This is a genomic window from Rhodococcus sp. Leaf247 (assembly GCF_001426185.1).
In the GTDB taxonomy this organism is placed as follows: domain Bacteria; phylum Actinomycetota; class Actinomycetes; order Mycobacteriales; family Mycobacteriaceae; genus Rhodococcoides.
Window position 1 is genome coordinate 172587 of the sequence record NZ_LMRP01000003.1, and the last position, 113370, is coordinate 285956.

A 113370-nucleotide genomic window follows, 5' to 3' on the forward strand; every position below is an offset into this window, starting at 1 on the left:
GGGCCTTCGTCGTCGGCCCAGATCAGGAGCACCGCCGTCAGCGCGCATCGGACGACGGTGAACCCGGTGGCACGGCGGGCGTTCCGATGCTCGGCGTGCTGACCGGCCGCGATCTCGTCGATGTGGTGGCTGTCGTCAGCCGCTGGTTCGGGGGAGTCAAGCTGGGGGCCGGTGGGTTGGTGCGCGCGTACTCGGGTGCGGTGAGTGCGGCGCTCGACCGTGCGGAGGTGGGCGAGCTCGCGCGTGTCGACGTTCTCGAGATGGCCTTGTCCCATGCGGACGCCGGTCGGGTGGAGGGCGTTCTGCGCGTGCACGGATTCGTCATCGACGACGTCGCCTACGGGTCCGACGTGCGCCTGCGGGTGATCGGGGACGGTGACCGGCTCGACGGTGTCCTCGCGTCGGCGACCAGCGGAAGTGTCGTCGCCGAGCGCGTCGGGCACCGGTGGGTGCTCGAGTTCTGAGGCCGCAGGGTGCGCTGAGCCGCGGATACCGCGGCTCACCGCACCGAACTCCGCCCGGCGACGGCACCGCAGTCACCGAACGTGCTCGCACTGGTCATCGACCCAGCGTGCACTCGGGTTCTACTCTCGAGTGAGATCCGCCGTACGCCTAACGAGGAGAACCATGAAGCGCACGTTGTTCGAGGCCGAGCACGACCTCTTCCGCAGCTCGTACAAGAAATTTCTCGAGCAGCATGTCGCGCCGCACCACGCCGAGTGGGAGACCCAGAACATCGTCGACCGCGGCGTGTGGGTCGAGGCCGGTAAGCAGGGCTTCCTGGGCATGGCCGTGCCGGAGGAGTTCGGCGGCGGCGGGGTCAAGGACTTCCGCTACAACGCCATCGTCACCGAGGAGACCACGGCCGGTGGCTACAGCGGCATCGGGTTCACGCTGCACAACGACGTCGTCGCTCCGTACCTCATCGAGCTGACGAACGACGAGCAGAAGCAGCGCTGGCTGCCCGGGTTCTGCTCCGGTGAGCTGATCACCGCGATCGCGATGACCGAGCCGGGTACCGGTAGCGACCTGCAGGGCATCAAGACCAAGGCCGTCCGTGACGGTGACGACTGGGTGCTCAACGGCTCGAAGACGTTCATCACCAACGGCATCAATGCCGATATCATCATCGTGGTGGCGTGCACCGACCCCGAGAAGGGCGCGCAGGGCTTCAGTCTGTTCGTCGTCGAGCGCGACATGCCCGGATTCGAGCGCGGCCGCAACCTCGACAAGATCGGTATGAAGGCGCAGGACACCGCGGAGCTCAGCTTCACCGACGTCCGCATTCCCGCCGCCAACATGCTCGGCGAGGAGGGCATGGGCTTCATCTACCTGATGCAGAACCTGCCTCAGGAGCGTCTGTCGATCGCCGTCGTCGCGGCTGCCGCGATGGAGTCGGCGCTGGCGATGACGATCCAGTACTGCAAGGACCGCAAGGCGTTCGGGAAGCCGATCGGCAAGTTCCAGAACACGCGCTTCGTGCTCGCCGAGTGCGCGACCGAGACGACCGCCGTCCGCATCATGGTGGACAAGTACATCGAGCAGCTCAACGCGAACGAGCTGTCGGTGCAGGAAGCTGCCATGGCCAAGTGGTGGACCACCGAGAACCAGGTCAAGCTCATCGACCGGTGCCTGCAGCTGCACGGTGGCTACGGCTACATGAAGGAATACCCGATCGCCAAGGCGTACATGGACTCTCGTGTGCAGACCATCTACGGCGGTACGACGGAGATCATGAAGGAGATCATCGGTCGCGGGTTGGATCTGTAACCACACCGAACACGACGAAGCCGGCGCTGGATGTCCAGCGCCGGCTTTCGTCTGTCGTGGATCAGAGCTTGCGCATCACCGTGACGACCTTGCCCAGGACCACGGCATCGTTACCGGGAATGGGTTCGAACAGGTCATTGTGGGGGAGCAGCCACACGTCGCCACCGGTGCGCTTGAACGTCTTGACCGTGGCTTCGCCGTCGATCATGGCGGCCACGATGTCGCCGTTGTCCGCGACGTTCTGCTGGCGGACCACGACCCAGTCGCCGTCGCAGATCGCCGCGTCGATCATCGACTCACCGACGACGCGCAGCAGGAACAGAGAGCCGGACCCGACGAGCTCGCGCGGCAACGGGAAGACGTCTTCCACAGCCTGCTCGGCAAGGATCGGACCGCCGGCGGCGATCCGGCCGAGGACGGGAACGAACGTCGGCACGGGTAGACGGTCGTCGTCACCGTTCGACGTGGACGTGTCGAGGTGGTTGGTGGTGTCCGACGCGACCATGTCGTCCTGCGCGACGGCAGGTGCAGTCTCGGGCCGCCCGTTCTCGCCGGGCAATCGCACGTCGACTGCACGGGGACGGTTGGGATCGCGTCGAAGGAAGCCCTTACGCTCGAGAGTGCGGAGCTGATGGGCGACCGACGACGTGGACGTCAGGCCGACGGCATCGCCGATCTCGCGGATGCTGGGCGGATACCCGCGCTCGGTGACGGACGCACGGATCACCTCGAGAACGCGCCGCTGACGTTCGGTGAGACCCGAGTCTGTGTCGGCCGTGGTGGGGGAACCGCCAGCGGTCGTGCGCCCTCCAGCCGAGCCGGATGAGCTGTCGTCCTTCATCGAGATACCTCCATCGGTGGATGCGGGTGGAACAACCAGCTCCGTGGTGCAGATGATGCTGGTGTCACGTCCGTGGTGCGTGTGTCGAACCTAAACCGAAACACCCTTCGGATCAAACACCTGTTCGATTCGTGTCGCGTGTTCGATGCACTTTGTCGGTGGGCCCTGCTATACATCGAACATGCGTTCATTCGAACGCGTGGTCGAGTGCGACGTTCGAACACTTCGGTGGGAGAGCGTCGCGGAGGCCACCGGCTATCCACGAGGAGTGGTTGCAGTGACTCGTAGTGACGTTCTGACCATCGACACCGCACGGTCCATCGATCTCGATTCTCCCGTCTCCGATCGCTGGACCTGCGACGACGAGTCCTACTGGGGCCAGGTGCCCGCCCGGACGCACGGTGCGTCGACGCAGACCCGTGGCCGCACACCGGTTCGTCGCCGGACCGCTCCGCGGGATTCGAGCCGTCCCGACGCGGGCGCGACGGACTACCGGCGTCGTTCGCCGGGCGTGTCGCAGGTCGAACACCGCACCCGTCGGTCGCACGGATTCGCGTCGATGGTTGCTGTGGCGCTGATCACAGCGGTGTCCGCTCTGGGGCTCGTGGGGCTCGCGAACATGCGATCGGCAGACGCGCCGACGCAGCCGTCCGTCTCCCAGCAGATCGACGCGGGCGTCGTCGCCGGACGGTGACGACGCTGGGGTACGCGGCGACTTCGCGGTCTGCTCCTGGCGGTATCCTCGACAGGTCGGATGCCGACACGGCGTCCGAGTTGTCCGTGCTACCGAGGGGTCGCTTACCCATGCACTGCCCGTTCTGCCGCCACCCCGACTCGCGCGTCGTCGATTCGCGCGAAGCGGAAGAAGGCCAGGCGATCCGGCGGCGCCGATCCTGCCCCGAATGCGGTCGACGCTTCACGACGGTCGAGACCGCTGTGCTGTCCGTGGTCAAGCGCAGCGGCGTCAGTGAGCCGTTCAGTCGCGACAAGGTCATCAAGGGTGTCCGTCGTGCCTGCCAGGGTCGCCAGGTGGACAACGACGCGTTGGTGCTTCTTGCCCAGCAGGTCGAGGACACCGTGCGGGCGTCCGGGTCCGCCGAGATCCCCAGCAACGAGGTAGGGCTCGCCATCCTCGGCCCGCTGAGAGACCTCGACGAGGTGGCGTACCTGCGCTTCGCGTCGGTCTACCGCTCGTTCAGCAGTGCCGACGACTTCGAGCGAGAGATCGACGATCTCCGTCGGCACCGTGCCGGTCTGGACGTCCCCGAAGCCGAGCCCGCAACCTAGCGTCCGGCTGCGCGCCGAACGTCCGCAATGGTCTTGCGGACACGCTTCTCGCTCACCGGGTACGCGGTTCCCAGAGTCTGAGCGAACAGATTGACTCGCAGTTCCTCGATCATCCACGCGATGTCGCGCACCGCATCGCTACGGGCGACGGAGTCCGATACGGCTTCGAGGAGCGCGTCGTAGTCGGCGTAGACACGATCGAGGGCATCCATGCCGGCGGCGTCCCGAGTGGCGCTCGACGGAAGGGCTCTCAGTCGGCGTTCCGCACCCTGTAGGTAGCGGGGGACATGCGGCAGATGGGACTCGCCCGTCTCGAAGACGAAACCGGGGAAGATCAGACCTTCCAGCTGCTGACGGACATCGTCGGCTGCGTCTCCTCGAGCTCCGTCGAGTGCGAGTCGGACCTGCGCAGCCGCAGCCAGGCACGGCTCGGCGAGGCGGAGAACCGCCGCGGTTCGTCCGGCCAGTTCGCCCCGGACCGCTTTCTCCAGCGCCGCGAAGGCATCAGGGCTCGATACCGGTCCGCCGTGCTTCATCATCAGTTCGTCCGCCGCGAGTGTGCGGCAGTCGTCGATGAACGCCTCGATGCTGCCATGGGGATTCTGGCCGAGGGCCAGTCGCTGCGCGGGGGAGCGGCCGGTCAGGAGGTTCTTGCCCGCCACCGGGATCGCGTCGAGAAGCAGTCGGCGGGTGCCGTTCCGCATGGCCGCGCGCTGTTCGGCCGCCGATCCGAGGACCCGCACCGCGACGCCACCCTTCTCCGCGACCAACGCCGGGTACCCGGTGACCGTCTGCGCGTTGACAGTCCGTGTCACGGTGGGTTCGAGTGTGCCGATGGTCTCGGAGGTCCACCGGGTCGCGGGGGCTCGCTCGGAATCCTTCGCCGCCGCTCCTACCGCGGCGGCGGCAGCAGAACCCAGCCGTGCGCGCAGGGCGGTCAGGGATGTGTCCTTGCCCAGACGGGTGCCCGCGTCGTCCACGGCGACGAACGTCATCTTCAGGTGTCGCGGCAGAGCGGACGGATCGAAGTCGGCCGGCCGGATCGGTACGGCGCCCATGCGGGTGAGCTCACGCGAGAGCGCAGCCAGCAACGGCTCCGTGCGGGGACGCATCGCCGCGACTGCCGCCGCCGCATGATCCGGAGCGGGAACGACGTTGCGCCGCAGCTCTTTCGGGAGTGTCTTGATCAGGGCGGTGATGAGTTCCACGCGCATGCCGGGAACGAGCCAGTCGAATCCGACGTCCGCTACCTGCGGTAGCAGAGCGATCGGAATGGTGATGGTGACGCCGTCGTCCTCACGTCCGGGTTCGAACTGATACGTGAGCGGGAACTGCAACTCACCCTGGCGCCACGCGTCCGGGTAGTCGCCGCCCAGGACGGCAGCCGCCGCCGGGTTGACGACGGTCGTCCGATCGAAGTCGAGCAGAGCTGGTGTCGTCCGCGACGTCTTCTTCCACCACCGGTCGAAGTGACGTGCCGAGACGACGGTGGCCGGGATCCTCTCGTCGTAGAACGCGAACAGCGTGTCGTCGTCGACGACGATGTCGCGGCGACGAGCACGCGACTCCAGTTCCTCTGCATCGCTGCGCATCTCCTGGTTCGCGTGGAAGAAGCGGTGGTGCGTGCGCCACTCGCCCTGCACGAGGGCGTGCCGGATGAACAGATCCCGCGAGATCTCGGGATCGATCGAGCTGAACGTGACCGGGCGGCGAGCAGCGAGCGGAATCCCGTACAGCGTGACGCGCTCGTAGGCCATCGCGACTTCGCGCTTCGTCGACCAGTGCGGCTCCGAGTACTGCCGTTTGATCAGGTGCGGCGCCAACTTCTCGGCCCACTCGGGCTCGATGCGCGCACCCATGCGCGCCCACAGTCGACTCGTCTCCACGAGTTCGGCCGCCATGATCCACCGCGGAGGCTTACGGAACAGCGACGAGCCGGGGAACACGGCGAACGACGACCCGCGCGCTCCGAGGAAGTCCTTCTTGTCGCCCTCGCGAACACCGATGTGGGACAGCAGTCCCGGCAACAGTGACTGATGAATCACGGCGTGGTCAGGCTCGGAGGAGTCGCTCGCGTCGGGCATCGTCCATCCCAGGCCGCGCGTGATCTGCCGCAGCTGTCCGTGTAGGTCCTGCCATTCGCGGATGCGGAGGTAGTGCAGGAATTCCGAGCGGCACATACGACGGAACTGGTTCGAGGACAGGTCTCGTCGCTGCTCGCGGAGATATGTCCACAACTCCCAGAGCGCCAGGAAGTCGGAACCGTCGACGACGAAACGCTTGTGCATCTCGTCCGCCGCCTGCTGATGCTCGGCGGGGCGTTCGCGCACGTCCTGGATGGACAGTGCGGACACGATGACGAGCACCTCCCGCAGGCATCCGTTGCGATTGGCCTCGACCAACATGCGCGCCATACGCGGGTCGACCGGGAGGCCGGCGAGCTCCTTGCCGAGAGCGGTCAGGACCGGCCCGTCCTCGCCTTGCGACTCGAGAGCGCCGAGTTCGTCGAGCAGGCCCAGGCCGTCACGGATGCTGCGCGGGTCGGGGGCTTCGACGAACGGGAACGCGTCGATACGGCCCAGTCCCAGCGAGGCCATCTGCAGGATGACGGATGCGAGATTCGTGCGCAGGATCTCGGGGTCGGTGTACTCGGGGCGGGCGTCGAAATCCTCCTCCGAGTACAGGCGGATGCAGATCCCGTCCGCGACACGTCCGCAGCGGCCGGCGCGCTGTCGAGCCGAGGCCTGCGAGATCGGTTCGATCGGCAGACGCTGCACCTTGGTGCGGAGCGAGTAGCGCGAGATGCGCGCCGTTCCGGGGTCGACGACGTACCGGATGCCGGGCACGGTGAGCGACGTCTCGGCGACGTTGGTGGACAACACCACTCGTCGCCCGGTGTGGCCGGTGAAGACGCGGTGCTGCTCTGCCGCGGACAGCCGGGCGTAGAGCGGGAGAATCTCGACGTTGCGCAGTCGGCGATCCTTCAACGCGTCCGCAGTGTCGCGGATCTCGCGCTCGCCCGACAGGAACACCAACACGTCGCCCTCGGGTTCGGTGAGCAGTTCCTCGACGGCGTCGCACGTGGCGTCGACAGGGTCGAGTTCGATGGTCTGCTCGCCGTTCTCGACCGTGAGCGGCCGATACCGGACCTCGACGGGGAACGTCCGGCCCGATACCTCGACGATCGGCGCGTCGACGCCGTTCACCGCGAAATGGTGCGCGAAGCGGCCCGGGTCGATGGTGGCGGAGGTGACGATGACCTTCAGATCGGGACGCTGCGGCAGGAGGCGCGCGAGGTAGCCGAGGATGAAGTCGATGTTGAGGCTGCGCTCGTGAGCCTCGTCGATGATGATCGTGTCGTAGCGGCGCAACAGCCGGTCGCGCTGGATCTCGGCCAGCAGGATGCCGTCGGTCATCAGCTTGACCAGCGTGTTGTCGCTGGAGTGGTCGGTGAAGCGGACCGTGTAACCGACAGCGTCGCCGATCTCCTGACCGAGCTCGTCGGCGATACGTTCCGCGACGGTCCTGGCCGCCAGTCGCCGGGGCTGCGTGTGTCCGATGACTCCCTGGACGCCGCGACCGAGTTCGAGACAGATCTTGGGAATCTGCGTCGTCTTTCCCGATCCCGTCTCTCCGGCGACGATGACCACCTGGTTCTCGGCTATCGCGGCGGCGATGTCGTCCTTGCGCGCGGAGACGGGCAGCGCCTCCGGGTAGGTGATCGCGGGAACGGATGCGCGACGCGATGCGATCGTGGCCTCGGCGCGGTCTATCTCGGCAGCGATCGACTCGAGTTCGGCGGGCTTACGGCTGCGGTCGAGACGACGGCGCAGCCTGTGGGCATCACGGAAGGTGAGGTCGGACAGGCGGGCCGTCAGGTCGCGGCGGGTGTGTCCGGAGGACGGGGGAGCAGATGTCGACATGGCTCACGCCAGTTTATCCGTCACCGCTGGGTCAGGATGCGTGGCCCGTCGTCCGTGATCGCGATGGTGTGCTCGGAGTGGGCGGTCATGGTTCCGTCGGCCGACCGGAGGGTCCATCCGTCCGGGTCCATGACGAGCTTCGCCGTTCCGCGCGACCACCACGGTTCCAGCGCGAGGGTCATCCCGGCCCTGAGTCTCAATCCCGATCCCGCACGACCGACGTTGGCCACGTGCGGGTCCTCGTGCATCGTCCGGCCCAGGCCGTGACCACCGAAATCTGTATTGACCTGCTTTCCGGTCTCGCGGGCGACGTTCTCGATCGCCGCCGAGATGTCCCCGAGTCGCCCACCGACGACGGCCGCGGCGATGCCGGCATCCAGCGCGCGCCGGGTGCTCTCGATCAGTTCGACATCCGCAGGATCAGGGTTGTCGCCGACGACGACGGTCAGTGCCGAGTCGGCGACCCATCCGTCGATGGACACTGCGAAGTCCAGACTGAGGACGTCACCTGCCGCGAGCGTGTGGTCGAACGGGAGGCCGTGCAGCACACGGTCGTTGACCGACAGGCAGATGACGTTGCGGAACGGCCCGTTGCCGAACTCGGGGGCGTAGTCCCAGTAGCAGGACACTGCGCCGCGGGTGGCGACGAGGTCGCGGCAGTGATGTTCGAGATCCATCAGGTTCACGCCGGGCTGCGCCTGCTCCGACAGCGTCGTCAGTGTCTCGGCCACGAATGCGCCGGTCACCGCCATCTTGTCGATTTCGGCAGGGCCCTTGAGCTCGATCATCCGTCCATCGCTTCCTGTCGGTATTTCAATACCAACGAACGGTAGCAGACCGGTACAGGAATACCGCTATGCTGACCCTGTGGTCCGCATTCCTCTGAGTCCCGAGCAGGTCGAGGCCGGTCGTCGCCTCGGCGCAGTCCTGCGTGCCGCACGGGCGGGACGAGACCCCGAGATCGTCGCCCGTGACGCCCGCATCTCACCCGAGACGCTCCGCAAGATCGAGGTGGGGCGGATTGCGAGCCCCAGCTTCGGGACTGTGCTGCAGATCTGTGCGGCACTGGGACTGCCGGTGTCCGACGCGGTGGACGCGTGGCAGGGCGACAGGGAGCACCGCGTCGCGATCTAGTGTTCCGTTGCTCGGCGCGGAGGACCGCGCTCGTGTGAGGATCGCTTCATGACCTCGCCGGACGCTCGCGTCGACACCCCGGTCGCGCTGCGTGTATTCCGTGTCGTCGCCGCTCTGCTCGGGCTGGCCGCGCTGATCTGGATCCCTGTCCGGTCCGCGGACGTCGCCGGGTTCTCGCTCGCCAACTTCTTCAGCTACTTCACCGTGCTGAGCAACGTGCTGGCTGTCGTGGTCTTCCTGGTCGGCGGGGTCGTCGATCCCCGTTCCGAGACCTTCGACAAGGTCCGCGGGGCGGCCACGACCTACATGGTGATCACCGGGATCGTGTACGCGGTGTTGCTGTCGAACGTCGACGTGCAGATCCAGGACGCGTGGACCAATGCGGTCCTGCACCGGATCGTCCCCGTCCTCATCGTCGTCGATTGGGTCCTCGACCCACCACGGCGTCGGAACAGTGAGTTCGCACCGCTGGTGTGGTTGGTGTTCCCCGTGGTCTACGGCGTCTACAGCCTGATCCGTGGCCCCATCGTCGACTGGTACCCGTACCCGTTCCTCGACCCCCGCGGAAGCGGGTACGTCCCTCTCGCCATCGGGCTCGTCGTTCTCGTCGTGGCGTTCCTGCTGATCGCGCTCGCGGTGGATCGGGTGGGGGAGTTGGCGACCTCCCGCCGGTCGGGAATCCGCGCGTCCCGTGGCCTAGTCTGATCCCTCGTGACCTCGCCACAGCACACGTCATCCGCCTTCTGGCACGGATTCGCCGATATGCACACCGTCGAGTCGGGGGGACGCTTCGTCGTCGCTCGCGGCGACGGTGCGTCCATCTGGGACGACAAGGGCACCCGGTATCTCGACGGGACCGCGGGACTGTGGTTCACCAACGTCGGTCACGGCCGGACGGCCATCGCCGACGCCGTGGCTCGGCAACTGTCCACCCTCGCGCACTACTCCACGTTCGGTGACGTCGTTCCCGACGTGACGCTCGAGCTCGCCGACCGTCTCGCCGCCATCGCACCCGTCGCCGGTAGCAAGATCTTCTTCACCTCGGGTGGATCGGACTCCATCGACACCGCGGCGAAGCTGGCTCGCCGCTACTGGCACCAGGTGGGCAAGCCCGGCAAGACCATCGTCGTCGGCCGACAGAAGGCGTACCACGGTATGCACGTCGCCGGAACGGCTCTGTCGGGACTTCCGCTGAACCGCGAGAACTACGGCGAGCTCATGTCGGACGCCCGCACGGTTGCCTGGGACGAGGGCAAAGCACTCCTCGAACTGATCGAGAAGGAAGGTGCCGACACCATCGCCGCCTTCTTCGCGGAGCCGATCATCGGCGCCGGTGGGGTCTACCTGCCGCCCGAGGGATATCTGCACGAGGTGCGCCAGATCTGCCGCGACCACGACATCCTGTTCGTTGCCGACGAGGTCGTGACGGGCTTCGGCCGCATCGGCGGAGCGTGGTTCGCGTCGGCGAAGTTCGATCTCGAGCCCGACATGATGTGCACTGCCAAGGGACTCACGTCCGGGTACGTACCGATGGGAGCCGTCTTCGTCAGCCCTCGTGTCGCCGCACCCTTCTACGAGGGTGGCGCATGGTGGCGCCACGGCTACACCTACGGCGGACATGCGGGCGCGGCCGCAGCCGCGATGGCGAACCTCGACATCATCGAGGACGAAGACCTGCTGACACATGCCTCTCGGCTCGAAGCGTCTCTGCACCAGCATCTCTCACCCCTGGCAGATCACGATCTGATCAGCGAGGTGCGCAGCGGCATGGGCGTCGTTGCGGCGGTGCAGTTCGCCGACCCGACCTACGCGATGCCGTTCGTCAAGACGCTGCGCCGTGAGGGCGTGTCCGCCCGAGCGGCGGGCAACGGCGCGATCCAGTTCTCGCCCGCGTTCGTCATGACCGACGACGAGGTCGAGCAGATGGCAGCGTCCATGTCGCGGGCTCTGGACGCTACCGCGAGCTGACATGGCCGTACCCGATCACTGGATCCCGCACGGCCGTGACGACGGCGAGGTGATCGGGTGGATCGACATGCAGTCACAGGCACCTGATCTGGTGCCGGTCGACCGGCTCGGCCGAACGTTGGCCGCGGTATCGGAGTGGCCGGAGGCCGAAGTGGCGCTCGAGCGCCGCGGCCTCCGATTCCTGATGGACAAGTTCACCTATCAGGGTCGAGAAGTGCGGATCCGGACCGTCGACGATCACCGCATCGTCGTGACCACGGCAGTCTCGGACGCGGTCGGTGACGTGGGTGAAGAGGTCGTCCTCGCCTTCCCTGCAGGGCCCGAGCTACACGAAGGTCCTACTCGCTGAGGCGCTACCGTCACTCCGCAGAGATCGCCGTGTTCACGTCGGTGAGAAATCTGTCGACGACTCTGCGGTCGGATGGTGACAGGGACTTCATCGACACCACTGCGCGACCGATCGCATCACCGAAGAACGACTCACCCAGCGTTCTCGCGGTGGACGTCACCTCGAGCAGCACGCGTCGTCGGTCCACGGTGTCCCGTGTCCTGGACACCAAGTCACGTGATTGCATCCGGTCGACCAACGCTGTCGTCGATGCCGAGTTTACGCCGAGCGCACTCCCGAGCCACCCTGGAGTCGCAGGGTGGCCGGCGCGCTCGGCGTCGAGAAGGAGAATCAGCGCGCGCACATCAGTCGGGTGCAGATCGTGTACGCGCGCGAACCGGGCGCCGAGCAAGTCGAGGCTGACCACGACCTCCCTCAATTTGTGGATCAGCACGTGAGGGTCCGAACCAGCATCGTTCGTCCGAGGTTCCTGCGCCATTGGACAAGCATATCTCGCTGATCTAGTGTCTCGATGATCGAGATAAAGTGAGGGTGCCATGAGCAGGCAGACCATTCGACAGTTCGCAGACTCGTCCGCGGGTGAGCGCTTTTTCGATGCATACGACTCGCTGCTCGAACACTGGCCACCGGACACGGAGACGCGCGACGTGCTGACAGAGCACGGAACCACACGTGTGAACGTGTGCGGATCGCCGAACGGCCGCCCCGTGATCCTGCTCCCCGGTGCCGGCGCAACCTCGGCCGTATTCGGTTCTCTGGCTGGGCGATTGGGACGCACGCACCGAGTATTTGCGATCGACCTGATGGGCGACGTCGGCCGAAGTGTTCCCCACGCGGATCGCATTGCGTCGATCGCAGAGCTTCACGGGTGGTTCGACGCAGTGATCGGTGCTCTGGGTGTGCACGATGTCGATGTTGTCGCCCATTCGTACGGAGCGATGGTGGCCGCTTCCAGGGCTGTCGCACCGGGTAGCGGAATTGCACGTCTGATCCTCGTGGATCCCACGTCGGTATTCACGGGACTGAGCGCTTCGTATCTCCTGCGTGCGGTCCCGCTACTCACGATGCCGACAGAACGTCGACAACGTGCGTTCGTCGAGTGGGAGTGCGCCGGCATCGGCGTTGATCCGATGTGGATGTCCGTCCTTACCATCGGAGCTGCACATTTCCCACGGCAGCGTCCGGTCGTACCGAAGAAGCTTTCGAAGGTCGAATTCGCTGCGATCACAGCTGATGTGAGCGTCGTCCTGGCAGGCCGGAGCAAGGCTCACTCGGCGTCGAACGTGGCTCGCAAGGTCCACGAGGTTCTACCGCGAGCGCGGGTGGTCGTCCTCGACAGTGCATCTCACCACAGTCTTCCTCTCGAACCGGCCGACGATGTGGCCAGAACTGTCATCGACTGCCTTGCGCACCCGCGTCGGAGCGGATGACCGAACCCAGCCGGCTGGCCATGCGACTGGCGTCGATGGGCAAATGTCGACTGCCGAGGAATTCCTTCAGTGGGACATCCGCTAGGAAGTCCGTTCGGATGGACGCGTCGTACAGGACGTCGACGAGAGAGCCGAAACGATGAGCAGCGTCGCGGCCGAGTCGGGACGGCCCCGGAATGCCGTCGATCACCCACCGAGGGAAACGTTCTGCCAGGGCGAGAAAGTCTGTCGGGGCGTGAGGCCGGACGCATAACGAGTCGAAGGTGAACCACACCAGGTCTGCGCGCACGGCGAGTGCCTCGACGGTTCGGCCGCCGATCGTGAGACGCTCGGCCTCCCGAGGTTCGGGAGACTTCAACCCGCTGGGGTCCGGCTCCCGGAGAATGATCCATCGACCTGCAGCGAATCCCGTGCGTGTCGACGTGGGATCCACCGTGCGGTAATCGATCGGTCCGTCGACGCACACGACTGACATCGACCGCTCGATGAGCCGTATGGCCGGCTCGAACATGCCGTGGAACAACGGGTTCGGGAGCAGGCCGCTGGGTGGGTAGTTCGACGTCGCAACGACAACCGTCGAACGCTCGAACAGCGCTGTCAGGAGTCGACTGACGAAGATCGCGTCCGCTGGATCGTGGACGTGCAGTTCGTCGAAGCACAGGACATCGACGTCACCGACGAGACGGTCCAGTGCGGCAGCCAGGTCGTGGCCGTTCTTGTGAAGAACCGTATGGAGGTCGGCGAGAAAGCTATGGAAGTGAGTGCGCACTTTCCGGTCGGTCGACGCCAGAGCGGAATAGGTGTCCATCAACCACGTCTTGCCGCGACCGGGCGGACCCCACAGGTAGACGCCGCAATGTCGAAGCTGTTCGAGCGCGTCGGCCGCGGCGAGTTGATACATGTCCAGGGTGAGGCCGTCGGCGTGCGCGGCCGCACGGATCGCCCCGGGGGCGATTAGGTTGTTTCGAACAGATCGACGAAGCCGCACCGCTAGACCGTACGAAACTCCTGCACGTCGGGATACGTGTGTTCGAACACGTAGTACTCGTGCACTTTTCGGCACCCGATCGTCGGAAATTCTGCCAATCGGCACAATTGACCACGATCGGGTGGCATGAGGTGCGGCCAGGGACCTGCACTCACTGCGGAAATGGGTCGCACGCGGGGCCGTCGAGCACCTACCGTGCAAGGGCCGACCGAAAGGGGATTCACCCATGCGCGATGTGACGTACTACGTGGCGACGAGTCTCGACGGATTCATCGCGGCTCCCGACGGCACCTGGAGCGCGTTCCTCGACGAGGGCGACCATATGGAAGTGCTCGTGGACGAGTTCGCGGACACGCTTCCCGGACACGTGCAGGATGCGCTCGGGATCCATTCGGACGCAATGATGTTCGACACGGTGATCATGGGGTGGACGACATACTCCGCGGCCCTGGACGTGGGAATCGTCAGCCCCTATCCGCACCTGCGGCAGTTCGTGGCGTCCCGGCACCGCCGATCCGAGTCCGACGACGTGACCGTCACGAACGATCCGGCAGCCACCCTCGACCGACTTCGTGGGGAGGACGGCGCCGGGATCTGGCTGGCAGGTGGGGGAGCGCTGGCGGGTGACCTCGTCGACCGGATCGACCGACTCGTCCTGAAGATCAACCCGGTGGTTCTCGGTGACGGTGTGCGCCTGTTCGCCGGTGCTCGATACGCTGACCGGCCGTTCGAGCGCACCCGACTGCGGGCGTTCGACTCCGGAGTCGTCATCGCCGAGTACACCCGTCGAGCGGGGGTCGGATCATGAGCGGCCGGGTATGGCTGATCACCGGTGCGAGTCGAGGGCTCGGTCGCGCGCTGGTGGACCGTGTGCTCGACGTGGGGGACACCGTGATCGCGACCGTGAGGAGCGAGGCAGACCTTCCCGCTCACGAGCGACTCGTCGTCGATCACCTGGACGTGCGCGATCGCGGCGCGGCGCGGGCGGTCGTCTCCTCCGTCGTCGAGAAGTTCGGCCGCCTCGACGTACTGGTCGACAACGCGGGTCACGGGGCGGTGGGTGCCATCGAGGAGACGACGGAGCATGAGGCCCGCGACATCGTCGACACGAACTTCTTCGGTGCGCTCTGGCTCAGTCAGGCAGCCGTCGAGGTCATGCGGCCTCGGCGGTCCGGCCACATCGTGCAGATCTCGACCGTCGGAGCCGTCGGCACGATGCCCACCCTGGGCCTGTACGCCGCGTCGAAGTGGGCGCTCGAAGCCTTCAGTGAGGCGATGGCAGCCGAGGTGAAGGATTTCGGGATTCGCGTGAGCATCGCGGAGCTCGGCGCGGTCGATACCCAGTGGGGCACACGAAGCATGCGATTCAGCGCTCCGTCTCCCGACTACGACGATCTGCGGACCGCGGTGTTCGGCACCCCCGACGTACCGTGGCCGCGGGAGGGGACGGGCGGCGGAACGGCGCCTGCGGATGCTGCGGCGGTGATCGTCGACCATGTCCGCAGCCCGGACGACGACAGGCTGCGACTGTTGGTGGGCGATGACGCGCCCGGACAGGTTGCCGAGGCGCTCGCGCGCCGACTGCGGGACTACCGGCGCGACCAGCGGTTCCGCGCAGCACCGGACGAGGAGAGCGCCTCGTGACCAGCATTCGCCACGAGTACGAGATCGCTGTCACCTGGACCGGAAACACCGGCGCGGGAACCGCGTCCCTTCGCGAGTACTCCCGCGACCACGATGTGGAAGCGCCAGGAGTTCCCACCATCGCAGGGTCGTCGGATCCCGCGTTTCGTGGCGACGCGTCGAGGTGGAATCCGGAGCAGTTGTTCGTAGCGTCCATCGCCCAGTGCCACATGCTCTGGTATCTCGGGCTGGCAGCGCAGGCGGGTGTCATCGTGACCTCGTACGTCGACGCGCCGATCGCGGTCATGATCGAAGAACCCGGTGGGGCAGGACAATTCGAGTCCGTGACACTGAGACCTGTGGTGCGGATCGACGCGTCGAGCGACGCGGATCTTGCCGAACAGGTGCATCATCGAGTCGCCGACTACTGCTTCATCGCACGCTCGATCACCACGCCGATCAGCTACGAGGTGACGATCGAACGCTAGTGCTTCGTGGACGTGGCGACGGCCAGCCGCTGGTGCAACCGCTCGCGCACCTCGTCCGGTTCGTACTGTCGACGCTGGCGCTCGTTGCGGGCGACGAGGACACCGGACGCTGCCACGCCGACGGCGCCGGCGAGGCCTGCGACCTTCAGCAGACCACGTATGGAGATCTTTCGGGATCGTGCAGCCATTCATGAAGGCTAGCGCCACGAACTAGGCTCGTCGTCGATGAGCGTCGACGGAGTGTCGACGGAGTGTCCTCAGTCAACCTCGCCACCGCCGTGGAGACCACGCGGACAGGCGATCTCTGGATCTTCCGCGGACGATCGGCGGCGGATCGTGCGATCCAGACGCTGACGAACAGCCCGGTCAACCACGTGGGCATGGCCGTGGTCCTCGACGATCTGCCGCCCCTGATGTGGCATGCGGAGCTGGGGCAATCGTTGCCCGACATGTGGACCGGGCGGCACCAGCGTGGTGTGCAGTTGCACGACCTCCGCGACGCGGTCACCCATTGGGGCGAGCGCTACGACCAGAAATGCTGGTTCCGGCAACTGCAGTCGCCCATCACGCACGCGCAGGAAGACGACCTGATGCGGACCATCGCGCGGCTCGACGGCACCGCGTTCCCGACCACGGCAAGGCTGGCGGGCAGATGGTTCGCGGGGCGACTCCCGGCAGTGTCGGCCAAGGACGACCGTCGACTCGAGACCGCCTACTGCGCGGAGGTGGTGGCCCTGACGTACGAGGCGATGGGTCTGCTCGATCCGCGCGAATCACCGACGCCGCTGAAGCCGTTCGACCGGGTAGGACTGAAACCGCCGCGCCGACGAGCCAACTGGTACGACCCCGGCAGGTTCTGGAGCGGTGATCACCTGCCATTGGCGGAGGGCGTCGAACTGGGGCGCGAGATCGCGGTGGTCCTGGACTAGAGCGTTCGGGACTCTTCCGCCACCACGCGCCCACCGAGCTCCACCCATCCGTCGTCGGAGAGGGTGGTCGACAGGACCGAGCCTCGGCCCTGCACGATGCTCAGATCGCGCCCGAGCAGTTCGGTGACACGAACGGCGGCCGCGCCCGTTGCTTCGTCCTCCGGGACGCCCATGTCGGGCGCGAACATGCGGGAACGGATTGCGCCGCGGCCCTCGTCCACCCACGCCCACACGTAGTGGTGACCGTCGGTGAAATCGGACGGGTCCACGGCGAGCACATCGGCCGGCGTGGCGACCGGATGGAACTCGAACTGCGGCGCCCATGACGGGCGCGCCCGGACGTACGTGACGCCGTCGGCGAATCGGACTGAAACCTCGCCTGCGGGCACCAGTAACGCATCCACCGGTGTACCGCGATCGGCCAACCATGCGGCGGTGCCCACCGTGGGGTGCCCGGCGAACGGCAACTCGACGGCGGGCGTGTGGATGCGGAGGGCCGTGGACTGCGCCGGGCCGGCCGGAACGTCGACGAACACGGTCTCGCTGTACTGCAGCTCGTGCGCCACTGACTGGCGATCGGCCGGGGCAACGGACGCAGCGTCGACGATGCCGAGAGGGTTGCCCCACCGGCCCTGGGCGTCGGTGAACACCCGCACGACATGGACGTCGAATGGCATGGTCTTCCTCTCAGCCTGCGGTGACGGTGATGTCGTCGAACACGACCTCGGCCAGTTCGTCGGACTCCTCGACGTCGACTGTGGCGTCGAAGGACCACCCGTGGTCGCCCTCGGGGTCGTCGAGAACTTGCCGTGCGGTGGTCTCGTCGCGGGTCTGGACGAACGAGAACAGGTGGGGTCCGCGCGCGGTCGGTGTCATACCGATCTCGCCGTACTCCTCGAAGTAGGGCTCGAGTTCGTCCTGCCAATCGACGTCGTCGCCCAGCTCCTCGAGGAGGTCCCACCGGCGTCGCGACGCCAGCTCGACGCGTCGGAACAGGGCGTTGCGCACCATGATTCGGAACGCTCGTGGGTTCGCGGAGATGGGTTTCGGTGTGTCGGCACCGTACGCGACGACGGGCGTGCCCTCCTCGTCGAAGGTGGGGTCGGTGAGGTTCTCCCACTCGTCGAGAAGGCTGGAGTCGACCTGGCGCACCGTTTCACCGAGCCATTCGGTGATGTCCTGGACGTCCTCGGTGCGCGCCTCCGGTGGAACCGTCTGTCGCAGTGCGCGATACGCGTCCGCGAGGTATCGCAGGACGGACCCCTCCGAGCGGGACAGCCCGTAGTGCGAGATCAACTCCGTGAACGTCATGGACTTCTCGATCATGTCGCGCACCACGGACTTGGGCGACAGCCCGAACTCCGACAGCCACGGATGGCCGCCGCGGTAGATCTCGAAGGCCGGCCGCAACAGCTCCTCGAGCGGCTTGGGCCAGGTGACTTCCTCGAGCAACTCCATGCGTTCCTCGTACTCGAGGCCATCCGCCTTCATCTGCGCCACGGCCTCACCGCGCGCCGCGTGCTGCTGCGCCATCAGGATCTGCCGGGGATCGTCGAGTGTGGCCTCGATGATCGACACGACATCGAGCGCGTACGAGGGCGACTCCTGGTCGAGTAACTCGAACGACGCGAGGGCGAACGGAGACAGTGGCTGGTTCAGCGCGAAATCGCGTTGCAGATCGACGGTCAGGCGCGCGGTGCGACCGTCCTCGTCGGGCTCTGGGAGCTGTTCGACGATGCCGGCATCACGCAATCCGCGGTACAACCGCACCGCCTGCAGGATATGACGGCGTTGGTTCGCCCTGGTCTCGTGGTTGTCTTCGAGCAGGTGCCGCATCGCGTCGAAACAACTGCCGGGTCGTGCGATGACGTTGAGCAACATCGAGTTGTTGACGGTGAACTTCGACGTCAGTGGCTCGGGGCTCGCCGCCACGAGTCGCTCGAAGCTCGGTTTGCCCCAGGAGACGAAGCCGTCCGGTGCTTTCTTGCGCTGGATCCGCTTGAGCTTCTTGGGATCGTCTCCGGCCTTGGCCACCAACCGGGCGTTCTCCACCTCGTGTTCGGGTGCCTGCACCATGACGGTACCCAGCGTGTCGTAGCCGGCTCTGCCTGCGCGACCGGCGATCTGGTGGAATTCGCGGGCTCGTAGCTGGCGGGTGCGAACGCCGTCGTACTTGGTGAGGCCGGTCAGCAGCACGGTGCGGATGGGCACGTTGATACCCACTCCCAGCGTGTCGGTCCCGCAGATGACGGCCAGCAGGCCCTCCTGGGCGAGCTTCTCGACCAGGCGTCGGTACCGCGGGAGCATGCCCGCGTGGTGTACGCCGATCCCGTGACGGACCAACCGGGACAACGTCTTTCCGAATCCGGTGGTGAAGCGGAAGCCGCCGATGGCCTCGGCTATCGCCGCCTTGGTCTCCTTCGACGCCACCGTGATCGATGTCAGCGCCTGCGCCCGTTCCAGCGCGGACGCCTGCGTGAAGTGCACGACGTAGACCGGCGCCAGGTGAGTGGACACGAGTTCCTCGATGGTCTCGACCACCGGGGTGAGACGGTACGAGAACATCAGCGGCACAGGCCGTTCGGATCCTTCGACGACCGTCGTCACGCGGCCGGTGCGCCGGGTCAGGTCGTCGCGGAAGAACGAGACGTCGCCGAGAGTGGCGGACATGAGCAGGAATTGAGCGTGGGGGAGTTCGATGAGCGGCACCTGCCACGCCCAGCCGCGATCGGGCTCGGAGTAGTAGTGGAACTCGTCCATGATGACCTGGCCGATGGAGGAGTCGGCGCCCTCGCGCAGTGCCATGTTGGCGACGATCTCCGCGGTCGCACAGATGATGGGTGCCGACGCATTCACCGAGGCGTCACCGGTGACCATGCCGACCTTGTCCGCGCCGAAGATCTCGCACAGCGCGAAGAACTTTTCGCTGACGAGTGCCTTGATCGGCGCCGTGTAGAAAGACCGGATGCCGGCGGCATACGCGGCGAAGTGAGCGGCGATGGCCACCATCGACTTCCCCGAGCCGGTCGGGGTGGCGAGCACGACGTTGTTACCGGACACCAGTTCGATGACGGCCTCGTCCTGCAGCGGATACAGCTCCAGTCCGCGGTCGGTGACCCAGGTGGTGAACGCGTCGTACAGATCGTCGGCCGACGCGGAGTCAGGAACCATCTCGGTCAGCAGCATGTCCTACAGGCTACGTAGCGGACCGCTCGTCCGAACCCATGGCACCCAGGACGGCCTGGCGGGTGACCGCGCTCCCGGTGATCGCGTCCTCGCCGACTCCCGAGACGAGCATCTGACGCCACCTCTGCTCGTCGAACTTCAGTGGCATCGTGCTGTTCATGAAGTCCTCGAGGACTTCGAGGAAATGCATCGGGTCGTCGCGATACGGGAAGTGCCCGGCGCCGCGGAAGACCGTCAGGGACGATCCGGGCATCGCCGCGTGCGCGAGGTGGGCGTGGGCCACCGGTATGACGGTGTCCTGGTCGCCCCAGATCAACTGCACGGGCAGGTTCTCGGTCAGATAACAACGGTCCAGCATCGTGACCACCTGGCCGCGCCAGTCGACGACGGCGCGCAGAGTCCGCAGGTAGGCGTCGTACGCGGTGGAGTCGAGAAGGTTGGCCAGGACGCGGACGAGGTCCGGCGTGTCGTGGAGCACGGCACCGGGATGCAGAGGAGTGCCGTCGAGCTGGTCGATGGCGGAGCCCGCGACGCGGAGCAGAGTCATCGCACCGGGGATGCGGAGCAGCTTGAATGCTTCGTTGATCACGGGCGTCGCCATCAGGCGCAGCGCCGGATGCACATCCTTGGTGACGCCGCCCGCGGAGACGAGGACGAGGCGCTCGACCATGTCGGGGAACTGGTAGGCGAACTGCATGGCCACACCGCCGCCCAGTGAATGTCCGACGACGGACACCGAATCGAGGCCGAGCGTGACCAGCAGATCGCGGATGCCGTTGGCGTACGCGGCCACGGAGTAATCGGCGCGAGGCTTGTCGCTGAGACCGTGACCGAGAAGATCCGGCGCGATGACCGTGTACTTCGACGCGAGGTGCGGCAGGACGTCCAGCCACGTCTCGGAACTGTCACCGATCCCGTGGATCAGCAGAAGGACGGGGCCCTCGCCGGCCATCCTGAACGCGCGTCGGTAGCCGTGGATGGTGCGGAAGTGCAGTCGGGGCTCCGCGTCGGGAACCGGGCGCAGAACACGCCGACGTTTGTCCGACATCCGAGCCCCTCTCGATCGGCGACACAGGGCATGCCGCCGACCGAGCCTAGACCCGAGGCATCGTCCGCGAGGCGTCGCTCACGTTACGACTGGGTAAGAACACCGAACGTCAGGAATGGTCGGTATCGCCGTCGGAATCGTCCGACGGAGGCGTGGAGGGCTCGTCCTCGACGAAGGCGGTCTGCTCCGCGAGGAACTTCTCGAACTCGGCGCCCAGCTCGTCTCCGCTGGGTAGTTCCTCATCCGCGGCGAGCAGTGTGGACTGCTGTTCCTGCGCCGTGACGAAGGTGTCGTACTGGCGCTCCAGTGCCTGGACCACGGACTGGACCTCCGGGTTGCCCTCGACGTGCTGGTCGACCTGCTCGCGCACGCGGGCCGCCGACTCGGTGAGCGCACCCAGCGGGATGGTGAGCTTGGACGACTCCGCGACGAGTTCGAGCAGCGTCTCGGCAGCACTCGGGTACGCCGTCTGCGCGAGGTAGTGCGGAACGTGCACGGAGTAGCCCATCGACTCGTGACCATGCTGCGCCATCCGGTACTCGAGAAGCGACGACGCACTGGCCGGCACCTGGAGCTCGCCGGACCACTTGTGGTGCTCGCCGACCAGATCGGTGTCGCTCGAATGTGCTGTCACACCCAGCGGACGGGTGTGCGGAACCGCCATGGGGATGGAGTTCAGACCGATGGTGCGACGGACGCCGAGCTGCTCGGACAGCAGTCGCACGGCGGCAGTGAATTTCTCCCACTTCAGATCCGGTTCCAGACCCGCCAGCAGCAGGAACGGAGTGCCGACGGCGTCCTGAACCGCATACAGGTTGAGGTACGGCTCGTCGTAGTCGGAGAAGTGGTCCGCGGAGAACGTCATCATCGGTCGGCGCGAGCGGTAGTCCAGCAACTCGTCGACGTCGAACGACGCGACCAGTTCCGTCTCGAGCGTCTCGCGCAGGTGCGTGGTGGCCAGCTTCACCGCGTGACCGGCGTCGGAGTAGCCCTCGAGGCCATGCACCAGAACCGGACCCACCCCGTCCTCGGACGCCACTCGGGGCGCCGGAAACTCCAGCTCGTACATTCTCGACTTCTCGTCCATGCCGGTGTCCTTCCTCGTCGCCGTGCGTGTCCCGCCGGGTCACCACTGTGCGGTTACCCCATTTTCCCACAGCGACCCTGCGCGACCGGGCTTCACCCGTTTCTCCTCCCAACGACGGCGGGCACCCCGACATTCCCCGCTGTCGCCGGTCAGCGCGTGAAGGCCTCCAGAGCCCGAATCTTGTTGGCGACGTCCAGCGCCGCGACCTTGTACGCCTCGGACATGGTCGGATAGTTGAAAACGGCGTCGACGAGGTAGTCGACCGTGCCCCCGCACCCCATGACCGCCTGGCCGATGTGCACCAGGTCGGTCGCGCCGGAACCGAAGATGTGCACGCCGAGGACCCGTCGGTCGACGGTGGACACGATCAGTTTCAGCATCCCGTGGGAGTCTCCCGCGATCTGTCCGCGCGCGAGTTCGCGGTATCGGGACACGCCCACCTCGTAGGGAACCGAGTTCTTCGTCAGTTCCACCTCGGTCGCGCCGACGTAGGACACCTCCGGGATGGAGTAGATGCCGATGGGTTGGAGGTCGGTGAGCTTGTTCCCCGGCTCGCCGAAGGCGTGATACGCGGCCAGTCGACCCTGATCCATCGACGTCGCGGCCAACGCGGGGAATCCGATGACATCGCCGACCGCGTAGATGGTGTCCACCTTGGTCTGGAAGTCGTCGTCGACGTCGATCCGTCCTCGGGCGTCCGCCTCCAGTCCGGCCTTCTCCAGATCCAGACCGTCGGTCATGCCCTGGCGTCCGGCCGAGTACATCACTGTCTCGGCCGGGATCTTCTTCCCGCTCGCCAGCGTGGTGACCGTTCCCGACGGACCCACGTCGACAGCCGTGACCGCCTCTCCGAAGCGGAATGTGACCGCGAGATCACGCAGGTGGAACTGCAGCGACTCGACGATCTCGCGGTCACAGAAGTCGAGCATGGTGTCGCGCTTCTCGACCACGGTCACCTTGCATCCGAGCGCCGCGAACATGGAGGCGTACTCGATCCCGATGACGCCGGCTCCGACCACCACCATCGACGACGGGATGAATTGCAGATCCAGAATGCCGTCGGAGTCCAGCACGCGGTAGTTGTCGAACTCGACGTCGTCGGGACGGGCGGGCGCCGTCCCGGTGGCGATCACGACGTTCCGCGCGCCGACCGTGATGCGCTCGCCGCGACTGCGGTCGTCCACCGCGATGGTGTGCGCGTCGAGGAACCGGCCCTCGCCGGTGATCATCTCTATTCGGTTGCGCAGCAATTGCGATCGGACGACCTCGACCTCCTTGCCGATCACGTGGGATGTCCTGGCCAGCAGATCCGACGGCGTGATGTTCGCCTTGACCCGATAGCTCGCTCCGTAGAGCTCCCGCTGATTGAGGCCTGTCAGATAGAGAACCGCCTCGCGCAGCGTCTTCGACGGGATGGTGCCCGTGTTGACGCACACGCCGCCGAGCATGCTGCCCTTCTCGATGATGGCGACGCGCTTGCCCAGTTTCGCCGCCGCGATCGCGGCCTTCTGCCCTCCCGGTCCGGAACCGATGACTACCAGGTCGTATTCGAGTTGGTCCGACATGCCCCAACATGTAGTCCCATGAGGAGAATCCGGTGTGCCGTACGTGTCACGACTGGGTGAACACCTGTCCGATGCAGCAGTTCGCACCTGTGCATCGTTAGGGTGACGGTCAGGTTCACAGCACCCGGCAGTACCGACAGATGGAGGCAAGAAATGCCACAGCAGGTCCGCGGCGTCGTCGCTCGGAGCAAGGGTGCTCCGGTGTCCATCGAGACCATCGTCATTCCGGATCCCGGTCCCAACGACGTCGTGGTGACGATCCAGGCGTGTGGTGTGTGCCATACCGACCTGCACTACCGCGAGGGTGGAATCAACGACGAGTTCCCGTTCCTGCTCGGCCACGAAGCCGCGGGTGTCGTGGAGACAGTCGGTGATGCGGTGACACACGTCGAGGTCGGAGACTTCGTCGTCCTGAACTGGCGCGCAGTGTGCGGACAGTGTCGTGCCTGCAAGCGCGGTGAGCCCTGGTACTGCTTCGACACCCACAACGCCTCCCGCACGATGACGCTCGAGGACGGAACCGAACTGTCTCCGGCCCTGGGCATCGGAGCATTCGCGGACAAGACGCTCGTCCACGAGGGCCAGTGCACCAAGGTCGACCCCTCCGCCGACCCCGCCGTCGTCGGACTGCTCGGCTGCGGCGTGATGGCAGGCCTCGGCGCGGCGATGAACACCGGCAACGTCGGACGCGGTGACTCCGTCGCCGTCATCGGATGCGGCGGCGTCGGCAACGCCGCGATCGCCGGGGCTCGGCTGGCAGGCGCAGGCACGATCATCGCGGTCGACCGCGACAAGGGAAAGTTGGAGTGGGCTCGCGATCTGGGCGCCACACACACTGTCGACGCCTCCGACGTGGATGCGGTCGAGGCCATCCAGGAACTGACCGGCGGCTTCGGCGCCGACGTCGTCATCGACGCCGTCGGGCGTCCGGAGACGTGGAAGCAGGCGTTCTACGCCCGCGACCTCGCCGGCACCGTCGTCCTCGTCGGTGTCCCGACGCCGGAGATGACCCTCGAGATGCCGCTCATCGACTTCTTCAGCCGCGGTGGGTCGCTCAAGTCGTCCTGGTACGGGGACTGCCTGCCCGAGCGGGACTTCCCGATGCTGGTCGATCTCTACCAGCAGGGCCGGTTGCCACTCGAGAAGTTCGTCACCGAGCGCATCTCGCTCGACGACGTCGAAGCGGCGTTCGACACCATGGCCAAGGGTCAGGTCCTGCGTTCGGTGGTGGTTCTGTGACCACGCCTTCCGGCTTCCGGGTCGAAAGGGTCGTCACCTCGGGCACGTTCGAGCTCGACGGCGGATCCTGGGACGTCGACAACAACATCTGGATCGTCGGCGACGACTCCGAGGTCGTGGTGATCGATGCGGCTCACGACGCCGGCCCGATCGTCGACGCCGTCGGTGGCCGGAAGGTCGTCGCGGTGCTGTGCACGCACGGGCACAACGACCATGTGACCGTCGCCCCGCAGCTGTCGGAGCGGCTCGACGCACCGATCCTGCTGCACCCGGCGGACGACGTCCTCTGGCAGCAGACCCATCCCGACGTGGCGCACCGCGATCTGGCGGACGACGACCGTATTTCTGTCGCGGGCACTGAGATCCGGGTCCTGCACACCCCCGGTCACTCACCGGGGTCCAGTTGCCTCTACCTCCCCGAAGCCGGTCACCTGTTCAGCGGCGACACACTGTTCTCCGGTGGACCAGGCGCAACCGGGCGGTCGTACTCCGACTTCCCGACCATCATCGGCAGCATCCGGGAACGTCTGTTCGCACTCCCGCCCGAGACGATCGTGAACACCGGTCACGGGGACGGGACCTCGATCGGCGACGAGTCACCCCATCTCGAGGAATGGATCGCGCGCGGTTCCTGATAACAGGTTGATGTCTGCCCGGTGTGGGGTCGGCGGTCGGGCACACGGGATATGACAGGGTCGGCATCGTGACCAGCCACGCAACGATGCCGACCCGCCCCGACGACGCACCGCGTTCGCGCAGAGCGGGCGTCGGCGCCGCGCTGGCCGGACTGTCGATCGTGGCTCTGGTCGGGTGCGGGGGAACGACAGTGTCCGGTGTGCCGGAGGCCGGGTCGAGTTCGAGGCCGTCGACGGCGACGTCGTCCGCGCCCTCGACCTCCGCGACCAGCACGTCGGCGACACCCACCACCGGTGCCACGCCCGGGTCCGGGTCGCTTTCCGCCCTGACGATCGATCCGTCTGTCTTCCCGTCGACGTATCAAGCAGTCGTCCTTCCGCCTCAGGCCGTGGCTCAGGCATCCCAGGATCTCGACGGCATCGCCTCCGGCGCCTCGGTCGATCCGGCGGGGTGCAAGCCCGAACAACGGGGCACCGACGCTGACTCCACGTCGCTCGTCGTCGGAACCGATCCAGCCGATCGGGCGACGATCTCCGTCGAGCTGGCTCGCGTGACCACGTCGCTGGAGGATCGGAAAGCGCTGTGGGAACAGTGCTCCGAGGTGACGGCGACATCGAACGGTGTGGAGACCATGGTGTCGACGGAGTTGGTGCCGCCTCCTCCGATCGGGGCCGACGACACGCTCGCGCTTCGCCGTATCGTCAGTTCCGGCGGTCAGGCGGGCGACGTCACGCAGTCCATGCTCTCGTTGATCGCGCAGGTCGACGACGTGCGGATCACGGCCACCTACATGTCGTTCGGTGAACTCGACCCCGACGCGGCCACCCTCGATCAGCTCTTCACTGCTGCCGTGCAGAAGGTGAAGGCAGGCGGATAGATCAGTCCGACGTGAGGACGAAGCGCTGGACGACGAGCGCGGCGACCACCACGAACCACACCGCCACGGGCACGCGGTGCCACGCGGACGACACGGGACGGCGCGTCGGGCGTAAGAGGGCGACGTTGTGCAGCGTGACGTACCAGAACACCGGAACCGTCACCGCCCACACCACCATGCAGTACGGGCACAGGGCGCCGATCCGGTAGAGGCTCTGCACGATCAGCCAGTGCACGAACAGCACCGCCGCGGTGACGCCGACCTGCACCGCGACCCAGAACCAGCGTTCCAGGTGGACACCGAGCACCAGTGCTGCGCCGATCATGGCGACGATGGCGAAGCCGCCGACTCCCATGAACGAGTTGGGGAATCCGAGCACGGAGGCCTGCGCCGACTCCATCACAGACCCGCAGTTCACGACCGCGTTGATGTTGCAGGACGGCGCATACGACGAGTCTGCGATCAGCCTCAACTTGTCCACGGTGAGAACCACGGCGGCGGCGAATCCGATCACTCCGCCGATCAGCATCACCCACGCCAGGGCAGGTGCGCGTCGGATCGTCCCGGCTTCCGTTTCGCCGTCGGACAGTGTCGTATTCATCGGTGTGGTCTCCATCGGCGAGCAGGGCATCCGTCGCTTCCGGAGTCTAGCGATCCCGCCTGCCGGAACCCGTGGACCGCGTTCGTCCCCGGGGCACCTCGTTCATCCCCGGGGTAATTTTCCGCCCAGGTCACGGGTCGAGCCCCTCGACGATCGGCGAGGACAGTCCGATGGCATGACTCGACGACCGTATCCCGCTCGCCCATCCCGATCCGACACCGACGAGGAGGGCCCGGTTCATCGCGTCAGCGGAGTCGGCAACCTCATCGCCGCTCTGCCCGCGCTGCTCGGTTTCGTCCCGGAGCAGTCGATCGTCCTCGTCTGCCTCGGCCCGGGCAGCACAGGCGCCGCCACCACCGTCGAGGTGGTGATGCGCCACGATCTTCCGCCTGTCGGAGGACACCTGGTGGTCCAGGAGCTGGCCGGCCGGTGCGCCGAGGTCTGCGTCCGCGACGGCGTCCTCGGAGTGGTTGCCATCCTGGTGACCGGGACTCGTTCCGCTCGTGGGATCGGTACGATCGCGTCCACCCTCGCTGCAGCACTAGAGCCCTGCGGAATAGAGCTGCTCGGCGTCCACCGCATCGCGCACCTCGTGACGGGGGAGCGGTGGACGAGCGCACCCGGCGACACCCGACGCGGCGTCCTTCCCGACCCCATGGCGTCACCGAGCGCAGCGTCCCGCGTCGTGGCCGGCCGACAGATCAGAGGAGCGCGCAGCGACATCGAGCGGTCGCTGAGCCTGCTCGACACGGTCACGCGCGAGCGATTCGCGCACGAGGTGGACATGGCGGCCGCCGAGACCGAGGACCTGACGCCGGGCCGGCTGCTCTCGCGGGCGACGGCGATCGTGGCGGCAGTCCACCGTGCGGGACACGTCGAGGACCGTCAGGCGGCGTTCCTCGCGGTGGCCCTGACGGTGATCACGGTTCGCGACGCTCTCCTGTCCTTGGCGGACTCGGATCACGCGGAGGCGGCCGAGCAGGTCTGGGTGTACCTCACTCGCCGACTTACCGGGCCCGACCGAGCGCCGGCAGCGACGATGGTGGGGGTGTGGTCCTACGCGCGCGGTGACGGCCCGCTGGCCGGTGTCGCACTACAGAGCGCCCTCGAAGCGGCACCCGAGTACAGCTTCGCGGTGCTTCTCGACACTGCGCTGCAGAACGGCGTGAGGCCGGACGTGGTCCGCGAGTTGATCGCCTCGGCGCACGACCTGGCCGACGACCCCGTGCTCCCCGATCCGGAACCGGACCCAGGGGGCTACCGCGCGGAATGAGCCTTGTCACCGAGCGATCGGAGGAACTCCCAGGCATCGGCGACGATGACATCGAGATCGGTGGACTCGGGCTTCCATCCGAGTTCCGCCATCGCCTTCTCGCTGGAGGCGACCAGAACGGCAGGATCACCCGCACGACGCGGCGCATCCTTCACCGGGATGTCGACGCCGGTGACGCGACGGCAGGAGTCGATGACCTCACGGACCGAGAAACCCTCGCCGCTTCCCAGATTGAAGATGCGGTGGCTGCCCGGAACGCTCTGCGACAACGCTCGCAGGTGCGCGTCGGCCAGGTCCCGAACGTGGATGTAGTCGCGCACCGCCGTGCCGTCGGGGGTGGGCCAGTCGGTGCCGAAGACGGAGATCGCATCCCGATGCCCGGCCGCGACCTGCAGAACGAGGGGAATGAGATGCGTTTCCACGACGCGGTTCTCGCCGAGACCCGCGTGCGCGCCTGCCACGTTGAAGTACCTCAAGCTGGTCGCACCGAAGCCGTGCGCCGCCGTGTAACCGGTGATCGCGTTGTCGATCGCGAGCTTGCTGGCACCGTACGGATTGGTCGGACGCGTCGCGAAGTCCTCGGTGATCGGTGTGCTCTCGGGTTCGCCGTAGGTTGCTGCGGTGGACGAGAACACGAGCCGCGGAACGCCGTTCGCCACGATGGCGTCGAGGAGTTCCAGTGCCGCGCCCAGGTTGCCGCGCCAGTACTTCTCCGGCTTCTCCACCGACTCGCCGACCAAGGACTGCGCCGCGAAGTGGAGCACACCGTCGAACGTGTCGGACGCGAGAACGGAGGCGATGACGTCCGCGACGTTGCCCTCCACGAACGTGGCGCCGTCCGGAACACCGTCGGCGTTTCCGGTGGACAGATCATCGACCACGACGACGTCGTGACCGTTCTCCATCAGTACTGCGGCGCAGACACTACCTACGTAGCCTGCGCCGCCGGTCACCACGAACTTCACGTCGAAACTCCTTGCAGCAGTGACAGAGAGAACGGATCAGAGGGAACGGACCTGGACGGCGTGCGCCATCTCCTCCGAGATGTCGACGTCGTCGTGACCCGGCACGGTGATGGTGACGACACCGGACGAGACGGCGACCGTCACGCGGGCGTCGGGAACCACACCTGCTTCGCGCAGCCGCGCGATCGTGTCGGGATCGGACTGCACGTACTCGGCGAGGCGGCGAACCACCACGGCCGTGGGCGATCCCGGCGGGATGTCGCTGAGCCGCACCAGGTCCTCCGGCTGTTCCGTCGGACGCGAGGATCCCAGCAGATCGAGGCCGGGGATCGGGTTGCCGTACGGCGAGGTGGTCGGGTTGTCGAGCACCTCGACCAGTCGGCGTTCCACCTCTTCGCTCATCACGTGCTCCCAACGGCACGCCTCCGCGTGAACGTCTTCCCACCGCAGCCCGATGATGTCGACGAGCAGTCGCTCCGCGAGGCGGTGCTTGCGCATCACCGAGACCGCGAGTTCGCGGCCCTTGTCCGTGAGCTGCAGGTGCCGGTCACCGGCGACCAGCAGCAGTCCGTCCCGCTCCATGCGAGCCACCGTCTGGCTCACCGTGGGGCCACTCTGCTCGAGGCGCTCGGCGATGCGGGCGCGCAGCGGTACGACACCTTCTTCTTCCAAGTCGTAGATGGTCCGGAGATACATCTCGGTGGTGTCCACCAGATCCTTCACAATCACACCCTTCGTCGGTGTGTGATTCTACCGGTACGGAGCCGCGCACCGTGGTGCGCCGTGTCGGCCACGCGGGCGGTCGTCGATCGGGTGTCCGCGAGTTGCGGACGAACGTGGAATCGGACACGTAGGTTGAGGAACATGACCCTGCAGTCCCCGAGCACGCAGTCGCCACCGGGACAGCCCGCTCTGGTCTGGAGCGCGGACTACCTCAACTATCGGTGGAGCGACGACCACCCCATGAATCCGACCCGCCTGGCCCTGACCATGGACCTCGCGCGCGGCATCGGACTGCTCGACGGTGCGGAACTGGTCCCACCGGTCGCGGCGACGGACGGTGATCTCCTGAGGATCCACACGCCTGCCTACGTCGACGCGGTCAAGCGAGCCCCGACCGATCTGCCCCTCGGTGCGCGGGCTACCGACGTCCTGCACGGGCTCGGGTCCGAGGACAACCCCGTCTTCCCCGACATGCACGAGGCGAGTGCGGTCATCGCGGGCGGAACCCTGACCGCCGCGCGTGCCATCGCCTCGGGACGGTCGCGGCGAGCCGTGAGTATCGGCGGCGGAATGCACCACGCCATGGCCGACTGGGCATCGGGCTTCTGCGTCTACAACGACGCCGCCATCGCGATCTCGTGGCTGCTGGACAACGGCTACGACCGCATCGCCTACATCGACGTCGACGCGCACCACGGCGACGGTGTGCAGGCGGCGTTCCTCGCCGATCCTCGCGTCATGACGGTGTCGGTGCATCAACACCCGGCGACCCTCTGGCCGAACACGGGATGGTCCACGGAAGTCGGAGCCGAGTCGGCCGAGGGGACCGCCGTCAACGTTCCGGTACTGCCCGGAACGGGAGACCGGTTGTGGCTCAGAGCTTTCCATGCCGTCGTGCCGGGCGCTGTGGCTGCGTTCAAGCCGCAGATCATCGTCAGCCAGTGCGGGGTCGACAGTCACCGCGAGGATCCGCTGGCAGATCTCGGGCTGACAGTCGACGGGCAGCGCGCAGCGTTCGTCGCCATGCGCGATCTGGCGGACCGGGTGTGCGAGGGGCGCTGGCTGGCCGTCGGTGGAGGCGGCTACGGCCTCGTCCGCGTCGTGCCGCGAGCGTGGACACATCTGCTCGCCGCCGTGCTCGACCGGGACATCGACCCCGGCACTGCGATTCCCGAGGACTGGCACGAGAAGGTGCGCCTCGCTGCCCCCAGCATCGACCTCCCGTCGACGATGAGCGACGACGGAGACGTGGAGTACCCGCCGTGGGACGGTCCGGGTGGATCTCCCGAATCGGGAATCGAGCACATCGACCGTGCGATCCAACGGATCGACACCGCGATCGTCGCTACCCGGCGTGCCGTCTTCCCACTTCTCGGACTCGACCCGGAGGATCCTCGTGACTGACGAGACCGTGCCGGACACGAACCGGCCGCCCCCCGAGCAGAAGTCCGTGGATCCCAAGGCCGCCGAGCGGGAGCGGGCCGCGAACTACCCGCGTCACTGGGCCGCCGACGTCCTCGCGTCGGACGGACGCGTCGTGCACCTGCGGCCCATCGTTCCGGACGACGCCGACGCCCTGGTCGAATTCCACGGGAAGCTGTCCGAACGCACGCGGTACCTGCGCTACTTCGGCCCGTACCCGACCATGCCCAAGCGCGACATCCTGAACTTCACCACCGTGGACCATTCGTCCCGCGTCGCCCTGGTGGCGACTCTCGGTGACGAGATCATCGCCGTCGGACGCTACGAGCGGCTCCCGCAGGGTGACGGCAATTCCGCCGAGGTGGCCTTCGTCGTGGCCGACACCCAGCAGGGCCGAGGACTGGGGCCGATTCTGCTCGAGCATCTCGCGGGCGCCGCCGCGGAGAACGGAGTCCGCCGGTTCGTCGCGGAGGTACTGGCCGAGAACCGCAACATGGTGACGGTGTTCCGGCAGGCCGGTTATCAGGTCAACCGTAGTTTCGACGGCGGCGTGCTGAGCCTCGACTTCGACATCGACCCCACCGACGCACTGGTCCAGGTCCGTAACTCCCGCGAGGGTGCCGCAGAGGCGCGCAGCGTGCGCAACGTCCTCCGGCCGAGATCCGTGGCCGTCATCGGAGCGTCGACGGACCCCGAGAAGGTGGGCAATGCCGTGCTCACCAATCTGCTCCGCGCGTCGTTCACCGGTCCGGTCTATCCGGTCAACGCCGAACACACCTCGGTGCGGGGCGTCCGCGCCTACGCCACCGTCCGCGACATCCCCGACGAGGTGGACCTCGCCGTCGCCGCGGTGCCGTCCGACCAGATCGATGCGGTTCTCGACGACTGCCTCGCGAAAGGCGTGAAGGCCCTCGTGGTCGTGTCGTCGGGCTTCGGCGAGACGGGCGAGGACGGTCGCGCGAACGAACGGCGACTCGTGCACTCGGCGCGAGCGCACGGCATGCGTCTCGTCGGCCCCAACGCCCTCGGTGTCGCCAATCTGGATCCCGCCGTGTCGCTCAACGCGACTCTGGCGCCGAACTTGCCGGGCCGGGGACGTGTCGGATTCTTCTGTCAGTCCGGTGCCCTGGGGATCGCGATTCTCGCGCAGGCGTCGAAGCGACTTCTCGGGCTGTCCACGTTCGTCTCCGCCGGCAACCGTGCCGATCTGTCCGGCAACGACCTGCTGCAGTACTGGGACCAGGACGAAGCGACCGAGGTGGTTCTGCTCTATCTCGAGAGCTTCGGTAATGCGCGCAAGTTCTGGCGGCTGGCACGGCGGGTGGCCAGGACCAAGCCGATCGTCGCGGTGAAGAGCGGCCGAGGCGCGGTACCGCCCGCTCTGGCCACCGGACACGATATCGACGACTCGATCGTCCGGGCGCTGTTCGAGCAGGCAGGGGTCATCCAGGTCGACTCGATTCCCGAACTGTTCGACTGCGCGATCCTGCTCGGGTACCAACCGCTGCCGGCGGGGCCCCGCGTCGCCGTCGTCGGCAATTCCACCGCGTTGGGAGTTCTCGGAGTCGACGCCGCGCGCGACAGCGGCATGCAGGCACCCGAGCCCGTCGACGTCGGCGCACAGGCCACGCCCGAGGAGTTCGCGGACGCCGTCACGACCGCACTGCAGTCCGACGACGTCGACGCGGTGCTCGCCGTCTTCGTGCCTCCGGTCGCCGTGCGTGTCGAGTCGTTCGCGGAGGCTCTCGCCACCGCGGTGCGCGGCGCCACCAAGCCGGTCCTGACGACATTTCTGGCCGCGGAGGGAATCCCCGACGTCCTCGCGGTCCGCGGCGACGACGGCACACCGATCCGCGGGTCGGTGCCGTCCTACCCAGATCCCGCTCGGGCGATCAACGCGTTGCACAAGGCGTGGAGATACGCGGCCTGGGTCGATCGGCCCGCGGACAAGACCACCCGCCCCGCCGGGGTCGACGCCGACGCCGCGCGTGCGTTGGTCGCCGGCTGGATGGAGACGAGTCCGTCGGGACGCTGGCTGTCCGACGTCGAAGCGGCGCAGTTGCTCCGGTGCTACGGGGTCGACATCGCCGACTTCCGCACGGTGACCGACGAGTCCGACGCGGTGGAGGCGGCACGTGAACTGGGTGGTCCCGTCGCCGTGAAGGCCACCGGCGACCAGTGGCGGCACCGACCAGACCTCAGCGGGGTGCGCCTCGACGTCGTCGGTTCGGAGGCGGTCGGCCGCGCCTACCGGGACTTGTTCGAGGCATCGGGCACGCCGGTGATGCACGTGCAGAAGATGGCCACGAAGGGGATCGGCTGCCTTATCCGCGTGCAGGACGATCCGTCGTTCGGTTCGCTGGTGTCGTTCGGACTGTCCGGGATCATGTCGGACCTGCTGGGGGATCGGGCATACCGGGTTCTGCCGCTGTCCGAGCGCGAGGCCGCGGAACTCGTCGATGCCCCGAGAGCCGCTCCGATGCTGTCCGGGTACCGAACCGCGTCACCGGTGAACAAGAACGCTCTGGTGGACGTGATGCTGCGAGTATCGACGCTGGCCGACGACCTGCGCGAGGTGCGCGAACTGGTGTGTGATCCGGTGTTGGCATCACCCAGCGGCGCCGAGACCACGGATGCACGCATCCGCATCGGACCCGAGCCCAGCCGCATCGATCTGGGCCCACGCAGACTGCGGTGATACACGACGAAGGCCCCGGCAATTGCCGGGGCCTTCGGTGATCGATGTGTCAGCTGGCGTAGGAGCGCAGGCGCTCGGCCCGATCGCCCTGACGCAGCTTGCCCATGACCTCACGCTCGATTTGACGGACACGCTCGCGCGAGAGTCCGAAGATCTTGCCGATCTGGTCGAGGGTGCGGGGCTGACCGTCGTCCAGGCCGTAGCGGAGACGGATGACCTGCTGCTCACGCTCGTCCAGTGTGCCCAGGACGCTGCGGACGTCGGTGTGCAGAAGGCCGGCGATGACGGCGTTCTCGGCGGACGTCGCTTCGGAGTCCTCGATGAAGTCGCCGAGAGGCGCTTCCTCGTCGCTGCCGACCGGCATGTCCAGGCTCACCGGGTCGCGGCTGTGGTCGAGGAGGTCAGCGATCTTCTCGACCGGGATGCCGGACTCTTCGGCCAACTCGTCGTCGGTCGCCTCACGGCCGAGCTGCTGATGCAGCTCACGCTTGATGCGGGCGAGCTTGTTGACCTGCTCGACGAGGTGGACGGGGAGCCGGATGGTGCGGCTCTGATCGGCCATGCCGCGCGTGATGGCCTGACGGATCCACCACGTCGCGTAGGTGGAGAACTTGAAGCCCTTGGCGTAGTCGAACTTCTCCATGGCGCGGATCAGCCCGAGGTTGCCTTCCTGGATCAGGTCGAGAAGCGGCATTCCGCGGCCGGTGTAGCGCTTGGCCAGCGAGACCACGAGTCGGAGGTTGGCTTCGAGGAGGTGCGCACGTGCGGACCGTCCCTCTCGCACCACGAGCGCGAGGTCACGCTTCTTGGCGGGGGTCAGGCGCTTGGCGGTGGCGAGAACATGGGTCGCGTAGAGGCCCACCTCGATCTTCTTCGCCAGATCGACCTCTTCGGCGGCAGTCAGCAGTGCTGTGCGGCCGATCCCGTTGAGGTAGACGCGAACGAGGTCTGCAGCCGGGCTCTGGGCATCGAGGTCGGCGTCACTCGGTCGAGGGCGAACGGTGGTGGGGCTGGTCATGACGTGCCTCCTGATCGGTGGTGTCTCACTGATTCCAACGCTGAGACACGACAGAAAAGTTCCCGAACGGCGCGGCCACCAAACGCCCTGAGCTGCGGTTTCTGCATCCGAGCCCTGAGAAGTTGCTGAGAGAAACGACCCCCAGCGCTCAGGACGTACCACCAGCGGGCAGAACGAGGCCGTGGACGACCAGACCGGCCACCAGGCGGGTGACCGGTTCGGCGAGCTCCGCGGCGTCCATGCCCCGAGCCGCGGCGAGGAGCTCGGTCAGATCTCCCAGCGTCAGACCGTCCGCCCGCATTCCCGCCAGAAGTGCTGCGCCGTCCTCGTCGATCTCGTGGTGCCACGCGGGGCCGTCGCCTCGGTGGACGCGGCGCACGACGGTGTTCCACCCACCCTCGTCCGCGGGCGTCGCCACATCCTCCAGTGCGGTGGTTCCGGAGACGACGAATCGCTCGTCCATGATGTCGTGGGTCCGGAGCCATTCGAGACGGTCGAGGACGTCCAGCGCTTCGTCGCCCAGGGGGTCGACGAAGCCGTGCGTGAGATTCTCCGCCAGCACGCTCGTCGGGCGATCTGTCGCACGCAGGTAGACGAAGCCGAATCCGATGCCGGTGACGCCGGCGTCGTCCAGATGGTCGAGCCATCGGGACGCCGTGACGTCGACGGCGGGGTCGCGCAGGTCGAGTCCGCCGTCACGAAGCCAGGTGCCGACGTACAGGGCGGGGTCGGCGACGTCGCGCTGGACGATCCACGCGTCGATGCCGTGGGCCGGGAGCCACGACGACACCCGGGAACGCCAGTCCTCGCCGTCCACGTGCAGCCATGACGCGAGAAGGGATGCCACACCACCCGGCGCCAGATGGTCCGGCGCGGTGCTCACCACGAGCCTGCTCGCGCCGTCGAGGTCGAGACCGGAGTCGCGGTAGGAGTGGGTCACCGCGCCGGAGCCGACGACGAACGGGGGGTTGGCCACGATGCGGTCGAACCTTCGTCCGGCGACCGGCTCGAACCACGAACCGCCGACGGTCTCGATGTCGAGTTCGTTCAGGGCGGCGGTCATGCGGGTCAGAGCGACTGCGCGTTCGCTGACGTCGGTCGCGGTGACGGCCGACGCGTAGGGCGCGGCGTGCACCGCTTGGATTCCGCACCCGGTGCCCAGGTCGAGAACGCTGGGCGCCGGGCCGTCGACTCTCGTCGGTGTGCCGCGGACCAGCGACAGCGATGCTTGACCGACTCCGAGGACATGGTCGGAACCGATGTCGACGGCGCGGGTACTCCCGTCGATGTCGGACACCACCCACCGCGTGCCGGATCCCAGATCGAGAGGCCGGATGTCGAGAAGGCTGCGCACCGTGTCGCCGTGCACCTCGAGGACGCCGGCGCGGGCAGCGAGATCGATGTCGAGAGGAGCGAGCGCCGCCGACACGTCGTCACGCGGGAGGTCGTCGGCGATCAGGAAGAGTCGGATCAGGGTGCCGAGGTCGCCGAGGCCACGGCACGTCCGGCGGACGGGAGTCGGTTCCCCCCGCCCCATCGCGGAATGCACGTCCTCGCCGAGGGCGTCGAGAATGCCGTCCGCGGTGAAGCCGACCCGATCGAAGGCTCGTCGCAGCGTGGGCGCGAGTTCCAGAAGCAGGTCGGCGTCGACCGGCGTGGAGGCGGGTGGGCCGGAGGGATCGCTGAGGCTCGTCACACCTGAAGTCTCTCAGCAGGAGCCGGGCGGGCCGTCAGTGGAGAGTGCGGCGCTCGGCGATCGCCGGGGACGTGATCTCGGACGAGTCCACATCGATCGTCTCCACGTCGACGACCGGGTGGCTGCGTGCTTCGAGCGCGGAGGAATCCGTCGCGCTCCAGCCGTACCGGCTCGGTTCGTCGGACGTCCGCGGCGGACGGTCGTTGGCGATCAGCACGGCCATCCACGGAAGCGGGATGGACGCACCGACGATCGCCATGGCGATCCACGGGTTCTGCCACGCGCTGTAGGCCAATGCGGCCAGCACGAGGGCGGGTATGCGGAAGGACATGATGAACAGGTATTTACGCACGCGCGCTCGGTGCTGTTCTTCGACCGACGTTCGTGCCTCGGTGATCAGTACGGCGTCGCGAACACTGTCGCGAGCGGACTGACGAGAAGAGCCGTCTTGTGCCATGACTCCACTCTGTCACTACTGAACGAACTGTGCAGTAATCCTGGTGGTGACATGTCCGACGCCCGAGACGGGAACACACGTCATAATCGATGAATGAGCACGCAGACCAAGGAACGTCCCGACGTCAGTACCGACGAAACGACCGACGACGACACGCCGAAGTTCTTCCACTACGTGAAGAAGAACCGCATCGCGGAGAGCGCGGTGATGGGCACCCACGTCGTCGCCCTGTGCGGGGAGGTGTTCCCGGTGACCAAGTCGGCCAAGCCGGGCTCACCGGTGTGCCCCGACTGCAAGAAGGTTTACGACGGCTTGCGCAAGGGCGAATGACCAGCACCCGACGTTGTCGACCCTGGAGTTGTCGACCCCGAAGTTGTCGACCTTGGGGCTGCCGACCCGGTGTCGTCTCCGGTCCGATCCGCACGAGTGATGCGGATCGGGCCCGTGGCAAGGCGCCCGAGTGCGGTGGCCGCGGTGGAACTCGGGTCGATCGCCTTGTCGGCGATCCATCCCTTCACCTGTTCGAGTCGAGTCGCGCGCGCCGGCCAGAACTCCTGGACGGTCGCGTTGAACTCTGCGCCCAACACGACGGCGAACCCCAGGAAGAACGTGAAGAGCAGGAATGCGATCGGTGCTGCGAGCGCGCCGTAGGTGTATCCGGTGCCGGTGACCCAGCCGAGGTAACTGCGCAGGACGGCGCTCGCGAGCATGAAGAACACGCCGGCCAGCAACGACCCGCCCAGCAGGCGATGCCACGGCAGGGACTTGTGCAGCGCCACCTTGTACAGCGTCGTCAGGCCCACGATCAGCAGCAGTCCCACGCCCGGGTAGTACGCGACGTCGATCACTCGCGAGCCGATCTCGAACCACGACGGCGGCAGCACCCGCCCGACGATCGTGGGGCCCAGCGCGACCAGGGGCAGCACGAACACGGCGACGACCAGGAATGCCACGTAGAGCAGCAACGCGAAGATGCGCTGCCAGATCGGGTTGCGCGCGTCCTGCTGCCCGTGTGCCTCGACGATGGAATCCACGAAGGTGGAGATGGCGGACGACCCGGCCCACAGTGAGAGCAGGAAGCCCACGGACACCACCGGGCCGTGGCCGCTGTTGAGAATGTCGGTCAGGGTGGGGGCGATGATCTCGTCCACCACGTTGTCGCTGAACAACGTCGAACTGAAGGTGACGATCTTCGACTCGATGATGTCGAGAGTGTCGGGCCCGAACCATCCGGCGATGTAGGTCAGACTTCCCAGCAGCGCCAGCACCAGGGGCGGCAGCGAGAGCGTCTGCCAGAACGCGGCCGTGGCGGATTTACCGAAGATCGAGTCGTCCCACGCCTTGTCCGCGGTCCGCGCGACGACGCGCCACGCTGTGCGCAGCGGTCTGCCCGCGACAGGTCCCGACGTGCGGTCGAAGTCTGCCGCGTCGGATGTGTCGGCGGGGGAGTCCATGATGACCTCCAGCATGGCCCACCGGGCTGCGGCAGGCATGCCCGACCGCCGGGTGTGTCGCGAACGATCGTGCGAATTCGCGGTGTCGGCACCGTCCCGCGGGTGATCTGCGGGTTGGGTTCCGTGCCGGTGTCCGCGATACGCTGGCCGACGGATGTGCACACGAGACGACGAACCGAACGGGAGTTCCATGCCACGGGTGGACCACATCCTTTTTCCGGACGATGTTCGGATCGAAGGACGTTCATGACAGCCGAGACAGGCGAGAAGCTCGGCGGCGCAGCAGGTTTGCCGGTGGCCGCGCAGTCGGGTGTCACCCCTCCGCCACTGCGAGCCTGGCAGCGGCGGGCGCTGACCAAGTACCTGTCGGCCGGACCGCAGGACTTCCTGGCGGTGGCGACGCCCGGTGCCGGAAAGACGACGTTCGCCCTCCGGGTCGCGCTCGAACTCCTCAGCGACCGCACTGTGGATCAGATCACCGTCGTCGCACCGACCGAGCACCTCAAGCACCAGTGGTCCGAGGCAGCCGCGCGCGTCGGTCTCGCGCTCGATTCACGGTTCTCCAACAGCACGGGTCAGACGTCGAGCGACTTCCACGGCATCGTCGTCACGTACGCACAGGTGGCCTCGCACCCCACCCGCCACCGCGTGCGGACCGAGAATCGCAAGACACTGGTGATCCTCGACGAGATCCACCACGGCGGCGACGCGAAAAGTTGGGGCGAGGGCATCCGGGAGGCGTACGGCGACGCCACACGTCGCCTGGCGTTGACCGGAACTCCGTTCCGCAGCGACGACAGCCCCATTCCGTTCGTGAACTACGAGCCCGACGACGAGGGACTACCGCGCTCGCGTCCGGACCACAGTTACGGCTACGCGGACGCTCTCGCCGACGGCGTCGTCCGCCCGGTCGTGTTCCTCGCCTACTCGGGAGAAGCGCGCTGGCGCAACAACGCGGGCGAGGAGTTCGCCGCGCGACTCGGTGAGCCGCTGAGCGCCGAACAGACCGCTCGCGCATGGCGCACCGCCCTCGACCCCTCGGGTGAGTGGATTCCGTCGGTCCTGACGGCTGCCAACACCCGTCTGCACCAGCTCCGGGTGGGCGGTATCCCCGACGCCGGCGGTCTGGTCATCGCCTCCGACCAGACGACGGCACGCGCCTACGCGGGCATCCTCGAAGCGGTGACGGGGGAGACGCCCACGCTGGTGCTGTCGGACGAGACGACGTCGTCGGCCCGGATCGCCGAGTTCGGCGCCGGAACGTCCCGCTGGATGGTCGCCGTGCGCATGGTGTCGGAAGGCGTCGACGTACCGCGCCTCGCTGTCGGCGTCTACGCCACCAGCGCCTCGACGCCTCTCTACTTCGCCCAGGCCGTCGGTCGCTTCGTGCGTTCCCGTCGCAAGGGCGAGACGGCGAGCGTCTTCCTCCCGTCGGTGCCGGTCCTGCTCGACCTGGCCAGTCAGCTCGAAGCCCAGCGTGATCACGTCATCGGCAAGCCGCACCGGGAGAAGGACGGACTCGACGACGACCTCCTCGCCGACGCCAACAAGCAGAAGGACGAGCTGGGGGAGGACGAGAAAGCGTTCACGTCGCTCGGCGCGGACGCGGAGCTCGACCAGGTCATCTACGACGGGTCGTCGTTCGGCACCGCGACGTTCTCCGGAAGCGACGACGAAGCCGACTACCTGGGTCTGCCCGGCCTGCTCGACGGCGATCAGATGCGCGCGTTGCTCCGCAAGCGTCAGGACTCCCAGCTGGCCACCCCGACACCCGAGACCGCTCCGCCCCCGGTGTCGCTTCCGCCGTCGGGCCGCAGTGCTGACGCGGCGCGTCTCGCCGAGCTGCGCAAGGAGCTCAACGGCCTCGTCGCCATGCAGCATCACCGGACCGGCAAGGCCCACGGCATCATCCACGGCGAACTGCGTCGCACCTGCGGGGGACCGCCGACGGCCATCGCCACGGCAGAGCAGTTGACCGAACGGATCGCTGCCCTGCGGGCGTGGTGACCACCGCTCTGCCCAGAACCCTGCAGGCATGACGAAGGGCGATCACCGTAATGGTGATCGCCCTTCGCGTGTCGTTCAGGAGTCGGACCGTGGTCACACGTGAATCACGCCATGGCGTCGGAATCCGCATCCGCGACGATCGTCGCGTTCATTTCGAGCAGACGAGCCTCGTGCTCGTTCCCGTGGTGGCGGCAGAACAACAGTTCTCCACCGCCGGGGAGGACGGCGCGAACCCGTGCTCCCGCTCCGCAACGATCACACCTGTCGGCAGCGGTGAGGGTGGTGTCGGTCAACAATCCGGGCATGACTCCTCCGTACTGACCGTGACTTCACGGTCCTGGGGTCGGTCCGCCACGTCGGTTCGACGCGGTTCGTTCACTCTTACAGACGTATGGGCTTCGTGCGTTGTTCCCACGCAGGTAACTGTGTGTTGTCACTTACACGAAACACACTGGTCGAGCCGGTATCGGTCGATGTCCGTTCGCTCAGGGCAGAAACGGCCGGGCGACGACCGGTCGCCGGGCGCCGTGTCGGCGTCGATGGATACGGTGCTCGTGTGGTGGAGACGGGGACGACACGGCGCGCAGGGTCGACCCGCGTGTTCCCTCCGTGGTCGGTGCCGTTCGTCTTCGTCGTCGGCGCAGTGTGCCAGTACCTCGGCGCGGCCATCGGGGTGTTCCTGTTCGACACCACCTCACCTGCCGCCGTCGCGTGGCTGCGCGCCGCGGGCGCCGCGGTGGTTCTGCTGGCCTGGCGTCGCCCCTGGCGGACGCGATGGACGCGGCGGACCATCGTCGTGGCCGGAGGCTTCGGCGTCGTCACCGTGGGAATGAACCTCGCGTTCTACGAAGCGATCGCGCGAATCCCGTTGGGCACCGCGGTGGCGATCGAATTCCTCGGGCCGGTCCTGGTGGCAGCGCTCGGCTCGCGGCGCGCCCGTGACGTGGCGGCACTGCTCCTGGTCGTGGCCGGCGTCGCGCTGGTGGCCGGGGCGCGGTTCGATGTCGGACTGCCCGGTGTCGGGTTCGCGCTGCTCGCCGCGGGACTGTGGGCGGGGTACATCCTGCTGGGGAAGAGCGTCGCCGATGCGGGTGACGGACTCGATTCCCTGGCGGTTGGAATGGCCGTCGCGTCGGTCGTGCTGGCCCCGCTGGCGCTGACGCCACAGATCCTCGACGACGCCGGCGTCTTCCTCACCCCGTGGACGTGGTTGCTCGGACTCGGCGTCGGAGTCATGTCCAGCGTCATCCCGTACGCGCTGGATCAGGTCGTGCTGCGGACCATCGGCCGCGCACGCTTCGCGCTCCTGCTCGCTCTGCTCCCCACGACGGCCACGGTGGTCGGCGTGGTGGTGCTGCGGCAGGTGCCGTCCGCCGGGGAACTCCTCGGTATCGCCTTGGTAGTCGTCGCTGTCGTGCTGAGCGGAATCGAACGGCGAGCGGTCCCCGACCACGACACGATCACGCACCCGACACCGGAGAAGGAACCACGATGACCGAGATACTCGTCCACATGTGCACAGAGGCGGAGTGGCAGGAGAGCGTGACTGCGGGAGTGGTGGCACCGCCGTCGCTGCAGGAGCAGGGTTTCGTGCATCTGTCGACACCGCAGCAGGTGCATCTTCCGGCCAACCGGTTGTTCTCCGGGCGCCGCGACATCGTGCTGCTGGCAGTGGAACCCGCACGGCTGAACGCGCGGTTGGAGTGGGAGCCGGGCGTTCCCGGCGATCCCGAATCGATGCTGTTCCCGCACGCCTACGGACCGATCCCGCTCACTGCGGTGGTCGACGTGCAGCCCTACCTGCCCGGCGACGACGGGACGTTCGTCGCCGCCGGGTGAGGTGGTCCGATCGGACTGGAGGTCAGTCCAGGTAGTCGCGCAGAACCTGCGAGCGACTGGGGTGACGCAACTTGGACATGGTCTTCGACTCGATCTGACGGATGCGCTCACGCGTCACTCCGTAGACCTGACCGATCTCGTCGAGGGTCCGCGGCTGACCGTCGGTGAGGCCGAACCGGAGACGGACCACGCCGGCTTCGCGCTCGGACAGCGTCTCGAGAACGGACTGCAGCTGATCCTGGAGCAGCGTGAAGGAGACCGCGTCGACGGCAACGACCGCTTCGGAGTCCTCGATGAAGTCACCGAGCTGGCTGTCGCCCTCGTCGCCGATGGTCTGGTCGAGGGAGATCGGCTCGCGAGCGTACTGCTGGATCTCCAGCACCTTCTCGGGAGTGATGTCCATTTCCTTGGCCAGTTCCTCGGGAGTGGGCTCGCGGCCCAGATCCTGGAGGAGCTCACGCTGGATGCGACCGAGCTTGTTGATGACCTCGACCATGTGCACCGGGATGCGGATGGTGCGGGCCTGGTCGGCCATGGCGCGGGTGATGGCCTGACGGATCCACCAGGTGGCGTACGTCGAGAACTTGTAGCCCTTGGTGTAGTCGAACTTCTCCACTGCGCGGATCAGACCCAGGTTGCCTTCCTGGATGAGGTCCAGGAACGCCATGCCGCGGCCGGTGTAGCGCTTCGCCAGGGAGACCACGAGGCGCAGGTTGGCCTCGAGGAGGTGGTTCTTGGCGCGGTTTCCGTCGCGGCAGATCCAGTTCATGTCACGGCGCTGGGCGACGGGGAGCTTCTCGCCCTTCTCCGTCGACTCGGCCATCAGCTGCACGGCGTACAGACCGGCCTCGATGCGCTTGGCCAGCTCGACCTCTTCCTCGGCGTTGAGGAGGGCGACCTTGCCGATCTGCTTGAGGTAGGCACGCACGGAGTCGGCGGATGCGGTGAGCTCCGCGTCCTTGCGAGCCTGACGGAGCGCTTCGGACTCTTCCTCGTCCCAGACGAAGTCGCCCGACGCCTTGTCCTCGGGCGTGGGGTCGGTCGCGGTGTCGTCCTCGGCCTCGTCACCGACGGCGACGACCTCCACGACATCGGACTCGGCGGCGAGTTCGCCTTCCGGCACGTCGAGGTCGGCGATGTCCGCGGACGGCTCGTCCGCGTCGTCGGGTGCGTCGCCGGCAGGGGCCGTCGCCTTCTTGGCGGCAGTCTTCTTCGCTGCGGCCTTGCGAGGCGCAGCCTTCTTCGCCGCGGCCTTGCGGGGCGCGGCTTTCTTGGCGGGGGCCTTCGCGGGTGCGATGCCGGCCGCGGTTCCGTCGGTCGACGCGCTCTCGTTGCCGGTCGCGGACTCGGTTTCTGCGGGCAGACCGGAGGTCGGCCGGGGATCAGCGGGGAGACGGATATCGGTGGCTGCCACGTACGCCCTTTCGTGACGGTGTCGTGCGGCGTCACGCCAGAGTGTTCTTCCGGCGGAGAGGTCTGTGGATTTCCCGGTGTGAAGCCGGGGCGTGGACCATTGTAACGACCGCCGCGAGTACGCAGCACCAACGCGCGTGACGGCCGCGAAGTTCCCGATGCCCGACGGGTGATGCTCGGATCACATCTCGGGACGGGCCAGGTCGTCGCTGCAGGTCAGGGGGCTACGCCCGACTGCGCGGCCAGTGCGGCTCCGACGATGCCGGCAGCATTGCGCAGTGTCGCGGCTTCGACAGGCGTCCGGTTGGTGAGCAACGGGATCCACTTCTCGGCCTTCCGGCTGATGCCGCCGCCGGCGATGAACAGGTCCGGCCAGAACAGGTCCTCGATGCGTTCGAGGACGAGGGAGACCTCCTTGGCCCACGCCTTGTAGGACAGACCGTTGTCGTCCTTGACCGACGACGCGGCGCGGTGCTCCGCTTCCTTGCCGTGCACTTCCATATGGCCGAGTTCGGTGTTGGGCAGCAGGATGCCGTTCTGCAGGATCGCCGATCCGATTCCGGTTCCGAAGGTCAGCAGAATGACGACGCCTTTCGAATCCTTGCCGCCACCGAACTTGTCCTCGGCGATCCCGGCGGCGTCGGCGTCGTTGAGAACCGTCACCGACCGACCGCCGAGGTGCTCACGGAACAGGGCGCCGGCGTCGGTGCCGATCCACCCCTTGTCGACGTTGGCCGCGGTGCGCGCCACGCCTCCGGTGACCACACACGGCAACGTGATGCCGACGTCGCCCTTCCAGTCGAAGTGCTCCACGATCGTCGTGACGGTCTCGGCGACGGCCTTCGGTGTGGACGGCTGGGGAGTCTCGATCTTGAAACGCTCACCGACCAGTTCGCCCGTCGACAGATCCACGATGCCGCCCTTGACGCCGCTTCCGCCCACGTCGACGCCGAAGCCGTGTCCCTCGGGATGCGAGCCGGTCTTGTCGGCGATGGACACCGGACCGGGTGCTGGCTGGTCGTTCGTCATGGCAGAACTCCTGGTGGCGTGCGTGAGCGTGGCTGGACGGCGTGTCGGGGTCGATCCTGGTGCGCGAGAATCACAGTAGTTGTTTCCCGTAGCCGTGGTCACGCGACGTCCGGCAGCCGACGGTGGCGTACCGATCGAGGGTCGGATGTGTTCGGATGGACGGGTGACTTCGCATACGGGCGAGCCCCGGGACGACTCCGCGACATCGCTGGATCCGGAGGTGTTGCGACGCATCGCCGTCGACATCGCCCGCGAGGCCGGCGCGCACGTCCGTCGCCGGCGGCCCGAGGTGTTCGGTCGTGGACTGTTCGGGCAGGAGGTCGACGTGGCCGCCGACGCCGTCCAGTCCAAGTCGACCCCCACCGATCCCGTGACGGTGGTGGACACCGAAACCGAACACGTCATCCGTGACCTGCTGTCGCGTCTGCGACCGGACGACGCCGTCCTGGGCGAGGAGGGTGGCGGAGACTCGGTCGCCCCGTCCGGTGTCCGGTGGGTCCTCGATCCGATCGACGGCACCGTCAACTTCCTCTACGGCATCCCGGCCTACTCGGTCTCCGTCGCGGCCCAGATCGACGGCACGTCCGTCGCCGGAGCTGTCGAGGACGTCGTCGGGCGTCGGACCTATGCGGCCTCCACCGGATCCGGCGCGTGGGAATCCGAGGACGGCGGTGAGTGGAAAAGATTGCAGGCCAACGACATCGACGACGTCGCGCTGGCGTTGGTGGCGACGGGGTTCGGCTACGACTCGGCGCGTCGACGTCGCCAGGGGGCGATCATCGCGGACCTGCTTCCCGAGGTTCGGGACGTCCGCCGCATCGGGTCGGCGGCGCTCGACCTGTGCATGGTCGCTGCCGGCCGTGTCGACGCCCATTTCGAGCACGGCCTGAGCCCGTGGGACTGGGCAGCGGGAGCGCTCATCGCGGCCGAGGCCGGGGCGCGTGTGATCACTCCGTCCCCGCATTCGAGGAGCGACGACGGCGAGGTGACCGTCGCCGTCGCCGCTGGTGTGTCCGAGAAGTTCGTGGAGCTGCTGGTGCGACTCGGTGGGCGAGAGGCGATTCCGAAGGGCTGACCGTCAGCAGTCGACGGTGTGCGCGGCGGCCAGCAGGTCGATGTCGAGGGTGGGAGCAGGTGCACCCGGAGCCACGTCGGCGAGTGAGCGCACGACCTCCTCGCCGTCCGTGTTCGGTTGCAGCGCACGGAAGTTCGTACCGAGTGCGAGGTCGACCGTGTCGTCCTCGCGCGTGTCCTGGACGAATTCCGCGCACGGCGCGACCAGGGCGACCGTTCCGGCGGCCGCGATACCGGCCGGCCCGAAGCGGATCTGGGCGATGCACTGCATGTTCTGGTCGACGTAGACCGGGTCGTTACCGACCTGGACGTCCGGAGCGCTCGCAAATCCGAAATCGCTGAGGTCCGCCGCGATCTCGGCAGCCTGCCCGCCCTGACCGTTCGCGTTGAACACGCGGACGCGGGTGTTCGCCAGCGGCGCCGGTTGGGTGTCGGTGACCACCGTGGCGTCGACCTTGGTGCCGGGTTCCGCGGGGGCGGGTGCGGCCGGATCCGAGGGGGCCTGCGGGGCGTTGCACGCCACGGCGTCCGTGCTGGTCTCGGTCGCGGTCAACACGCGGATCCACACCGCGGCGCCGGCGAGCGCCAGGACGAGAAGCACGATGAGGATCGGGGCGGGACGACGGTGGGCGAACGGCCGACCCTTGTCGTCCGTCGACGAGCCGTGAGTGATGAGTGAGACCACGGAAGCGTGCCCTTCTGCTGATGCATGGCGCCGGCGGGATGTCCCGACCGCGTGTCCCGATCACTGTAGTGGGAGCCACCCGCCTGTGACGCGCGACGCACGGCGTCCGGGAACGGACGGGACACTGCGTGCGTTGGGGCGGATGACAGTGGGACAAGTGCAGGTCTGCAGCACCGTTCGGAGGCCGTGACACGCGGTGGGAGCAGGGTGTTTTCCATCGGGGGTCACGGTCGGCTATTGTCTGGCGGCCCGGAGGATCGAACACACGGCTCGGTCGGGCTCTTCGACCGCAGTGGACGTTCACACGGCACGCCCGGCCACCGCACATCATGGCCGTCATCCGGAAGGGCGACGGCTGCGAATAGGTGAGCGGACAGGTGAGGGACACCGGAGTTACATCGGTGGAAACCGGGAAGAACTACGACCGGATCGATGTTCTGTGACGAACACGAGTCGAGGACAGCGAACGACCCACATCGAATCCGAGGGTGTGAGTCCGACACGAGGACGAGTTCGTCGAACAAGAAGCGGTCGACGTCTTGCACATCCCCATTGAGGCGATCGAAAGAGATACGGGGAACCCGGTCTCAGTAGGAAGGTAAGGGGAAACACAATGGCTACCGATTACGACGCACCGCGCCGCACCGAGTCCGACGACGTCTCGGAGGACTCGCTCGAAGAACTGAAGGCACGACGCAACGAAGCACAGTCCGCTGTCGTCGACATCGACGAGACGGATACCGCGGAGTCCTTCGAACTTCCGGGCGCCGATCTCTCGGGCGAGGAACTGTCCGTACGAGTGGTACCGAAGCAGGCCGACGAGTTCACGTGCTCGAGCTGCTTCCTGGTGCACCACCGCTCGCGCTTGGCGACCGACAACGGCGGCGTTCTCATGTGCCGCGACTGCGCGGCCTGAGTACCGGCTCTACGAGGGTGGCTGCGGAGACAACGCCGCAGCCACCGCACTCGGATCACGGGTGCTGACCAGCCAGTACGGGGTGGGATCGCTCGGATCGTCGAGGACTACGAGCACCATGGGCTTGACCCACGACCTGTGCTGGACGAACGCCGCGGGATCGAGCTGGCGTCCCAGGGCCGCGCTCTTGGCGGTTCCCGGAACCTCGGCGACCCGGTCGATCACCGACAGGGGAAGAGTGGCCTTGCCCGCGAGCAGGAGTCGCTCGCCGTCGCGGTCGACGACCATCACGCGCATGCGACCCAGGTACGACACCACCCAGACGGCGAACGGAACCAGGACGACGTAGGGCAGCCACGCCATCACGCCCGGCGATCCCATGTGCACCTCGGCGGAGAGAATCACCGCGACACCGATGGCGGCGACCCAGTACCAGACGGGGACTCGCAGTCGTTCGCTGTAGATGACGGTCTCGCCCGTGGACCGGGCACTTCGTTCGGGGGCTACGTCGGACACACCTCCAGAGTAGTGGTCCGGCGAGACTGCCCGCTAAACCCCGGAGTCCGGCGGATCCGCCACAGGCACCGAGTAATCTCGACCGACGTGAGTGAGCCCGAGTTCGAGACGTCCCCGACAGGCGCCGCGTCGCCGTACGACAGCGACCGCGTCACGTCGGTGTCGGTGAAGCGGCTCGATCCCGGAATCCCGCTTCCCACCAGGGCGCACGACGGCGATGCCGGTGTGGATCTGTGTGCGACCGAAGCCGTGGTGATCGCTCCCGGTGAGCGCGCGATGGTCGGAACCGGCATCGCGGTGGCGCTCCCGATCGGCACCGTGGGACTCATCCACCCGCGATCGGGACTGGCTGCTCGTGCAGGACTGTCCGTAGTGAACACTCCTGGAACCGTCGACGCGGGATACCGGGGAGAGATCAAGGTCTGCCTGATCAATCACGATCTGCGGACGCCCATCGAACTGCAGCGCGGCGATCGCATCGCACAGTTGCTCGTGCAGCGAGTGGAGCTGCCCACGTTCGTCGAAGTCACCGAGTTGGACACCACCGCGCGTGGTGCCGGCGGATACGGCTCCAGCGGAGGACATGCCGTCCTCGCGGCCGAGAAGGAGAACTGAGCATGTTCGGACGCAAGAAGAAGGACGCCGACCTCCCGGCCGACGAGACGATCGTTGCCGAGGTCGCGGACATCGACGAAGTCGACGAGCTCGACGAGGTCGACGGCTCGGCCGGTGACGGATCGGGGCCGTGGTCGCTGGAGGACCTCGACGACGACCGTGCGAAGGCTGCCGCGAGTCGGCTCGACCTGGGTTCAGTCCTGTTGCCCCTCCCTGCCGGCGGTCAGCTGCAGGTGGAGATGACGCAGGCCGGCGCGCCGCAGGCCGTGCACGTCGTGACACCGAACGGTCGCATCACGGTGGCAGCCTTCGCAGCTCCGAAGTCACCCGGACAGTGGCGCGACGTGGCGACGGAACTGGCCGACACCCTGCGCAGGGACAACGCGAACGTCTCCATCGAAACCGGCCCGTGGGGCCGCGAGGTCGTCGGCTCGACCGCGGGAGGCGACCTCCGGTTCATCGGCGTGGACGGGTACCGCTGGATGATCCGCGGAGTCGCGACGGGCCCGGCCGGCAGCGTCGACGCATCATCGCCACTGGTCCAGGAGGCGCGCGCGGTGATCGCCGGCACGATCGTCGATCGCGGGACGGACCCGCACCCGGTCCGTACTCCTCTGCCGATCACGTTGCCCGAGGCTCTCGCGCAGCAGCTCGCCGCAGCCCAGCAGCAGCAGATGGCGGCGGCGCAGGCACAGGCAGCACAGCCCGCACCCGCCCAGTCCGCACCCGCACCCGCCCAGCCCACACCCGCCCAGCAGTCTCCGGCACCCGTTGCAGATCCTGAGGAGGACGTCCGGCGCCGTCGCGGACCCGGTGGCTCGGCGATGCAGCAGCTGGACTGACCCCGGTCAGGTCTGCTCGCGCGCTCGATCGAGCGCGCGGAGCCCCCTGCGGCCCAGTTCGCCCGGTTCCGACCCCAGCACGGCCAACACGAACGTCTCGAGCCGCGCTCGCGGGAACGCGCCGTGCCAGTACTCGGCCACGTGAAGAGGGTGGATCGGGTCGTCCACCGCGGCGACCACGCCCACAGGGACGGCCAGTGTGCCGAGAGCCGCCGCGGTCGGAGCGACGTACGCGGCGGCGTCGTCCATCGCGACGGGGAGATCCGGCCACTGAGCCCGCCACGAGCGAGTCAAGGTCCGCGACAACCAGGCGGGTGCCGACGCGGCCATGTCCGCGAGCGTCGCCTCGAGGCCTCGGTCGCGCAACGCCCGCGCCGTGGTCGACGCGCTGACCGCGGCGAGTGATCCGTCGGCCGGCCCGGACCAGGCCGGCATGGCCGCGACGACGCCCGTCACCCGATCGGGATGATCGAGGGCCCACTGCACGGCAACGGCGGCGCCCAGGGACACACCGCCCACGACGATCGGTTCGCGTCGCTCGTGCACTGCGGCGTCGAGCGCGTCCCGGTACCCGGCGACGACGTTCCTCGGGTCCGGGTCCACGGCGCGCAGCGTCCACCCCCGTGATGTCACCGCGTCGGTGAAGGAGTCCTCGACGAATCGGGCGTCGGAGCCCGTTCCCGGCAGCATCACGACCAGTGTTGGTTCCATGGTTTCCGCATCTTCCTGTGACGTTCATCGACTGGCGTGGCCGCGTGTGTCCGGGGTGTCGCAAAAGGTCTACAGTGGCGCTGACAGAACCGAAAACCCCAGCCGCGGACGGTCCGCGCAACCGCTCCAGGAGCACTCATGGCACCCGCTGCCGCAGGATACTTCCGCCGTATGGCTCGGAAGTTGACCGAGGACATCGAACAACTCGATGCCGAGGAGATGGAGTCGGCGTCGAAGGCGTCGGGCGCACAACGCGCCTGCGATTGCACGCGCGGCGACGAGGTCACCATGGTGGGCCGTCTTCGCAGCGTCGAGACATGCAGCAAGGCCGCCAACGCCATCGTCGAGGCCGAATTCTTCGACGGGACGGACACGATGTCCCTCATCTGGATCGGCCGACGCAAGATCGCCGGAATCGAGTCCGGCACACAGCTTCTCGTCCGTGGACGGGTGGGGGAGCGAGAAGGCCGCAAGGTCATCTACAACCCCTACTACGAGCTGCGCACCGAGGACTAGTGTCGCTGGACGGCGTCGCCGTCTGGCACCCTGGACTCCCATGAGCGAGTCGCCGAAAGATCCGGTATCCGAGGACGTCCCTCCCGGTCCTGCTACCTCCGAGGCCGAGGCGCCCGAGACGGTGCTGTCCCAGCTGGGCGGCGTGAGCGGACTCGTCTTCTCGACGCTGCCGGTGCTGGTCTTCGTACCGGTCAACTCGCTCGCAGGTCTGACAGCGGCCATCTGGTCCGCGCTGGGACTCGCGGTCGCCATCCTCGTGTGGCGGTTGATCACGCGGGACCCCATCCAACCCGCCATCTCGGGCTTTTTCGGAGTCGCGATCTGCGCGTTCATCGCATACCGCACCGGAGATGCGAAGGGATACTTCCTCTTCGGCATCTACACGTCCCTCGCGTACGGCGGAGTATTCCTCGTCTCGATCCTCGTGCGACGTCCGCTCGTGGGGATCGTCTGGGGTTTCCTCAACGGGACCGGGAAGGCGTGGCGCGACCACACGGCCGCCGTGCGTGCCTACGACGTCGCGACGGCCGCGTGGGTGCTGGTCTTCGTCGCTCGGTACGTCGTCCAGTCCCAGCTCTACGACTCCGACCAGACCGGCTGGCTCGCCGTGGCCCGCATCGCCATGGGATGGCCGTTGGCCGCCGTCGCGTTCGCCATCACGTTCTGGGCCGTCCGACGTGCCGACGCCGTCGTCGCCGAGGCCACCACGGAGACGGCCACGCCGGACAAGGCCTGACGCCGCTCCGGGTTACCGCTGGAGCAGGCCGAGCGCTTCGCGCAGTTCGTTCTCGACGTCGACGGTGGTGACGAACAGCAGTTCGTCTCCGCCCTCGATCGGATCGTCCTTCTCCGGAACGATCACTCGTCCACCTCGGAGAATGGTGACCAGCGCGACGTCCCTCGGGAGCGTGATCTTGCGGACCGGCTTCCCGGCCAGGGGAGTGTTGGCCGGCAGGGTGATCTCGACGAGGTTCGCCTTGCCCTGACGCAGGGTCATCAGGCGCACCAGATCTCCGACGGACACGGCTTCCTCGACCAGCGACGCCAACATCCGGGGAGTCGACACCGCCACGTCGACGCCCCACGACGCGTCGAAAAGCCACTCGTTGCGGGGATCGTTGACGCGCGCGACCACTCTGTCGACGCCGAACTCCGTCTTGGCCAGGAGGCTGAGCACCAGGTTCGCCTTGTCGTCACCGGTCGCGGCGATGACCACGTCGTAGGACTCGACTCCGGCGGCTTCGAGGGTGGCCAGCTCACAGGCATCGGCGTGAACCCACTCGGCCGCCGTGACGGACGAGGGGTCGACGTGATCGGCTTTGCGCTCGATGAGCAGGACATGGTGCTCGGACCTGAGGAGCTCGCGTGCGATCGACCGACCCACGGCTCCCGCTCCGGCGATGGCGACTCTCACTGCACAGTCCTTCGCATGGTGTGACGGCTACTGAACGGGTGGTGGCCGCACCGATTTCGGGCGGCCGGGGACATCCTCGGCACTGCGCTCAGTCCTCCGGCGGCGGGTTGCTCGCGAGCGCAACGGCTTCGGCGACCATGCCGTCGACGGCGGCGATCCAGACCTCGTCGTCCGCTTGGAGGACAGTCTTACGATCGGGAAGCAGACCCGTCCCGAAGCGGATGATGAACGCGACGCGGGCCTTGGTGGCGGATTCGAGTGCGGTGACGCCCTTGCCCACCCATCCTTCGCCGATGTCGAGCCGGGCGACGGCGACGCTGCCGGACGGGTCGCGCCACTTGGTCAGCTCGTTGTCGTGGATGAGCGTGTGCAGGAAGCGATCCGTCGTCCACGGAACGGTCGCCACGGTCGGTATTCCCAGGCGCTCGTACACCGCTGCGCGCTTCGCGTCGTAGATCCGGGCGACGACGCGTTCGACGCCGAACGTCTCCCGGGCGACGCGTGCGGAGATGATGTTGGAGTTGTCACCCGAGGACACTGCGGCCAGCGCGTCGGCCTTCTCGATCCCCGCCTCGATGAGCACGTCCCTGTCGAATCCCATGCCCACCACCTGACGGCCCGTGAAATCGGGGCCGAGACGGTGGAACGACGTGGGGTCGCGGTCGATGACCGCCACCTCGTGGCCGATGCGGGTGAGGGCGCCGGCGAGCGACGACCCGACCCGACCACACCCCATGACGACTACGTACAACAGACGCTCCATTCGGGGTTCTCGAACACGGTGTCGGTAACTGCGGGCAACGCTATCGGTCACCCTGCCCTCCGGTCGAGCCCGGTACGGCTTACTCTTTGCGATGTGTCCAAGCTTTCGACGGCCACCAAGAGGCTGCTGCTGGGTAGGCCGTTCCGTAGCGACACGCTCGGACATACGCTCCTGCCCAAAAGAATCGCTCTCCCGGTGTTCGCGTCCGATGCCATGTCGTCCGTCGCCTATGCGCCCGAAGAGATCTTCCTGGTTCTCTCCGTCGCCGGGATCTCGGCGTATTCGTTCTCCATCTGGGTAGGGCTCGCGGTCGCCGTCGTGATGGCGGTCGTCGTGGCCAGCTATCGCCAGAACGTGCACGCCTACCCGTCCGGCGGTGGCGACTACGAGGTGGCGACCACCAACCTCGGCCCCACGGCCGGACTGACTGTCGGCAGCGCCTTGATGGTGGACTACGTGCTGACCGTCGCGGTGTCCATCTCGGCAGCAGCATCCAACATCGGGTCGGCGCTCCCGTTCGTCGCGGAGCACAAGGTGCTCTTCGCCGTGGCGGCCATCGTGCTGATCACGTCCATCAACCTGCGGGGTGTCCGCGAGTCGGGAACGGCGTTCGCGATTCCGACCTACGCGTTCATGGTCGGCATGTTCGTCATGTTGATCTGGGGTCTGGTCCAGGTCTTCGTTCTCGGTGACGACGTGTCGGCGGAGTCGTCCGACTTCGAGCTGAAGGCCGACGACAGTCACCTCTACGGCATCGCGTTCGCGTTCCTCCTCGCCCGCGCCTTCTCCTCCGGATGTGCGGCGCTCACGGGTGTCGAGGCCATCTCGAACGGTGTCCCGGCCTTCCGGAAGCCCAAGTCACGCAACGCCGCCACAACGCTGTTGTTGCTCGGTTCGATCGGTGTGACGCTGCTGCTGGGCATCATCGTGCTCGCGCAGAAGATCGGCGTGAAGTACGCGGCGGAGCCGGCGACGCAGCTGATCGGTGCGCCGGAGAACTACCAGCAGAAGACGCTGATCGCGCAGCTCGCGGAAGCGGTGTTCCGACACTTCACTCCGGGCTTCTACTTCATCACGATCGTCACTGCCCTGATCCTCGTGTTGGCTGCCAACACGGCCTTCAACGGTTTCCCGGTGCTCGGATCGATCCTGGCGCAGGACAGGTTCCTCCCTCGCCAGTTCCACACGCGTGGCGACCGCCTGGCCTTCAGCAACGGCATCCTGTTCCTCTCGGCCGCGGCGATCTTCTTCGTGGTGATGTTCGGCGCCGAGGTGACCAAGCTGATCCAGCTCTACATCGTCGGAGTGTTCGTCTCGTTCACCCTCAGCCAGACAGGCATGGTGCGGCACTGGACGCGGTTGCTGCGGTCCGAGACCGACCCCGTGCAGCGCCGATCGATGCAGCGTTCACGCGTGGTCAACAGCATCGGCCTCGGCATGACCGGTGCGGTGCTGATCATCGTCCTGCTGACCAAGTTCCTGGCCGGGGCCTGGATCGCCATCGTCGCGATGGTGGGCATCTTCGGGCTCATGAAGCTGATCCGCAAGCATTACGACTCGGTGGCCACGGAGCTCGCCGACTTCGAATGGGACGGCGTCCTCCCGAGCCGCACGCACTCCATCGTGCTGGTGTCCAAGCTGCACAGCCCGACGCTGCGCGCGCTGTCCTACGCCCGTGCGACGCGACCGGACACGCTCGAGGCCGTGACCGTCAACGTCGACGAGACGGACACACGCGAACTGGTCCGCGAGTGGGAGAAGAGCGACCTCAGCGTTCCCCTCAAGGTGGTCGAGTCGCCGTACCGCGAGATCACCAAGCCGGTGCTGGACTATGTGCGCCGGGTCAAGCGGGATTCCCCGCGTGACGTGGTGACCGTGTTCATCCCCGAGTACGTGGTGGGGCACTGGTGGGAGCAGGTGCTGCACAACCAGAGCGCCCTGCGCCTGAAGAGTCGGCTGCTGTTCCAGCCGGGCGTGATGGTCACCAGCGTGCCGTGGCAGTTGAACTCCTCGGAACGCGCGAAGCGCGAGACGCTCGAGAACGCCCCGGGATCGTCACGACGCGGGTACGAGTCCACGGCCGAGCGACGGCGGTCGGACACGTGATCAATTCGTGGGTGGGCCGGGTGATCGAGGTCCGCGTCGGCAAGCCGGGTCACGGAGGTTTCTGCGTCGCACGTCACGACGGACGAGTGATGTTCGTCCGTCACAGCCTGCCCGGAGAGCTGGTCCGTGCGCAGGTCACCGAGGATCAGGGCAAGTCGTTCTGCCGGGCGGACGCCGTCGAGATCATCGAGGCGTCGCCGGACCGGATCGACCCGCTGTGTCCGATCGCCGGCCCCGGCGGTTCGGGATGCTGCGACTTCTCGTTCGGTACGGCCGAGGCCGTCCGGGACATCAAGGCGTCCGTCGTGGCGGAGCAACTGGACCGCGTCGCCGGCATCACGCGAACCGTCGAGGTCGAGTCGTTGGGGGAGCAGACCGGATGGCGGACACGTATACGTCTCGGAGTCGACGACGACGGCCGAGCGGGATTCCATCGTCTCCGTAGTTCGCAGATCGTCACCGAACTCGCCTGCCCGCAGGCCGTTCCGGGCATGTACGACGGTCTCGCCGACCGGACGTGGACACCCGATGCGGATCTCGCCGTGGCGATCGACGCCGACGGGGTGCGGCACGTCGTCGAGATCGCACCGGCGCCGGCGCGTCGGGTGCGTGCCGACACGGGCCGCCGCGGAGCGTCGTCACGTCGAGCCGCGTCGTCCGGAGACCGAGCGCACCGCGTGAAGGAGGGCACCGGCCGCGCGGTCGAGCGCGTCGGAACCAGGCAGTGGACTGTCGATTCCTCGGGGTTCTGGCAGGCACACACGGCCGCGGCCACCCGATACGGCGAGGTCGTCCGCGCGTGGTCCGGGGCCGAGAGCGGCGACACGGCATGGGACCTCTACGCGGGAGCCGGGACATTCGCGTCGGCTCTCGGCGAGCAGGTGGGTTCGACGGGTGCCGTCGCGGCCGTCGAGTTCTCGCACAAGGCCGTCGTGGACGGCCGCGCCGCGATGCCCGACCTTCCCTGGGTGGCCATGCAGGCGGCGCCGGTGGAGCGCGCGGTGTCGACTCTGCCCGCCGGTCCGTCCGTCGTCGTCCTGGACCCGCCACGATCGGGCGCCGGCAAGCAGGTCGTCGCCGCTGTCGCCGGGGCACAGCCGCGTCGTATCGTGCACATCGGCTGCGACCCGGCCTCCTTCGCACGGGATGCCGGCCTGTATCTCTCGAACGGCTACCGCCTCGAGAACCTGAGGGCCTTCGACGCGTTTCCGATGACCAGCCACGTCGAATGCATCGGACTGTTCGTCCGCTGACTCACTTCGCGTTGTAGAGACGCATCGTGACGGGTCCGAAGACGGCGAGCAGGCCGAGCGACCAGATTCCCGTCCACATGAGGGCATCGGTGTCGATCACGCCGTCGGCGAACCCTCGCAGCGTCGTCACCAGGTGCGAGACCGGATTGACCGATACGAAGGCTTGCAGCCAGCCCGGCATGGTGGTGGGGTCGACGAAGATGTTGCTGGCGAACGTCAGTGGGAACAGCACCAACATCGACACGCTCATGACAGCCGTCTCGCTGCGCAGCATCAGGGCGAACATCGTCCAGACCCACGAGACGCAGAACGAGAACACCAGCAGGAGCCCCACCGACGCCGCCATGCCGACGACACCGCCGGCGGGACGGAATCCCAGTGCCAGGCCGAGCGCGAGAACGATCGTCGAGGCCAGGGTGTAGCGAACCACGTCCCCGAGCAGAGCCCCGACCAGCGGCGCCGGACGCCAAACCGGCAGCGACCGGAATCTGTCGAAGACGCCCTTCTCGATGTCCTTGTTCAAGGTCATACCGGTGTACATGGTGATCATCACCACCGTCTGGACCAGGATTCCGGGTAGTAGGAACTGGATGTAGGCGCTGGTGGAGCCGGCGAGCGCGCCGCCGAACAGGAACGTGAACATCAGCGTGAACATGATCGGGAACATCGTGACGTCGAACAGTTGCTCCGGCACGTGCTTGATCTTCAGCAGTGCCCGCCAGCCGAAGGACAGAGCTGCCGACGTCGAGGACGGCCGGGGCGGTCGCGGACCCGAATCGCGCAGCAGGTCCGCGATGGTCGGCGCCGACACGCGTGCGGTGGTCGGATCGTTCGTGGTCGTCATGTCAGGATGCCTCCAGTTCGGTGGTGCGACCGGTCAGAGCCAGGAACACTTCGTCGAGGCTCGGCTGCCCGAGGGCGTAGGTGGACACGTCGACCCCGGCCTCGGTCAGCGCACTTAGGGCGCGGGCGACCAGTGCGGTGTCGTCGACGAGGGCCGTCAGAGTCGACGGATCCGACTCCTGCGTGATGTCCGTCCCCAGCGTCGACCGCAGAATCCGCGCGGCATCGTCGCGCTGCACCGCGTCGGCGACGCGGACGTGCAGGGACCCCGTGCCGACCGACGCCTTGAGCTGCGCCGTGGTGCCCTCGGCGATGACCTTGCCCCGGTCGATGACCGCGACCCGATCGGCCAGTTGATCGGCCTCATCGAGGTACTGCGTGGTCAGCAACACCGTGGTGCCACCCGCGACGAGTGACCTCACGATCTCCCACACCTGGTTACGGCTGCGAGGGTCGAGCCCCGTGGTCGGCTCGTCGAGGAACATCAGTTCGGGTGTGACCAGGAGGCTCGCCGCGATGTCGAGACGACGACGCATCCCGCCCGAGTACGTCTTGACCTGTTTCTTTTCGGCCTCCACGAGATCGAAGACGTGGAGCAGGAGCTCGGCGCGGTCACGCGCCGCCGGACGGGTGAATCCGAACAACCGACCGAGCAGGACCAGATTCTCGCCTCCCGTCAGGTCCTCGTCGAGGGACGCGAACTGGCCTGTCAACGCCACTTTCGAGCGCACGGCGTCCGGTTCGGTGGCGACGTCGTGGCCCAGCACACGTGCCCGACCACCGTCGATGCCGGTCAAGGTGGCGAGCATGCGCATCGTCGTCGTCTTCCCGGCCCCGTTGGGCCCGAGCACGCCGTAGACACCGCCGCGCGGTACCGAGAGGTCGACGCCGTCGACCGCGACGGTGTCCCCGAACTTCTTGATCAACCCGTCCGCCTCGATAGCGGTCTCTCGTGTCGTCGTCATGAGTGTCCTGACTCTTCCGGCAGCCCGAATTCATCGGTATGTCCGGAAATCGGAGGTATCGACTTCGCCGCGAATCGTGACGCAGGGTTCGTGTCGACGCAACGGGTTTTCTGCCGCGTACGGGTCTACCGATCCGTGTCGGCACCGGTGACGAATCACGTTGTGGAAGGTCGCGACGCTCGTTTTCGACGTACGAGGCGGCGACATGGCGAGCGAGATCATCGAGGTAGTGAGGATGTGCGATCGATGAGCACTAGTCTCATGGTCGATGAACTCGACCAGAAACTCTTCGCGGACGGCCTGCGCACTGTGAGTGCCGAGGGAACGACCGCAGACGACGCCGGCTCGTCCGACGCGCGACACCGTCGCGAGTCCGTCTCCGATCCGTCGTGTCCGGTGCCCGATCCGGATCTCAAGCGACGACGACTCGCCGAGGCGGACGTGCTCCGGGGACTGCTCGCGCGCGTCGCCGACGGTGATCGACGCGCGTTCGCGGACCTGTACGACGCGACTTCGGCGCGTGTGTTCGGCATGGTTCTGCGAGTCCTCAGGGATCCCGGTTTCAGCGAAGAGACTGCTCAGGAAGTGTTCCTGCAGATCTGGAAGACGGCCGACCGTTACGACCCGGCCCAGGGCTCGCCGCTCGCGTGGATGATGACGCTGGCCCACCGCCGCGCCGTCGACCGGGTCCGGTCGGAACAGTCCGGAACGGACCGTGAAGCGCTCTACGGATCCTCCACGCACAGCCCCGCACACGACCAGGTTCTGGAGTCGGTGACCCAGACGCTCGAGTCGGAGTCCGTGGTCCGGTGCCTGGACACCTTGACGGAGACGCAGCGCGAATCCGTCCGCATGGCGTACTACAGCGGATTGACCTATCGGGAAGTGGCCGAGCGTCTCGGCGTCGCCGTCCCGACGGTGAAGTCCCGTATCAGAGATGGACTGATCAAGTTGAAGAATTGTCTGGGGGTGGACACCGGTGAGTGACGAGATCGGTCGCCATCGTCGCGACGACGACGAAACATCCGTGGTGGACGACGCCTACGCCTATGCCTTGGACGCTGTCAGCCTGTCGGAGCGTGCGGAGATCGAGAGTCGCCTCGCGCGGTCCGACGACGCGACCCGTGCCTGGTTCGAGAGCATCGTCGCCTCCGTCGACGAGACGATGGCGCTCTCCGCGGCGACGTCCGCCGCCGAACCTCCCTCGACTTTGCGGTCGAGCATTCTGGACGCCCTCGAGTCGACACCTCAGGACCGTGTCCGGTCGGAGCCGTCCGGCGATCCGAGCCCGGAGCTCGCGCCCGTCGTCTCGCTCGACGATCGCCGACGGAAGCGTTTCCGCGTTCTCGCTGCCGCCGCCGCGGCCGTGGTGGTCGTCGGTGTCGGCGGAACCGTCGTGACCCAACAATTGTCCGGACCGTCGTCGTCCCCGACGTCCCAGGTGCTCGCATCGGACGATGTGCGGTCCAGCACGGTCGAGGTCGCCGGCGGCGGCACCGCGACGGTGCGATGGTCCCGTTCGCAGGATGCTGCCGTCGTCACCTTGGACGGGCTGGCGTCTCCGGGCGAGGGCAAGGTCTTCGAGATGTGGCTGATCGGCAGCGATCCCGCACCTCGTCCGGCCGGACTCGTTCCCGAGTCGTCCGCGACTGCCGCCGACGAACATGTCGTGAGCGGACTCGACGGCATGACGACGTGGGCGGTGACGGTGGAGCCCGAGTCCGGGTCCGACGCACCGACCACGACCCCCATCGCCGCGGTCACGCTCGACGCCTGACGCGTCAAACGATTCCCGAGCGCCGGAGCGCTGCCACGATCGATTCCGCCTGCTCGTAGGCACGGTCCAGCAGAATTTCGAGCAGTGCGGACTTGGCGTGCGGGTCGGTCTCGGTGAGTGCGTCGAAGTCTTTCGGACTCAGCAGTGCCACCTCGGTGTCCTTCGCCGCGGTGATCCGCAGTCCGAACGGTGAGCGGCGCACCAGGGGCATCTCGCCGAAGCTCATGCCGGCCGACAGTGTCGACACGGCCCTCACGGTGCCGTCCGGGAGAACGAAGTCCACCGCCACCCGGCCCGACAGCACCATCGCCAGGCCCAGGGGTGGGTCTCCGATGCGGGCGATGACCGTACCTCGGTCGTACCGCGCCTCGGTGGTCCGCGAGGTGACCGCACGGCGGTGGATCTCGTCCAGACCGGCGATGATCGGATGCTCGTCGAGCGTCACCTCGGTCGGCTGACGCGCGCCGCCGCACCATCGATCGAGGACGGTGTCCTCACCCCATCGCAGGGCGGAATCGAGATCGTCGAACACTCTGCCGGTCCCGTCGTGCTCGGACAGCGACGACACCGTGTGTGCCATCGTCGACCGCGGATCGACGAGAACGGCCGCGCAGTTCTCGCGTCGCAGCCCGGCCGCGAGTGCATCGAGCATCGATCGTGCGACACCACTGACGTCGTCGACCCGGCGCATGTCCAGGATCACGCCGTCGATCGCCGTGCCGGCGTCGCGACCCTGGTCGACAGCCGTCGACACGGCTCGAACGACGCTCTCCGCCGCTGCGAACAGCAGGTCACCGTGTAGCTCGAACACACGCACCCGACGTCCGCGGGCGGCGAGAGTTTCCTGTTCCGCCGCGGTGCGACGCCGACGCGACGGTGTGTCGCCGACGGAGTACTCGGCTCGCACCGCGCTGCGCGCGGCGCGTCCGACGTGGAGGAAGTGCAGCTCCAACCTCCGCGACAGTTCTCGGCAGGCCATCACGCCGCGGACGCTGTTGCCGTGTGCGTCCAGCCGGGGGGAGAAGACGGAGATGCCGAGCTGGCCGGGCAGGACGGCCATCACGGCGCCCGCGACACCGCTCTTGGCGGGAAGACCGACGCGGTTCACCCAGTCCCCGGCGCCGTCGTACATCCCGCAGGTCGTCATGACGCTCAGCACACGCTCGACGAGGACGGGATCGAGAGCGCGCACCTCGGTGCACGGGTTGAGACCGTTGTTGGCGAGCGTGGCGGCCATGATCGAGACGTCGCGGCACGTCACATCCAGCGAGCACTGCCGGAAGTAGAGATCGACGGTCGAGTCCGGATCGTCGGTGATGATGCCGAACGAGCGCAGCATGTGACCGATGGCTCGGTTCCGGTGTCCGGTGCGTGACTCGGACGCGTGGACGGCCGCGTTCATCGTCAGCTCCCGACCGGCGTAGCGCGAGAACGACTCCCGGATGCGGCCGAACTGCAGGCTCGGCGTGTCGCCGGCGACGAGCGACGCGGACGTGATCGCCCCGGCGTTGATCATCGGGTTCCGCGGCCGTTCCGTCACCGGGTCCAGGCTGATCTCGTTGAACGGCTCACCGGACGGTTCGACGTCGATGCGACTCGCCACGTCGTCCTCGCCCCTGTCGGAGAGCGCCAGCGCGTACGTGAAGGGCTTCGAGACCGACTGGATCGTGAACGGTACGTCCGTGTCGCCGACCTCGTAGACGTGGCCGTCCGCTGTCGTGAGGCAGATGCCGAAACGATCCGGGTCGGCTGCCGCGAGTTCGGGGATGTAGTCGGCGACGGCGCCGGAGGTATCCGCCACACACATCGCGTGGACCTCCTCCAGGATCTGCTGCACCACGTCGGTCATCGTCACCACTCTTCCCGGTTGCGCCGTGAATCGGCGCTCGTACGGTAACCCGCCGTTCGGCCTCCACGTAGACTCGTGAGAACTCGCCTGCTCACCGTGCGTCCTGCCCGGTGAGCGTCAGGCACTTCTGGAGAGGGAGCGATTTCGTTGGGTGTTTTCGATCGCGTGCACGAGCCCAGCGACCTGCGCGCTCTCGGCCCCGAGGAGCTCGCGGAGCTGTCCGCCGAGATCCGCCGATTCCTGGTCGAGAAAGTATCCGCGACAGGTGGCCACCTGGGGCCGAATCTCGGTGTGGTGGAGCTGACTCTGGCCATCCACCGCGTCTTCGATTCGCCCCGTGATCCCGTGATCTTCGACACCGGTCATCAGGCCTACGTCCACAAGATGGTCACCGGTCGAGCTGATCGGTTCGATTCGTTGCGCAAGGAGGGTGGCCTGTCGGGCTACCCGTCCCGTAGCGAGAGCGAGCACGACTGGGTCGAGTCCTCGCACGCGTCGGCGTCCCTGTCCTACGCCGACGGCCTGGCCAAGGCCTTCCAGCTGACCGGCCGAGGCGATCGCCATGTCGTCGCCGTCGTCGGAGACGGTGCTCTCACCGGCGGTATGTGTTGGGAAGCGCTCAACAACATCGCCGCCGGCAAGGACCGCTCCGTCGTGATCGTCGTGAACGACAACGGCCGCTCCTACTCTCCGACCATCGGCGGCCTCGCCGATCACCTCGCGACTCTGCGCCTGCAGCCGAACTACGAGCGCGCGCTGGACACAGGTCGGCACATGGTGAAGAACCTCCCCGTGGTCGGCTCGGCCGCCTACGCGATGTTGCACGGGATGAAGGCCGGCCTCAAGGACGCCATCAGCCCGCAGGTCATGTTCACCGACCTCGGGATCAAGTACCTGGGACCGGTGGACGGCCACGACCAGGCGGCTCTGGAATCGGCCTTGCGTCGAGCCAAGGCATTCGGCGGTCCGGTGATCGTGCATGCGGTCACCCGCAAGGGCATGGGCTACTCGTTCGCCGAGAACGACGTCGCCGATCAGATGCATTCCACGGGTGTCATCGACCCGCTGACCGGTCTGGCGACCAGCATCTCGGCGCCGGACTGGACGTCGGAGTTCTCGCGTGAGCTGATCGCGCTGGGCACCGAACGGACGGACGTCGTCGCGATCACCGCGGCCATGGCGGGCCCGACAGGTCTCGCTGCGTTCGGCGAACAGTTCCCCGATCGGTTCTTCGACGTGGGTATCGCCGAGCAGCACGCGCTGACGTCCGCGGCCGGGCTCGCCCTGGGCGGACTGCATCCCGTCGTCGCGATCTACTCGACGTTCCTCAACCGCGCCTTCGACCAGTTGTTGATGGACGTCGCGCTGCTGAAACTCCCCGTCACGCTGGTTCTCGACCGAGCGGGCGTCACGGGGTCCGACGGAGCGAGCCACAACGGAATGTGGGACATGTCGCTGCTCGGCATCGTGCCGAACATGCGGGTCGCAGCTCCGCGCGACGGCGCCACGCTGCGCGAGGAGCTGGGCGAGGCTCTGGCCGTGTCCGACGGGCCGACAGCGCTGCGGTTCCCCAAGGGTGCGATCCCCGCCGACATCCAGGCAGTTCGTCGACTCGACGATCGCGTCGACGTCCTGCACGAGCCGGAGGGGCAGGCGGACGTGTTGCTCGTCGCTGTCGGTCCGTTCGCGTCCCTGGCTCTGGACACGGTGGCGGAGCTGGCCGCGAGCGGTGTGCAGGCGACAGTGGTGGATCCCCGATGGGTTCTGCCCGTGCCGGACTCGCTGGTCAAGCTCGCGGCGGACTTCCGGTTGGTCGTCACGCTCGAGGACAGCGGCCTGCACGGCGGTATCGGCGCGTCCGTCTCGGCGGCGCTCAGAGCCGGTGGCGTCGACGTTCCGTGCCGGGATCTCGGTGTGCCGCAACAGTTTCTGGATCACAGCTCGCGTGACCGGATCCACGCCGACATCGGCCTGACTCCGGCGGACATCGCCGGGCGGGTGTGCGGGTGGATCGGCCACCAGCCCGGCGACATCTGAGCTCAGGCTGCTCTGTCGGCCGCGTCCTTCAGTCGCGGCAGGATGCGGTCGAGAACCCACGGTGTGCTGACGGGGTTGACGTTGCTCAGTCCGGCGACCACCTGCGTGTCGGTCAGGGAGATCGCCGAACCGCGCGACACCGCCGGCAGCGTCGTCAGCGCGGGAACCGAGGAGAAGTCGAAGCCCTCGGGCGTGAACGCGACGATGACGTCCGCGTCGATGCTCTTCACGTTCTCGAACGAGATGGTCGAGAAGAAGGCGTCCGCTCCGTCGGACTCGTCCAACGCGACGACACCCGGAGCGTTGACGAAGCCCATCTCGGTGAGCACCTGCACCCGAGGATCCGACGGCATGTAGACGTTCGCCTGCCCCGAGTCCGTGTCGAGGTTGACCACCGCGACGGTCTTCCCGGCGAACTCGGGATGGGCGTCGGCCTCCGCTGCGAGTCGTTCACCCATTCCGTCGATGAGAGCCTGCGCCTCCGTGGGCTTCCCGACGGCCTCGCCGATCATCGTGGTCTGCTCCTGCCACGTCGTCTGCCACGCTTCGCCGGGGTAGGCCACGACGGGTGCGACGGCGGACAGCGTGTCGTAGTAGGACTTCGGGAAGCCCTCGTAGGGGGCTAGCACCAGATCGGGCGTCAGTGTCGCGATGGTCTCCACGTCGGGATCTCCGGCTGCGGGATCGTCGTACAACGTCGTCGCGTCGGCGTCGTAGTACTGCTGCGCCCACGGCATCACACCGTTCTCGTCGGCGCCGTAGGTGTACTTCGGCTGCCCGACGGGCGTGACGTCCAGAGCGCCGAGGATGTCCTGCGCGTTCCATCCCATCGTGACGATGCGCTGGGGCTGAGCCTCGACGACGGTCGAGCCGAAGGCGTGGTCGACGGTGACGGGGAACGCGCCCCCGGACGCGGCTGCGGGCGCGTCGGAATCGGTGTCGGACGAGCATCCGGCGACGAGGGCGAGCGCGGCAGTGGCCGCGATGGCGGGGAGAAGTCGAGAACGTTTCACATTGGGTAGCCTAACCTACGCAAACGCCCGTGCGCCCTCCACGTATCCGGGGATACGTGGAGGGCGCACGGGCGGTATGGCGCCGGGTACGACTACAGGCTGGCGACACCCTTGTCGAGGAACCGGTGACCGGTGACGGCTTCGGAGGTTCCGGTGCGGTCCAGGTACGGCACGATGCCGCCGTTCCAGAACCCGAAGCCGCCGCCGAGGATCAGGCAGAGGTCGATGTCCTGGGCGGCTGCGACGACGCCCTCCTGCAGCATGATGTCGATCTCCTCCGCGAAGGCGCGGCGGGTGCGATCGAGCACCTGCTCGGACGTCGACGGTGAGTCGCCCTGCGGCCACAGATCGGCGATTTCGGGGTCGACGGTCTTGGCTCCGTCGGCGCCGTAGGTCCACACCGCGGACTTCTTGTTCGCGACCATCGCCTGCAGGCCGGGGGAGTCGTGGAACCGCTCCGGGTAGTACTCGGCCATGGTCTCACCGGTGTGCAGTGCGACGGCGGGGCCGACGAGCGAGAGCAGCGTGAGCGGACTCATCGGCATGCCGAGCTCGCTGATGGCGTTGTCGGCGACGTCGAAGGGAGTGCCCTCGTCGATCGCGTTCATGACCTCGCCGAGGGCGCGGGTGAGGAGGCGGTTGAAGACGAAGCCGGGCTTGTCGGCGATCAGCACGGCTGACTTCTTCAAGGACTTCGCCGTGGCGAATGCCGTTGCGAGAGTGGCGTCGTCCGTCTTCTCACCGCGGACGATCTCCAGTAGCGGAAGAACGGCGACGGGGTTGAAGAAGTGGAATCCGACGACCCGCTCGGGGTGCTTGAGCTCCGCCGCCATGCGGGTGATCGACAGCGACGACGTGTTGGTCGCGAGGATCGTCTCGGGGGAGACGAACTCTTCGAGCTCGGCGAAGACCTTCTTCTTGACGTCGAGATTCTCGAAGACCGCCTCGATGACCCAATCGGTCCTCGCGAACGCGGCCTTGTCGAGCGATCCGGACACCAGTGCCTTGAGGCGGTTCGCGGCGTCGGGGGACAGCCGCTTCTTACCCTGCAGCTTGTCGATCTCGGCGTGGACGTAACCGACGCCCTTGTCGATCCGCTCCTGATCGATGTCGGTGAGGATCACCGGCACCTTCAGCTGACGCACGAACAGCAGCGCGAGCTGGCTGGCCATGAGGCCGGCGCCCACGATGCCGACGCCGGTGACCTTTCGAGCCAGCGACTTGTCGGGCGCTCCGGCGGGCCGCTTGGCACGCTTCTGCACCAGATCGAAGGCGTAGAGACCGGCGCGCAACTCGTCGGCCATGAGGAGGTCGGCCAGCGCCTCGTCCTCGGCAGCGAACGCCGTGTCGAGCGACGCGGAGTCGGTGATGTCGGTCGACTTCGCCAGCTCCAGAAGCTGCACGGCGCGCACCGGGCCCGGTGCGTGGTCGCCGGTCTTGCCGGAGACGATGGCCTTGGCCCGGGCGATCGCGTCGTCCCAGCCCTGGCCGCGGTCGATCTCGGGGCGGGTCGGGGTGACGTCCCCGGAGACGACCTTCGCGGCCCACAGCAGGGACTGCTCGAGGAAGTCGGCTCCGCCGAAGACCTCGTCCGCGATGCCCAGCTTCAGTGCGTCCGCGGGCTTGAGCATCCGGTTCTGGTTGAGCGCGTTCTCGATCACCACGGTGACGGCATTGGCCGGCCCGATCAGGTTGGGCAGCAACTGAGTTCCGCCCCAGCCGGGAACCAGACCCAGGAATGTCTCCGGGAGCCCCAGTGCCGCAGCGTTGTCCGCGACGGTGCGGTAGTGGCAGTGCAGCGCGATCTCCAGTCCACCACCCAGAGCGGCGCCGTTCACGAACGCGAACGTCGGAACCGTCGACTCGCGAAGACGTCGGAACACCTTGTGTCCCAACGTGCCGATCTCCAGGGCGACCGACCGGTCGGAGATGTTCGGCACGCCGTTCAGGTCTGCGCCGACGGCGAAGATGAAGGGCTTGCCGGTCACCGCGACGGCCACCGGATCTGCGGCATAGGCCGCATCCAGGGCGGCATCGAGCTCGGTGAGTCCGGCAGGTCCGAAGGTGGACGGCTTGGTGTGGTCGAAACCGTTGTCGAGGGTGACGATGGCGACCGGGCCGTCGAGGCCGGGCACGGTGACGATCTTGGTGAACGCGTGGGTCACCACTTCATCGGAGAAGGCAGAAGTCATGGCAATCACTTGCTTCCGTCGTAGGCGGGGTTTTCCCAGACGACGCTGCCGCCCATGCCGAGGCCGATGCACATGGTGGTCAGGCCGTAGCGGACATCGGGACGGGTGGCGAACTGCCGGCTGAGCTGAGTCATGAGCCGGACACCGGAGGACGCGAGCGGGTGCCCGCAGGCGATGGCGCCGCCCCACTGGTTGATCCGGGCGTCGTCGTCGGCGATGCCGAAGTGCTCGGCGAACGCCAGAACCTGGATCGCGAAGGCTTCGTTGATCTCGAAGAGGCCGATGTCCTCGATTGACAATCCGGTGCGGGACAGCAACTTCTCGGTGGCGGGGACGGGACCGATTCCCATCACGGCGGGATCGACGCCGGCGAAAGAGAAGCCCACCATGCGCATGCCGACCTTCAGGCCGAGCTCGGCGGCGGTGTCCTCACCGGCGAGGATCGCGGCGGTCGCACCGTCGTTCAGGCCGGCGGCATTTCCGGCGGTGACGCGTCCGGCGGGGCGGAACGGCGTCTTGAGCTTCGCCAGGTCCTCGAGCGTGGTGCCGGGGCGAGGCGGCTCGTCCTCGGTGGCCAGACCCCAGCCCGCTGCGGACTTCGTGGCGACGGGGACCAGTGTCTCGGCGATCAGGCCGGACTTCTTGGCCGCGTCGTACTTCTCCTGGCTCGCGACGGCGTAGGCATCCGTGCGGTCCTTGGTGATCGACGGGTAGCGGTCGTGCAGGTTCTCGGCCGTGTTGCCCATGACCAGAGCACTCGGGTCGACGAGCTTGTCCGCGAGGAAGCGCGGGTTCGGGTCGACACCCTCGCCCATCGGGTGGCGGCCCATGTGCTCGACGCCACCGGCGATGACGACGTCGTACTGACCGAAGCCGATTCCCGACGCGGTGGTGGTGACGGCGGTCATGGCACCCGCACACATGCGGTCGACGGCGAAGCCGGGGACGCTGCGGGGGAGTCCGGCGAGCAGCGCGGAGGTGCGGCCGATGGTCAGACCCTGGTCCCCGGTCTGCGTGGTGGCAGCGATGCCAACCTCGTCGACTCGCTCGGGGGGAAGCTCGGGGTTACGGCGCAGGAGTTCGCGGATAGCTTTGACGACGAGGTCGTCCGCACGGGTATCCGCGTAGATGCCCTTGGGGCCGGCCTTGCCGAACGGTGTGCGGACGCCGTCGACGAACGCGACACCGCGACTGGACGCGGAGCGAGCGGGTGCGGATTTCGGAGAAGACATGGTTCCTTCCGGCAGGCGCTGGAACGAGCCGGGCCTCCGGCTCGCGCGCCCACTCTAACCCGGCCCTACTCGTCGGTAACTTCGGCCTCGTCGGCGTCCGCGGGGATGTGCGCGAGGCCTGCTGCCAGAACTGGGACCGTGAGGGTGCGCTGCCAGGGGCGCGCCCCGTGGGACAGCAGGAACGACTCGATCACCGCGTCGTCCGGCTCCTGTGTGCCCGACACGAGGGTCGGCCACTCCCAGCACAGGCGACGCACGACGTCGGGCGTCAGGAGGTTCTCCACCGGCACCGATACCTCCGCCGACAGTGCGGCCATCGCCTCCCGCACCGAGGACAACCGCGCCGCGGCGTCCGGATCGCGGCGTGCCCACCGGCTGACGGGCGGCGGCCCGACGAACGGCTGCGTGACGGGAGGAAGCGCGTCGTCGGGCAGTGCGCGCGCACGGTCGAGGGCCTCGAGCCACACCTTGGCTTGACGACGCTGACGCGGACCGCCGAACACGGGCAGGGAGCACAGTTCGGCGACGGACCCGGGGTTCTTCTGGGCCGCGGCGACGATGGCGGAGTCGGGAAGAACGCGGCTCGGGGCGATGTCGCGGCGACGTGCCAGGTCGTCCCGCGCCGTCCACAGAGCGCGGACCGCGGCTAGCGTGCGGGGGTTCTTGATGGTGTGGATACCGGACGTGCGACGCCAACGATCGGGCTTCGGCGTCGCCGGCGGGGCGGTGCGGATGTACTCGAATTCCTCTGCGGCCCACTCGGTCTTGCCCTGTGCTGCCAGTTCCTCGGCCATCACGTCGCGCAGCTCCACCAGAACTTCGACGTCCAGCGCCGCGTAGTTGAGCCACGTGTCGGGAAGCGGCCTGGTGGACCAGTCGGCAGCGCCGTGGCCCTTCTGCAGGGACAGCCCGAGGGTGCGCTCGACGATTGCAGCCAGCCCCACACGCTCGAAGCCCGCCAGTCGACCGGCCAGTTCGGTGTCGTACAGCTTCGCCGGGGTCATGCCCAGTTCAGCGAGTCCGGGCAGATCTTGATCGGCCGAATGCAGGACCCATTCCAAGCCGTTGATCGCGTCGGCGAAGACGGCGAGTGCCTCGACGCCGCCGCTCTGCACGACGGGGATCGGGTCCAGCAGCACGGTGCCCGCGCCACGCCGACGGAATTGCAGGAGGTACGCCCGTGCCGAGTACCGGAACCCCGACGCGCGTTCGGCGTCGACGGCGAGCGGACCTGTTCCCGACGCCAGGAGTTCGGCCGCCGCACGCACGGCCTCGGCGGTGTCGGTCAGCGGCGGCACCCCGTCCCGTGGAGCGAGGAGTGGTTCGGCAGGTTCGGGCTCGGCGGGATCGGTCACGTCCGGTGACGCCGCGTCGGGAGAGATCGAGTCGGGAGCGGTCGGGTCGGACATTCCCCGAACTCTAGGCGCCGGACGAGCCGGAGTCGCCGCGTGTACCCAAAGCGGTGATGCCGGCCGGCGGCAGGCCCGCCGCGTACGCCAGCACTTCGCCGAAGGCCTCGACGTGCACCGACAGCTCCTCGCTCAGCGCAGTCCAGGACGCCCGAAGCTCGAGTTGGTGGGCGCGCGGCGGCCCGGCGATGTCGCCGTAGCGGACGGAACTGGTGGACGTGACGGTGCCACCGAGAGCTGTGAGCGGTTCCGACCGCGACTCGAAGGCGTCGACCAACCAGCTCCACGCGACCTCTGGCAGCAGCGGATCGGATGCCAGGGAGGCGTCGACGTCGGCCTGGATGTACGCCACCAGACGCATCGTGCCGTTCCACGCCTCGTCACCGTCGGGGTCGTAGAGCAGGATCAATCGACCGAACGCGTCGCCGTCGCTCTGCTCCGGAACCGACTCGGTCTCCGAGTGCCGAACTTCCGCCCCGAGGGCGTAACTGAACGGTGCGAGACGCTGCGGCGGTCGGATGGGGCCGACCTCGATGCTGGGGTGGACCGTCGCCCGGTGCATCGCGTCGATGGCGGCGCGGAAGGGCGCAGGCTGCGAGGCGGTCTCGGACGTGGTCACGAGAGCGGACGTTAGCCCGGTTGCCGACGCCGTGGTCAGAGGCGCGCCGTAGGGGGACGGGCGGCGGCGTGGCAGCATGGTCGGCGATGAACACGACGCCTGACGACGCCCTCACCGGTAGCGATACGACCCCGCGTCGCTCGCTGCCCGACGCACCGTTTCTCGCGGCGGCGACCGGGCGGGTGCCGACGCGTCGGCCCGTCTGGTTCATGCGGCAGGCGGGCAGGTCGCTGCCCGAGTACCGGAAGTTGCGCGAGGGCACCACGATGCTCGGCTCGTGCTTCGACCCGGAGATGGTCACCGAGATCACGATGCAACCGGTGCGCCGCCACGGCGTGGACGCCGCCATCCTGTTCTCCGACATCGTCGTACCGCTGAAGGCGGCGGGCATCGATCTCGAGATCGTGGCCGGTACGGGACCGGTGATCGCGAACCCGGTGCGGACGGTCGCCGACGTCGAGGCATTGCCGCCGTTGCTGCCGGAGCAGGTCGAACCCGTCGCGAAGGCGGTGTCCCTGCTCCTCACCGAGCTCGGTGACGTGCCGCTGATCGGGTTCGCCGGAGCGCCGTTCACGTTGGCGTCGTACCTCGTCGAGGGCGGCCCCAGTCGTAATCACGAGCGCACCAAGGCGCTCATGCACTCCGATCCGCACACGTGGCATGCGTTGCTGTCCGCCCTCGCCGACACCACCATCGGCTTCCTGCAGGCGCAGATCGGAGCCGGCGTCGACGCCGTGCAGCTCTTCGATTCCTGGGCAGGCGCGTTGTCGCTGGCCGAGTACCGCGAGTTCGTCCTTCCGCACTCGACACGCGTGTTCGACGCGGTGTCATCGGCGGGTATCCCCACGATCCACTTCGGTGTCGGCACGGGTGAGTTGCTCGGCGCGATGGGTGAGGCAGGCGCCGACGTGGTCGGTGTCGACTGGCGGATCCCCCTCGACGTGGCAGCACGACGGGTCGGCCCCGGCAAGGCACTGCAGGGCAACCTCGACCCCGCCGTCCTGTTCGCCGGCCCGGACGCACTGCGTCGCCATGTGGTTCGCATCGTGGGCGAAGCCGACGCGGCCCTCGACCTCGGCGCGACCGGACACGTCTTCAACCTCGGACACGGCGTCCTGCCGGCCACCGATCCCGGCGTCGTCACATCGGTGGTGGAGATGGTGCACCAGCTGTGACCTCGGTCGCGATCGTCGGAGCCGGGATCAGCGGCCTGGTCGCGGCCCATCGTCTGCGTCGGCTGCTGGGCGAGAACGCCCGCATCGTGATCGTCGACAGCGCCGAGCGGATCGGCGGTAAACTGCGCACCGTCGACATGGGTTCCGGCCCGGTCGACGTGGGCGCGGAAGCGTTCATCGCGCGGCGACCCGAGGTGCCCGAACTCCTGGCGGAGCTGGGCCTGTCGGACGAGTTGGTCCGACCGTCGTCGACCGCGAGGCCGCTGCTGCGCACCGGGGGAGCGCTGCACAGCCTGCCCGTGGGAACGCTGATGGGGATCCCGGCCACTTCCGAGTCCGTGCGGTCGATCGTCGACGACGAGACCTGCCGACGCATCGACGACGAGCGATCGCGACCCCTGGCCTGGACGCCGGGTGACGACGCCGCCGTCGGCGCCCTCGTCTCCGAACGGTTCGGTCCGCAGGTCACCGCCCGCAGCGTCGACCCGCTGCTCGGCGGTGTGTACTCGGGCCTGTCCGACACCACGAGCGTGCGGGCGGCGCTGCCGACGCTCGCGGCAGCCCTCGACGGTGGCGCGAGCAGTCTCGGCGAGGCTGTCGAGCGTGCTCGGCCGACTCCTGCGCCCGGGCCCGTCTTCGGTGGCCTACGCCGCGGATACGGCGTGCTGCTGGAGGCGTTGCTGGCGTCGTCGCGCGCAGACCAGGTGCATGCCGACGTCGCGGACCTCACGCGCGATTCCGGCGGGCAGTGGGTGATTCCCGGAGTCGGCGCCGTGGACGGTGTCCTCCTGGCGGTGCCCGCGCCGGTCGCGTCGGGACTGCTCGTCGGTGTCGATCGGGCGCTGGGAACGGAACTCGGCGCACTACCGCTCGCGTCGTCGGCCGTCGTCGCACTGGGGTACGACGCGTGCGACCTGCCCGAGAACTCGGGAGTGCTGGTGGCCACCGGAGAACTCGACTCCACCGGTGTCCCGTTGCGCGCGAAGGCGTTCACGCTGTCGAGCAGGAAATGGCCGCACCTTGCCGAGCGTGGAGGCGAACTGGTGCGCGTGTCCTTCGGGCGGTTCGGGGACTCCGCGATAGTCGACCGACCCGACGACGTCCTGATCGACGCCGCACGTCGAGACCTGCAGGACGTACTCGGAATCACGGACGTGCCGACGACGGCGTTCGTGCAGCGCTGGCACGGGGGCCTGCCGCAGTACCGGCCCGGCCACGTCGCCCGGATCGCCCGCATCGACGCGGCGGCAGCCGCCATCCCTCGGCTCGAACTCGCGGGCGCCTACCTGCACGGCGTCGGGGTCCCCGCCTGCGTGGCGACGGCGTCCGCCGCGGCACTGCGGTTGGCTGCAGCGCTCTGACCCGTTCGTGACGTCGGCGCGTCGGGTGGCACGATGGGCTCATGGCACGTCTCGATTTCGCAGCACTCAACTCCACCCTCCGGTACTCGATGCACTCGGTGTTCACGGCCCGACCCGGCGCACTCGGTGAGGACCGAGCGGCCGTGCTCGCCGAGGCACAGGCGTTCTTCGACGGTCTCGAGAACACCGATGTCGTGGTGCGCGGCATCTACGACGTCGCCGGGCTGCGCGCCGACGCGGACTTCATGATCTGGTGGCACGCCGAGCGGATCGAGGATCTTCAGGCGGCGTACTCGCGGTTCCGCCGCTCCACGGCACTGGGGCGCGCCTGTGACACCTTCTGGAGCAACGCGGCCCTGCATCGGCCCGCCGAGTTCAACAAGTCGCACGTTCCCGCGTTCATCGCGAACGAGGAGCCCGGCGCGTACATCTGCGTCTACCCGTTCGTCCGATCGCTGGACTGGTACCTGCTTCCCGACGAGGAACGACGGACGATGCTGGCCGATCACGGCAAGGCCGCGCGCGGGTACAAGGACGTCCGCGCCAATACGGTTCCGTCGTTCGCCCTCGGTGACTACGAGTGGATCCTGGCGTTCGAGGCGCCGAGCCTCGACCGCATCGTCGACCTCATGCGAGACCTCCGTGCGACCGAGGCGAGACGGCATGTGCGCGAAGAGGTCCCGTTCTTCAGCGGCCCCCGGGTGAGCGTCGAGGCCCTCGTCGAGTCGCTTCCGTGAGCACACCCGCCGCCGTTCTCTTCGATTTCTCCGGCACGCTCTTCCGGCTCGAGGAGGACGAGAGTTGGTTCACCGATCTCCGCGTCGGCGACGACGAGAAGGTCGACGGGCACTTCCAGGCGGAACTGATGCGGCGCATGACTCAACCTGTCGGGTCGGTGGTCACACTCGACGACGACGGCCACCGTGCCTGGGAAGCGCGCGATCTGGACCCGGCCATGCACCGGGCCGCGTACCTCGCCGTGCTCGAGGCGTCGGGCGTACGGCGGAAGGATCATGCAGAGTCGTTGTACGACAAGGTGATCGACCCGGACTCGTGGACCGCCTACCCCGACACCGCGCGGGTCGTGCGCGGCCTGGCCGAGAAGAACATCCCGATCGCCGTCGTCAGCAACATCGCCTTCGACCTGCGCCCCGCGTTCGACCACCTCGGCGTCGGTCACCTGATCACGTATTACTCGCTGTCCTTCGAGGTGGGCGCCGTCAAGCCGGACCCCGCCATCTTCCGCGCAGCCGTCGACGCGCTCGGTGTCCCGGCGCAGTCGTGCCTCATGGTCGGTGACAGCGAGGAGGCGGACGGCGGAGCGAGGGCGCTCGGCATGTCCTTCGGCCTCGTCGATCCGCTTCCCACGGACCAGCGCCCGTCCGCGCTGGTCGATGTGGTGACCGAGCACGGCCTCCGGATCGACTGACGTCCGATGGGACTCGGCCGCACCGGCGTTCAGCAGATGGCCCACTTCGGCATGTTCACGGCCGACACGGACGGCCGCGATGTCGTCGCGGTGCATCCGCCGGTGGGCGACGCCGATCCGTCACCGATCCTGGGCAACGTCCCCGGATCGGTGACTCACCGAGCACGTGTGCGCCGCCCCTCGGTGCGGCGTGGGTGGCTCCAGAACGGACCGGGTCCGTCCACGGACCGTGGCAACGACTCCTTCGTCGAACTCGACTGGGACGAGTTCGTTCCCCTGCTGGCCGGCGAGTTGCGGCGCGTCATCGGTGAGCACGGCAACGAGGCCGTCTTCGGCGGCTCGTACGGATGGGGCAGCGCTGGTCGGTTCCATCACGCCCAGAGCCAGGTCCACCGATTCCTCAACACCCTGGGCGGCTACACGCGGTCGGTGGGCAGTTACTCGCTGGGGGCGACCGGCGCCATCATGCCGCGGGTCATGGGAACGCACTGGAAGATGTTCTCCCGCTCGACGTCCTGGGACGTCATCGCCGACCATACGGATCTGCTGGTGGCCTTCGGCGGTGTGCCGCTGAAGAACACCTCCGTCAACCACGGAGGCACCAGCAACCACCCGGCACGGGACGGACTCCAGCGGTTGCGGGCGCGCGGCGGACGCATCGTCAGCATCTCACCGATCCGCGACGACACCGACGGTGCGGCCGAGTGGATCGCGCCCGTCCCCGGATCCGACGTCGCGCTGATGCTGGGGCTCGCACACGTCCTCGCGTCGGAAAGCTTGCACGACACGGCCTTCCTGCAGCGCTACACCACCGGGTACGACCGCTTCGAGGACTATCTCCTGGGGCGGTCGGACGGCGTCGCGAAGTCGGCGCAATGGGCCGAGAGCGTCACCGGCGTGCCCGCGTCGGACATCGTCGACCTCGCCCGGCGGATGGCCCGGAGCACGACCCTCGTCTCGGTCACGTGGTCGCTGCAGCGGATCCGGCACGGTGAGCAGGCTCCGTGGATGGGCATCACCCTCGCGGCCATGCTCGGCGGGATCGGAGTCCCCGGAGCAGGATTCGGCCACGGCTACGGGTCGATGAACGAACCCGGAATCGGCCCGGTGCCCTACCCGTTGCCGACGCTTCCGCAGGGCCTCAATGCGGTGGCGTCATCCATCCCCGTCGCGGCGATCTCGGACATGTTGGAGAACCCGGGAGGATCGTTCGAGTTCGACGGTACGACGGGGACGTACCCGGACATCCGACTGGTGCACTGGGCGGGCGGGAACCCGTTCCACCATCACCAGGACATCGGTCGTTTCCGCCGCGCGCTCGGCCGACCCGACACGATCATCGTGCACGAGCCGTACTGGACACCGATGGCGCGTCACGCGGACTTCGTCGTTCCGTCGACCACCACTCTCGAGCGCGACGACCTCAGCTGCACGCGCAACGATCCGCTGTTGGTGGCGATGCAGGCGGCGGTGCCCGCCTTCGCCGACAGCAAGGACGACTACGACACCTTCACGCTGCTGGCCCGCGAACTGGGAGTCGAGTACGAGTTCACCGAGGGTCGGACGTCCGCGGACTGGCTCCGGCACCTGTACGAGCCGTGGCGGCGTTTCGTCCGCGACGCCGGCCGCGTCGAGCCGCCGACGTTCGACCGCTTCTGGTCCGACGGCTCCTTCCGGATGGACACCGAGGAGAACCTGACTCTGCTGTCGGACTTCCGCGACGACCCCGAGCGCGCGCCGCTGCGGACGCCCAGCGGTCGAATCGAGATCTTCTCCGCCGACATCGACGCCTTCGGGTACGACGACTGCGTCGGACATCCCGCCTGGTACGAACCCGACGAGTGGCTCGGTGGCTCACGCGCAGCGCAGTTCCCGTTGCATCTGATCGCGAACCAGCCGAAGACGCGACTGCACAGTCAGCTCGACCACGGCGCGGTCAGCATGGCGTCCAAGATCCAGGGCAGGGAACCCCTCCGCATGCACCCCGTGGATGCCGATCAGCGGGGACTCGTCGACGGCGATGTGGTCCGGGTGTTCACCGATCGGGGGTCGTGCCTGGCCGGTCTGATCGTCGACGACGCGATGCGGATACGCGTCGTCCAACTCTCCACCGGTGCCTGGTACGACCCGCTGGATCCGTCGGACCCGCGGTCGATGTGCGTGCATGGAAACCCGAACGTGTTGACGGCGGATCGCGGAACATCCTCGCTCGCACAGGGTTCCACCGGCCAGCACGTGCTCGTCGAGATCGAGAAGTGGACGGGCGAACTACCGCCCGTCCGCGCGCACGATCAGCCGACGTTCGTGCCGCGTCCTCAGAAGTAGACGCGACTGATCACCTGGGCGACCAGCGCAGGCTTGTCGACACCCTCGATCTCGATGGTCGAGTCGACGGTCATCTGGACGGCGTTGTTCGGAAGCGAGTCCGCCGCGGCCAGCACGGCGACCAGGCGCACGCGTGACCCGACGGCGACGGGATTGACGAAACGCACCTTGTTGCTGCCGTAGTTGACGCCCATCGTGGAGTTCTCCACCGTGTAGGTCTGCCACGACAACGCCGGCAGCAACGACAGAGTCAGGTAGCCGTGTGCGATGGGGCCGCCGAACGGGCTCTCCTTCGCAGCGCGCTCCGGGTCCACGTGGATCCACTGGTGATCGCCGGTGGCATCGGCGAACTGGTTCACACGCTCCTGGGTGATCTCCAACCAGTCGCTGGTGCCGATCGTCTCGCCGATGGCGGAGGTGATGTCGTCTGCAGAGGTGAAGGTACGCATGGAGCCGACAGTAGCGGCGGCGAGCCGTTCTGCACAGAACCGGTGCCGAGGCGGCACATTCGGCCCTGCGGGCCCGATTTGTGAGCAACGGCGGCGCAGTACGATGCGCCGATGACGCGACATCCGGAACCCACCGGCAGGCTCCACCGCACCGACACGGGCGTCGACCTCGAACTCCGGCGCACCTTCCGCGCACCGATCGACGATGTGTGGGCCAGTGTCACCGAGAGCGATCGGACCGCTCGCTGGTACGGGAGCTGGGAGGGTGAGGGCCGCGAGGGTGGCACGATCCGCGTGACGATGGGCTTCGAGGAGAACTCGCCGGTGTCCGACATGACGATCGTCGGCTGCCGGGCGCCGAACCATGTGGCCGTCGAGTCCGGCGGGTGGCACTTCGAGATCACCCTGGCGCAGACCGACGCCGTGACGACGCTGACGTTCGTCCACCACCTCGAGTCGGACGAGGGAATCGGCGACATCGGGCCGGGGTGGGAGTACTACCTCGACATGCTGGTGGCAGCGCGAGAGGACGGGCAGTTGCCGTCGTTCGACGACTACTACCCGTCCCAGAGCACGTACTACCTGTCGCTCTGACGACCTACTCGGACGGCGCCAGAGTCAGCGAGATGGAGTTGATGCAGTACCGCTGATCGGTCGGCGTCGGGTAACCCTCGCCCTCGAAGACGTGGCCCAGGTGACTGTGGCAGTTGCTGCACAGCACCTCCGTGCGCTTCATGCCCATCGAGCGGTCGACCTTCAGGATGACGGCGTCGGTGTCCTTGGGGTCGAAGAACGACGGCCAGCCGCAGTGCGACTCGAACTTCTCGGTGCTGCGGAACAGCTCGGCGTCGCATGCGCGGCACTTGTAGACACCCTCGGTGGTGGTGTCGGTGTATTCGCCGACGTACGGACGCTCGGTTCCGGCCTTGCGCAACACGGCGTACTCGGCGGCGCTCAGCTTCGTGCGCCACTCGTCGTCGGACAGCTCGTAGGTGGGCTTCTTCTCCGGTGCAGAACTCATGCCCCCACGCTAATGCGTGGGCGCGGACTCTGCCGTCGCCGCAGGTGACGGCGTCGCTGTGGTGGTCCGCGGCTGGTCGAGCAGGAACGCCGGATCGATGCCCTGATCGAGTCGGCCTTCCCGACGCGCGGTCAGGTAGCGGCCGAGCAGCACGGCGAAGACGACGATGATCAGCAACGACCATCCCCAGGTGGAGCGCAGGTACTCGATGGCGCGCCCGAACTCGGGGAATCTGCCCACCAGCCAACTGTCGTAGCTGAGGAATCCGTACACGGCCAACCACGCGGGCCAGTTCCGCATGACCGAGTTGCGCAGCACCACCGACATGATCAGCGGGAACAGCATCATCGAGTAGTACATCTGGCCGAGGGAGGTCAGCAGGAACGACGCGACCAGCAAGACCCCGCTGGCGGTGACGACGAAGAACAGCTCGTCGTGCCGGTAGTACTTCCACAGCAGCCACAGCGACACCAGCACCATCGCGGCGAAGACGGCGCGGAGCGCGAGGACGAGAATTGTCGGCAAGCCGTAGTAGAGGCCGTTCCCGACGATCGCGCTGTTGAAGTAGTCCCGCGACTCGAGCAGGTACGGCAGCGTGTGCGTGATGAAGGCGCCCGCGTCGACGGACAGCGGCAGTGCCAGCAGTGTCAGGACCAGCGGAATGCCGAGGGCCGTGACGAACACGCGCCACTCCTTGCGCACGAGCGGCAGGAGCAGCAGCGGTGCGAGAGTGGGTTTGACGGCGATCGTGAGCCCGATGGCGGCACCCGAGAGGTAGTAGCGACGCCGGAGCAGCAGCATCATGAACAGCACTTCGCCGAGCAGGATCAACCCGTTGACGTTGGTGAAGATGAGGGTGTTGGTGACGGTCTCGGTCGAGAACGCCGCCAACAAGACGACAGGCGCGGCGACGGACGACAGGCTCAGCTCGAACATGCGCAGCAGTAGGTACAGCGCGACGACGACCGCAAGGGCGTTGACGCCGATGAACATCCACCGGGAGCGCTCCGGATCCAGAATCGCGAGAGGTGCGATGACCAGCGTTCCGCTCGGTGGATAGAGGTAGTGCGGGTCCACCGAGTCGAAGTTCGCGGTGTACACCTCGCGACGGTTCAGGAAGGCGAACGCCGCGTTGTAGACCGGACGGAAGTCGTCGGTGATGTTGCCGTTGACGGCTTTGACGATCACGCGATTGAGGACCGTCAGGATGGCGATGGGCCACAACGCGAAGCGGATCACCTGGGCGGTGGTCTCACCGGTTCGCGGCTCGAGATGACGGAACGACACCCGGAGACGGTACCCCGGCCGCTAGGCCGGACACGCATTCCCGCCTCCCGGCAAGTCGCCCGAGGCCAGGTACGAACCGACGGCGGAACGCCCGCACCCCGAGCCCACCGTGACGGGGTGACCGATGCCGTCCCACGTCACCGTCGTCGTCGCCGCACCGGCGGCCCCCAGCGCTCCGGTGACGGCCGGCAGCGGTTCGGTTCCGGTGATCGCGTCCGCGGTTCCGCTGAGAACGAGGACCGGCACACCGATCGTCGACGGAACGGGCGGGGGATTCGTGGCCGGCCATGCCGAGCAGGTGAGCAGGTCCAGTGCTGCGGTCGCACCGAACGCGGGATACTGCCCGGCCCAGGACGACTGGAGCTCACGGACGCGATCGGGCGCCGGCCACTGCTGCCCGTCGGTGCAGACGCTGACGAAGTGGCCGTCGGTCTCGGTGAACGAGCGCACCAGGTTCACGGTGTCGTCCAGAGCGGCGATGTTGCCGGCGAGAGCGCCCGCGACAGTGTCGGATGCCGTCCGGATGAGCGCCGCGGAGTCCCCGGACGACGGATACGACAGCAGGTGGACGACGGCCTCGCGGACGGTCGCTCCCGACAGCGGGGCGAGTTCGCCCGCGTCGGCCCGCCGGAAGAGTTCGACCACCGACGCGCGGGGATCCGCACCGAGGGAACATCCGATCGCGGCGCAGCGGGTCGAGAACGCGGTCAGTGCAGCTTCCTCGCCGCGCACCGTCTGTTCGGCGGAACTGACGGCGTCGGTGACCACGCTGGTGGGGGAGTCGAGCACCAGTCTGGCGACGTGATCGCCGTAGGCGGCCGTGTAGGCCAGTGCGACCAGCGCACCGTTGCCCGACCCGAGCAGCGACAGCGCCCGTACGCCCCACGCTTCGCGGAGCGCCTCGAGGTCATCGGCACTGTTGGTGGTCGCGAAGATCAGCGCCTCCGGAAGGAGGAAGTCGGTACACGCGATCGTTGCGTCGCGGGCGAGCGTCGCCACGCGGTCGGCGGGATCGGTGCCGGGGGAGAACTGGCCCAGATCGAACAGCGCGTCGCGCGTCGAGGACAGCCCCGAGTAGCAGTCGAACGGCGCGGAGTTGCCGATCCCGCGGCGGTCGACGCCGACGATCGGGTGCGTGGCCAGCAGCGACGAGTCGGGCTGAGCCGCAATAGCCGCGATGTCTGCCGACGACGGTCGATCGGTACCCGAGGTGTAGACCAGCGGGACCGCGTCCGCCGGTGTCGAGGACAGGCGCACACGGACTGCGGACAGCTCGAACGTGCCGTCGGACGCGACGTTCCGGTCGATGGGCGCTGCGAACGTCGCGCAGTCCACGACGACTCCAGCCGCCGCCACGACACCGTAGGAGCCCGTCGTCCTCGCTGTGCAGTCCGACCAGTTCAGGTCCGTGATCGGTGCCTCGAGCGGCAACGGTTCGGCATCGGCGGGGGCCGAGTCCGACGACGGCACGGCGCCACCCGTCGAACCGCCTTCGACCGCGACGTCCGGCCGCGTCGACGGGCCGGCGCCACATGCTGCGGCGACGACACCGACCATCACCACGACGGCCAGTCGCCCCCCGACACTCGACAGCTGCATGACGCCAGAGTGCCATCCCCGGCGGACATTCCGATCGTTCGAGGTCACGACGTGCGGTTACTCACCCATCGGACCAGCATCGTGCCGTCGTCGTCGACGAGGATGTGCGCGGGAAGCATGGGCCGATCGACAGCACTGTCCGATGTGGACACTCGTCCTGCAGATCCCGCCGCCATGGTGGGCGACGTCGTGATGCAGAGCTCGTCGACCACGTCGGCCTCGAGAAGTGAGCCGAACAGTCCGGGCCCGCCCTCGCACAGCACCCGGTACAGGCCCAGCTCGTCGAGCATGGACTTCACCGCGTGTCCGGACAGTGTCTCGCCGCCCCGCACCACCGTCACCCCAGCGTCGGTCAGTGCGCGGACGCGATCCTCGGGTGCGTCGGACGTGGTCAGCACGATCGGGGGCACCTCGGCATCGGTGACGACGGCCGCCGTCGGATCGACGTTGGCCGAGCCCGTCACCACCACCACGGGCGGGACCGGTTGCTGGCCACGTGCCACACGCGCTGCGCGCACCTCGTCGCTCACGACCACCCCGCCGTAGTTCTCCGCGGAGACGGTGCCGGAGCCCACCAGCACCGCGTCGGCCAATCCGCGGAGCGCGGTGAAGACCGCCTTGTCCGCGTCGGTGCCCAGGCCGCCGGACACGCCGTCCTGAGACACCGCTCCGTCGATGCTGGCCACGAAGTTCACCCTGATCCACGGCGTGCCCGGGTCCGTCGGGTAGGCGTAGAGCTCCACCAGATCGTCACTGTTCACTGTGAGGTAGGTCCCATTATCGATACGCTGCACAAAAGCCATCACACCACGTCGTTAACCTCTTTCCATGCCGGAACGTCTCGTCGATCGCAATCCCGTGGTGCCCGCCGATCAGCTGATCGCACAGATGGTGCCGCCGGCCATGTTCGACGACGTCAGTTTTGCGTCCTATATCCCGGACCCGAACGAGCCCACGCAGGCGGAAGCCGTCGCGAAGGCGGAGGAGTTCGCCGGCAAGGTGGCGAAGATCCGCTCGGGTGGCAAGCGTGGCCTGTTCGGTAAGAAGACGCCTGCATCGGGCGCCGGTCTGTACCTCGACGGCGGCTTCGGCGTCGGTAAGACGCACCTTCTCGCGTCGATCTTCCACGCGTCGCCGGAGCCCAAGGCGTTCGGAACCTTCGTCGAGCTGACTCACGTCGTCGGCGCCCTCGGATTCACCAAGGCGCTGGACGAACTGTCGGGCCACAGCGTCCTGTGCATCGACGAGTTCGAACTCGACGATCCGGGCGACACCATGCTGGTCTCCCGTCTGCTCACCGAGCTGGCGTCGAAGGGCGTGTCCATCGTCGCGACCTCCAACACGCTTCCCGGCCAGCTGGGCGAGGGTCGGTTCGCCGCCCAGGACTTCCTCCGGGAGATCAAGAAGCTCGGCTCGATCTTCGAGTCCATTCGCGTCGACGGTCCGGACTACCGTCACCGCGATCTGCCGCCCGCCCCCGATCCGATGGCGGCCGACCGGATCGAGGCCGCCGCGGCGGCGGTCGAAGGCTCCACGCTCGACGACTTCGACGAGCTGGTGAAGCATCTCAGCACACTGCATCCGTCCCGTTACGGCAAGCTCATCGAGGGTGTCACGGGGGTGTTCATCGAGAACGTGCACGCCGCGCCCGACCAGTCGGTGGCCCTGCGACTCGTCGTCCTCGCCGACCGTCTGTACGACGCCGGAACGCCGGTCACCGTGTCCGGAGCGAAGCTCGACGAGCTGTTCACCGAGGAGATGCTGCAGGGCGGCTACCGCAAGAAGTACCTGCGCGCGACGTCCCGACTCCTCGCCCTGTCGAGGTTCGCGTCCGTCTGATCAGTCGAGCACACGCTGCATGACGAAATCCTCGTGCAGCACCGCGCCGAGAGCGAATCTCTTCTCGCCGACCTGCTCGAACCCGTTGCGGCGGTAGAACTTCAGGGCTCGGAGATTCTGCTGGTTGACACCGAGCCACAAGGCTCGCCGACCGAGGTCCCGGGTCACCTGCACGGCCGAGTCCATCAGTGCTGCCGCGATTCCCGACCCGTGTTCGGCCGAGTCGACGTACAGCTTGCTCACCTCGACCGACGGTGTGACCGTCAGCGACGACACCACGTCCGGGTCCGTAGGAGCCGCGGAGACCAGCATCGTGTACCCGACCGGACCGTCGTCTCCGCGTACGACGGTGACGATGCGGTCCGGATCCTCGAGGTACGTACCGAACGCTGCCTCGGACAACACCGTCGCGACGAAGTGATCGATGTCCTCGGGGAGCGTGCCGGGCGGACACGCCAGAGGGAAGGTGCGCGCCGCCAACGCTGCGAGGGCTGTCAGGTCCGCTGCGGTCGCCGCCGACGCGACGGGTGGCATCGTCACGCCGATTCGTTGTGGAGCGCGTGGGCCCGATCCTCGACGCCGATCGCGTCCACATAATCCTTGGCCTGCCGCAGCGGCATCCCGGTGCTCTTCTGCAGCAGTGCCATCGCCTGTGCGGGCTTCTTGGCCTGCACCAGCGCGGCGGCCGCCGTACGAGTGTCGGGGTCGACCGGATGGCGGTCGGCAGCCACGTCCAGTCGAGCGGAACGAGTGCGGTGACGCAGGGCGAACCACGTGATGACGACGGCCAGGTCGATGATCACGAGTGCGACCACGAACCATCCCCAACTAGGCATGGGAACAGTCAATCACCAACGACGGGGGAGCCGACCCGGTTCGGCGGATCGCCACCGTCCGCACCGTTGTGTCTTCGGCCTCCGTCACCGCCGAGACGTGTCGTTCGCAACACCGGAGCCGTCCGGGCGCGCAGGATGGGACACGACCCGAGGGAAGGACAGACATGACCGAGCAGATGACGGCGCAGTACTTCACCGGACGTGTCGACCGCGTGAAGGCGGCCATCCAGACGGCTGTGGACGAGGCCGGCGCCTACGGCAGCGATCAGCTGGTGGCCGATTTCGAGTGGATCCAGTACGCGCACGACCACGTTCACGTGACCGAACGGGACGGCGTCGAGTACGTCGACGATCAGGCAGCCACCCGACACGTGGACGAGTTGTTCGAGCGATATCGGGTGGGCTGAACGCACGAAAACGCCCCCTTCCGAAGAAGGGGGCTTTTCGATGTGGTGCGCGATACTGGGATTGAACCAGTGACCTCTTCCGTGTCAGGGAAGCGCTCTCCCGCTGAGCTAATCGCGCGGGACCCGGTGCCGGGTAACGAGGTGGAGACGGGAATCGAACCCGTGTGCACGGCTTTGCAGGCCGTTGCCTCACCACTCGGCCACTCCACCGTGGTGACGAAAGCCCTGTGAACCGGGATTTCGATACCCTCGAGCGGACGACGGGATTCGAACCCGCGACCCCAACCTTGGCAAGGTTGTGCGCTACCAGCTGCGCCACGTCCGCACACTCCTCGGCTGCGTTTCCGCCTCCGTGGTGCGGTTCGAAACATTAGCCCACGTCGCCCGGAAGTCACAAATCCGCTGTTCACACCGTGTTTCCCTGGCGTCACACCAGTCACGCCCATCGGTCACCGAGCCGGCTGCGGTCCGTGTTGGGAGCACTTCCACCGACGTGTTACCGTTTCTCCTCGTTCGGCGCTCACGCAGGCCGTACGGTCCCGTGGCTCAGTGGAAGAGCGTCCCGTTCACACCGGGAAGGTCGCTGGTTCGAACCCAGCCGGGACCACACATCGGAAGGCCCCCGCCACACGGCGGGGGCCTTCCGTCATCTCCGGCCCGCCGCGTCCCGGCCCCCGCGGACGTCGCCCCGGTTAAAGTGGCCCGGTGAGTACCGACGACGCACCTTCACGCGAGGCCGCTACCCCCGCCCGAGCCTCCCGCGACGAGGAGCGCAGCCGTTACCGCGAATTCCGGGACGGCATTGCCGCCCGACCGGGGGCGGACCGGATCTACCGCATCGTGGTCGGAGTCGTCGGCACGATCGTTCTCCTCCTGGGCATCGTGGCAATTCCGTACCCCGGACCGGGCTGGCTGATCGTCTTCGCCGGTCTCGGCATTCTCGCCTCGGAATTCGCGTGGGCGAAGAAGGTCCTCCGCTGGGTGCGTGTGCGATACGACGCGTTCATGGAATGGTTCGGACGTCAGAACCTGGTCGTCAAGGGGATCGGCCTTCTCTTCACGGTGGCCGTCGTGCTGGCGACTCTGTGGCTCCTGGGCGCACTGGAACTGGTGGCCGGGTGGGTCGGCCTGGACTGGGCGTGGCTGCAGAGTCCGCTCTGAGTCACGTCTCGGACGTGGTGTCCGCAACGGGCCACGCCCTTCCGTGGACGGTCGGCCTGATGACGGTCGACCCACCCGACGCTCGACGCCTCGGCGACCCGGACACCGTCGACGCTGCCCTCGCGCGTGCCGCACGGAGATGGCCCGACGTGTCGGCCACGACGTGCGCGACGTTGTGGTGGTACGGCTCGAGTTCGACCCTCGCTCTCGTCGTCGCGTCACAGCTTCTCGTCACGGGAAAGTGCATCGATCCGGGCGCGTCCGTGTCCACGGTGTCGATCGGCGGTACGGGAACTCTCGAGGCGGTGACGTCCTCGTCGATCGTGGACGCGGTCGATGCGCCCGACGCACTGGCGGACGTCGTCGATCTCGTCGTCCGCACGCTCTGTGCCCGCGTGCCGGGACTGTCGGCGCCGAGCCTGTGGGCCGTCGCGTCGGACTCCGTGGCGAATCGCACGCTCGATGCCGTCTCCGCGCTGGGGCGGATCGAGGACGCGTCACCGCTGATCGCGTCGTTGACCTCGAGGCCGCGCGCGCAGCGGTTCCCGGAGCCCCGGCTGGTCGATGTGACACGCGACGGGAGCGTCACGCCGGCCGACGACGGGCCCCCCGCGGCGGGCACCAGGCGGTTCCTGCGGCGGAGTTCGTGCTGTCTCGTCTTCGAGGCGGGGGAGTCGATGTGCACGAGTTGCCCGCGTCGTACACCGGCAGATCGCGCCCACCGGTGGTCCGCCCTCGTCGGGTGAGGTATCTGGCGTGTCGGTCCTCCCGATACGCTGTCATCGACAACTCTCTCGTCCTCCCACCCCACACCAGGAGCGCATCACCGTGAGCATGCCCGATTCCGCTGTCCTCGCACCCCGCATCCGCGTGGCCGCAGGGACGACCGCCGGAACGGCGTTGCGCGACACCGGCCTCCCCAACAAGGGTCCCGACGCCATCGTCGTGGTGCGTGACGAGGACGGCCGTCTCCGCGATCTGTCCTGGGCGCCGGAGCAGGACTGCGAGGTCGAGCCCGTTCGCGCGGACAGCGAGGACGGCCGCGGCGTGATCCGTCACTCCGCCGCCCACGTGCTGGCCCAGGCTGTGCAGGAGATGTTCCCGTCGGCGAAGCTCGGTATCGGTCCGCCCATCGAGAACGGCTTCTACTACGACTTCGACGTCGAGAATCCGTTCACCCCGGAGGACCTGACCAAGCTCGAGAAGAAGATGAAGCAGATCATCAAGAGTGGTCAGCGCTTCTCCCGCCGGGTCTACGACTCGCTCGATGCCGCGAAGGCCGAGTTGGCCGACGAGCCGTACAAGCTGGAACTGGTGGACGACAAGGGCTCGGTGGACGACCCGGAGGTCATGGAGGTGGGCGGCGGCGAGCTGACCGCCTACGACAACTTGAATCCGCGTACCGGAGATCGTGAATGGGGCGACCTCTGCCGTGGCCCGCACGTTCCCACCACGAAGTACATCCCGGCCTTCAAGCTCACCCGCAGCTCGGCCGCGTACTGGCGCGGCGATCAGTCGAAGTCAGACCTGCAGCGCGTCTACGGCACCGCGTGGGAGTCGCAGGAGGCCCTGGACGCCTACCTCGAGCTGCTCGCGGAGGCCGAGCGTCGCGACCACCGCAAGCTGGGATCCGAACTCGACCTGTTCAGCTTCCCCGACGAGTTGGGATCCGGCCTGCCGGTCTTCCATCCGAAGGGCGGCATCGTCCGCAAGGAGCTCGAGGACTACTCGCGCCAGCGGCACGTCGAGCAGGGCTACGAGTTCGTCTACTCACCGCACATCACCAAGAGCACGCTGTACGAGGTCTCGGGTCACCTGGACTGGTACAAGGACGGCATGTTCCCCGCGATGCATCTCGACGCGGAACTGGCCGAGGACGGCACGGTGCGCAAGCCCGGCCAGGACTACTACCTCAAGCCGATGAACTGCCCGATGCACAACCTGATCTTCGACTCCCGCGGCCGCTCGTACCGCGAACTTCCGTTGCGGCTGTTCGAGTTCGGGTCGGTCTACCGCTACGAGAAGTCGGGCGTCATCCACGGCCTGACCCGTGTGCGCGGTATGACGCAGGACGACGCTCATATCTACTGCACTCGCGAGCAGATGCACGAGGAGCTCACGAACACGCTGAACTTCGTGCTCGGCCTGTTGAAGGACTACGGCCTCGACGACTTCTATCTCGAGCTCTCCACCCGTAACCCCGACAAGTCCGTCGGCTCCGACGAGGTGTGGGAAGAAGCGACGACCACACTCGCCGAGGTGGCCACCGCGTCCGGTCTGCACCTCGTGCCGGATCCGGGCGGCGCCGCGTTCTACGGTCCGAAGATCTCGGTGCAGGCCAAGGATGCCCTCGGCCGCACCTGGCAGATGTCCACCATCCAGCTGGACTTCAACCTTCCGGACCGTTTCGGCCTCGAGTACACCGGCAGCGACGGCGTCAAGACGCGTCCGGTGATGATCCACCGCGCGCTCTTCGGTTCGATCGAGCGCTTCTTCGGTGTCCTCACCGAGCACTACGCGGGCGCGTTCCCGGCGTGGCTCGCCCCCGTGCAGGTCGTGGCCATTCCGGTGGCCGAGGCGTACGAGGATCACCTGTTCACCGTCGTGGCGGCGCTGAAGAAGGCCGGCCTTCGCGCCGAGGTCGACGCGGGCGACGACCGGATGCAGAAGAAGATCCGCAACCACACCACCCAGAAGGTGCCGTTCATGCTCCTCGCCGGGCAGAACGACGTCGACGCCGGCGCGGTCAGCTTCCGCTTCCGCGACGGCACCCAGATCAACGGAATCCCCGTCGACCAGGCCGTGACCGCGTTGACCGAGTGGGTGGCTGCTCGCCGCAACGAGTCGCCGACCGCAGAGATCTTCGGCGGCGCATTCCCGGCCGGGGGCGACGAAGGATGAGTACCGAGGACACCGACGGCGCCATCGTCGACACCGGTGCAGGGGACGCGGATCGGCTGCAGCGTCTGTGGTCGCCGCACCGGATGACCTACATCGCGACGGCGCCGAAGACCGACGACAAGATGGCGTCGGAACCCTTCACGCAGATCCCGACCCTCGACGACGAGGACGGGCTGATCGTGGCGCGCGGTGAGCACGTGTACGCGGTGCTCAACCTCTACCCGTACAACCCGGGCCACCTGATGGTCGTGCCGTACCGACGTGTGGCCGACCTAGAGGAACTCACGGCCGAGGAGAGCCTCGAGCTGATGCAGTTCACGCAGCACGCCATCCGCACCATCAAGCGGGTGTCGCGCCCGCACGGGTTCAACGTCGGGCTCAATCTCGGTGCGCCGGCCGGCGGTTCGCTGGCGGAACACCTGCACCAGCACGTCGTCCCGCGGTGGGGCGGAGACGCCAACTTCATCACCGTGATCGGCGGCGCCAAGATCATGCCCCAGTTACTACGAGACACGCGCGCGCTGCTGGCCGACGCCTGGAAGGACTGACGCCGACGTGCTGAGCATCTTCGGTAGGGCCTCCGCGTCCAAGGTCACCGCACCTCTGGGTCGCGCCCTCAACAGCACCGGGCTCACCCCCGACTCCGTCACCATCATCGGCACGGTCGCCAGTGTCGCCGCCGCGGTCACACTGTTCCCCATGGATCACCTGTTCGTCGGGACGCTCGTGATCTGGCTGTTCGTCATGTTCGACATGCTGGACGGGGCCATGGCGCGAGCACGCGGCGGCGGAAGCAAGTACGGCGCAGTGCTGGACGCCACCTGCGATCGTGTGGCGGACGGCGCCATCTTCGCCGGTCTCTCGTGGTGGGCGATCTATCACCAGAACGACCGCCCGTTGCTGGTGGCCATGCTGGTCTGCCTGGTCACCTCTCAGGTCATCTCGTACGCCAAGGCTCGTGCCGAGGCCAGCGGGCTCACCGCCGACGGTGGTCTCATCGAGCGCCCCGACAGGCTCGTCATCGTCCTGGTCGGGTCGGGACTGACCGGCATCGGACAGCTCGCAGGCCTGGAGTGGCTCGAGTACGCGCTTCCCGTCGCCACCTACTTCCTGGCGGTAGCGAGCATCGTCACGGTGTTCCAGCGGGTGCTTGCAGTCCGCAACTCACCGGGTGCTCGGGACGTCATCCCGATCCGGACCGATGCCAACCGGATCGAGCCGGACAGCTCGGCTGGATGAGTCTGTCCGAGCGGGCCGGGGCCGCGGGATACATCGCCGGGTGGCGCGTCGTCCGGGCACTGCCCGAGGGCGTCGCGACCCGGTTGTTCGATGCCGGCGCCGATCTCGCGGCGCGGCGGAACGGCGGCCCGGATCAACTGCGTCGTAACCTCGCTCGCGTCCTGGGGACCACTCCGGAGAACGTCCCGGACGAGCTCATCCGTGCCTCGGTGCGCTCCTACGCGAGGTACTGGCGCGAGGCGTTCCGGCTTCCGTCCATGGACCTGGCCGCGCAGGCCGCGTCGATCGACGATGCGGTGGTGGGCCAGGAATACCTGGACGCGGCGCTGGCCACGGGTCGAGGCGCGATCCTCGCGCTGCCCCACAGCGGGAACTGGGACATGGCCGGAGTGTGGTTGACCAGAACCCGTGGTCAGTTCACGACCGTCGCGGAGCGCTTGAAGCCGGAATCCCTGTACCGACGTTTCGTCGAGTACCGCGAATCCCTGGGCTTCGAGATCTTCCCGCTGAGCGGCGGCGAGCGGCCTCCGTTCGAGCAGCTGTCCGAACGTCTGCGCGACGGCAAGGTGGTCTGCCTGCTCGGTGAACGCGACCTCGCGCGACACGGCGTACCGGTGACCTTCTTCGGCGAGCCGACGCGGATGCCCGCCGGACCGGCGCGACTCGCCATCGACACCGGGGCGGCCCTTCTCCCTGTGCACTGCTGGTTCACCGAGGACGGGTGGGGCTTCTCCATCGAGCCGCCGGTGGACGTGTCCGGCGGTGTCGAGAAGGCCACCCAGTCGCTCGCGGATCGGTTCGCGGCCAACATCTCCCGTCATCCCGCCGACTGGCACATGCTCCAGCCGCTGTGGTGGTCGGACCTCTCGCAAGGACGGCGCGATCGTATGACCGGCGAGGCGCAGCGGTGAAGATCGGCATCGTCTGTCCCTACTCGTTCGACGTGCCCGGCGGAGTGCAGGCGCACGTCGCCGAGTTGGCCGAAGTCCTGATCCAGCGCGGTCACAAGGTGAGTGTGCTGGCGCCCGCGAGCGACGAGACGGCCCTGCCGGACTTCGTCGTCTCCACCGGGAAAGCGTTGAGCTTCCCGTACAACGGCTCGGTGGCGCGACTGGCGTTCGGGCCGGTGACCTACACCCGTATCCGGGCGTGGATCGAGAAGGGCGAGTTCGAGGTCCTGCACATCCACGAGCCCAACGCACCCAGCCTGTCGATGCTCTCGCTCAAGATCGCCGACGGTCCCATCGTCGCCACGTTCCATGCGTCGACGACGAAATCGTTGCTGCTCAGCACCTTCCAAGGTGTTCTCAGGCCGTACCACGAGAAGATCGCGGGCCGGATCGCCGTCTCCGAGCTGGCGCGTCGGTGGCAGGTGGAAGCCCTGGGGTCCGACGCGGTCGAGATTCCCAACGGTGTGCACGTACCCGCATTCGCGACTGCCCCGGTGCTGCCGGGTTACCCGCGGCCGGGCCGCACGCTGGTCTTCATCGGACGCTACGACGAGCCCCGCAAGGGCATGCAGACCCTGCTTGCCGCGCTGGGCCCGATCGCTGCTCGGTTCCCCGATGTCGAGGTCCTCGTCGTCGGACGGGGCGACCAGCAGAAGCTGTGCAAGGAGGCCGGTGACCTGGCGAAGCATTTCCGCTTCCTCGGCCAGACCACCGATGCGGAGAAGGCGTCGGCGCTGCGCAGTGCCGACATCTACTGCGCGCCCAACACCGGCGGGGAGTCGTTCGGCATCGTGCTGGTCGAAGCCATGGCGGCCGGCGCTCCCGTCGTCGCCAGCAATCTCGACGCGTTCCGCCGCGTCCTCCGGGACGGCAAGGCAGGTGTGCTGTTCCCGGTCGGTGACTCCGAGGCCATGGCCGACGCCGTCATCCGGGTGCTCTCGGACGACGACGAACGGGCGGAGCTGGTGCGGCAGGCGAGCAGGACGGCAGTCACGTACGACTGGCCGGTCGTCGCCGAGCAGATCGTGCGCGTCTACGAAACCGTTGCCGTGCCCGGCCGGACCGTGAAGGTGATCGACTGATGTCTGCGTCGTTCTGGGTCGTCACGGCACTCGTGGTGCTGCTCGTGCTGGTGCTTCTCGTGGCGTTCTGGGCGTACTCCACGGCGCGCCGACTCGACCGCCTCCACGTCCGGTCGGACCGGTCCTGGCAATCCCTCGAGTCCGCCCTCGCTCGCCGCTCCGTGGTCACCAGGGCTGTCGCCGCCGCGCTCGACGCTCCCGGCTCCGTCGAGAGTCGCACGCTCACCCAGTTGGCGGACCGCGCCGAGAGGGCGAAGCGGGCCGATCGCGAGCGTGCCGAGAACGCGGTGTCGGTCGCTTTGGGACGCGTCGATCTGGCTCGACTCAACCCTCAGATGATCTCCGAGCTCGCCGACGCCGAAGCGCGCGTTCAGATCGCCCGTCGTTTCCACAACGACGCCGTCCGCGACACCCTCGCGCTGCGGTCACGTCGGCCGGTACGGCTGCTCCGCCTCGGCGGGACGGCGCCGATGCCTACCTACTTCGAGATCACCGAGAGCGAGACCGCCGACGACGACGTCGATTCGGCGTCGACACGGACATCGGCGCGGGTCGTCCTCCTGGACGGGCGCGGACGGGTGTTGTTGCTGCGCGGTCACGACCCTGCGGTTCCCGACGTGCACTTCTGGTTCACCATCGGCGGCGGGGTGGAAGTAGGGGAGACGCTGCGGGACGCGGCAGTCCGCGAGCTGCAGGAGGAGACCGGTCTGATCGCTTCGGCCGAGGATCTGCGCGGACCCATGTGGCGCCGCACCGCGACGTTCGCCTTCGACGGTGTCGTCATCCGCTCGGAGGAACTGTTCTTCGCGCTGCGCGCGGAGGCGTTCGAACCGGTTCGGACGGGCTTCACCGAGCTCGAGCGACGCGTCGTCACCGGGCACAGATGGTGCACGTCCGACGACATCCGTGCGCTCGCGTCGTCTGGCGACGCGGTGTATCCGCGGGCGATGGCGGAACTGCTCGACGAGGCCGACACCGTGCTGGCGTTGCGGACGGACCCGGACGTCCGCGCCATCCACTGACCTGCTGTGACACCGGCCATAGTGGGCCAGTGTGGATCAAGTGGTTATCGCGAGAAGGTCCAGCGCGAGCCTAGGCTCGCGGTGCACTCGTTCCCGCACGTCTGAGGAGAATCTCGTGACCACCGTTGCCGTCCCCACATCCGAGCAGAACGGTTCCACACCGTCCACCGGCACCGCCCGCGTCAAGCGAGGCATGGCCGAGATGCTCAAGGGCGGCGTCATCATGGACGTCGTCACCGCTGATCAGGCGAAGATCGCCGAGCAGTCCGGTGCCGTGGCCGTCATGGCTCTCGAACGCGTGCCTGCCGACATCCGCGCCCAGGGTGGCGTCTCCCGGATGTCCGACCCGGACATGATCGACAGCATCATCTCCTCTGTCAGCATCCCCGTCATGGCCAAGGCACGTATCGGCCACTTCGTCGAGGCGCAGATCCTGCAGAGCCTCGGTGTCGACTACGTCGACGAGTCCGAGGTCCTGACCCCGGCCGACTACGCCAACCACATCGACAAGTGGAAGTTCACCGTTCCGTTCGTCTGTGGTGCGACCAACCTGGGTGAGGCGCTGCGACGCATCACCGAGGGCGCGGCGATGATCCGGTCCAAGGGCGAAGCCGGCACCGGCGACGTCTCCAACGCAACGACCCACATGCGCACGCTGCGCGACCAGATCCGTCACCTGACATCGTTGCCCGAGGACGAGCTGTACGTCGCGGCGAAGGAGCTGCAGGCTCCCTACGATCTGGTCGTCGAGGTCGCCCGCAACGGCAAGCTCCCCGTCACCCTGTTCACCGCAGGCGGCATCGCCACTCCCGCGGACGCCGCGATGATGATGCAGCTCGGCGCCGAGGGTGTCTTCGTCGGATCCGGCATCTTCAAGTCCGGGAACCCGGAGCAGCGCGCCGCCGCCATCGTCAAGGCCACCACGTTCTTCGACGACCCGGATGTGCTGGCCAAGGTCTCGCGTGGTCTCGGCGAGGCCATGGTCGGCATCAACGTCGACGAGATCCCGCAGCCGCACCGTCTCGCCGAGCGCGGGTGGTGATCTGACACCACCGTCACTCGACCCCGCGAGTACGTCCGAAGTGTCGTGACGCGACCTGGATTAACGACGATATCGGCGTACTCGCGGGCGTGAAGGGGTGACGTAGGTCAACGCTCGACCAACAGCGCCGGCCGGTCGGGGTGATCCATCTTCACCTCGATGTCGGCGGGCTCGGACTGTGCCGCGTGCGTCGTCAGCGCGGGCACCGTCCACCGCTGGTTCTCGGGTGTGAGTCTCGACGCCGTCCGCTCCGTGAGCGTGGCGGCGACGGTCAGGTCGAACTCCAGACCCCGGCCCAGCAGCATCGGCCCGGCGACCAGGATCACCTGGTTCTCGGAGGCGTCGACCATCGAGACGCGTGCGGAGCGGTCGGTGCGCTCGTCCCAGATCGCCGGTAGCCAGCGGCCGTGACGTCTCAGCGACTCCAGGACTTCACGACGCAACCCGTCGTAGTCGAACCACATGGTGCGATACGACAGTTCGTCCTCGTGGCCGTACTCGAGGCGGAGCGACGCCGGCCGAACCCACCCGTGCAGCGAGATCACGGCGGCCGCGCGCCCCGAGGCCCGCAGGCGTCCGGACACGTTGTCCGCCAGGGTGATCGGCGATGCCGCGTCGGCACCGTCCACGGCGACGACGCATCGTCCCTCGAGTGTGGCGATGCGGTCGACGACGAGGTCCACCACCGCGTCGGGAGTCGTGGGGGAGAAGCGGGGCACGGTCTCGATCCTGCCCGACGCAATGCCTCCACCCCCCGCGAGTACGGCCGAAGTGTCGTTCAGGGGGCCGATTCTGCGACACTTCAGCCGTACTCGCGGGGCAGGGCACGTCTGCGCCGACCGGAAAGGGTGATCATGGCGGGCATCGAAGAGATCCTCGAACTCGAACGCATCGAGAACGACATCTATCGCGGGAGCTCCATTCCCAGCCAACTGCAGCGGACATTCGGTGGCCAGGTGGCAGGGCAGTCGTTGGTGTCGGCGGCCAAGACGGTGGACGCGTCGTTCCGGGTGCATTCGCTGCACGGATACTTCCTGCGCCCCGGAAACCCCAACGAACCTACGGTGTTCACGGTGGACCGTGTCCGCGACGGCCGTTCCTTCGCCACGCGGCGGGTCACCGGCGTCCAGGACGGCAAGGCGATCTTCACGATGTCGGCGTCGTTCCACGTCGAGGACGAGGGCATCGAGCATCAGGACCGCATGCCCGACGTGATGGGCCCCGAGGATCTCCCCGACGTCGCCGAGGACGAAGCGTTGCGTCAGAAGATGTTCTACAAGGAGTGGAATCGGTGGGACGTCCGTCTCGTGCCGCACGACAAGATCGCCCGCAGCTCGAATCTGGCGGCGCAGCAGCAGGTCTGGATCCGCTACCGGGATCCGCTCCCCGACGACCAGGTCTTCCACGTGTGCGCCCTGGCCTACATGTCGGACATGACACTGCTGGGCTCGGCGAAGGTCCCACACGAGGACGTCGCGACACAGACGGCCTCCCTCGACCATGCGCTGTGGTTCCTGCGGCCGTTCCGCGCCGACGAGTGGCTGCTCTACGACCAGACGTCCCCGTCCGCCGGCCTCGGTCGTGCGCTCACCCAGGGCAGGATCTACGACCGCGCCGGCCGCATGGTCGCCGCCGTCACGCAGGAGGGCCTGATGCGGTACGACCGCTCGGCGCAGCACACTCCCGGCCTCGAGACGACGCGGTGACCCGGCCCCTCATCGGAGTTCTCGCCCTGCAGGGCGACGTCCGTGAACACCTCGAGGCGCTGACCGCGTCGGGCGCGGACGCGGTGACGGTCCGTCGGCCGGAGGAACTGGCCGCCGTCGACGGTCTGGTGATCCCGGGTGGGGAATCGACCACCATGGGCAAACTGCTCCGGATCTTCGACCTCCTCGACCCCGTCAGGGAACGGCTCGCGGCAGGAATGCCGGCGTACGGCTCGTGCGCGGGGATGATTCTGCTGGCGTCCGACATCCTCGACACCACCGCCGACGCGGTGCACCTGGACGGTCTCGACATGACGGTGCGTCGCAACGCCTTCGGCCGACAGGTCGACTCGTTCGAGACCGATCTCGCCATGACCGGCATCGACGGCGACCCGATCCGCGCCGTGTTCATCCGAGCTCCCTGGGTCGAGCGCGTGGGAGACGACGTCGAGGTCCTGGCCACGGTTCCGGACGGGCCCGCGGCCGGCCGCGTCGTCGCCGTCCGCCACGGAGCCGTGCTCGCGACGTCCTTCCACCCGGAGGTCACGGGAGACCGACGAGTGCACGCGCTGTTCGCCGACATGGTGCGGGAGCGAAGAACCCTGTCCACGCCCGCGTAAGCTGGGCACGTTCTCTGCCGGTACGAAAGGGGCTATTGCCGATGAGCGGCCACTCCAAATGGGCGACCACGAAGCACAAGAAGGCTGTCGTCGACGCCCGCCGATCGAAGTCCTTCGCCAAATTGGTGAAGAACATCGAGGTCGCCGCGCGCACGGGTGGTGGTGACCCCGTCGGTAACCCCACGTTGTACGACGCCATCCAGAAGGCGAAGAAGACCTCGGTCCCCAACGACAACATCGAGCGCGCACGCAAGCGCGGCGCCGGTGAAGAAGCGGGCGGAGCCGACTGGCAGACCATCATGTACGAGGGCTACGGGCCCAACGGTGTCGCCGTCCTCATCGAGTGCCTCACCGACAACCGCAACCGCGCGGCAGGCGAGGTCCGTGTCGCGATGACCCGCAACGGCGGCAACATGGCCGACCCGGGTTCCGTGTCGTACCTGTTTTCCCGGAAGGGCGTCGTCACGCTCGAGAAGAACGGTCAGTCCGAGGACGACGTCCTGATGGCCGTGCTCGACGCGGGCGCCGAGGAGGTCAACGACAACGGGGACACCTTCGAGGTGGTCTCCGAGCCGACCGACCTGGTGGCCGTGCGCACCGCGCTGCAGGAGGCGGGCATCGACTACGACTCCGCCGAGGCCAGCTTCCAGCCGTCTGTCAGCGTGCCCGTCGACGTCGACGGAGCGCGTAAGGTGTTCAAGCTGATCGACGCGCTCGAGGACAGCGACGACGTGCAGAACGTGTGGTCGAACGTCGATCTGTCAGACGAGGTGCTCGCGCAGCTCGACGAGGACTGACTCCAGCGCGCCGCACGCACACGCCCGCTTCTCGCCGCTAGGGTATCGAACAACAGTTCGTAGGTTGGTCGAATCCGGTGAGGGAGTGGGCGTTGCGTGTCATGGGAGTCGATCCGGGACTCACTCGGTGCGGGTTGAGCCTGGTCGAGTCCGGTGCCGGTAGGGCCGTCACCGCGCTCGACGTCGACGTGGTGCGTACTCCCTCGGACATGGACCTCGCCCAACGCCTGCTCCTGATCGCCGAGTCCGCCGAGTACTGGTTGGACACTCACAAGCCCACCGTGGTCGCGGTGGAGCGGGTGTTCTCCCAGAACAACGTGCGGACCGCCATGGGTACTGCCCAGGCCGGGGGAGTGATCGCGCTGGCCGCGGCCCGCCGTGGGATCCCCGTCGCCTTTCACACGCCTTCGGAAGTCAAGGCAGCGGTCACCGGGAACGGCACCGCCGACAAGGCGCAGGTCACGGCCATGGTCACGCGCATTCTGGGAATGCAGCAGGCACCGAGGCCTGCCGATGCCGCCGACGCTCTCGCGTTGGCCATCTGTCATTGCTGGCGCGCCCCGATGATGGCCCGGATGGCGGCCGCGGAGGCGCAGGCGGCCGCCGCGAAGGCGTCGTACGAGAAGAAACTGAAACAGCAACGCGCCGCGGTTCGCGCCGGCGCGAAGACGGGAGTGCAGCCGCGATGATCAGCTCGATACGAGGCGACGTCCTCGAGATCGCACTCGATCACGCCGTCGTCGAGGCGGCCGGGCTGGGTTACCGCGTCAACGCGACACCCGCGACACTTGCCGGCCTGACCCGCGGCACCGAGGCACGTCTCGTCATCTCGATGATCGTCCGCGAGGACTCGATGACGCTGTACGGATTTGCCGACGCCACCTCGCGCGACCTCTTCGGCCTCCTACAGACGGTGTCGGGCGTCGGTCCGCGCCTGGCGATGGCGGTGCTCGCGGTTCTCGAGCCCGACGCGTTGCGTTCCGCGCTGACGGACGGCAACGTGACGGCGCTGATGCGAGTCCCCGGTATCGGCAAACGCGGCGCCGAGCGGCTCGTCGTGGAGTTGCGCGACAAGGTGGACGCCGTGGTGTCGGCACCAGGTGGGTCCTCGGTGTCCGGGCCGTCGGCCGGACCGGTGCGGGATCAGGTGGTCGAGGCACTGCTCGGTCTCGGCTTCCCCGCGAAGCAGGCAGAGCCTGCGGTGGACGCCGTGTTGGCGGAGGACCCGACGACGGGAACTGCGCAGGCGTTGCGAGCGGCTCTGGTGAGTCTGGGTAGGTCGCGGTGACCGATCAGAACTGGACGGACGACGGTGACGACTCCCTGGTGACCGCGGAGGTCGTTCCGGACGACGGCGACCTCGATGCCAGCCTCCGCCCGAAGTCTCTCGACGACTTCATCGGGCAGCCCCGCGTGCGGGAACAGCTGCAACTCGTCCTGCAGGGGGCTACTCAGCGAGGCAGTACACCCGACCACATCCTCCTGTCCGGTCCGCCCGGACTGGGGAAGACCAGTATGGCGATGATCATCGCGGGGGAGCTCGGGTCCGCGCTGCGGCTCACCTCCGGTCCGGCGCTGGAGCGCGCCGGTGACCTCGCGGCCATGCTGAGCAATCTGGTCGAGGGCGACGTGTTGTTCATCGACGAGATCCATCGCATCGCACGGCCGGCAGAAGAGATGCTGTACCTGGCGATGGAGGACTTCCGGGTCGACGTCGTCGTCGGCAAGGGGCCCGGTGCCACGTCGATTCCGCTCGACGTCGCGCCGTTCACCCTCGTCGGCGCCACCACCAGGTCGGGAGCTCTGACGGGGCCGCTGCGCGACCGCTTCGGCTTCACCGCACACATGGACTTCTACGACGCGCGCGAGCTCCAGCGCATCATCACCCGATCCGCCGGGATTCTCGGTGTGCGTGTCGACGTCGACGCGTCCGCCGAGATCGCAGGCCGTTCGAGGGGCACTCCGCGCATCGCCAACCGCCTGCTCCGCCGCGTCCGCGACTACGCGGAAGTACGCGCCGACGGAGTGGTGACCCTGGAGGTCGCACGGGCTGCTCTCGAGGTCTACGACGTCGACGAGCTCGGCCTGGACCGACTCGACCGCGCGGTCCTCGGCGCCCTGGTCCGCAGCTTCGGCGGCGGACCCGTCGGTGTCTCGACGTTGGCCGTCGCGGTCGGGGAGGAGCCCGCGACGGTCGAAGAGGTGTGCGAGCCGTATCTGGTCCGTGCCGGCATGATCGCCCGGACTCCGCGTGGGCGCGTGGCGACTGCCGCTGCCTGGGAGCGCATGGGTCTGACTCCTCCGCCGGACCTCGCGGTCGGCGGCATCTCCGTGCGGACGAACGAGCCGCAACGCACCCTTTTCGACGAGAGCTGACCGGCCACCTATCCCGTCGAATCGGACGAAACGGGTGCCTGACACGCCCGAGCTTCACAGCGGACGTGGCACACTGGGGGTTCCACGCCCCTCGATCAAGGATTGACGTCTCCGATGGAACTGCTGTTTCCGCTTCTCGTGCTCGCCCTGCTGGTCCCGATGTTTCTCGGCATGCGCCGTCAGAAGCGGGAGTTGGCCAAGACAGCCGAGCTGCAGGACTCGCTGGCCGTGGGTGACCGCGTTCTGACCACGTCCGGACTGCACGGACTGGTCGACGGGCTCACCGAGACGACCGTCGATCTCGAAGTCGCCCCCGGCATCATCACCACCTGGTCGCGTGCCGTCGTGCGCGAGGTTCTCCCCGACGAGGACGACGACGTGACCAGCGATGACGCGGCCGTCGACTACACCGACGACGCCGATGTGCAGAGCCGAGTCGACAGCCTGGAGACCGGTCTCGGATCGACCGACACCGATCGTTCGCAGGCTCGCCTCACCAAGGATTGAGACAAAGCGGATTCACCGCCCCCGAGGTCGTCCTCGGGGGCGGTGCGTCGTTGTGGAGAGGGTACGGTCGGTCAGGCTTCGGCCGGTCCGTGTCGCTCGCGGCCCGCCCTCGTACGACCTAAGAAGCCGATCTACACCGAGCCGTAGTCCTCCAGCTGTCGTTCCACCCAGCCGGTCCGTCCCACTCAGGAGAAGTACTCACCGTGGCCCCATCCAGCGGATCCTCGTATCCGGTGCGGTATCTCGCCGTGTTCGGCGTTTTCATCGCCCTCGTGTACGTCCTGGTCTTTTTCACCGGTGACAAGTCCCCGACACCCAAGCTGGGTATCGACCTGCAGGGCGGCACGCGCGTGACGCTGACCGCCCGCACGCCGGACGGCAGCGCGCCGAGTCAGGACAGCCTCCGGCAGGCCCAGCAGATCATCGAGACCCGCGTGAACGGTCTGGGTGTCTCCGGGTCCGAGGTGGTCATCGACGGTCAGAACCTGGTCATCACGGTTCCCGGCGACGACAGCTCGCAGGCTCGCACCCTGGGCCAGACGGCCCGCCTCTACATCCGCCCGGTCATCACCTCGCAGGCGCCGACTCCGGCCGGCACGCCCGAGGCCCCGGCGGCGACGGACCCCGCCGCAGATCCGGCAGCGGCAGTTCCCGGAGCTGCAGATCCGGCGGCAGCCGACCCCGCCGCCGTCGATCCCGCGGCGCCCGCTCCGCAGAACCGACCCTTCCCCGCGCAGGACCCGACCGACCCCGCTGCGCCGACCGACTCCGCAGCTCCGTCGGACCAGGACACCGGCTCGGAGCCGGGAACCGCGCCGACGGAGGGATCCGCGGACGAGACCGCCGACGCGATCACCGAGGCGAAGGCGCTACGTCAGAGCACCGACCCGGCCGTTCAGCAGACGGCGATGGCGACGATCGACTGCTCCGCTCCCGACCCGCTGCAGGGCAACGACGACCCGGCGCTGCCGCTGGTCGCCTGCTCCACGGACGGCACCGCCGTCTACGTTCTCGACGCGTCGATCATCGACGGTCAGCAGATTGCCGATGCCAGCTCGCAGTTCGACTCGCAGCAGTCGCGCAACGTGGTCTCGCTGAGCTTCACCACCGAGGGCGGCAACACCTGGGCCCAGTTCACCTCGGCCAACATCGGCAAGCAGGCCGCGTTCACGCTCGACTCGAAGGTCGTCAGCGCACCCGTCATCCAGGGCGCGACACCGGCCGGCAGTGCCACTCAGATCACCGGCAACTTCACGGCGGACAGTGCACGGGAGTTGGCCAACACCCTGAAGTACGGCTCGCTGCCTCTGTCCTTCGCCGCCTCCGAAGCCGAGACGGTCTCCGCGACACTGGGCTTGGCGTCCCTGCAGGCCGGTCTCATCGCCGGCGCCATCGGTCTGGTGTTCGTCCTGCTCTACTGCCTCCTCTACTACCGCATGCTCGGCATCCTCACGGCGCTGTCGCTGGTGCTGTCCCTGGTCGCCATCTACGGCATCCTCGTGTTGCTCGGCCGATGGATTTCGTTCACGCTCGATCTCGCCGGCATCGCCGGTCTGATCATCGGTATCGGTATGACCGCAGACTCCTTCGTCGTGTTCTTCGAACGCATCAAGGACGAGATCCGCGAGGGCCGCAGCTTCCGCTCCGCCGTTCCGCGAGGGTGGGCCAGAGCGCGCCGGACCATCCTCTCCGGCAACGCGGTCAGCTTCATCGCCGCCGCCGTGCTGTACGTGCTCGCCGTCGGACAGGTTCGCGGGTTCGCCTTCACGCTCGGCCTGTCGACGCTTCTCGACATCGTCATCGTCATCCTGGTGACGTGGCCGCTGGTCAACCTCGCCTCGCGCACCGAGTTCTGGTCCAAGCCGTCCATCAACGGTCTGGGCGCGGTGCAGGAGATCGCCCGCGCCCGTAAGCGAGCAGCCGCCCAATCCACCCGTGAGACGGCTGCCGCCGGATCGAACAAGGAGGCCTGAGTCATGGCCGACACCACCACCGACACCACGCTCGATACCGCGCCTGAGACTGCCGAGGGCGGACGCGGCATCCTCTCGCGCCTCTACACCGGCACCGGAGCGTTCGACATCATCGGACGCCGACGCCTCTGGTACGGCATCACCGCGGCGTTCGTCCTGGTCTCGCTGCTGTCGATCCTGGTCCGAGGATTCACCCTCGGTATCGATTTCGAGGGCGGCACCAGGGTGCAGTTCCCCGCGCCGAACGGGGGTGTGGACACAGCTCAGGTCGAGCAGATCTACACCGAGACGCTGGGCCAGGACGCCGTCGCCGTGCAGACGGTGGGCACCGGATCCGGCGCCACCGTCCAGATCCGCTCGGAGGCGCTGGACCCCGGTCAGGCGTCGTCGCTGCAGAGCGCGCTGTTCGATGCGTACTCGCCGACCAACGCGGAGGGCGAGACGACGCGAGACGCGATCTCCTTCACCGACGTCAGTGAGACCTGGGGTTCCCAGATCACGAACAAGGCGCTGATCGCGCTGGTGGTCTTCCTGGTCATCGTCAGCATCTACATCGCCGTTCGCTACGAGCGGGACATGGCCCTCGCCGGTATCGCGGCGTTGTTTTTCGACATCTTCGTCACCGCCGGCGTGTACTCGCTGGTGGGATTCGAGGTCACGCCTGCCACGGTGATCGGCCTCCTCACGATTCTCGGATTCTCGCTGTACGACTCGGTGGTCGTCTTCGACAAGGTCGAGGAGAACACTCGGGGCATCCTGCACCTGAACCGGCGCACGTACGCCGAGCAGGCGAACCTTGCGGTCAACCAGACGTTGATGAGGTCGATCAACACGACGGTGATCAGCGTGCTCCCCGTGATCGCGCTGATCGTGATCGCGGTGTGGCTGCTGGGAGTCGGAACCCTCAAGGATCTCGCGCTGGTGCAGCTCGTGGGCATCATCATCGGCGCGTACTCGTCCATCTTCTTCGCGACGCCCCTCGTGGTCACGCTCAAGGAGAAGTGGGGACCTGTGGCCGCACACACCAAGAAGGTGCTGGCCAAGCGCGAGGGCGTCGCCCGTCCCGCCGGAGAGCGCGTCGCCGCGGGTGCTGCGGCGTCCCCGGTGGCGGCCCGTCCCGCACGGACACCGGCCGCAGCGCCCCGAGCGGGCGCGCGACCGACAGGTAAGCGCGGCAAGCGGAGGAGCTGACATGGGTGGGTCGACGCTCTCCAGAACCGGGATCGCTGCAGTGGCACTCGCCGCGGTCGTCGGATCGACGCTCGTGGCGTGCAGTTCCGAGGACACCCGGATTCCGTCCATCGGGTACGCCGTCGACAACACGATCTCGACTTACAACGCCGGAACGACGGAGGGCTCGTCCTCCGGCGCGGTGCAGGCGTTCGCGCGCGTGCTCCCCGGCTTCAGCGTCACGGCGCCCAGCGGTGGCGCGGTGAGCGACACCGACATCGGCACAGCCGTCGAGGTGCCCGGTGAGCAGCAGGTCATCACGTACACCATCGCCGCGCCCGCCGTGTGGTCCGACGGTGTGCCGATGACCTGCGACGACATGGTTCTCGCCTGGGCGGCGCGCAGCGGCCGGACGGACGTCGCCGGTGCGCCGGTCTTCGACGCCGCCTCCACGGCCGGATACGCCGACATCGAGCGGATCGACTGCGCGCCCGCCGACAAGGTCGCCACCGTGACGTTCCGATCCGGCCGCAGCTACGTCGACTGGCGGTCCCTCTTCGGGGCCGGGTCGATGATGCCCGCTCATGTGGCTGCCCGGATCGCAGGAGTGCCCGACATCGTCGGCACTCTGGCCGGAGGTGACCAGGAGGCTCTCGGTCGCGTCGGCGCAGCGTGGAACACGGCGTGGACCCTCACGCCGGCACCCTCCGGGGAGCCCGGAACGCTCGATCCCGCAGTCTTCGTCTCCGCCGGACCGTTCCGTGTCGACGCCTATTCCGTCGACGACGGCCTGGTCCTGGTGCCGAACGAGAAATGGTGGGGAATCCCCGCCGGTACCGATCGCATCGTGGTCTGGCCCAAGGGAGCCGACATCGCGGCCAAGGCTGCGTCGGGCGACATCGAAGTGGTCGACGCCGACGGCGGCACGGCCACCCCGGACGGGTTCACCGCGACCTCGCAGCCGTCGTTCGGAATCGAACAGTTGGTGATGGCGACGTCGGGTGTCTTCGCCGATCCCGCCGCTCGTCGCGCCTTCGCGGCGTGCGTTCCCCGCGGCGACCTCTTCGCGCAGCACGGGCACCCCGGGTACGAGCAGGCGACCGGGAGGGGATCGAGCATCGTCGACAGTCGGACCACCTTGCCGTCCACACTGGCGTACCGGACGGTGGCGGGCACTGCCGCGGAGCGATACCGCGCACCCGACGTCGCCGGTGTCACGGCCGGTCTCGCCGAGGCGGGCCTCACCGATCCGGTGGTCCGCATCGGCTACCTCGGACCCGACACCCGACGCGCTGCCGTCGTCGCGCAGATCGCTGCCGCGTGCGCACCGATGGGTATCGACGTCGTCGACTCGGCGTCGGCGACGTTCACGCCCGCCGCTCTGCGCGCGGGCCAGGTCGATGTGGTGTTGGCGTCGACGGCCGGTCAGGCGGGCGCGACCGGAACGTCGTCCGCGGACCCAGCACGCTTCGCGCTTCGCGGAGGCCAGGGAGTCAATGTCGGCGGATACGCCAACCCCAGGATCGATCAACTGGTCGACCAGCTCGCGGTCGACCAGTCCGACGCGACAGTGTTGTCCGCTGCGGTCGAGGCCGAGAACATCCTGTGGACGGACATGCCGTCACTGCCTCTCTACAACGCTCCGAGAGTCACGGCCGTGGCGTCGGGAATGCGCGGTGTCGAGTCGAATCCGACCGTCGCCGGCGCGGGATGGAACATGGACAAATGGATACTGGTCGGATGAGTGACAACGTGATCGTGGACGAGGCCGGGGCGGACGTCGTCGCACGGCTCACCCGCTGGGCGGACGACTTCCCCGAGCCGGGTGTCCGCTTCGCCGACCTGACGCCCGTGTTCGCCGATGCCCGGGGTCTGCGCACGGTCATCGACGCGTTGGCCGAGGCCGGTCGCGACGTCGATGCCGTCGCCGGAATCGATGCGCGTGGATTCCTTCTCGGTGCGGGCGTCGCGCTGGCATTGGGCACCGGAGTCATCGCGGTCCGCAAGGCCGGCAAGCTGCCTCCGCCGGTCCACCACCAGGCGTACGAGCTCGAATACGGCACCGCCGAGCTGGAGATCTCCGCGGAGGGCATCGACCTCGACGGGCGACGCATTCTGATCGTGGACGACGTTCTCGCCACCGGTGGCACCCTCGAGGCGGCCGCCGAACTGCTCACCCGGTGCGGCGCCATAGTCGTCGGTGCGGCCGTGGTTCTCGAGGTGGAAGTTCTGGGGGGTCGCGCGCGTTGGAAGCATGGTCCCCTGACCACGCTCGGCGTGGTCTGACCAGTCCCGCTCGAGACGAAATACGACCGTGCCCGGTGCACGGCTGTGCCGACGGCTAAAGTTTCAGTCGAGCAGCTGAGGAGGTGTCGACCATGACGCGTTACATCGGTCCTACCGCGCCGGAGTCCCACGCCCCCGATCCCGACGCCGCGGTTCCCGGCGTCCCGGTTCCCGATGTCCCGGTTCCCGATGGCTCCGGTTCCACTGCGCCCGTATCATCCGTCCCGATCGAGGACGCCGCGGCTGCGCCCGTCGAGCAGCCCGAAGCGAGCGTCACGCCGACCGCGCCGTCGTCTGCATCCAGGCGAGTGCGCGCACGCCTGGCACGACGCATCACCGCGCAGCGCAACACCGCGGTCAAGCCGGTGCTGGAGCCGTTGGCCGGCACACACCGCACTCTTTACCCGAAGGCGGACCTCGGGCTGCTGCAGCGTGCCTACGACGTGGCCGACGAGCGTCACGCGACTCAGATGCGCAAGTCCGGCGATCCGTACATCACGCATCCTCTGGCCGTCGCCAACATCCTGGCCGAGCTGGGAATGGACACGACCACTCTGGTCGCCGCCCTGCTCCACGACACCGTCGAGGACACCGGGTATTCGCTGGAGCAGTTGCGCGCCGAGTTCGGTGACGAGGTCGCGCATCTGGTCGACGGCGTCACCAAACTCGACAAGGTCGCGCTGGGAACTGCGGCCGAGGGCGAGACCATCCGCAAGATGATCATCGCGATGGCGCGTGATCCACGGGTTCTGGTGATCAAGGTCGCGGATCGTCTCCACAACATGCGCACGATGCGTTTCCTGCCTCCGGAGAAGCAGGCACGCAAGGCCAAGGAGACTCTCGAAGTCATTGCGCCACTCGCTCATCGACTGGGTATGGCGACGGTCAAATGGGAGCTCGAGGACTTGGCGTTCGCCATCCTGCATCCCAAGAAGTACGACGAGATCGTCCGTCTGGTCGCCGACCGCGCACCGTCCCGCGACACGTATCTGGCCAAGGTGCGCGCGGAGATCAATGCGACGCTCTCCGCGTCGCGGATCAGTGCCGTCGTCGAGGGGCGTCCGAAGCACTACTGGTCGATCTATCAGAAGATGATCGTCAAGGGTCGCGACTTCGACGACATCCACGACCTGGTCGGGGTGCGCATCCTGTGCGACGAGATCCGTGACTGCTACGCCGCAGTCGGCGTCGTGCATTCGCTGTGGCAGCCGATGGCCGGGCGGTTCAAGGACTACATCGCGCAGCCGCGTTACGGGGTCTACCAGTCGCTGCACACCACGGTCGTCGGCCCCGAGGGCAAGCCACTCGAGGTGCAGATCCGTACGCGCGACATGCACCGCACTGCCGAGTTCGGCATCGCGGCGCACTGGCGCTACAAGGAGACCAAGGGTCGCCACTCCGGTGACGCCACCGAGCTCGACGACATGGCGTGGATGCGCCAGTTGCTCGACTGGCAGCGTGAAGCCGCCGACCCGGGGGAGTTCCTCGAGTCGCTGCGCTACGACCTCGCGGTCAAGGAGATCTTCGTCTTCACCCCGAAGGGTGATGTCGTGACACTGCCCGCCGGGTCGTGTCCGGTGGACTTCGCGTACGCCGTCCACACCGAGGTGGGTAACCGCTGCATCGGCGCTCGCGTCAACGGACGCCTCGTTGCGCTCGAACGCCAACTCGAGAACGGCGAGGTCGTCGAGGTCTTCACCTCGAAGGCCATGACAGCCGGACCGAGTCGCGACTGGGCCACGTTCGTCGCGTCGCCGCGCGCCAAGACGAAGATTCGTCAGTGGTTCGCGAAGGAGCGCCGCGAGGAAGCCCTCGAGGCCGGCAAGGACGCCATTGCCAAGGAGGTGCGGCGCGGGGGACTGCCGTTGCAGCGCCTGATGAACGGCGAGTCGATGTCGGCCATCGCTCACGAACTCCGGTACGTCGACGTGTCCGCGCTGTACACGGCGGTCGGTGAGAACCACGTCTCGGCGCAGCACGTCGTGCAACGGCTCGTCGCGCATCTCGGAGGCGTCGGCGACGTCGAGGAGGAGCTGGCAGAACGCTCCACGCCGTCGACGATTCCGACGCGTCCCCGTCGTGTCGGTGACGCCGGTGTCATGGTCTCGGGTGCGGAGGGCGTCGTCGCCAAGTTGGCGAAGTGCTGCACCCCGGTGCCGGGCGACGACATCATGGGCTTCGTGACGCGCGGCGGCTCCGTCAGCGTGCACCGCACCGACTGCACCAACGCAGGATCGCTGCAACAGCAGTCGGAACGACTCATCGAGGTCGAGTGGGCCCCGTCACCGTCGTCGGTGTTCCTCGTCGCGATCCAGATCGAGGCGCTGGACCGTCACCGCCTGCTGTCGGACGTCACGAAGGCGCTCGCGGACGAGAAGGTCAACATCCTGTCGGCGTCGGTCACCACGTCCGGTGATCGAGTGGCCATCTCCAAGTTCACCTTCGAGATGGGCGATCCCAAGCACCTGGGGCACGTGCTCAACGTGGTCCGCAACGTCGAGGGTGTCTACGACGTGTATCGCCTGACCTCGGCTGCCTGACGCAACCCTCCCCGCGAGTACGTCCGAAGTGTCGTGATCCCGTACGGAATCACGACACTGTCGGCGTACTCGCTGGGGGCTCACGGGGAGGTTGCGAGGGTGAGCGGTCAGACCAGGTCGAGCTGGACCGTGTTCAGGGTCGTGGGAAGCGCGGGAGCGCCGTCCTGGGCGCCACCCTCGACTCCGGCAGCGGCGATCTTGTCCAGGGTCGCCAGCCCGGCCTCGTCGATGGTGCCGAAGACGGTGTAGTTCGGCGGCAACTGGGAGTCGCCGTAGACCAGGAAGAACTGGCTGCCGTTTGTGTCGGCACCGGCATTGGCCATGGCGATCGTTCCCCGCGGGTACAGAACGGGGGACTGGAGCGCGGACGGGTCGTCGGCGTACTGATCGGTGGGGAACTCGTTGGCGTACTGGTACCCGGGACCACCGGTTCCGGCGCCCGTGGGGTCACCGCATTGCAGGACCTTCAGACTGTCCGCGGTGGTGAGTCGATGGCACGGCGTGTTGTCGTAGTACGTCTGACCCGCCAGCGACGCGAAGCTGTTGACGGTGCAGGGCGCCTCGGCGGCGTTCAGGGACAATCCGATCGGGCCCTGGCTGGTGTCCATGCTGACGCTGACGTTCTCGTTCGTCGTCGGCACGTTCTCGGTCTGCGGGGCGTTCGCGGGCTTCGCAGCCTGGCCGCCGGCAGGGTAGGCGCAGGTCACGGTCTCGGGCAGAGGCTCCGATCTCCCGGCGGGCAGCATGCCTTCGGGAGTCGACGACTCGCTGGTGGGTGCATCGGCAGCCTCGACCGCGTCGTCCCCTCCGCGGGTCACACCTACGGCGATCGCGACGCCACCGATCACGACCACGAGTCCGATGACCGCGGCGGCGATGGTGGTCTGCTTGCGTCGGCGAGCGCGCGCTGCTCGGGATTCGAGCTGGCGTTCGAGCTTCCGCTTGGCAGCTTCACGTCGTTGTTCGTTCGTCGGCACGGTTGGCGTTCCTCTTCTCGCTGGAGCGGGTGAGCAGCAAAAGTGTGCCAGGCTTTCCTGAGAGCGTCCTGACCCGGTCACCGGCTTCTCGCCCGGATTGTCGTCCCGTGACGGTGACCACCTAGTCTGGTGTTTTCTCCCGATCACTCCTGAGGAGTCCTTCACTGTGCGTGTCACCGGATTCCCCGCCGGCATGTTCCAGACGAACTGCTACGTCGTGTCCCTGGACGACTCGGCCGAATGCTTCGTCGTCGACCCTGGCCAGGAAGCGGCCGCGCCGCTCTACTCGTTCCTGGACGAGGCCGGACTCGTTCCGGTCGCGGTGCTGCTGACCCACGGTCACCTCGACCACATGTGGGACGCCACGCCGGTGTGCGCGAAGTTCGACATTCCGCTGTACGTCCATCCGGACGACCGGCACATGCTGACGGACCCGGCGTCGGGAATCGGTCCGGTGCTCGCACCCTTGATCGCGAACTCGACCTTCGAGGAACCTGCGGCGGTCATCGAACTGGCTCACGACGACCAGCTGTCCGTGGCCGGGATCGACATCACGGTGTCCCACACTCCCGGTCACACCCGTGGCTCGGTGGTGTTCGGTGTGCACACAGGGGAGCACAGAGCGATCTTCTCCGGGGACACCCTGTTCGCCGGTTCCATCGGTCGGTCCGACCTTCCCGGCGGGAATCACGAACAGCTCCTCGCGTCCATCGAGACGTCGTTGCTGTGTCTCGACGACGAGACCACCGTCCTCCCCGGTCACGGTGACACGACGAGCATCGGCGCCGAGCGGGCCGGCAATCCGTTCCTGACCGGCCTCGGCGGTGCGCGATGAGCGCCGACGGCACGAAGATCCACCCCTTCGCAGCTCCCAAGGGTGTCCCGGACTACCTGCCGCCCGACTCGGCGACCTTCCTCGCCGTACGGGACGGCCTGACCGCTGCTGCCCGGGCGGCCGGGTACGGCCACATCGAGTTGCCGATCTTCGAGGACACCGCGCTGTTCGCGCGCGGCGTCGGTGAATCGACCGACGTGGTCAGCAAGGAGATGTACACCTTCGCGGACAAGGGCGACCGCAGTGTGACGTTGCGCCCGGAAGGCACAGCGGGCGTGATGCGGGCAGTCATCGAGCACAGCCTCGATCGCGGCGCTCTGCCGGTCAAGGTGAGCTACTCCGGGCCGTTCTTCCGCTACGAGCGACCCCAAGCCGGCCGATATCGTCAGCTCCAGCAGGTCGGCGTCGAGGCGATCGGTGTCGACGACCCCGCCCTCGACGCGGAGGTCATCGCGATCGCCGACGCAGGATTCCGCAGCCTCGGTCTCACCGGATTCCGGCTCGAGATCACCTCTCTCGGCGACGACACCTGCCGTCCGCAGTACCGAGAGTTGCTGCAGCAGTTCCTGTTCGACCTTCCTCTCGACGAGGAGACTCGGCGCCGCGCGGAGATCAACCCGTTGCGAGTGCTCGACGACAAACGCCCGCACGTGCGGGAGATGACCGCCGACGCGCCCCTGATGATGGACCACCTCTCGGAGTCGGCGAACGAGCACTTCGCCACCGTTCGCGCGCACCTCGACGCGATGGGCGTGCCGTACGTCGTCAATCCCCGCATGGTGCGTGGCCTCGACTACTACACGAAGACCACGTTCGAGTTCGTCCACGACGGCCTGGGCGCTCAGTCCGGTATCGGTGGCGGCGGCCGCTACGACGGCCTGATGGCTCAACTGGGCGGACAACCGTTGTCGGGCATCGGCTTCGGTCTGGGAGTCGATCGCACGGTCCTCGCCCTGGCCGCGGAAGGGGTCTCACCTGCGTCCACCGCGCGGTGCGAGGTCTACGGGGTTCCCATGGGTGCCGACGCGAAGCTGCGGTTGTCCGTCATCGCGCATCAGCTGCGCGCCGAGGGGATCAGGGTCGACCTGTCCTACGGCGACCGCGGGATGAAGGGCGCCATGAAGGGCGCCGACCGTTCGGGTGCACGGATCGCCCTCGTCCTCGGAGATCGTGACCTCGAATCGGAGGAGATCGGCGTCAAGGACCTCTCCACGGGTTCGCAGACGTCGGTCCCGCTGTCGGAGGTCGTCGCCCGCGTGCGGGCAGCGCTGTCGGAGTGAGGTAGTCATGGTCGATCGCGGCGTGGTGGCACTGGATCTGGTGCCCACCGAGCTCATCGTGCCCAGACTGCGCGTGGCGGGCGCCGTCTTCGCGCTGGTCGGCGCCGTGCTCGGTGCCGTGGCGGCGTTCCTCATCAATCCCGTCGTCGGAGTGGTGCTGGGCATCGCACTGGTCGCCACGGCCGCGTTCGCGGTGGTGTCGGGCGGACGGCGCCGTGTCTGGATCGACCACGGCGTGGTGAGCAGGCGAGGAGCGCTGCGCGTGCGACGGGTCAACATGTCCGACGCCACCAGGGTCGAGATCATCGTGCGGGTCGCTCGGGTGAGCCAGGTGCTGCTGCGCGTCGGCGACTCGTCCGGCGACGTCACCGTCGGCGTCGCGATGTACACCGACGACGGTGGACGTGAACTCCAGCCGATCGCGCTCCGGGCACTTGCCGACGCGCTGTCCCGCTCGGCGCTGGCCTCCGCGCTCGCCGTGTCGTCGGTGCTGGTGACCCAATTGCGCGCGGAGGCACGGGAAGCCGGGCTGCTGGAACGACCGCTGTTCCGTGCGATCGGTGTGGTGCGGGAGTCCGGTCGGGCTCCCGCCACCGTCCTCACCGATGCCGAGGTCGCGGCGCTGACAGCCTGACCGTGCTACGCGGAGATCTCCGAGAGCACGTCGCGGGCACGTGAGTTGAGCGTGGTCGTGGGGTCCCGCCACCCCAGCACTCGAACTGCCGCGTCGGCGATGGCGTCGGGTGTCGCCACCACCTCGGCGGACTGGGATTCGAGATCCGACCGAGCGTTGATCACCGTTTCGACGATGCGGAACGGCAGCCGAACGGTGTCGTCGGCCGAATCGACGGTGCCGATCGACTCGAGGGCGGCGCGCGAGAATTCCGCATACAGCGCCATCAGATCGATGCGCCGAGCCCGGAAATGTTCGAAGCGCTCCGTCCGCAGTTCCGGGATCAGATACAGCGCGCCCAGATTCCATCGCGACGTCATCAGTTGGCCGGCGTCGAACCACACCAACGCATACAGGGCGGTGGGGGCGTCGACCGTGACGTCGCGGAGCGCCACCGCGCAGGCGAGAGGCGCATCCACCGTGCCGACCAGCAGGGCGGCCAGCATGTCGTCCTTGGTGGCGAAGTGGTGGTACAGCGACGCCTGGCGGACGCCCACCGCGTCCGCGATCATCCTGGTCGAGGTGCTGGTGAACCCCCGAGTGGTGAACAGCTCCGCGGCGGCGTCGAGGATCTCCTCCCGCGCCGTGGCGCCGGGCCGCTTGCGGGTGGTGAGCCGGGGGCGCCCGGCGCCGGTCGTCGTCATCGCGCGGCCTAGGTGACGAGGAACGCGTCGACGATCGTGTCCGTACCGCGTCGGGAACCCGAGGTCACGACGACGGCCCTGTTCAGGTAGGCGAGGGAGCGGATCGACGTCGAGACGGCCAGCGTTCCGCGGAAGTAGTACAGCGCGGTGTCGACGTCCTCACCCCGGTCGAGTGCCTCCGTCACCTCCGCGGACCCGAAGCGGATGCCGGTCAACGTCAGACGGACGACAGCACTCTCGTCGTCGGTGTCGACATCCGCGAGAAGGTCGATCTCGTAGGCCGCGGAGCCGTCCGCGCGGACCCGGACGTGTTCCGCGCCGCTCGGGCGGACGACGGCCTCGAGACCGGGCCCGCTGAGCACGCCGCCGACCACAGTCGCCACCGACTGCGTGTCGCCGAGATGGACCGTGTCGGACGTCCGAACCACGATGCGGAACAGAGGTTCGAGCGTCGGCAGAGTGGGATCGGACGACTCGTGCGTGGGAAGGGGTTCGGTCACGCGGTCGACGGTAGCGGATCGGAATGCCCACGGCGCCACGCGCTGAACGACCGCACGGACGACCGGCCGGGTCGGACCAACCACGGCCAGGGATGGACTTCGACGGGCTCGAGTGTTCGGGCGATGCGCGCCCAGCCGGGCACCGGCGCGTAGGTGGCAGCCAGGCTCCTGCCTGCCAGCTCCTCCGAGACGACCCCGCGGCGAACCTCGAGTTCGCGGATGGCGCCCAGTTCGCCCAGCGTCTCGGCCAGGAACACCAGCCTCTTACCCGACAACGAGAGCCGTCGCAGAAGGGGTTCGTCGAAGACGAAGACTGCCGGCCTCGACTCGTCGGCCGAGAGTGCCGGATCGGAGGTGCCGAGCGATTCGGCCGTCAACCAGACCTGCTCGGCGGCACTACCGCTCGCCTCCGCGGGACCGGCGGGGATGTCCGCCGTGGTCAGATCGGGGCCGTCGACCGAGGGGCCGAGTTCCGCGCTCGGCCAGTCCTGGATCGGGCACGCCGAGGCGAGTGCGCACCCGCGGCAGAGGGCGGGGGCGCGCTTCTCGACCTGCCACCGACTGAAGCCGTACACCTTGCCGCTCCCGGTTCCGACAGTCCACTGCCAGCCGAGGCGGTTGGCGGCGCGAGAACCGTCGAGCAGGTGCGCGAACATCTCGTCCTCACCGTCACGCCAGGTTGCTCCCGCACGGACGGCCCACTGCGACGCCAGCCACATGCGTGTCTGATTGACCAGCCAGCCGTCGTCGTGCAGTTCGGTCGTCACCGACGACATGCAGTTCATCTCGGTCGGCCACGGATCGTCGGCTCGAACATCGCCGCCCGAGGCGAAGGGTTGTTCGCGGGTGAGCGACTGCCCGAGGTCGGTGCCGACGCGGGCGTACAGGTGTCGCGCGTACTCCTGCCACATCAACTCGTCGCGGTAGCGGGAGCGGTCGCGCCCGGCAGCGTCCTCGACGCGATCCCACACCTCGCGGAGCGACAGCAGGCCGTGACGGATGTACGGGGACATCCGGCTGGCGCCGCGCCGCGACTCCGGAAGGACGGTGC

General features: G+C 67.6%; 112 protein-coding genes and 4 tRNA genes (2 of these 116 running past the window's edge). 67 read left to right on the forward strand and 49 right to left on the reverse strand.

Annotated elements, in window-relative coordinates; translation table 11 throughout:
• Together ASG64_RS16105 and ASG64_RS16110 are read left to right on the forward strand one after the other, a co-directional pair.
• On the forward strand, positions 1-464 hold the 3' portion of the coding sequence (locus tag ASG64_RS16105; protein WP_056074602.1) for an IMPACT family protein. The gene continues 160 nt to the left of window position 1, outside the view; only the last 464 of its 624 coding nucleotides appear in the window; its start codon lies beyond the left edge, outside the window; its stop codon occupies positions 462-464.
• Between the two features lie 163 nt (positions 465-627).
• Entirely contained in the window at positions 628-1770 is a 1143-nt protein-coding gene (locus tag ASG64_RS16110; protein WP_042572623.1) for an acyl-CoA dehydrogenase family protein, read from the forward strand.
• A 61-nt stretch (positions 1771-1831) separates the two neighbouring features.
• Here the strand turns inward: ASG64_RS16110 and lexA are convergent, their stop codons facing one another.
• Positions 1832-2611 carry a transcriptional repressor LexA gene (gene lexA, locus ASG64_RS16115; RefSeq protein ID WP_056074604.1) on the reverse strand — a complete coding sequence of 260 codons (780 nt, stop codon included), beginning with the start codon at positions 2609-2611 and terminating at the stop codon, positions 1832-1834.
• A 277-nt stretch (positions 2612-2888) separates the two neighbouring features.
• Here lexA and ASG64_RS16120 point away from each other — a divergent pair, with 277 nt between their 5' ends.
• Together ASG64_RS16120 and nrdR are read left to right on the forward strand one after the other, a co-directional pair.
• A complete protein-coding gene (locus tag ASG64_RS16120) occupies positions 2889-3305 on the forward strand; it encodes a hypothetical protein (protein WP_156388440.1) in 417 nt (138 codons plus the stop codon).
• Between the two features lie 110 nt (positions 3306-3415).
• A complete protein-coding gene (nrdR, locus tag ASG64_RS16125; protein ID WP_042572725.1) occupies positions 3416-3898 on the forward strand; it encodes a transcriptional regulator NrdR in 483 nt (160 codons plus the stop codon).
• On the opposite strand, the gene hrpA is transcribed toward nrdR, so the two are convergent.
• Both hrpA and map read right to left on the reverse strand, forming a co-directional pair.
• Positions 3895-7821, reverse strand: a complete 3927-nt coding sequence (gene hrpA, locus ASG64_RS16130; RefSeq protein WP_056074608.1) for an ATP-dependent RNA helicase HrpA — start codon at positions 7819-7821, stop codon at positions 3895-3897. The genes nrdR and hrpA overlap by 4 nt on opposite strands.
• 20 nt (positions 7822-7841) lie before the next feature.
• A complete protein-coding gene (map, locus tag ASG64_RS16135) occupies positions 7842-8609 on the reverse strand; it encodes a type I methionyl aminopeptidase (protein WP_042572627.1) in 768 nt (255 codons plus the stop codon).
• Positions 8610-8688: 79 nt separating this feature from the next.
• Here map and ASG64_RS16140 point away from each other — a divergent pair, with 79 nt between their 5' ends.
• The 4 genes from ASG64_RS16140 to ASG64_RS16155 are packed head-to-tail and all read left to right on the forward strand — an operon-like array spanning position 8689 to position 11272.
• Positions 8689-8955, forward strand: coding sequence for a helix-turn-helix domain-containing protein (locus ASG64_RS16140; protein ID WP_027505150.1), 267 nt, complete (start codon positions 8689-8691; stop codon positions 8953-8955).
• 48 nt (positions 8956-9003) lie between these two features.
• Positions 9004-9660, forward strand: a complete 657-nt coding sequence (locus ASG64_RS16145) for a Pr6Pr family membrane protein (protein WP_056074610.1) — start codon at positions 9004-9006, stop codon at positions 9658-9660.
• Positions 9661-9717: 57 nt separating this feature from the next.
• Positions 9718-10923 (forward strand): aminotransferase family protein, encoded by a 1206-nt coding sequence (locus ASG64_RS16150; RefSeq protein WP_056074612.1) that lies wholly within the window; start codon positions 9718-9720, stop codon positions 10921-10923.
• 1 nt (position 10924) lies between these two features.
• On the forward strand, positions 10925-11272 hold the full coding sequence (locus ASG64_RS16155) for a hypothetical protein (protein WP_056074614.1): 348 nt from the start codon (positions 10925-10927) through the stop codon (positions 11270-11272).
• 10 nt (positions 11273-11282) lie between these two features.
• On the opposite strand, the gene ASG64_RS16160 is transcribed toward ASG64_RS16155, so the two are convergent.
• Positions 11283-11678, reverse strand: coding sequence for a MarR family transcriptional regulator (locus ASG64_RS16160; RefSeq protein WP_235579634.1), 396 nt, complete (start codon positions 11676-11678; stop codon positions 11283-11285).
• Between the two features lie 130 nt (positions 11679-11808).
• On the opposite strand from ASG64_RS16160, the gene ASG64_RS22320 reads away from it, so the two are divergent.
• Entirely contained in the window at positions 11809-12702 is an 894-nt protein-coding gene (locus tag ASG64_RS22320; RefSeq protein WP_056074619.1) for an alpha/beta fold hydrolase, read from the forward strand.
• Here the strand turns inward: ASG64_RS22320 and zapE (ASG64_RS16170) are convergent.
• Positions 12665-13603: a cell division protein ZapE gene (gene zapE, locus ASG64_RS16170; RefSeq protein WP_056074621.1), complete on the reverse strand. Its 939-nt coding sequence runs from the start codon at positions 13601-13603 to the stop codon at positions 12665-12667. The two genes, ASG64_RS22320 and zapE (ASG64_RS16170), sit on opposite strands and share 38 nt — an antisense overlap.
• Positions 13604-13916: 313 nt before the next feature.
• Here zapE (ASG64_RS16170) and ASG64_RS16175 point away from each other — a divergent pair, with 313 nt between their 5' ends.
• From ASG64_RS16175 to ASG64_RS16185, 3 genes are read left to right on the forward strand one after another with little or no spacing between them, the layout of a single operon-like run.
• The gene (locus tag ASG64_RS16175) at positions 13917-14498 is read left to right on the forward strand and encodes a dihydrofolate reductase family protein (RefSeq protein ID WP_056074623.1); all 582 of its coding nucleotides are present in this window, start codon (positions 13917-13919) and stop codon (positions 14496-14498) included.
• Positions 14495-15334 carry an SDR family NAD(P)-dependent oxidoreductase gene (locus ASG64_RS16180; protein ID WP_056074626.1) on the forward strand — a complete coding sequence of 280 codons (840 nt, stop codon included), beginning with the start codon at positions 14495-14497 and terminating at the stop codon, positions 15332-15334. Before ASG64_RS16175 ends, ASG64_RS16180 begins: the two co-directional genes overlap by 4 nt.
• On the forward strand, positions 15331-15801 hold the full coding sequence (locus ASG64_RS16185) for an OsmC family protein (protein ID WP_056074628.1): 471 nt from the start codon (positions 15331-15333) through the stop codon (positions 15799-15801). The genes ASG64_RS16180 and ASG64_RS16185 overlap by 4 nt, the downstream gene beginning before the upstream one ends.
• On the opposite strand, the gene ASG64_RS16190 is transcribed toward ASG64_RS16185, so the two are convergent.
• Positions 15798-15989 carry a hypothetical protein gene (locus ASG64_RS16190; RefSeq protein ID WP_042572634.1) on the reverse strand — a complete coding sequence of 64 codons (192 nt, stop codon included), beginning with the start codon at positions 15987-15989 and terminating at the stop codon, positions 15798-15800. The two genes, ASG64_RS16185 and ASG64_RS16190, sit on opposite strands and share 4 nt — an antisense overlap.
• A 63-nt stretch (positions 15990-16052) precedes the next feature.
• On the opposite strand from ASG64_RS16190, the gene ASG64_RS16195 reads away from it, so the two are divergent.
• Entirely contained in the window at positions 16053-16730 is a 678-nt protein-coding gene (locus ASG64_RS16195) for a hypothetical protein (RefSeq protein WP_042572635.1), read from the forward strand.
• On the opposite strand, the gene ASG64_RS16200 is transcribed toward ASG64_RS16195, so the two are convergent.
• The 5 genes from ASG64_RS16200 to sthA all read right to left on the reverse strand — a co-directional run bounded on the left by ASG64_RS16200 (position 16727) and on the right by sthA (position 23616).
• Positions 16727-17407 carry a PhzF family phenazine biosynthesis protein gene (locus ASG64_RS16200; protein ID WP_056074630.1) on the reverse strand — a complete coding sequence of 227 codons (681 nt, stop codon included), beginning with the start codon at positions 17405-17407 and terminating at the stop codon, positions 16727-16729. The genes ASG64_RS16195 and ASG64_RS16200 overlap by 4 nt on opposite strands.
• Positions 17408-17417: 10 nt before the next feature.
• Complete coding sequence (locus ASG64_RS16205) at positions 17418-19916, reverse strand: DEAD/DEAH box helicase (RefSeq protein WP_056074631.1); 2499 nt, start codon at positions 19914-19916, stop codon at positions 17418-17420.
• Positions 19917-19926: 10 nt separating this feature from the next.
• Entirely contained in the window at positions 19927-20964 is a 1038-nt protein-coding gene (locus ASG64_RS16210) for an alpha/beta fold hydrolase (RefSeq protein WP_042572638.1), read from the reverse strand.
• Positions 20965-21073: 109 nt separating this feature from the next.
• A complete protein-coding gene (locus tag ASG64_RS16215) occupies positions 21074-22051 on the reverse strand; it encodes a PAC2 family protein (protein WP_056074634.1) in 978 nt (325 codons plus the stop codon).
• A 149-nt stretch (positions 22052-22200) separates the two neighbouring features.
• Positions 22201-23616, reverse strand: coding sequence for a Si-specific NAD(P)(+) transhydrogenase (gene sthA, locus ASG64_RS16220; protein WP_027505160.1), 1416 nt, complete (start codon positions 23614-23616; stop codon positions 22201-22203).
• A gap of 153 nt (positions 23617-23769) precedes the next feature.
• Between sthA and ASG64_RS16225 the strand changes: the two genes are divergently transcribed.
• From ASG64_RS16225 to ASG64_RS16235, 3 genes are all read left to right on the forward strand, one after another.
• Positions 23770-24855, forward strand: a complete 1086-nt coding sequence (locus ASG64_RS16225) for an S-(hydroxymethyl)mycothiol dehydrogenase (RefSeq protein WP_056074635.1) — start codon at positions 23770-23772, stop codon at positions 24853-24855.
• The gene (locus tag ASG64_RS16230; RefSeq protein ID WP_056074637.1) at positions 24852-25490 is read left to right on the forward strand and encodes an MBL fold metallo-hydrolase; all 639 of its coding nucleotides are present in this window, start codon (positions 24852-24854) and stop codon (positions 25488-25490) included. Before ASG64_RS16225 ends, ASG64_RS16230 begins: the two co-directional genes overlap by 4 nt.
• Before the next feature lie 68 nt (positions 25491-25558).
• Positions 25559-26368 (forward strand): sensor domain-containing protein, encoded by an 810-nt coding sequence (locus ASG64_RS16235; RefSeq protein ID WP_235579635.1) that lies wholly within the window; start codon positions 25559-25561, stop codon positions 26366-26368.
• A gap of 1 nt (position 26369) precedes the next feature.
• On the opposite strand, the gene ASG64_RS16240 is transcribed toward ASG64_RS16235, so the two are convergent.
• On the reverse strand, positions 26370-26969 hold the full coding sequence (locus ASG64_RS16240) for a vitamin K epoxide reductase family protein (protein ID WP_056075091.1): 600 nt from the start codon (positions 26967-26969) through the stop codon (positions 26370-26372).
• A gap of 175 nt (positions 26970-27144) precedes the next feature.
• Between ASG64_RS16240 and ASG64_RS16245 the strand changes: the two genes are divergently transcribed.
• Positions 27145-28242 (forward strand): DUF4192 domain-containing protein, encoded by a 1098-nt coding sequence (locus ASG64_RS16245; RefSeq protein WP_056074639.1) that lies wholly within the window; start codon positions 27145-27147, stop codon positions 28240-28242.
• Here ASG64_RS16245 and galE read toward each other — a convergent pair.
• Positions 28227-29207, reverse strand: coding sequence for a UDP-glucose 4-epimerase GalE (gene galE / locus ASG64_RS16250; protein ID WP_056074641.1), 981 nt, complete (start codon positions 29205-29207; stop codon positions 28227-28229). The two genes, ASG64_RS16245 and galE, sit on opposite strands and share 16 nt — an antisense overlap.
• A gap of 36 nt (positions 29208-29243) precedes the next feature.
• Positions 29244-29930 (reverse strand): metal-dependent transcriptional regulator, encoded by a 687-nt coding sequence (locus ASG64_RS16255; protein WP_042572644.1) that lies wholly within the window; start codon positions 29928-29930, stop codon positions 29244-29246.
• Between the two features lie 141 nt (positions 29931-30071).
• Here ASG64_RS16255 and ASG64_RS16260 point away from each other — a divergent pair, with 141 nt between their 5' ends.
• Both ASG64_RS16260 and ASG64_RS16265 read left to right on the forward strand, forming a co-directional pair.
• Entirely contained in the window at positions 30072-31334 is a 1263-nt protein-coding gene (locus ASG64_RS16260) for an acetoin utilization protein AcuC (protein ID WP_042572645.1), read from the forward strand.
• A 46-nt stretch (positions 31335-31380) separates the two neighbouring features.
• Complete coding sequence (locus ASG64_RS16265) at positions 31381-34050, forward strand: bifunctional acetate--CoA ligase family protein/GNAT family N-acetyltransferase (RefSeq protein WP_235579661.1); 2670 nt, start codon at positions 31381-31383, stop codon at positions 34048-34050.
• 49 nt (positions 34051-34099) lie between these two features.
• Here the strand turns inward: ASG64_RS16265 and ASG64_RS16270 are convergent, their stop codons facing one another.
• The 3 genes from ASG64_RS16270 to ASG64_RS16280 form a co-directional block, all read right to left on the reverse strand.
• Positions 34100-35068, reverse strand: coding sequence for a sigma-70 family RNA polymerase sigma factor (locus ASG64_RS16270; RefSeq protein WP_042572646.1), 969 nt, complete (start codon positions 35066-35068; stop codon positions 34100-34102).
• Between the two features lie 148 nt (positions 35069-35216).
• Entirely contained in the window at positions 35217-36764 is a 1548-nt protein-coding gene (locus ASG64_RS16275) for a N5-glutamine methyltransferase family protein (RefSeq protein WP_082518552.1), read from the reverse strand.
• 34 nt (positions 36765-36798) lie between these two features.
• Positions 36799-37221, reverse strand: coding sequence for a DUF3099 domain-containing protein (locus tag ASG64_RS16280; protein ID WP_082518553.1), 423 nt, complete (start codon positions 37219-37221; stop codon positions 36799-36801).
• 93 nt (positions 37222-37314) lie between these two features.
• Here ASG64_RS16280 and ASG64_RS16285 point away from each other — a divergent pair, with 93 nt between their 5' ends.
• Positions 37315-37551, forward strand: a complete 237-nt coding sequence (locus ASG64_RS16285) for a DUF3039 domain-containing protein (protein ID WP_027505173.1) — start codon at positions 37315-37317, stop codon at positions 37549-37551.
• Here ASG64_RS16285 and ASG64_RS16290 read toward each other — a convergent pair.
• Complete coding sequence (locus ASG64_RS16290; protein ID WP_235579636.1) at positions 37524-38714, reverse strand: YihY/virulence factor BrkB family protein; 1191 nt, start codon at positions 38712-38714, stop codon at positions 37524-37526. The two genes, ASG64_RS16285 and ASG64_RS16290, sit on opposite strands and share 28 nt — an antisense overlap.
• Positions 38715-38921: 207 nt before the next feature.
• Here ASG64_RS16290 and ASG64_RS16295 point away from each other — a divergent pair, with 207 nt between their 5' ends.
• The gene (locus ASG64_RS16295; RefSeq protein WP_042572648.1) at positions 38922-40682 is read left to right on the forward strand and encodes a DEAD/DEAH box helicase; all 1761 of its coding nucleotides are present in this window, start codon (positions 38922-38924) and stop codon (positions 40680-40682) included.
• Positions 40683-40786: 104 nt separating this feature from the next.
• On the opposite strand, the gene ASG64_RS16300 is transcribed toward ASG64_RS16295, so the two are convergent.
• On the reverse strand, positions 40787-40987 hold the full coding sequence (locus ASG64_RS16300) for a DUF7455 domain-containing protein (protein ID WP_042572649.1): 201 nt from the start codon (positions 40985-40987) through the stop codon (positions 40787-40789).
• Positions 40988-41280: 293 nt separating this feature from the next.
• Here ASG64_RS16300 and ASG64_RS16305 point away from each other — a divergent pair, with 293 nt between their 5' ends.
• Positions 41281-42177: an EamA family transporter gene (locus tag ASG64_RS16305; RefSeq protein WP_235579637.1), complete on the forward strand. Its 897-nt coding sequence runs from the start codon at positions 41281-41283 to the stop codon at positions 42175-42177.
• Positions 42174-42521: a DUF952 domain-containing protein gene (locus ASG64_RS16310; RefSeq protein ID WP_042572650.1), complete on the forward strand. Its 348-nt coding sequence runs from the start codon at positions 42174-42176 to the stop codon at positions 42519-42521. Before ASG64_RS16305 ends, ASG64_RS16310 begins: the two co-directional genes overlap by 4 nt.
• Before the next feature lie 22 nt (positions 42522-42543).
• Here ASG64_RS16310 and ASG64_RS16315 read toward each other — a convergent pair whose 3' ends face one another.
• Together ASG64_RS16315 and ppgK are read right to left on the reverse strand one after the other, a co-directional pair.
• Entirely contained in the window at positions 42544-43884 is a 1341-nt protein-coding gene (locus ASG64_RS16315; protein ID WP_156148740.1) for an RNA polymerase sigma factor, read from the reverse strand.
• A gap of 266 nt (positions 43885-44150) precedes the next feature.
• Positions 44151-44963 (reverse strand): polyphosphate--glucose phosphotransferase, encoded by an 813-nt coding sequence (gene ppgK / locus ASG64_RS16320; protein ID WP_056074643.1) that lies wholly within the window; start codon positions 44961-44963, stop codon positions 44151-44153.
• Between the two features lie 145 nt (positions 44964-45108).
• On the opposite strand from ppgK, the gene ASG64_RS16325 reads away from it, so the two are divergent.
• Positions 45109-46038: an inositol monophosphatase family protein gene (locus ASG64_RS16325; RefSeq protein WP_082518610.1), complete on the forward strand. Its 930-nt coding sequence runs from the start codon at positions 45109-45111 to the stop codon at positions 46036-46038.
• 3 nt (positions 46039-46041) lie between these two features.
• Here ASG64_RS16325 and cei read toward each other — a convergent pair whose 3' ends face one another.
• Complete coding sequence (gene cei, locus ASG64_RS16330) at positions 46042-46722, reverse strand: envelope integrity protein Cei (protein ID WP_056074645.1); 681 nt, start codon at positions 46720-46722, stop codon at positions 46042-46044.
• 613 nt (positions 46723-47335) lie between these two features.
• Between cei and ASG64_RS16335 the strand changes: the two genes are divergently transcribed.
• The gene (locus tag ASG64_RS16335; protein ID WP_042572654.1) at positions 47336-47638 is read left to right on the forward strand and encodes a DUF4193 domain-containing protein; all 303 of its coding nucleotides are present in this window, start codon (positions 47336-47338) and stop codon (positions 47636-47638) included.
• A gap of 9 nt (positions 47639-47647) precedes the next feature.
• Here ASG64_RS16335 and ASG64_RS16340 read toward each other — a convergent pair whose 3' ends face one another.
• A complete protein-coding gene (locus tag ASG64_RS16340) occupies positions 47648-48154 on the reverse strand; it encodes a DUF3093 domain-containing protein (protein ID WP_042572655.1) in 507 nt (168 codons plus the stop codon).
• Positions 48155-48313: 159 nt separating this feature from the next.
• On the opposite strand from ASG64_RS16340, the gene dut reads away from it, so the two are divergent.
• Positions 48314-48769, forward strand: coding sequence for a dUTP diphosphatase (dut, locus tag ASG64_RS16345; RefSeq protein ID WP_042572736.1), 456 nt, complete (start codon positions 48314-48316; stop codon positions 48767-48769).
• Positions 48770-48771: 2 nt separating this feature from the next.
• Positions 48772-49611 carry a DUF3710 domain-containing protein gene (locus ASG64_RS16350; protein ID WP_056074646.1) on the forward strand — a complete coding sequence of 280 codons (840 nt, stop codon included), beginning with the start codon at positions 48772-48774 and terminating at the stop codon, positions 49609-49611.
• A gap of 6 nt (positions 49612-49617) precedes the next feature.
• Here ASG64_RS16350 and ASG64_RS16355 read toward each other — a convergent pair whose 3' ends face one another.
• Positions 49618-50322, reverse strand: coding sequence for an alpha/beta fold hydrolase (locus ASG64_RS16355; RefSeq protein ID WP_056074648.1), 705 nt, complete (start codon positions 50320-50322; stop codon positions 49618-49620).
• A 138-nt stretch (positions 50323-50460) separates the two neighbouring features.
• On the opposite strand from ASG64_RS16355, the gene ASG64_RS16360 reads away from it, so the two are divergent.
• Positions 50461-50838, forward strand: coding sequence for an OB-fold nucleic acid binding domain-containing protein (locus ASG64_RS16360; RefSeq protein WP_042572658.1), 378 nt, complete (start codon positions 50461-50463; stop codon positions 50836-50838).
• Positions 50839-50878: 40 nt separating this feature from the next.
• The gene (locus ASG64_RS16365; protein WP_082518556.1) at positions 50879-51574 is read left to right on the forward strand and encodes a DUF3159 domain-containing protein; all 696 of its coding nucleotides are present in this window, start codon (positions 50879-50881) and stop codon (positions 51572-51574) included.
• Between the two features lie 12 nt (positions 51575-51586).
• Here ASG64_RS16365 and ASG64_RS16370 read toward each other — a convergent pair whose 3' ends face one another.
• Complete coding sequence (locus ASG64_RS16370; RefSeq protein ID WP_042572659.1) at positions 51587-52252, reverse strand: potassium channel family protein; 666 nt, start codon at positions 52250-52252, stop codon at positions 51587-51589.
• An 88-nt stretch (positions 52253-52340) separates the two neighbouring features.
• Positions 52341-53003 carry a potassium channel family protein gene (locus tag ASG64_RS16375; protein WP_042572738.1) on the reverse strand — a complete coding sequence of 221 codons (663 nt, stop codon included), beginning with the start codon at positions 53001-53003 and terminating at the stop codon, positions 52341-52343.
• Between the two features lie 105 nt (positions 53004-53108).
• Between ASG64_RS16375 and ASG64_RS16380 the strand changes: the two genes are divergently transcribed.
• Complete coding sequence (locus ASG64_RS16380) at positions 53109-55121, forward strand: APC family permease (protein ID WP_056074650.1); 2013 nt, start codon at positions 53109-53111, stop codon at positions 55119-55121.
• Positions 55118-56374 carry a class I SAM-dependent RNA methyltransferase gene (locus ASG64_RS16385; protein ID WP_056074653.1) on the forward strand — a complete coding sequence of 419 codons (1257 nt, stop codon included), beginning with the start codon at positions 55118-55120 and terminating at the stop codon, positions 56372-56374. The genes ASG64_RS16380 and ASG64_RS16385 overlap by 4 nt, the downstream gene beginning before the upstream one ends.
• A gap of 1 nt (position 56375) precedes the next feature.
• On the opposite strand, the gene ASG64_RS16390 is transcribed toward ASG64_RS16385, so the two are convergent.
• Together ASG64_RS16390 and ASG64_RS16395 are read right to left on the reverse strand one after the other, a co-directional pair.
• On the reverse strand, positions 56376-57218 hold the full coding sequence (locus ASG64_RS16390) for an ABC transporter permease (RefSeq protein WP_042572662.1): 843 nt from the start codon (positions 57216-57218) through the stop codon (positions 56376-56378).
• Between the two features lies 1 nt (position 57219).
• The gene (locus tag ASG64_RS16395) at positions 57220-58182 is read right to left on the reverse strand and encodes an ATP-binding cassette domain-containing protein (protein WP_056074654.1); all 963 of its coding nucleotides are present in this window, start codon (positions 58180-58182) and stop codon (positions 57220-57222) included.
• Between the two features lie 261 nt (positions 58183-58443).
• Between ASG64_RS16395 and ASG64_RS16400 the strand changes: the two genes are divergently transcribed.
• Both ASG64_RS16400 and ASG64_RS16405 read left to right on the forward strand, forming a co-directional pair.
• Positions 58444-59169: a sigma-70 family RNA polymerase sigma factor gene (locus ASG64_RS16400; protein ID WP_327212907.1), complete on the forward strand. Its 726-nt coding sequence runs from the start codon at positions 58444-58446 to the stop codon at positions 59167-59169.
• Positions 59162-59959 (forward strand): anti-sigma factor, encoded by a 798-nt coding sequence (locus ASG64_RS16405; protein ID WP_052493059.1) that lies wholly within the window; start codon positions 59162-59164, stop codon positions 59957-59959. Before ASG64_RS16400 ends, ASG64_RS16405 begins: the two co-directional genes overlap by 8 nt.
• Positions 59960-59963: 4 nt before the next feature.
• Here ASG64_RS16405 and glsA read toward each other — a convergent pair whose 3' ends face one another.
• Positions 59964-61808, reverse strand: coding sequence for a glutaminase A (gene glsA / locus ASG64_RS16410; RefSeq protein WP_042572741.1), 1845 nt, complete (start codon positions 61806-61808; stop codon positions 59964-59966).
• A gap of 147 nt (positions 61809-61955) precedes the next feature.
• Here glsA and dxs point away from each other — a divergent pair, with 147 nt between their 5' ends.
• Complete coding sequence (gene dxs / locus ASG64_RS16415) at positions 61956-63845, forward strand: 1-deoxy-D-xylulose-5-phosphate synthase (protein WP_042572664.1); 1890 nt, start codon at positions 61956-61958, stop codon at positions 63843-63845.
• Between the two features lie 2 nt (positions 63846-63847).
• Here dxs and ASG64_RS16420 read toward each other — a convergent pair whose 3' ends face one another.
• The 5 genes from ASG64_RS16420 to ASG64_RS16440 all read right to left on the reverse strand — a co-directional run bounded on the left by ASG64_RS16420 (position 63848) and on the right by ASG64_RS16440 (position 70310).
• Positions 63848-64858, reverse strand: a complete 1011-nt coding sequence (locus ASG64_RS16420) for an iron-siderophore ABC transporter substrate-binding protein (RefSeq protein WP_042572665.1) — start codon at positions 64856-64858, stop codon at positions 63848-63850.
• A gap of 92 nt (positions 64859-64950) precedes the next feature.
• On the reverse strand, positions 64951-67050 hold the full coding sequence (locus tag ASG64_RS16425) for a 3-hydroxyacyl-CoA dehydrogenase NAD-binding domain-containing protein (RefSeq protein ID WP_042572666.1): 2100 nt from the start codon (positions 67048-67050) through the stop codon (positions 64951-64953).
• A gap of 5 nt (positions 67051-67055) precedes the next feature.
• Positions 67056-68282 carry a thiolase family protein gene (locus tag ASG64_RS16430; protein WP_056074656.1) on the reverse strand — a complete coding sequence of 409 codons (1227 nt, stop codon included), beginning with the start codon at positions 68280-68282 and terminating at the stop codon, positions 67056-67058.
• A 65-nt stretch (positions 68283-68347) separates the two neighbouring features.
• Positions 68348-69691, reverse strand: coding sequence for an HRDC domain-containing protein (locus ASG64_RS16435; RefSeq protein WP_056074658.1), 1344 nt, complete (start codon positions 69689-69691; stop codon positions 68348-68350).
• A 10-nt stretch (positions 69692-69701) separates the two neighbouring features.
• Positions 69702-70310 carry a DUF3000 domain-containing protein gene (locus tag ASG64_RS16440; protein ID WP_042572669.1) on the reverse strand — a complete coding sequence of 203 codons (609 nt, stop codon included), beginning with the start codon at positions 70308-70310 and terminating at the stop codon, positions 69702-69704.
• Positions 70311-70396: 86 nt separating this feature from the next.
• Here ASG64_RS16440 and hemE point away from each other — a divergent pair, with 86 nt between their 5' ends.
• The 5 genes from hemE to ASG64_RS16465 are packed head-to-tail and all read left to right on the forward strand — an operon-like array spanning position 70397 to position 76600.
• Positions 70397-71485 (forward strand): uroporphyrinogen decarboxylase, encoded by a 1089-nt coding sequence (hemE, locus tag ASG64_RS16445; protein WP_042572670.1) that lies wholly within the window; start codon positions 70397-70399, stop codon positions 71483-71485.
• On the forward strand, positions 71482-72846 hold the full coding sequence (locus ASG64_RS16450) for a protoporphyrinogen oxidase (RefSeq protein WP_056074659.1): 1365 nt from the start codon (positions 71482-71484) through the stop codon (positions 72844-72846). Before hemE ends, ASG64_RS16450 begins: the two co-directional genes overlap by 4 nt.
• 41 nt (positions 72847-72887) lie before the next feature.
• Positions 72888-73583, forward strand: a complete 696-nt coding sequence (gene hemQ, locus ASG64_RS16455) for a hydrogen peroxide-dependent heme synthase (RefSeq protein ID WP_056074663.1) — start codon at positions 72888-72890, stop codon at positions 73581-73583.
• Positions 73580-74275, forward strand: coding sequence for an HAD family hydrolase (locus tag ASG64_RS16460; protein WP_056074665.1), 696 nt, complete (start codon positions 73580-73582; stop codon positions 74273-74275). Before hemQ ends, ASG64_RS16460 begins: the two co-directional genes overlap by 4 nt.
• 6 nt (positions 74276-74281) lie before the next feature.
• A complete protein-coding gene (locus ASG64_RS16465; RefSeq protein WP_056074667.1) occupies positions 74282-76600 on the forward strand; it encodes a molybdopterin-dependent oxidoreductase in 2319 nt (772 codons plus the stop codon).
• On the opposite strand, the gene ASG64_RS16470 is transcribed toward ASG64_RS16465, so the two are convergent.
• Positions 76591-77049 (reverse strand): MaoC family dehydratase, encoded by a 459-nt coding sequence (locus ASG64_RS16470; protein WP_042572675.1) that lies wholly within the window; start codon positions 77047-77049, stop codon positions 76591-76593. The genes ASG64_RS16465 and ASG64_RS16470 overlap by 10 nt on opposite strands.
• A 111-nt stretch (positions 77050-77160) precedes the next feature.
• Here ASG64_RS16470 and ASG64_RS16475 point away from each other — a divergent pair, with 111 nt between their 5' ends.
• Complete coding sequence (locus ASG64_RS16475; RefSeq protein ID WP_056074668.1) at positions 77161-77643, forward strand: SRPBCC family protein; 483 nt, start codon at positions 77161-77163, stop codon at positions 77641-77643.
• Between the two features lie 4 nt (positions 77644-77647).
• Here the strand turns inward: ASG64_RS16475 and msrB are convergent, their stop codons facing one another.
• Genes msrB through ASG64_RS16495 form a run of 4 tightly spaced genes read right to left on the reverse strand, consistent with a single transcriptional unit; the run spans position 77648 to position 81750 of the window.
• The gene (gene msrB, locus ASG64_RS16480; RefSeq protein WP_042572677.1) at positions 77648-78070 is read right to left on the reverse strand and encodes a peptide-methionine (R)-S-oxide reductase MsrB; all 423 of its coding nucleotides are present in this window, start codon (positions 78068-78070) and stop codon (positions 77648-77650) included.
• Positions 78071-78079: 9 nt separating this feature from the next.
• Complete coding sequence (locus ASG64_RS16485) at positions 78080-79357, reverse strand: glycosyltransferase family 87 protein (RefSeq protein ID WP_056074670.1); 1278 nt, start codon at positions 79355-79357, stop codon at positions 78080-78082.
• 21 nt (positions 79358-79378) lie between these two features.
• Positions 79379-80956 (reverse strand): alpha/beta hydrolase, encoded by a 1578-nt coding sequence (locus tag ASG64_RS16490; RefSeq protein ID WP_056074672.1) that lies wholly within the window; start codon positions 80954-80956, stop codon positions 79379-79381.
• Between the two features lie 44 nt (positions 80957-81000).
• Positions 81001-81750 (reverse strand): pyrimidine reductase family protein, encoded by a 750-nt coding sequence (locus tag ASG64_RS16495; RefSeq protein WP_082518557.1) that lies wholly within the window; start codon positions 81748-81750, stop codon positions 81001-81003.
• Between the two features lie 34 nt (positions 81751-81784).
• On the opposite strand from ASG64_RS16495, the gene zapE (ASG64_RS16500) reads away from it, so the two are divergent.
• The gene (zapE, locus tag ASG64_RS16500; protein WP_056074674.1) at positions 81785-82795 is read left to right on the forward strand and encodes a cell division protein ZapE; all 1011 of its coding nucleotides are present in this window, start codon (positions 81785-81787) and stop codon (positions 82793-82795) included.
• On the opposite strand, the gene ASG64_RS16505 is transcribed toward zapE (ASG64_RS16500), so the two are convergent.
• Positions 82796-83329 carry a GNAT family N-acetyltransferase gene (locus ASG64_RS16505; protein WP_056074675.1) on the reverse strand — a complete coding sequence of 178 codons (534 nt, stop codon included), beginning with the start codon at positions 83327-83329 and terminating at the stop codon, positions 82796-82798.
• Positions 83330-83331: 2 nt separating this feature from the next.
• On the reverse strand, positions 83332-83610 hold the full coding sequence (locus ASG64_RS16510) for a hypothetical protein (RefSeq protein ID WP_056074677.1): 279 nt from the start codon (positions 83608-83610) through the stop codon (positions 83332-83334).
• A gap of 185 nt (positions 83611-83795) precedes the next feature.
• On the opposite strand from ASG64_RS16510, the gene ASG64_RS16515 reads away from it, so the two are divergent.
• Positions 83796-84038, forward strand: a complete 243-nt coding sequence (locus ASG64_RS16515) for a hypothetical protein (protein ID WP_056074679.1) — start codon at positions 83796-83798, stop codon at positions 84036-84038.
• Between the two features lie 43 nt (positions 84039-84081).
• On the opposite strand, the gene ASG64_RS16520 is transcribed toward ASG64_RS16515, so the two are convergent.
• From ASG64_RS16520 to ASG64_RS16530, 3 genes are all read right to left on the reverse strand, one after another.
• Positions 84082-84156: transfer RNA gene (locus tag ASG64_RS16520), tRNA-Val, on the reverse strand.
• Between the two features lie 21 nt (positions 84157-84177).
• A tRNA-Cys gene (locus tag ASG64_RS16525) sits at positions 84178-84248 on the reverse strand.
• A gap of 42 nt (positions 84249-84290) precedes the next feature.
• Positions 84291-84363: transfer RNA gene (locus tag ASG64_RS16530), tRNA-Gly, on the reverse strand.
• Positions 84364-84573: 210 nt separating this feature from the next.
• Between ASG64_RS16530 and ASG64_RS16535 the strand changes: the two genes are divergently transcribed.
• From ASG64_RS16535 to pdxS, 10 genes are all read left to right on the forward strand, one after another.
• A tRNA-Val gene (locus tag ASG64_RS16535) sits at positions 84574-84645 on the forward strand.
• A 98-nt stretch (positions 84646-84743) separates the two neighbouring features.
• A complete protein-coding gene (locus tag ASG64_RS16540; RefSeq protein WP_082043224.1) occupies positions 84744-85199 on the forward strand; it encodes a TIGR02611 family protein in 456 nt (151 codons plus the stop codon).
• The gene (locus tag ASG64_RS16545) at positions 85178-85945 is read left to right on the forward strand and encodes a (2Fe-2S)-binding protein (RefSeq protein ID WP_056074681.1); all 768 of its coding nucleotides are present in this window, start codon (positions 85178-85180) and stop codon (positions 85943-85945) included. The genes ASG64_RS16540 and ASG64_RS16545 overlap by 22 nt, the downstream gene beginning before the upstream one ends.
• A gap of 88 nt (positions 85946-86033) precedes the next feature.
• The gene (thrS, locus tag ASG64_RS16550; RefSeq protein WP_056075113.1) at positions 86034-88100 is read left to right on the forward strand and encodes a threonine--tRNA ligase; all 2067 of its coding nucleotides are present in this window, start codon (positions 86034-86036) and stop codon (positions 88098-88100) included.
• A complete protein-coding gene (locus ASG64_RS16555) occupies positions 88097-88648 on the forward strand; it encodes an HIT family protein (protein WP_042575949.1) in 552 nt (183 codons plus the stop codon). The genes thrS and ASG64_RS16555 overlap by 4 nt, the downstream gene beginning before the upstream one ends.
• A 7-nt stretch (positions 88649-88655) precedes the next feature.
• Positions 88656-89339 (forward strand): phosphatidylinositol phosphate synthase, encoded by a 684-nt coding sequence (gene pgsA / locus ASG64_RS16560; protein WP_056074683.1) that lies wholly within the window; start codon positions 88656-88658, stop codon positions 89337-89339.
• Complete coding sequence (locus tag ASG64_RS16565; RefSeq protein ID WP_056074685.1) at positions 89336-90250, forward strand: phosphatidylinositol mannoside acyltransferase; 915 nt, start codon at positions 89336-89338, stop codon at positions 90248-90250. The genes pgsA and ASG64_RS16565 overlap by 4 nt, the downstream gene beginning before the upstream one ends.
• Positions 90247-91371: a glycosyltransferase family 4 protein gene (locus ASG64_RS16570; protein ID WP_042575946.1), complete on the forward strand. Its 1125-nt coding sequence runs from the start codon at positions 90247-90249 to the stop codon at positions 91369-91371. The genes ASG64_RS16565 and ASG64_RS16570 overlap by 4 nt, the downstream gene beginning before the upstream one ends.
• Positions 91371-92393, forward strand: a complete 1023-nt coding sequence (locus ASG64_RS16575; RefSeq protein ID WP_056074686.1) for an NUDIX hydrolase — start codon at positions 91371-91373, stop codon at positions 92391-92393. Before ASG64_RS16570 ends, ASG64_RS16575 begins: the two co-directional genes overlap by 1 nt.
• Before the next feature lie 115 nt (positions 92394-92508).
• Positions 92509-93435, forward strand: a complete 927-nt coding sequence (gene pdxS, locus ASG64_RS16580; RefSeq protein WP_082043223.1) for a pyridoxal 5'-phosphate synthase lyase subunit PdxS — start codon at positions 92509-92511, stop codon at positions 93433-93435.
• Positions 93436-93542: 107 nt separating this feature from the next.
• On the opposite strand, the gene ASG64_RS16585 is transcribed toward pdxS, so the two are convergent.
• Positions 93543-94154 (reverse strand): hypothetical protein, encoded by a 612-nt coding sequence (locus ASG64_RS16585; protein ID WP_056074688.1) that lies wholly within the window; start codon positions 94152-94154, stop codon positions 93543-93545.
• A gap of 135 nt (positions 94155-94289) precedes the next feature.
• Here ASG64_RS16585 and ASG64_RS16590 point away from each other — a divergent pair, with 135 nt between their 5' ends.
• From ASG64_RS16590 to ASG64_RS16645, 12 genes are all read left to right on the forward strand, one after another.
• Positions 94290-95141, forward strand: a complete 852-nt coding sequence (locus ASG64_RS16590) for an acyl-CoA thioesterase (protein WP_056075116.1) — start codon at positions 94290-94292, stop codon at positions 95139-95141.
• Positions 95138-95761 carry a pyridoxal 5'-phosphate synthase glutaminase subunit PdxT gene (gene pdxT, locus ASG64_RS16595; protein ID WP_042575978.1) on the forward strand — a complete coding sequence of 208 codons (624 nt, stop codon included), beginning with the start codon at positions 95138-95140 and terminating at the stop codon, positions 95759-95761. The genes ASG64_RS16590 and pdxT overlap by 4 nt, the downstream gene beginning before the upstream one ends.
• A gap of 41 nt (positions 95762-95802) precedes the next feature.
• Positions 95803-96558, forward strand: a complete 756-nt coding sequence (locus tag ASG64_RS16600; RefSeq protein ID WP_027505225.1) for a YebC/PmpR family DNA-binding transcriptional regulator — start codon at positions 95803-95805, stop codon at positions 96556-96558.
• 92 nt (positions 96559-96650) lie between these two features.
• Positions 96651-97247: a crossover junction endodeoxyribonuclease RuvC gene (gene ruvC / locus ASG64_RS16605; protein ID WP_042575981.1), complete on the forward strand. Its 597-nt coding sequence runs from the start codon at positions 96651-96653 to the stop codon at positions 97245-97247.
• Complete coding sequence (ruvA, locus tag ASG64_RS16610; RefSeq protein ID WP_056074689.1) at positions 97244-97846, forward strand: Holliday junction branch migration protein RuvA; 603 nt, start codon at positions 97244-97246, stop codon at positions 97844-97846. Before ruvC ends, ruvA begins: the two co-directional genes overlap by 4 nt.
• The gene (gene ruvB / locus ASG64_RS16615) at positions 97843-98934 is read left to right on the forward strand and encodes a Holliday junction branch migration DNA helicase RuvB (RefSeq protein WP_056074691.1); all 1092 of its coding nucleotides are present in this window, start codon (positions 97843-97845) and stop codon (positions 98932-98934) included. The genes ruvA and ruvB overlap by 4 nt, the downstream gene beginning before the upstream one ends.
• A 114-nt stretch (positions 98935-99048) precedes the next feature.
• A complete protein-coding gene (gene yajC, locus ASG64_RS16620; protein WP_056074693.1) occupies positions 99049-99441 on the forward strand; it encodes a preprotein translocase subunit YajC in 393 nt (130 codons plus the stop codon).
• A 203-nt stretch (positions 99442-99644) separates the two neighbouring features.
• Positions 99645-101414, forward strand: a complete 1770-nt coding sequence (secD, locus tag ASG64_RS16625) for a protein translocase subunit SecD (protein WP_056074695.1) — start codon at positions 99645-99647, stop codon at positions 101412-101414.
• A 3-nt stretch (positions 101415-101417) separates the two neighbouring features.
• Positions 101418-102605 (forward strand): protein translocase subunit SecF, encoded by a 1188-nt coding sequence (gene secF, locus ASG64_RS16630; RefSeq protein ID WP_056074696.1) that lies wholly within the window; start codon positions 101418-101420, stop codon positions 102603-102605.
• A 1-nt stretch (position 102606) separates the two neighbouring features.
• A complete protein-coding gene (locus ASG64_RS16635; RefSeq protein WP_056074698.1) occupies positions 102607-104328 on the forward strand; it encodes an ABC transporter substrate-binding protein in 1722 nt (573 codons plus the stop codon).
• Between the two features lie 11 nt (positions 104329-104339).
• Positions 104340-104870 carry an adenine phosphoribosyltransferase gene (locus ASG64_RS16640; RefSeq protein WP_197074813.1) on the forward strand — a complete coding sequence of 177 codons (531 nt, stop codon included), beginning with the start codon at positions 104340-104342 and terminating at the stop codon, positions 104868-104870.
• A 92-nt stretch (positions 104871-104962) separates the two neighbouring features.
• Positions 104963-107410 carry a RelA/SpoT family protein gene (locus ASG64_RS16645; RefSeq protein WP_235579638.1) on the forward strand — a complete coding sequence of 816 codons (2448 nt, stop codon included), beginning with the start codon at positions 104963-104965 and terminating at the stop codon, positions 107408-107410.
• Between the two features lie 107 nt (positions 107411-107517).
• Here the strand turns inward: ASG64_RS16645 and ASG64_RS16650 are convergent, their stop codons facing one another.
• On the reverse strand, positions 107518-108387 hold the full coding sequence (locus tag ASG64_RS16650; protein WP_042575397.1) for a peptidylprolyl isomerase: 870 nt from the start codon (positions 108385-108387) through the stop codon (positions 107518-107520).
• Between the two features lie 166 nt (positions 108388-108553).
• Here ASG64_RS16650 and ASG64_RS16655 point away from each other — a divergent pair, with 166 nt between their 5' ends.
• Genes ASG64_RS16655 through ASG64_RS16665 form a run of 3 tightly spaced genes read left to right on the forward strand, consistent with a single transcriptional unit; the run spans position 108554 to position 111136 of the window.
• Entirely contained in the window at positions 108554-109222 is a 669-nt protein-coding gene (locus ASG64_RS16655; protein WP_056074702.1) for an MBL fold metallo-hydrolase, read from the forward strand.
• Positions 109219-110502: a histidine--tRNA ligase gene (gene hisS, locus ASG64_RS16660; RefSeq protein WP_056074704.1), complete on the forward strand. Its 1284-nt coding sequence runs from the start codon at positions 109219-109221 to the stop codon at positions 110500-110502. Before ASG64_RS16655 ends, hisS begins: the two co-directional genes overlap by 4 nt.
• Before the next feature lie 7 nt (positions 110503-110509).
• The gene (locus ASG64_RS16665; protein ID WP_042575394.1) at positions 110510-111136 is read left to right on the forward strand and encodes a hypothetical protein; all 627 of its coding nucleotides are present in this window, start codon (positions 110510-110512) and stop codon (positions 111134-111136) included.
• Between the two features lie 5 nt (positions 111137-111141).
• Here the strand turns inward: ASG64_RS16665 and ASG64_RS16670 are convergent, their stop codons facing one another.
• The 3 genes in view from ASG64_RS16670 to ASG64_RS16680 are tightly spaced (at most 8 nt apart) and all read right to left on the reverse strand, a layout consistent with a single transcriptional unit that may run on beyond the window.
• The gene (locus ASG64_RS16670) at positions 111142-111819 is read right to left on the reverse strand and encodes a TetR/AcrR family transcriptional regulator (RefSeq protein WP_056074706.1); all 678 of its coding nucleotides are present in this window, start codon (positions 111817-111819) and stop codon (positions 111142-111144) included.
• A gap of 8 nt (positions 111820-111827) precedes the next feature.
• Positions 111828-112319 (reverse strand): DUF3237 domain-containing protein, encoded by a 492-nt coding sequence (locus ASG64_RS16675; RefSeq protein WP_052493301.1) that lies wholly within the window; start codon positions 112317-112319, stop codon positions 111828-111830.
• A protein-coding gene (locus ASG64_RS16680) for an FAD-binding domain-containing protein (protein WP_056074708.1) crosses the window boundary here: on the reverse strand, positions 112316-113370 show its 3' portion. 199 nt of this gene lie beyond the right edge of the window; only the last 1055 of its 1254 coding nucleotides appear in the window; its start codon lies off the right edge, out of view; it ends in the stop codon at positions 112316-112318. Before ASG64_RS16680 ends, ASG64_RS16675 begins: the two co-directional genes overlap by 4 nt.

Coding starts and splice junctions, on each gene's coding strand:
- ASG64_RS16110 (WP_042572623.1), top strand. CDS start 628: ATGAAGCGCACGTTGTTCGAGGCCGAGCACGACCTCTTCCGCAGCTCG.
- lexA (WP_056074604.1), bottom strand. CDS start 2,611: ATGAAGGACGACAGCTCATCCGGCTCGGCTGGAGGGCGCACGACCGCT.
- nrdR (WP_042572725.1), top strand. CDS start 3,416: ATGCACTGCCCGTTCTGCCGCCACCCCGACTCGCGCGTCGTCGATTCG.
- hrpA (WP_056074608.1), bottom strand. CDS start 7,821: ATGTCGACATCTGCTCCCCCGTCCTCCGGACACACCCGCCGCGACCTG.
- map (WP_042572627.1), bottom strand. CDS start 8,609: ATGATCGAGCTCAAGGGCCCTGCCGAAATCGACAAGATGGCGGTGACC.
- ASG64_RS16145 (WP_056074610.1), top strand. CDS start 9,004: ATGACCTCGCCGGACGCTCGCGTCGACACCCCGGTCGCGCTGCGTGTA.
- ASG64_RS16150 (WP_056074612.1), top strand. CDS start 9,718: ATGCACACCGTCGAGTCGGGGGGACGCTTCGTCGTCGCTCGCGGCGAC.
- ASG64_RS16155 (WP_056074614.1), top strand. CDS start 10,925: ATGGCCGTACCCGATCACTGGATCCCGCACGGCCGTGACGACGGCGAG.
- ASG64_RS22320 (WP_056074619.1), top strand. CDS start 11,809: ATGAGCAGGCAGACCATTCGACAGTTCGCAGACTCGTCCGCGGGTGAG.
- zapE (WP_056074621.1), bottom strand. CDS start 13,603: ATGTATCAACTCGCCGCGGCCGACGCGCTCGAACAGCTTCGACATTGC.
- ASG64_RS16175 (WP_056074623.1), top strand. CDS start 13,917: ATGCGCGATGTGACGTACTACGTGGCGACGAGTCTCGACGGATTCATC.
- ASG64_RS16180 (WP_056074626.1), top strand. CDS start 14,495: ATGAGCGGCCGGGTATGGCTGATCACCGGTGCGAGTCGAGGGCTCGGT.
- ASG64_RS16190 (WP_042572634.1), bottom strand. CDS start 15,989: ATGGCTGCACGATCCCGAAAGATCTCCATACGTGGTCTGCTGAAGGTC.
- ASG64_RS16200 (WP_056074630.1), bottom strand. CDS start 17,407: ATGCCATTCGACGTCCATGTCGTGCGGGTGTTCACCGACGCCCAGGGC.
- ASG64_RS16205 (WP_056074631.1), bottom strand. CDS start 19,916: ATGCTGCTGACCGAGATGGTTCCTGACTCCGCGTCGGCCGACGATCTG.
- ASG64_RS16210 (WP_042572638.1), bottom strand. CDS start 20,964: ATGTCGGACAAACGTCGGCGTGTTCTGCGCCCGGTTCCCGACGCGGAG.
- ASG64_RS16215 (WP_056074634.1), bottom strand. CDS start 22,051: ATGGACGAGAAGTCGAGAATGTACGAGCTGGAGTTTCCGGCGCCCCGA.
- sthA (WP_027505160.1), bottom strand. CDS start 23,616: ATGTCGGACCAACTCGAATACGACCTGGTAGTCATCGGTTCCGGACCG.
- ASG64_RS16225 (WP_056074635.1), top strand. CDS start 23,770: ATGCCACAGCAGGTCCGCGGCGTCGTCGCTCGGAGCAAGGGTGCTCCG.
- ASG64_RS16240 (WP_056075091.1), bottom strand. CDS start 26,969: ATGAATACGACACTGTCCGACGGCGAAACGGAAGCCGGGACGATCCGA.
- ASG64_RS16245 (WP_056074639.1), top strand. CDS start 27,145: ATGACTCGACGACCGTATCCCGCTCGCCCATCCCGATCCGACACCGAC.
- ASG64_RS16260 (WP_042572645.1), top strand. CDS start 30,072: ATGACCCTGCAGTCCCCGAGCACGCAGTCGCCACCGGGACAGCCCGCT.
- ASG64_RS16270 (WP_042572646.1), bottom strand. CDS start 35,068: ATGACCAGCCCCACCACCGTTCGCCCTCGACCGAGTGACGCCGACCTC.
- ASG64_RS16280 (WP_082518553.1), bottom strand. CDS start 37,221: ATGGCACAAGACGGCTCTTCTCGTCAGTCCGCTCGCGACAGTGTTCGC.
- ASG64_RS16285 (WP_027505173.1), top strand. CDS start 37,315: ATGAGCACGCAGACCAAGGAACGTCCCGACGTCAGTACCGACGAAACG.
- ASG64_RS16290 (WP_235579636.1), bottom strand. CDS start 38,714: ATGCCTGCCGCAGCCCGGTGGGCCATGCTGGAGGTCATCATGGACTCC.
- ASG64_RS16295 (WP_042572648.1), top strand. CDS start 38,922: ATGACAGCCGAGACAGGCGAGAAGCTCGGCGGCGCAGCAGGTTTGCCG.
- ASG64_RS16300 (WP_042572649.1), bottom strand. CDS start 40,987: ATGCCCGGATTGTTGACCGACACCACCCTCACCGCTGCCGACAGGTGT.
- ASG64_RS16310 (WP_042572650.1), top strand. CDS start 42,174: ATGACCGAGATACTCGTCCACATGTGCACAGAGGCGGAGTGGCAGGAG.
- ppgK (WP_056074643.1), bottom strand. CDS start 44,963: ATGACGAACGACCAGCCAGCACCCGGTCCGGTGTCCATCGCCGACAAG.
- ASG64_RS16325 (WP_082518610.1), top strand. CDS start 45,109: ATGTGTTCGGATGGACGGGTGACTTCGCATACGGGCGAGCCCCGGGAC.
- ASG64_RS16335 (WP_042572654.1), top strand. CDS start 47,336: ATGGCTACCGATTACGACGCACCGCGCCGCACCGAGTCCGACGACGTC.
- ASG64_RS16350 (WP_056074646.1), top strand. CDS start 48,772: ATGTTCGGACGCAAGAAGAAGGACGCCGACCTCCCGGCCGACGAGACG.
- ASG64_RS16355 (WP_056074648.1), bottom strand. CDS start 50,322: ATGGAACCAACACTGGTCGTGATGCTGCCGGGAACGGGCTCCGACGCC.
- ASG64_RS16360 (WP_042572658.1), top strand. CDS start 50,461: ATGGCACCCGCTGCCGCAGGATACTTCCGCCGTATGGCTCGGAAGTTG.
- ASG64_RS16365 (WP_082518556.1), top strand. CDS start 50,879: ATGAGCGAGTCGCCGAAAGATCCGGTATCCGAGGACGTCCCTCCCGGT.
- ASG64_RS16390 (WP_042572662.1), bottom strand. CDS start 57,218: ATGACGACCACGAACGATCCGACCACCGCACGCGTGTCGGCGCCGACC.
- ASG64_RS16395 (WP_056074654.1), bottom strand. CDS start 58,182: ATGACGACGACACGAGAGACCGCTATCGAGGCGGACGGGTTGATCAAG.
- ASG64_RS16400 (WP_327212907.1), top strand. CDS start 58,444: ATGGTCGATGAACTCGACCAGAAACTCTTCGCGGACGGCCTGCGCACT.
- glsA (WP_042572741.1), bottom strand. CDS start 61,808: ATGACCGACGTGGTGCAGCAGATCCTGGAGGAGGTCCACGCGATGTGT.
- ASG64_RS16425 (WP_042572666.1), bottom strand. CDS start 67,050: ATGACTTCTGCCTTCTCCGATGAAGTGGTGACCCACGCGTTCACCAAG.
- ASG64_RS16430 (WP_056074656.1), bottom strand. CDS start 68,282: ATGTCTTCTCCGAAATCCGCACCCGCTCGCTCCGCGTCCAGTCGCGGT.
- ASG64_RS16435 (WP_056074658.1), bottom strand. CDS start 69,691: ATGTCCGACCCGACCGCTCCCGACTCGATCTCTCCCGACGCGGCGTCA.
- hemE (WP_042572670.1), top strand. CDS start 70,397: ATGAACACGACGCCTGACGACGCCCTCACCGGTAGCGATACGACCCCG.
- hemQ (WP_056074663.1), top strand. CDS start 72,888: ATGGCACGTCTCGATTTCGCAGCACTCAACTCCACCCTCCGGTACTCG.
- ASG64_RS16465 (WP_056074667.1), top strand. CDS start 74,282: ATGGGACTCGGCCGCACCGGCGTTCAGCAGATGGCCCACTTCGGCATG.
- ASG64_RS16470 (WP_042572675.1), bottom strand. CDS start 77,049: ATGCGTACCTTCACCTCTGCAGACGACATCACCTCCGCCATCGGCGAG.
- ASG64_RS16475 (WP_056074668.1), top strand. CDS start 77,161: ATGACGCGACATCCGGAACCCACCGGCAGGCTCCACCGCACCGACACG.
- msrB (WP_042572677.1), bottom strand. CDS start 78,070: ATGAGTTCTGCACCGGAGAAGAAGCCCACCTACGAGCTGTCCGACGAC.
- ASG64_RS16490 (WP_056074672.1), bottom strand. CDS start 80,956: ATGCAGCTGTCGAGTGTCGGGGGGCGACTGGCCGTCGTGGTGATGGTC.
- zapE (WP_056074674.1), top strand. CDS start 81,785: ATGCCGGAACGTCTCGTCGATCGCAATCCCGTGGTGCCCGCCGATCAG.
- ASG64_RS16505 (WP_056074675.1), bottom strand. CDS start 83,329: ATGCCACCCGTCGCGTCGGCGGCGACCGCAGCGGACCTGACAGCCCTC.
- ASG64_RS16515 (WP_056074679.1), top strand. CDS start 83,796: ATGACCGAGCAGATGACGGCGCAGTACTTCACCGGACGTGTCGACCGC.
- thrS (WP_056075113.1), top strand. CDS start 86,034: ATGCCCGATTCCGCTGTCCTCGCACCCCGCATCCGCGTGGCCGCAGGG.
- ASG64_RS16555 (WP_042575949.1), top strand. CDS start 88,097: ATGAGTACCGAGGACACCGACGGCGCCATCGTCGACACCGGTGCAGGG.
- ASG64_RS16565 (WP_056074685.1), top strand. CDS start 89,336: ATGAGTCTGTCCGAGCGGGCCGGGGCCGCGGGATACATCGCCGGGTGG.
- ASG64_RS16575 (WP_056074686.1), top strand. CDS start 91,371: ATGTCTGCGTCGTTCTGGGTCGTCACGGCACTCGTGGTGCTGCTCGTG.
- ASG64_RS16590 (WP_056075116.1), top strand. CDS start 94,290: ATGGCGGGCATCGAAGAGATCCTCGAACTCGAACGCATCGAGAACGAC.
- ASG64_RS16600 (WP_027505225.1), top strand. CDS start 95,803: ATGAGCGGCCACTCCAAATGGGCGACCACGAAGCACAAGAAGGCTGTC.
- ruvA (WP_056074689.1), top strand. CDS start 97,244: ATGATCAGCTCGATACGAGGCGACGTCCTCGAGATCGCACTCGATCAC.
- yajC (WP_056074693.1), top strand. CDS start 99,049: ATGGAACTGCTGTTTCCGCTTCTCGTGCTCGCCCTGCTGGTCCCGATG.
- secF (WP_056074696.1), top strand. CDS start 101,418: ATGGCCGACACCACCACCGACACCACGCTCGATACCGCGCCTGAGACT.
- ASG64_RS16635 (WP_056074698.1), top strand. CDS start 102,607: ATGGGTGGGTCGACGCTCTCCAGAACCGGGATCGCTGCAGTGGCACTC.
- ASG64_RS16645 (WP_235579638.1), top strand. CDS start 104,963: ATGACGCGTTACATCGGTCCTACCGCGCCGGAGTCCCACGCCCCCGAT.
- hisS (WP_056074704.1), top strand. CDS start 109,219: ATGAGCGCCGACGGCACGAAGATCCACCCCTTCGCAGCTCCCAAGGGT.
- ASG64_RS16665 (WP_042575394.1), top strand. CDS start 110,510: ATGGTCGATCGCGGCGTGGTGGCACTGGATCTGGTGCCCACCGAGCTC.
- ASG64_RS16670 (WP_056074706.1), bottom strand. CDS start 111,819: ATGACGACGACCGGCGCCGGGCGCCCCCGGCTCACCACCCGCAAGCGG.